Origin of the sequence: Cupriavidus sp. TMH.W2, from assembly GCF_050847365.1 — a bacterium.
Classification (GTDB): domain Bacteria; phylum Pseudomonadota; class Gammaproteobacteria; order Burkholderiales; family Burkholderiaceae; genus Cupriavidus.
In genome coordinates this window covers 57672-173014 of record NZ_CP193796.1, presented here as the reverse complement: position 1 = coordinate 173014, position 115343 = coordinate 57672, and the positions used below count along the sequence as shown (strand labels likewise).

At 62.0% G+C, this 115343-nt stretch carries 97 protein-coding genes, 4 pseudogenes and 7 riboswitches (1 of these 108 only partly in view); of the genes and pseudogenes, 39 read left to right on the top strand and 62 right to left on the bottom strand.

What is annotated here, in order from left to right:
* The 4 genes from ACREYQ_RS34170 to ACREYQ_RS34155 all read right to left on the bottom strand — a co-directional run.
* Positions 1–244, bottom strand: partial view of a phosphoadenosine phosphosulfate reductase family protein gene (locus ACREYQ_RS34170; RefSeq protein WP_432263470.1) — the beginning only. 1493 nt of this gene lie to the left of the window's left edge; the window shows 244 of its 1737 coding nt (coding positions 1–244); its start codon is at positions 242–244; the stop codon falls past the left edge of the window.
* A gap of 98 nt (positions 245–342) precedes the next feature.
* Positions 343–2226, bottom strand: coding sequence for a ParB/RepB/Spo0J family partition protein (locus ACREYQ_RS34165; RefSeq protein ID WP_432263469.1), 1884 nt, complete (start codon positions 2224–2226; stop codon positions 343–345).
* Between the two features lie 130 nt (positions 2227–2356).
* Entirely contained in the window at positions 2357–2638 is a 282-nt protein-coding gene (locus ACREYQ_RS34160) for a hypothetical protein (protein ID WP_432263468.1), read from the bottom strand.
* A 232-nt stretch (positions 2639–2870) separates the two neighbouring features.
* The gene (locus ACREYQ_RS34155) at positions 2871–3113 is read right to left on the bottom strand and encodes a hypothetical protein (RefSeq protein ID WP_432263467.1); all 243 of its coding nucleotides are present in this window, start codon (positions 3111–3113) and stop codon (positions 2871–2873) included.
* Between the two features lie 303 nt (positions 3114–3416).
* Here ACREYQ_RS34155 and ACREYQ_RS34150 point away from each other — a divergent pair, with 303 nt between their 5' ends.
* Entirely contained in the window at positions 3417–4091 is a 675-nt protein-coding gene (locus ACREYQ_RS34150) for an SOS response-associated peptidase (RefSeq protein ID WP_432263466.1), read from the top strand.
* 328 nt (positions 4092–4419) lie between these two features.
* On the opposite strand, the gene ACREYQ_RS34145 is transcribed toward ACREYQ_RS34150, so the two are convergent.
* The 3 genes from ACREYQ_RS34145 to ACREYQ_RS34135 form a co-directional block, all read right to left on the bottom strand.
* On the bottom strand, positions 4420–5490 hold the full coding sequence (locus ACREYQ_RS34145; RefSeq protein ID WP_432263465.1) for a CAP domain-containing protein: 1071 nt from the start codon (positions 5488–5490) through the stop codon (positions 4420–4422).
* A 537-nt stretch (positions 5491–6027) separates the two neighbouring features.
* Positions 6028–6450, bottom strand: coding sequence for a hypothetical protein (locus tag ACREYQ_RS34140; RefSeq protein ID WP_432263464.1), 423 nt, complete (start codon positions 6448–6450; stop codon positions 6028–6030).
* A 24-nt stretch (positions 6451–6474) separates the two neighbouring features.
* A complete protein-coding gene (locus ACREYQ_RS34135) occupies positions 6475–6816 on the bottom strand; it encodes a hypothetical protein (protein WP_432263463.1) in 342 nt (113 codons plus the stop codon).
* Between the two features lie 488 nt (positions 6817–7304).
* On the opposite strand from ACREYQ_RS34135, the gene ACREYQ_RS34130 reads away from it, so the two are divergent.
* Positions 7305–7919: a hypothetical protein gene (locus tag ACREYQ_RS34130; protein ID WP_432263462.1), complete on the top strand. Its 615-nt coding sequence runs from the start codon at positions 7305–7307 to the stop codon at positions 7917–7919.
* A gap of 616 nt (positions 7920–8535) precedes the next feature.
* Here ACREYQ_RS34130 and ACREYQ_RS34125 read toward each other — a convergent pair.
* Entirely contained in the window at positions 8536–9891 is a 1356-nt protein-coding gene (locus ACREYQ_RS34125; protein WP_432263461.1) for a hypothetical protein, read from the bottom strand.
* Positions 9892–10673: 782 nt separating this feature from the next.
* A complete protein-coding gene (locus tag ACREYQ_RS34120; protein WP_432263460.1) occupies positions 10674–11135 on the bottom strand; it encodes a hypothetical protein in 462 nt (153 codons plus the stop codon).
* A gap of 239 nt (positions 11136–11374) precedes the next feature.
* Here ACREYQ_RS34120 and ACREYQ_RS34115 point away from each other — a divergent pair, with 239 nt between their 5' ends.
* Positions 11375–12037, top strand: a complete 663-nt coding sequence (locus ACREYQ_RS34115) for a hypothetical protein (RefSeq protein ID WP_432263459.1) — start codon at positions 11375–11377, stop codon at positions 12035–12037.
* A gap of 788 nt (positions 12038–12825) precedes the next feature.
* On the opposite strand, the gene ACREYQ_RS34110 is transcribed toward ACREYQ_RS34115, so the two are convergent.
* The 12 genes from ACREYQ_RS34110 to ACREYQ_RS34055 form a co-directional block, all read right to left on the bottom strand.
* Complete coding sequence (locus ACREYQ_RS34110) at positions 12826–13017, bottom strand: hypothetical protein (RefSeq protein WP_432263458.1); 192 nt, start codon at positions 13015–13017, stop codon at positions 12826–12828.
* Between the two features lie 235 nt (positions 13018–13252).
* Entirely contained in the window at positions 13253–15511 is a 2259-nt protein-coding gene (locus ACREYQ_RS34105; RefSeq protein ID WP_432263457.1) for a DotA/TraY family protein, read from the bottom strand.
* A gap of 73 nt (positions 15512–15584) precedes the next feature.
* On the bottom strand, positions 15585–16874 hold the full coding sequence (locus ACREYQ_RS34100) for a hypothetical protein (protein ID WP_432263456.1): 1290 nt from the start codon (positions 16872–16874) through the stop codon (positions 15585–15587).
* Positions 16875–16885: 11 nt separating this feature from the next.
* Complete coding sequence (locus tag ACREYQ_RS34095; RefSeq protein ID WP_432263455.1) at positions 16886–17386, bottom strand: hypothetical protein; 501 nt, start codon at positions 17384–17386, stop codon at positions 16886–16888.
* Positions 17325–18635, bottom strand: a complete 1311-nt coding sequence (locus ACREYQ_RS34090) for a hypothetical protein (RefSeq protein WP_432263454.1) — start codon at positions 18633–18635, stop codon at positions 17325–17327. The genes ACREYQ_RS34095 and ACREYQ_RS34090 overlap by 62 nt, the downstream gene beginning before the upstream one ends.
* Positions 18604–19158 carry a hypothetical protein gene (locus ACREYQ_RS34085; RefSeq protein ID WP_432263453.1) on the bottom strand — a complete coding sequence of 185 codons (555 nt, stop codon included), beginning with the start codon at positions 19156–19158 and terminating at the stop codon, positions 18604–18606. Before ACREYQ_RS34085 ends, ACREYQ_RS34090 begins: the two co-directional genes overlap by 32 nt.
* A gap of 1 nt (position 19159) precedes the next feature.
* Positions 19160–19882, bottom strand: a complete 723-nt coding sequence (locus ACREYQ_RS34080) for a hypothetical protein (RefSeq protein ID WP_432263452.1) — start codon at positions 19880–19882, stop codon at positions 19160–19162.
* Positions 19883–19896: 14 nt separating this feature from the next.
* Positions 19897–20136 carry a hypothetical protein gene (locus ACREYQ_RS34075; RefSeq protein ID WP_432263451.1) on the bottom strand — a complete coding sequence of 80 codons (240 nt, stop codon included), beginning with the start codon at positions 20134–20136 and terminating at the stop codon, positions 19897–19899.
* Between the two features lie 43 nt (positions 20137–20179).
* Complete coding sequence (locus ACREYQ_RS34070; protein WP_432263450.1) at positions 20180–22147, bottom strand: DNA topoisomerase; 1968 nt, start codon at positions 22145–22147, stop codon at positions 20180–20182.
* A gap of 53 nt (positions 22148–22200) precedes the next feature.
* On the bottom strand, positions 22201–28590 hold the full coding sequence (locus tag ACREYQ_RS34065) for a strawberry notch C-terminal domain-containing protein (protein ID WP_432263449.1): 6390 nt from the start codon (positions 28588–28590) through the stop codon (positions 22201–22203).
* A 151-nt stretch (positions 28591–28741) separates the two neighbouring features.
* Positions 28742–29458 (bottom strand): hypothetical protein, encoded by a 717-nt coding sequence (locus tag ACREYQ_RS34060; protein ID WP_432263448.1) that lies wholly within the window; start codon positions 29456–29458, stop codon positions 28742–28744.
* 51 nt (positions 29459–29509) lie between these two features.
* Positions 29510–30883, bottom strand: a complete 1374-nt coding sequence (locus ACREYQ_RS34055) for a YqaJ viral recombinase family protein (RefSeq protein ID WP_432263447.1) — start codon at positions 30881–30883, stop codon at positions 29510–29512.
* Between the two features lie 165 nt (positions 30884–31048).
* On the opposite strand from ACREYQ_RS34055, the gene dnaG reads away from it, so the two are divergent.
* From dnaG to ACREYQ_RS34015, 8 genes are all read left to right on the top strand, one after another.
* Positions 31049–32800 (top strand): DNA primase, encoded by a 1752-nt coding sequence (dnaG, locus tag ACREYQ_RS34050; protein WP_432263446.1) that lies wholly within the window; start codon positions 31049–31051, stop codon positions 32798–32800.
* A 79-nt stretch (positions 32801–32879) separates the two neighbouring features.
* Complete coding sequence (locus tag ACREYQ_RS34045; protein ID WP_432263445.1) at positions 32880–33299, top strand: hypothetical protein; 420 nt, start codon at positions 32880–32882, stop codon at positions 33297–33299.
* On the top strand, positions 33299–33787 hold the full coding sequence (locus ACREYQ_RS34040; protein ID WP_432263444.1) for a hypothetical protein: 489 nt from the start codon (positions 33299–33301) through the stop codon (positions 33785–33787). The genes ACREYQ_RS34045 and ACREYQ_RS34040 overlap by 1 nt, the downstream gene beginning before the upstream one ends.
* A gap of 41 nt (positions 33788–33828) precedes the next feature.
* Positions 33829–34323, top strand: a complete 495-nt coding sequence (locus ACREYQ_RS34035) for a lytic transglycosylase domain-containing protein (RefSeq protein WP_432263443.1) — start codon at positions 33829–33831, stop codon at positions 34321–34323.
* Complete coding sequence (locus tag ACREYQ_RS34030; protein ID WP_432263442.1) at positions 34323–35729, top strand: hypothetical protein; 1407 nt, start codon at positions 34323–34325, stop codon at positions 35727–35729. Before ACREYQ_RS34035 ends, ACREYQ_RS34030 begins: the two co-directional genes overlap by 1 nt.
* Positions 35730–35750: 21 nt before the next feature.
* On the top strand, positions 35751–36869 hold the full coding sequence (locus tag ACREYQ_RS34025) for a hypothetical protein (RefSeq protein ID WP_432263441.1): 1119 nt from the start codon (positions 35751–35753) through the stop codon (positions 36867–36869).
* Positions 36866–37345 carry a hypothetical protein gene (locus ACREYQ_RS34020; protein ID WP_432263440.1) on the top strand — a complete coding sequence of 160 codons (480 nt, stop codon included), beginning with the start codon at positions 36866–36868 and terminating at the stop codon, positions 37343–37345. The genes ACREYQ_RS34025 and ACREYQ_RS34020 overlap by 4 nt, the downstream gene beginning before the upstream one ends.
* Positions 37346–37387: 42 nt before the next feature.
* Positions 37388–40288, top strand: a complete 2901-nt coding sequence (locus ACREYQ_RS34015; protein WP_432263439.1) for a TraM recognition domain-containing protein — start codon at positions 37388–37390, stop codon at positions 40286–40288.
* Positions 40289–40432: 144 nt separating this feature from the next.
* Here ACREYQ_RS34015 and ACREYQ_RS34010 read toward each other — a convergent pair whose 3' ends face one another.
* From ACREYQ_RS34010 to ACREYQ_RS34000, 3 genes are read right to left on the bottom strand one after another with little or no spacing between them, the layout of a single operon-like run.
* Positions 40433–41512 carry a hypothetical protein gene (locus ACREYQ_RS34010; protein ID WP_432263438.1) on the bottom strand — a complete coding sequence of 360 codons (1080 nt, stop codon included), beginning with the start codon at positions 41510–41512 and terminating at the stop codon, positions 40433–40435.
* 44 nt (positions 41513–41556) lie between these two features.
* Positions 41557–42819 (bottom strand): helicase-related protein, encoded by a 1263-nt coding sequence (locus ACREYQ_RS34005; RefSeq protein WP_432263437.1) that lies wholly within the window; start codon positions 42817–42819, stop codon positions 41557–41559.
* A gap of 25 nt (positions 42820–42844) precedes the next feature.
* Entirely contained in the window at positions 42845–43717 is an 873-nt protein-coding gene (locus tag ACREYQ_RS34000) for a hypothetical protein (protein ID WP_432263436.1), read from the bottom strand.
* 176 nt (positions 43718–43893) lie between these two features.
* Here ACREYQ_RS34000 and ACREYQ_RS33995 point away from each other — a divergent pair, with 176 nt between their 5' ends.
* From ACREYQ_RS33995 to ACREYQ_RS33965, 7 genes are all read left to right on the top strand, one after another.
* Positions 43894–45444 carry a hypothetical protein gene (locus ACREYQ_RS33995; RefSeq protein ID WP_432263435.1) on the top strand — a complete coding sequence of 517 codons (1551 nt, stop codon included), beginning with the start codon at positions 43894–43896 and terminating at the stop codon, positions 45442–45444.
* Positions 45445–45478: 34 nt separating this feature from the next.
* Complete coding sequence (locus tag ACREYQ_RS33990; RefSeq protein ID WP_432263434.1) at positions 45479–46432, top strand: hypothetical protein; 954 nt, start codon at positions 45479–45481, stop codon at positions 46430–46432.
* Between the two features lie 76 nt (positions 46433–46508).
* Positions 46509–47450 carry a recombination-associated protein RdgC gene (locus tag ACREYQ_RS33985; protein WP_432263433.1) on the top strand — a complete coding sequence of 314 codons (942 nt, stop codon included), beginning with the start codon at positions 46509–46511 and terminating at the stop codon, positions 47448–47450.
* Positions 47404–48498: a hypothetical protein gene (locus ACREYQ_RS33980; RefSeq protein WP_432263432.1), complete on the top strand. Its 1095-nt coding sequence runs from the start codon at positions 47404–47406 to the stop codon at positions 48496–48498. The genes ACREYQ_RS33985 and ACREYQ_RS33980 overlap by 47 nt, the downstream gene beginning before the upstream one ends.
* Positions 48499–50074: 1576 nt before the next feature.
* Complete coding sequence (locus tag ACREYQ_RS33975; RefSeq protein WP_432263431.1) at positions 50075–51409, top strand: replication initiation protein; 1335 nt, start codon at positions 50075–50077, stop codon at positions 51407–51409.
* Positions 51410–52439: 1030 nt separating this feature from the next.
* Positions 52440–53150: an AAA family ATPase gene (locus ACREYQ_RS33970; protein ID WP_432263430.1), complete on the top strand. Its 711-nt coding sequence runs from the start codon at positions 52440–52442 to the stop codon at positions 53148–53150.
* On the top strand, positions 53150–54232 hold the full coding sequence (locus ACREYQ_RS33965) for a ParB/RepB/Spo0J family partition protein (protein ID WP_432263429.1): 1083 nt from the start codon (positions 53150–53152) through the stop codon (positions 54230–54232). Before ACREYQ_RS33970 ends, ACREYQ_RS33965 begins: the two co-directional genes overlap by 1 nt.
* A 538-nt stretch (positions 54233–54770) precedes the next feature.
* On the opposite strand, the gene ACREYQ_RS33960 is transcribed toward ACREYQ_RS33965, so the two are convergent.
* Positions 54771–55181, bottom strand: a complete 411-nt coding sequence (locus ACREYQ_RS33960; RefSeq protein ID WP_432263428.1) for a hypothetical protein — start codon at positions 55179–55181, stop codon at positions 54771–54773.
* A gap of 250 nt (positions 55182–55431) precedes the next feature.
* Here ACREYQ_RS33960 and ACREYQ_RS33955 point away from each other — a divergent pair, with 250 nt between their 5' ends.
* Both ACREYQ_RS33955 and ACREYQ_RS33950 read left to right on the top strand, forming a co-directional pair.
* On the top strand, positions 55432–55773 hold the full coding sequence (locus ACREYQ_RS33955; RefSeq protein WP_432263427.1) for a helix-turn-helix domain-containing protein: 342 nt from the start codon (positions 55432–55434) through the stop codon (positions 55771–55773).
* Positions 55758–56999, top strand: coding sequence for a type II toxin-antitoxin system HipA family toxin (locus ACREYQ_RS33950; RefSeq protein ID WP_432263426.1), 1242 nt, complete (start codon positions 55758–55760; stop codon positions 56997–56999). The genes ACREYQ_RS33955 and ACREYQ_RS33950 overlap by 16 nt, the downstream gene beginning before the upstream one ends.
* 24 nt (positions 57000–57023) lie before the next feature.
* Here the strand turns inward: ACREYQ_RS33950 and ACREYQ_RS33945 are convergent, their stop codons facing one another.
* The 3 genes from ACREYQ_RS33945 to ACREYQ_RS33935 all read right to left on the bottom strand — a co-directional run bounded on the left by ACREYQ_RS33945 (position 57024) and on the right by ACREYQ_RS33935 (position 62682).
* Entirely contained in the window at positions 57024–59177 is a 2154-nt protein-coding gene (locus tag ACREYQ_RS33945) for a phage integrase family protein (protein WP_432263425.1), read from the bottom strand.
* Entirely contained in the window at positions 59170–60651 is a 1482-nt protein-coding gene (locus ACREYQ_RS33940) for an HNH endonuclease (protein WP_432263424.1), read from the bottom strand. Before ACREYQ_RS33940 ends, ACREYQ_RS33945 begins: the two co-directional genes overlap by 8 nt.
* Positions 60652–60990: 339 nt before the next feature.
* A complete protein-coding gene (locus ACREYQ_RS33935) occupies positions 60991–62682 on the bottom strand; it encodes a phage integrase family protein (RefSeq protein ID WP_432263423.1) in 1692 nt (563 codons plus the stop codon).
* 558 nt (positions 62683–63240) lie between these two features.
* Here ACREYQ_RS33935 and ACREYQ_RS33930 point away from each other — a divergent pair.
* Entirely contained in the window at positions 63241–63642 is a 402-nt protein-coding gene (locus tag ACREYQ_RS33930; protein WP_432263422.1) for a hypothetical protein, read from the top strand.
* Between the two features lie 335 nt (positions 63643–63977).
* On the opposite strand, the gene ACREYQ_RS33925 is transcribed toward ACREYQ_RS33930, so the two are convergent.
* Positions 63978–64385 carry a response regulator transcription factor gene (locus ACREYQ_RS33925; protein ID WP_432263421.1) on the bottom strand — a complete coding sequence of 136 codons (408 nt, stop codon included), beginning with the start codon at positions 64383–64385 and terminating at the stop codon, positions 63978–63980.
* A gap of 423 nt (positions 64386–64808) precedes the next feature.
* On the opposite strand from ACREYQ_RS33925, the gene ACREYQ_RS33920 reads away from it, so the two are divergent.
* The 3 genes from ACREYQ_RS33920 (at position 64809) to phaP (ending at position 66539) form a co-directional block, all read left to right on the top strand.
* Positions 64809–65063: a hypothetical protein gene (locus ACREYQ_RS33920; RefSeq protein ID WP_432263420.1), complete on the top strand. Its 255-nt coding sequence runs from the start codon at positions 64809–64811 to the stop codon at positions 65061–65063.
* 517 nt (positions 65064–65580) lie between these two features.
* Positions 65581–65778: a hypothetical protein gene (locus tag ACREYQ_RS33915; RefSeq protein ID WP_432263419.1), complete on the top strand. Its 198-nt coding sequence runs from the start codon at positions 65581–65583 to the stop codon at positions 65776–65778.
* A 194-nt stretch (positions 65779–65972) separates the two neighbouring features.
* Positions 65973–66539 (top strand): TIGR01841 family phasin, encoded by a 567-nt coding sequence (phaP, locus tag ACREYQ_RS33910; RefSeq protein WP_432263418.1) that lies wholly within the window; start codon positions 65973–65975, stop codon positions 66537–66539.
* A gap of 516 nt (positions 66540–67055) precedes the next feature.
* Here phaP and ACREYQ_RS33905 read toward each other — a convergent pair.
* From ACREYQ_RS33905 to ACREYQ_RS33890, 4 genes and pseudogenes are all read right to left on the bottom strand, one after another.
* Positions 67056–67340: pseudogene (locus ACREYQ_RS33905) on the bottom strand (IS110 family transposase); the annotation flags it as partial.
* A 17-nt stretch (positions 67341–67357) separates the two neighbouring features.
* Positions 67358–69412: a hypothetical protein gene (locus tag ACREYQ_RS33900; RefSeq protein ID WP_432263626.1), complete on the bottom strand. Its 2055-nt coding sequence runs from the start codon at positions 69410–69412 to the stop codon at positions 67358–67360.
* A 546-nt stretch (positions 69413–69958) separates the two neighbouring features.
* The gene (locus tag ACREYQ_RS33895) at positions 69959–70147 is read right to left on the bottom strand and encodes a hypothetical protein (protein ID WP_432263625.1); all 189 of its coding nucleotides are present in this window, start codon (positions 70145–70147) and stop codon (positions 69959–69961) included.
* 432 nt (positions 70148–70579) lie between these two features.
* Positions 70580–71704, bottom strand: coding sequence for a hypothetical protein (locus tag ACREYQ_RS33890; protein ID WP_432263624.1), 1125 nt, complete (start codon positions 71702–71704; stop codon positions 70580–70582).
* A gap of 184 nt (positions 71705–71888) precedes the next feature.
* Here ACREYQ_RS33890 and ACREYQ_RS33885 point away from each other — a divergent pair, with 184 nt between their 5' ends.
* The 4 genes from ACREYQ_RS33885 to ACREYQ_RS33870 all read left to right on the top strand — a co-directional run bounded on the left by ACREYQ_RS33885 (position 71889) and on the right by ACREYQ_RS33870 (position 75756).
* Complete coding sequence (locus ACREYQ_RS33885; RefSeq protein ID WP_432263623.1) at positions 71889–72134, top strand: hypothetical protein; 246 nt, start codon at positions 71889–71891, stop codon at positions 72132–72134.
* Between the two features lie 188 nt (positions 72135–72322).
* Entirely contained in the window at positions 72323–72592 is a 270-nt protein-coding gene (locus tag ACREYQ_RS33880; RefSeq protein ID WP_432263622.1) for a hypothetical protein, read from the top strand.
* A gap of 361 nt (positions 72593–72953) precedes the next feature.
* A riboswitch (Fluoride riboswitch) is annotated at positions 72954–73019 on the top strand.
* Positions 73020–73114: 95 nt separating this feature from the next.
* On the top strand, positions 73115–73879 hold the full coding sequence (locus ACREYQ_RS33875) for a hypothetical protein (protein WP_432263621.1): 765 nt from the start codon (positions 73115–73117) through the stop codon (positions 73877–73879).
* A gap of 311 nt (positions 73880–74190) precedes the next feature.
* Positions 74191–75756, top strand: a complete 1566-nt coding sequence (locus ACREYQ_RS33870; RefSeq protein WP_432263620.1) for a CHAD domain-containing protein — start codon at positions 74191–74193, stop codon at positions 75754–75756.
* Between the two features lie 48 nt (positions 75757–75804).
* On the opposite strand, the gene ACREYQ_RS33865 is transcribed toward ACREYQ_RS33870, so the two are convergent.
* The 11 genes from ACREYQ_RS33865 to crcB form a co-directional block, all read right to left on the bottom strand.
* Complete coding sequence (locus ACREYQ_RS33865; protein WP_432263619.1) at positions 75805–76242, bottom strand: universal stress protein; 438 nt, start codon at positions 76240–76242, stop codon at positions 75805–75807.
* An 867-nt stretch (positions 76243–77109) separates the two neighbouring features.
* A complete protein-coding gene (locus ACREYQ_RS33860; protein WP_432263618.1) occupies positions 77110–78516 on the bottom strand; it encodes a hypothetical protein in 1407 nt (468 codons plus the stop codon).
* A 286-nt stretch (positions 78517–78802) separates the two neighbouring features.
* Positions 78803–79315, bottom strand: a complete 513-nt coding sequence (locus tag ACREYQ_RS33855; RefSeq protein WP_432263628.1) for a phosphatase PAP2 family protein — start codon at positions 79313–79315, stop codon at positions 78803–78805.
* A 140-nt stretch (positions 79316–79455) separates the two neighbouring features.
* Positions 79456–79800 (bottom strand): DUF190 domain-containing protein, encoded by a 345-nt coding sequence (locus ACREYQ_RS33850; protein ID WP_432263617.1) that lies wholly within the window; start codon positions 79798–79800, stop codon positions 79456–79458.
* 53 nt (positions 79801–79853) lie between these two features.
* On the bottom strand, positions 79854–81032 hold the full coding sequence (locus ACREYQ_RS33845) for an MFS transporter (protein WP_432263616.1): 1179 nt from the start codon (positions 81030–81032) through the stop codon (positions 79854–79856).
* 79 nt (positions 81033–81111) lie between these two features.
* Complete coding sequence (locus ACREYQ_RS33840) at positions 81112–81891, bottom strand: hypothetical protein (protein WP_432263615.1); 780 nt, start codon at positions 81889–81891, stop codon at positions 81112–81114.
* Positions 81892–81896: 5 nt separating this feature from the next.
* On the bottom strand, positions 81897–82367 hold the full coding sequence (locus ACREYQ_RS33835; RefSeq protein WP_432263614.1) for an HAD family hydrolase: 471 nt from the start codon (positions 82365–82367) through the stop codon (positions 81897–81899).
* Positions 82368–82403: 36 nt separating this feature from the next.
* Positions 82404–82820, bottom strand: a complete 417-nt coding sequence (locus ACREYQ_RS33830; protein ID WP_432263613.1) for a universal stress protein — start codon at positions 82818–82820, stop codon at positions 82404–82406.
* A gap of 11 nt (positions 82821–82831) precedes the next feature.
* Entirely contained in the window at positions 82832–84031 is a 1200-nt protein-coding gene (locus ACREYQ_RS33825; protein WP_432263612.1) for a cation:proton antiporter, read from the bottom strand.
* 196 nt (positions 84032–84227) lie between these two features.
* Positions 84228–84288: riboswitch (Fluoride riboswitch) on the bottom strand.
* 59 nt (positions 84289–84347) lie between these two features.
* Positions 84348–84683 (bottom strand): DUF190 domain-containing protein, encoded by a 336-nt coding sequence (locus ACREYQ_RS33820; protein ID WP_432263611.1) that lies wholly within the window; start codon positions 84681–84683, stop codon positions 84348–84350.
* Between the two features lie 8 nt (positions 84684–84691).
* Positions 84692–85075 (bottom strand): fluoride efflux transporter CrcB, encoded by a 384-nt coding sequence (gene crcB, locus ACREYQ_RS33815; protein WP_432263610.1) that lies wholly within the window; start codon positions 85073–85075, stop codon positions 84692–84694.
* A gap of 226 nt (positions 85076–85301) precedes the next feature.
* On the opposite strand from crcB, the gene ACREYQ_RS33810 reads away from it, so the two are divergent.
* Positions 85302–85880 carry a hypothetical protein gene (locus ACREYQ_RS33810; protein WP_432263609.1) on the top strand — a complete coding sequence of 193 codons (579 nt, stop codon included), beginning with the start codon at positions 85302–85304 and terminating at the stop codon, positions 85878–85880.
* A gap of 62 nt (positions 85881–85942) precedes the next feature.
* Here the strand turns inward: ACREYQ_RS33810 and ACREYQ_RS33805 are convergent, their stop codons facing one another.
* From ACREYQ_RS33805 to eno, 8 genes are all read right to left on the bottom strand, one after another.
* Positions 85943–87958, bottom strand: coding sequence for a dynamin family protein (locus ACREYQ_RS33805; protein ID WP_432263608.1), 2016 nt, complete (start codon positions 87956–87958; stop codon positions 85943–85945).
* Positions 87959–87961: 3 nt separating this feature from the next.
* Positions 87962–88438 carry a hypothetical protein gene (locus ACREYQ_RS33800; protein ID WP_432263607.1) on the bottom strand — a complete coding sequence of 159 codons (477 nt, stop codon included), beginning with the start codon at positions 88436–88438 and terminating at the stop codon, positions 87962–87964.
* Positions 88435–89901, bottom strand: a complete 1467-nt coding sequence (locus ACREYQ_RS33795) for a DUF6062 family protein (protein WP_432263606.1) — start codon at positions 89899–89901, stop codon at positions 88435–88437. Before ACREYQ_RS33795 ends, ACREYQ_RS33800 begins: the two co-directional genes overlap by 4 nt.
* A 207-nt stretch (positions 89902–90108) precedes the next feature.
* A riboswitch (Fluoride riboswitch) is annotated at positions 90109–90169 on the bottom strand.
* A 71-nt stretch (positions 90170–90240) separates the two neighbouring features.
* Entirely contained in the window at positions 90241–90777 is a 537-nt protein-coding gene (ppa, locus tag ACREYQ_RS33790; protein ID WP_432263605.1) for an inorganic diphosphatase, read from the bottom strand.
* A gap of 27 nt (positions 90778–90804) precedes the next feature.
* On the bottom strand, positions 90805–91161 hold the full coding sequence (locus ACREYQ_RS33785; RefSeq protein WP_432263604.1) for a DUF190 domain-containing protein: 357 nt from the start codon (positions 91159–91161) through the stop codon (positions 90805–90807).
* Positions 91162–91163: 2 nt separating this feature from the next.
* Positions 91164–92489 carry a voltage-gated chloride channel family protein gene (locus ACREYQ_RS33780; RefSeq protein ID WP_432263603.1) on the bottom strand — a complete coding sequence of 442 codons (1326 nt, stop codon included), beginning with the start codon at positions 92487–92489 and terminating at the stop codon, positions 91164–91166.
* Between the two features lie 76 nt (positions 92490–92565).
* Positions 92566–92632: riboswitch (Fluoride riboswitch) on the bottom strand.
* Between the two features lie 52 nt (positions 92633–92684).
* The gene (locus ACREYQ_RS33775; protein ID WP_432263602.1) at positions 92685–93191 is read right to left on the bottom strand and encodes a hypothetical protein; all 507 of its coding nucleotides are present in this window, start codon (positions 93189–93191) and stop codon (positions 92685–92687) included.
* On the bottom strand, positions 93188–94528 hold the full coding sequence (gene eno, locus ACREYQ_RS33770; RefSeq protein ID WP_432263627.1) for a phosphopyruvate hydratase: 1341 nt from the start codon (positions 94526–94528) through the stop codon (positions 93188–93190). The genes ACREYQ_RS33775 and eno overlap by 4 nt, the downstream gene beginning before the upstream one ends.
* Before the next feature lie 132 nt (positions 94529–94660).
* A riboswitch (Fluoride riboswitch) is annotated at positions 94661–94727 on the bottom strand.
* 94 nt (positions 94728–94821) lie between these two features.
* Between eno and ACREYQ_RS33765 the strand changes: the two genes are divergently transcribed.
* The 6 genes and pseudogenes from ACREYQ_RS33765 to ACREYQ_RS33740 all read left to right on the top strand — a co-directional run bounded on the left by ACREYQ_RS33765 (position 94822) and on the right by ACREYQ_RS33740 (position 103076).
* Positions 94822–95691, top strand: coding sequence for a prenyltransferase/squalene oxidase repeat-containing protein (locus tag ACREYQ_RS33765; RefSeq protein WP_432263601.1), 870 nt, complete (start codon positions 94822–94824; stop codon positions 95689–95691).
* A gap of 12 nt (positions 95692–95703) precedes the next feature.
* Positions 95704–95766: riboswitch (Fluoride riboswitch) on the top strand.
* Positions 95767–95783: 17 nt separating this feature from the next.
* On the top strand, positions 95784–97469 hold the full coding sequence (locus tag ACREYQ_RS33760; protein ID WP_432263600.1) for a dynamin family protein: 1686 nt from the start codon (positions 95784–95786) through the stop codon (positions 97467–97469).
* A gap of 71 nt (positions 97470–97540) precedes the next feature.
* A riboswitch (Fluoride riboswitch) is annotated at positions 97541–97609 on the top strand.
* Positions 97610–97721: 112 nt separating this feature from the next.
* Positions 97722–99365: a MutS-related protein gene (locus ACREYQ_RS33755; RefSeq protein ID WP_432263599.1), complete on the top strand. Its 1644-nt coding sequence runs from the start codon at positions 97722–97724 to the stop codon at positions 99363–99365.
* Positions 99362–100864, top strand: a complete 1503-nt coding sequence (locus ACREYQ_RS33750; RefSeq protein WP_432263598.1) for a MutS-related protein — start codon at positions 99362–99364, stop codon at positions 100862–100864. The genes ACREYQ_RS33755 and ACREYQ_RS33750 overlap by 4 nt, the downstream gene beginning before the upstream one ends.
* A 170-nt stretch (positions 100865–101034) precedes the next feature.
* On the top strand, positions 101035–101457 hold the full coding sequence (locus ACREYQ_RS33745; RefSeq protein WP_432263597.1) for an ACT domain-containing protein: 423 nt from the start codon (positions 101035–101037) through the stop codon (positions 101455–101457).
* 392 nt (positions 101458–101849) lie between these two features.
* Positions 101850–103076, top strand: a pseudogene (locus ACREYQ_RS33740) (class I SAM-dependent methyltransferase).
* A 184-nt stretch (positions 103077–103260) separates the two neighbouring features.
* Here ACREYQ_RS33740 and gpmA read toward each other — a convergent pair.
* From gpmA to ACREYQ_RS33715, 5 genes are read right to left on the bottom strand one after another with little or no spacing between them, the layout of a single operon-like run.
* The gene (gpmA, locus tag ACREYQ_RS33735) at positions 103261–103980 is read right to left on the bottom strand and encodes a 2,3-diphosphoglycerate-dependent phosphoglycerate mutase (protein WP_432263596.1); all 720 of its coding nucleotides are present in this window, start codon (positions 103978–103980) and stop codon (positions 103261–103263) included.
* 40 nt (positions 103981–104020) lie between these two features.
* Positions 104021–104425: a YkvA family protein gene (locus tag ACREYQ_RS33730; RefSeq protein ID WP_432263595.1), complete on the bottom strand. Its 405-nt coding sequence runs from the start codon at positions 104423–104425 to the stop codon at positions 104021–104023.
* A gap of 15 nt (positions 104426–104440) precedes the next feature.
* The gene (locus ACREYQ_RS33725) at positions 104441–105787 is read right to left on the bottom strand and encodes an MFS transporter (RefSeq protein WP_432263594.1); all 1347 of its coding nucleotides are present in this window, start codon (positions 105785–105787) and stop codon (positions 104441–104443) included.
* Entirely contained in the window at positions 105784–106593 is an 810-nt protein-coding gene (locus tag ACREYQ_RS33720; protein WP_432263593.1) for an endonuclease/exonuclease/phosphatase family protein, read from the bottom strand. The genes ACREYQ_RS33725 and ACREYQ_RS33720 overlap by 4 nt, the downstream gene beginning before the upstream one ends.
* Before the next feature lie 15 nt (positions 106594–106608).
* Positions 106609–107151: a Chromate resistance protein ChrB gene (locus ACREYQ_RS33715; RefSeq protein WP_432263592.1), complete on the bottom strand. Its 543-nt coding sequence runs from the start codon at positions 107149–107151 to the stop codon at positions 106609–106611.
* 101 nt (positions 107152–107252) lie between these two features.
* Between ACREYQ_RS33715 and ACREYQ_RS33710 the strand changes: the two genes are divergently transcribed.
* Positions 107253–107837 carry a phosphatase PAP2 family protein gene (locus tag ACREYQ_RS33710; protein ID WP_432263591.1) on the top strand — a complete coding sequence of 195 codons (585 nt, stop codon included), beginning with the start codon at positions 107253–107255 and terminating at the stop codon, positions 107835–107837.
* A gap of 29 nt (positions 107838–107866) precedes the next feature.
* Here ACREYQ_RS33710 and ACREYQ_RS33705 read toward each other — a convergent pair whose 3' ends face one another.
* From ACREYQ_RS33705 to ACREYQ_RS33690, 4 genes and pseudogenes are all read right to left on the bottom strand, one after another.
* The gene (locus ACREYQ_RS33705; RefSeq protein WP_432263590.1) at positions 107867–108274 is read right to left on the bottom strand and encodes an HIT family protein; all 408 of its coding nucleotides are present in this window, start codon (positions 108272–108274) and stop codon (positions 107867–107869) included.
* Positions 108275–108439: 165 nt separating this feature from the next.
* Positions 108440–109696 (bottom strand): anion transporter, encoded by a 1257-nt coding sequence (locus tag ACREYQ_RS33700; RefSeq protein WP_432263589.1) that lies wholly within the window; start codon positions 109694–109696, stop codon positions 108440–108442.
* 13 nt (positions 109697–109709) lie between these two features.
* Positions 109710–110048, bottom strand: a complete 339-nt coding sequence (gene tnpC / locus ACREYQ_RS33695) for a Tn3 family transposase post-transcriptional regulator TnpC (protein ID WP_432263588.1) — start codon at positions 110046–110048, stop codon at positions 109710–109712.
* Positions 110041–112230 (bottom strand): annotated as a pseudogene (locus ACREYQ_RS33690) (Tn3 family transposase); the annotation flags it as partial. The pseudogene ACREYQ_RS33690 and the gene tnpC, both read right to left, overlap by 8 nt.
* Before the next feature lie 49 nt (positions 112231–112279).
* Between ACREYQ_RS33690 and ACREYQ_RS33685 the strand changes: the two are divergent.
* The 3 genes and pseudogenes from ACREYQ_RS33685 to ACREYQ_RS33675 form a co-directional block, all read left to right on the top strand.
* A pseudogene (locus ACREYQ_RS33685) lies at positions 112280–112498 on the top strand (DUF4158 domain-containing protein); the annotation flags it as partial.
* A 485-nt stretch (positions 112499–112983) separates the two neighbouring features.
* Positions 112984–113661 (top strand): hypothetical protein, encoded by a 678-nt coding sequence (locus ACREYQ_RS33680; RefSeq protein ID WP_432263587.1) that lies wholly within the window; start codon positions 112984–112986, stop codon positions 113659–113661.
* Between the two features lie 167 nt (positions 113662–113828).
* Entirely contained in the window at positions 113829–114350 is a 522-nt protein-coding gene (locus ACREYQ_RS33675) for a hypothetical protein (protein ID WP_432263586.1), read from the top strand.
* 107 nt (positions 114351–114457) lie between these two features.
* On the opposite strand, the gene ACREYQ_RS33670 is transcribed toward ACREYQ_RS33675, so the two are convergent.
* Complete coding sequence (locus ACREYQ_RS33670) at positions 114458–115186, bottom strand: hypothetical protein (RefSeq protein ID WP_432263585.1); 729 nt, start codon at positions 115184–115186, stop codon at positions 114458–114460.
* Between the last annotated feature and the right edge of the window lie 157 nt (positions 115187–115343).

Below are 115343 nucleotides of genomic sequence, written 5' to 3'. Positions count from 1 at the left end.
GGAGCGGCGGGCAGGATTCGCCCCGCTGCAAGCGCGAACGTGCCGCATTGAGCATCAGGTTGGCAACGACGCTGGAGTCCTTCCCGCTCGACCAGGCGCAAATCATCGGATGGCCCGCCTCGAGCACCGCGTCAATCGCCGCTGTTGCCCGTCGTTCCAGCTCCTCGGAGGTCAAGTGCGTAACGGTGACCGGAGAAACGAGCGGGTTTGCGGCCGGAAAGAGAGCGAGCTGAGAGGCGTGCATGGTGGGTGGTTGCAATCGGAGATGGTTTGCAACCACCCTACCGAGCGAGGCCAGACCCACGCAAATGTGGCCCCGGTCGGCATCCGCCAACAACCGCGTTACGCCCTTTCCTCGGGCACTTCGCGGGCGAGCATTCGCGGCAGCCAGCCGGCACCAGAGAGAACCGCCTCAGCGTGCTTGTCCAGTTCGCCCTTTTTCAGCTTGGCAAGCTTCTCGCCGTCCTGGGCCGGATCGACCTGCCTAACCACCGAAATCGCAGTTTCCTTACGCACGTGCTTGAAATAGCTGCCAGCGCTCGCCTCCCACCAGTCCGACATGTCGAGCCCGGCAGCCTCCTCGAGCTCGGCCAGCTGCCGGGTCCCTTCCTGGTGCTGAAGTCCATCCACGCAGGAGGCGGTGCAGAATGCCAGGATCTCGAGTACCGTCTCCAGGGATTGCTCCTGCAGCCAGGCAAACAGCTCAGCAGGGTTCTCCGGCAGGTTTTCCTTAAGCCTGGCACGGCGCTCGGCCATCTGCCCCCAGGCTTTCGAATGCTCGATGTCGTCTGCGTGCTGACGCAGGTTAAAGGTCTGAGAGTTGGCGTTGATCCTGATACCTCGGTCACCGTGGTAACCGCCGCTATAGAGGACGGTGGAAGCAAGCGAGTGGCAGAGCGTATCGAGCGAAAGGCGATGTTGGTCGGCGAGCGAGGCCTGAACCGCCATCGTCCGATGCGCGGACAGCTTGCGCACTAGCGACTCCGAATGCGCGGGTTTGCCGGACTCGGTAACGGTAACGCTCGGGTCGACCTTCTTCGGCTTATCGGCCCCCTTGATCAAGCCGCGATGGATTTCCAGTTTTCCGCTGTGGCCCAGGCCGACCATAACGCCGGCCTTCTTCATCTGGCGTTCGCTGTAGACGGCTGTGCCATCCTTGATTACCTTGATCCTGACTTGCAATTCCACGATTTCATCGGACACCATCTCGTAGGCGTCCGAGTCATCGTCTTCCTCAAGGGCGTCCGCCTTTGCGTCGAGGGCCTTTACCTGCGCCTCCAAGGCAGCGATCTCCGCCTGTTCAACCTCGGTCAGCGCCCGCTCGCTGGGCTTGCTCCTGCCCATCTGATACAGGTCACCTTGGCTCACTCGCTCACGCACGTCCACCCAGGACCAGCCCTCTGCACGCACCTGGTCGCCTACGGCCTCCAGCTTTTCGACGAACAGTTTGTGCAGCAAATGCTTGTCCGCCACATAACCGTCGCCGCGGTCCGAGAACAGGTCACGCACCACGTGACCCCCTGCCGCCTCGTAGGCATCCAGCCCGACAAAGCGTGCGGCTGCGTCGTCTGCAGTGGCGACCGCCCCCTCGGTGATGGCATCCCGCAGCTCCCGTGCCGACTGCTTCCAGTAGGCCGACTTCTGAGCGTCCTCCCAAACCCGCTCCTGAACATCGTGCCGGTCGGTGAGAGCAAGCGCCTGCAGTTGATCGAGCTTTAGCTCTCCCTGCCGGTAGGCCTGCAGCAATCGGGGCGCGATGTTGGCCAACCTCAGGCGGCGGCGCACGACCAGCGGGGTGACACCAAACGTGGCCGCAATATCCTCAATGGGAATACCAGCATCACGCTGGCGCTGGAACGCTTCGAACTCGTCTGCCGGGTGCATTGCCTCGCGGCCGCTGTTCTCGGCAAGACTCGCTTGCTCGGCGGTTTCTACTGCCACGATCTTCACCGGAACCGGGTGGATTTCCTCGATCTCTCGGCGCTGCGCCAGGTGGTTAAGCGCGCGCATTCGACGGCCGCCGCCAACGACGCCGAACCGAACGCCGCCGCGTTCATCCACCTCCGGGACGACGAGAAGATTCTGCAGCACAGACTGCGACCGGATGAGAGCCGCGAGCTCGGTGATATCGGAGTTGTCCATGCGGCGAACGTTCAGCGGCGAGATGAACAGTGTGTTCAGCGGAACTTCGAGGGTTTGGCCAGGGGTGAATTGAGTCGCGGTCATGTCAGTGTTCTGGATACGCATATTGGAGAATTGGTCGTGCGCTCGGGCGCTGCGTCGAAGACCGGGCCCGTCAATCTGAGCTGCTCGGGCCGGATGGGTGGCCGCCGGCTAGCGGCGGTCAGTTCTCTCTTTAGGACAGAGCAGCCGAGCGGAGAGCCGCCATCTTCTGCTCGATGAACGCGAGCATCGCTGGCCGGAAGCTATCCGAGTCAAACCCGGAGGCGCTAGCCAGGAACTCCGCAGCCCAGTCGGAGGCCAGCGCAGCCATGCCGTCGGTGCCGTTGGCGTGCTCCAGCAGAGCGATCCGGGCAGCCTGCGACAAGCGGGCCCAGTGGATACCCGCGTGCAGCGCCATCGACGCGGTGACTTCCAGATGCTCCTTCGGGTCAACGGTCTTCGCGATGGTGGACATGGTGTCTATTCTCCTTGGTGGATGTGCTCAATCAATGAGTTCAGACTACCCATCGCGACTGGAACGAGGCAAATATATTTTGCGGAACGGGCTCGCTGCGAAAGATTGCCGTCATGCAACAGCCCACGGTGTCAGCTTCAGCCGCTTGATAAGTGTCGGAATGCCGCGGTGCACGTTTTGACCGGGCCAGATTAGGTTGCGTTGACCTTGGCCGCGGCTGCCCGTTCTACGCTCACGCCGCCGACTTGGCGGATTCGCGCAACTGATCGAATTTGCGAATCGTGAATGTGTACAGATGCGATGCGTAGTCCTGCTCAACGCTGCCAGCGTGCTCCGCTTCCCACTGACGGATGAACTCTTTAGCCCATTCCGTCACGAGCTCGTGAAGGCCCGCGCTGCCGCCGACGTGGTCCATCAATGCAGCGTGCGCCTTGCCACCGCCCGCGGGCCACGCGCGGCCAACCAGAAATCCCATCGCAGCGGTTGCTTCGAGATGGTCGGCCTGTTGACTCGCGACGTGGGTACATCCTGCGTGGAAGGCGTGCGATCCAATCTCCCGGTATCCACGGTTGCCGGGGCGAGCATGAGGTCCTCACAGGTTGTTGTTTAGTGAGAACCACGGTACCGACTACGCCGGGAACCGCGCAAATCTACAGAGGGGGCAAACTCTGCGCCCGATTCCGGGGATCGGCACCTTCCGCCGCGCCGGGACGAGCTGCTGCAGCGATTCACAGTACACTCACACAAACTGACCTCAAACACCACGACGGAGGACGCCGTGTGCACTAACTACGCCCCGGTTCAGCCCCAATTGCTGCGCGATGTGTTCCTGGTGGAGCCGCCCGAGGGCGCAGAATGGGCGTCCCACGTCTGCCGTGACGGTGCGGCTCCGATCCTACTGCACGATGGCGACGGCGGGCGCGATTGTGTGATGGGTACGTTCGGCTTGGTGTCGCGTGAGGAGATCAAGCGGCGCAATAAGGAGATGGAGAAGCGCACCGGCCAGCCGCCCAAGCTGAAAGACTACGCGACGATGAATGCTCGCTCCGAAGGCGTGGCCGAGCGGGCCGCCTTCAAAGGCCCCTGGCGCAACGCCCAGTATTGCCTGATTCCCGCGGTGGCCTTCGATGAGCCGAACTATGAGGCCGGGCCTAAATGCGTCTGGTACAGGATTCGGCCCGCCGGCGAGCCCGCCTTCGGTATCGCCGGGCTGTGGCAGCGCTGGCCGAACGACACCTTTTCGTTCACGATGCTGACCGTCAATGCGGAAGGGCACTCCGTCATGGGGCGAATGCATAAGCCCGCCGACGAGAAGCGGTCAATTGTGCTGGTGCCTCCGACGCAATGGGACGACTGGCTGCAGTGTGATAATCCGGACCTCGCGCGCACGTTCATGACGCTCTACCCGGCCGAGAAGATGCTGGCTGCGCCGGCCTTGCGCCTGGTGGAGTAGCCGCCGGACCTCTCGCGTCCGGCGGGCGTCTATTGAGATGCGACAGTCGCAAGGTCGTCCGCTACTACCGACATTCCTTTCCACCCGCTCCGGGGTGATAGCCCGCCGCCTCGTGTCCGGCCTCAGCCTCCGAGGTCGCTTTTATGGGACTGAGGTTGCACTTATGTTTTTATACACACCAAATCTGACGCCTCCGGGCGACTCGCGGCGGCCTTTAGGCGGCGGGCGGGTCCGCGAGCTTGCAGCCAAGAAGCCGTGAGCGGCAGTCCAGTGTGCAGGAAGCTCAGCGACAGCACCCGCACCGCCCCAGCCTCACCTCTTCACCGACCTACCGCTGGGCGATAGTGACTCCCGCTGACGTAGTGAACGACCAGGTGAAGCTCACCGGCTTGCCCGCGCGCGTCCCCGCGAACGTCGCCGTGTAGGTCACGCCAGCCGCCAGCGGCGCGAGCGGCAACAGGAAGGCGGCGTTGTTTCGGATGTACGGGTCTGCCGCACCTGCTGAGCCGGCCGCCTTGGCTGCCGGGGACACAAGAGCCCTCGCTGGCACGTCTGCGCCATTAGGGCCGATCACGTTGAACGCCCCAACCGACAGGATTTCAGCAAGCGCACCGTTCGCGTAGACCATCAGCGGTCGGCCCGGGGCCGTCAGGTCGGGGGCGGGATCAGGCGACTCGCTCTCGGCATTAAAGCCAGGCTGAACATCGGTCTCCCCGCTGCGAGGCACCGTGACGAACGTGCCGGCATCGAAGTGCTGGCCGCCGACATAGGGCACGCCGTTTGGGACAGGATCGGCTTGTGCGGCTGTGAGGGTGCCGAAATTCAGCACACACAGGTTCAGGCCGAGGCTCCCCCTCTGGCTGTATCCGACGCCAACCGACTCCTGATTTCCAACCAGCGACTGCAAGTGATAGACGGTGTGATACCACTGCCTGAAGCACCGCTGGCCGATATCACCGTCATCGCCCCCTCTGGCGGCGGCGACGGCCTCACCCACCCACTGTACCGCCGGTGCTCCAGCCTTGCGCGCCCGCAGAAGCGGGCTGACACCATAGAAGTCCGGGTTCTCGGCAGCCTCATCGTGCTGCGACACATTGTTGCTGCTGAGATAGACGGCGTGGGCCTGTGCCGCAGTGTCGAGCCTTGAATCCTGCGTGAGCAGGCCGACGCCGAGATGCTGGCGCAGCGCGTTGATGGCCTTGAACAGCGCAAGCTGCCCAGAGCCCACCGCATAAGTCGGCTCGGCAACGCTCATCCGAGGGGTAAGGCCCGCCGGCGCAGACGGGGTTTGGGAGGGCGAAGGAGCATCGATGACCGTGACCGTGACCGAGCCCGCCGCGGCACCGCACCACACTACGGTTGCGGCGAGTGCCGCCAAATAGAACGACTTCTTCTTCATTTTCTTCGTGTTCTTGACCAAGGTGGCTGGAGTGCCGTCCCAGACGTAACGGCCACGCGGGTCTGTGACTTGATAGAGTCAGGCTACCGATCTGGGATATACCCAAGCAAACCCGCGGAGGGGCAACCACCTGGTCGCCCGCTCACGGCCGCCCTCCGCGAGTGGGTAGCGTCGCCCACCGGCAAAAGACGGCTCCTCAGCAGGAGCAATAGGCGTACACCTGGTTACAGCCACTACAAACATCGCCTGCAGCGCGCTGTTCCGCAACCACCTTGGTGTCGCAAGCTGTGCAGCGCGATGGAACAAAGAGGCCGCGCAACTCGCCCGGCTGGACTTCGGTCCCGCAGTTTTTGCATACGTGCCGCCAGGCGCCCGCCACAAGGAATCCCCCGCATCTGGAGCAGTGATCGGTCGCGTCGGCGATTCGTGACGGCGCCGATCCCGGTGGCACCGGGAAGACTGAGTGGAGCCGCTCGCCTAGCTGCTCGGTGTCGCTGACGCACCGCGGCGTGGAACAACGGGGCGACGATGTCCCGCTCACGTCGCGCTCCCTTCCCTGGTTGACCCGGCTCCCTGCTCCAGAATCAAGTCGATGCTGGCCAGCGCCGCTGTGTACTCGCAATCCGGGCCCGGCAGAATCTCCTCGCGCTCGCTGTACACGTGATCCCACATCGTCCGCCCGATGAGCTCTCGCAGACTACGCAACTGATGAGCCATCCGAGCCTTGCGACCGGAGAACTTGGCAACCGTGCCATCGTGTCCGCATTCATCGCAGAGAACCTGGGCGCTGTCGGTCCACTCCTGATCGCCCACAATCTCAGTGCCGCTGGGCAGTAGGCGGGCCAAGGTCTGGACTTCGACATTGAGTTTGGTATCACGTCCACAGTTCGGACACGCCAGCCCGTGGGTCTCGAAAACGGTTCTCATCGGATACTCCGATTGGGTTTGATCGTGGGTCATTTGGCAGGTCAGGTGGCAGGTGGCTCAAGCAATTGCGGCCGGCTGGCGCATCTCGGCTGTCGAGCAAGCACAGCGTGCCGCACGGACCGCCAGCCATAGAACCGGCGAGTAGGCCGCGACAACGCAAAGTACGCTCACCCACGCCGGCGGCGCGACAGAATCTGCGCCATACCCGACCGTGGTCAGCAGGGCCAGCAGGAAGGCAGCAGCAACCTGTGCCGCTCGTTCGCCTTCAAATGCATCCCCTTCGCCAAGCATCTGCTTGAAGTAACCGCCCATGTATGCGGCTAATGGCGCAATCAGGATTGAGGCGGTCAGGGCGAGGCTGATGAGGCTGAAAGACAGCGATTCGTAGGTAGGCTGCATGGGGGCTCCCAGTTAGTTCAATCGATGAACCCAGCGTACCGATCGCTGGCGGAACCCCGCAAATATGTTTTGCCGCTCCCACCATCAGCGAAACATAAGGATCGCCGGACGCAATAGCGGACACCCATAAGGGCAGTGGGTCTTCCGTTGATGGATGCGCTGCGAGACGAGGTTGCCGGCCGATCTCATCCCCGGACACTTGGCAAACCCAACCAGATGCCATTAAGCGGTAGCTGTCGCAGTCCGGACGTTGCTGTCTGTCGCGTCATCGGTTCACCCCCCATTGGCAGCTGGATTCGACAAACCCACTCTACCCAACCGCACGACAAGAACGGCTCCGTTGCGCCGGTCGATCAGAGCGCGGCGGCCATCGGTGCCACCAAGTCACTGGGCTGCACAACAAGCAGAAACCTGCAGTGTGGCTTTGCGCGGTTCCCTGCCATATCTATAGGATGACTAAATCAACTACCCAGGAGATGGAGTAGCAGATGGAACTGAAAAAGATTGAATTCGCCACTATCGCCGAGCCGGGATGGGTTGTGGTGCAGGAGGCTCGATTGGAGCCGTTGGTCAGGCTCGCGGCCGCAGCGCAGTCCGTTCTCAAGGACTGGCCCCAGGTGCTGACCGATGAAGATATGGACGGGTCTGATGCGGTGGATTGGATCGGAGACCTCTACCGGAAGATCTCCGAGATCCAGGGCATGTGCGCAGAGCCGGTCGATGCGGATGACGTGGCGGAATGGGTGGGCCTGCACTCCGGCCAGAACTACCACGCCTGCACCAGCCCGGAGAAGGTGGATTGGATTCGACGCTATCAGGAATCCCATCAGGAGCACACTGAGCTAAACGGTGCGGCCGCGGGAGACTCAGTCGGTGCCCCTCCCTCGCCGGGTGAGCACGAGTATGCTTTCGACGTAAAACTGGCCTGCACGTTGCGGGTAAATGCCGCCAGCAAGAGGGAGGCACTGGAGAAGCTGCGAGGGATCGACGCAAACGAGGCCAATCTCGGGGTCTGGTCGGATGGCTCGCCGATCCTGGCGGAGGTCTCGCTAGACGATAGCCAGCCATATTGCTTTCAGATCGACGGCGAGCCGACTGACTAGTAGCGACTGCGACGACGGACCGGACGCGTCCTAACCGCAACCGGTCCAAGTCAAGTCGGCCCGGCGGCAAACCCGCTGCCGAGGCCAATCCGAAAGAAGACCGATTTCTAACCAAGCCGCCCTGCGCCCGGATCTGCCAAGTGCGGACCAACGTGGTCGCGGATACAAATTCGGTACCTCTGGAACGATGGGGCGAAAAGCCCGCGCCACGGCGCAGCGCGAACCAGCCCATCGTCACCGGCGAACCTGGTCACAGAGAGGATATGCGCCAGGTGAGAACCCCGAACGCCACCACCGCAAAGTGGACTGTGACGGCGACCCAAATCCATATCAGTACCTTCGCGTAGAAGCGAACAATACCCGTCGAGTACCAAACCCTAAGAGGTCAGACTTTAAATCAGCCAGGCAGCACACCGTGGATATTGGTGGTTTCATTCGGCGGAGGGGAGACCACAGGGCCGTTGCCCATAGGCTGGGATTTCATCAGTTCTGTATGGCCCCGGATATCAGTACGTCAGAATAGACTTGCACAAGTTCCCATACTGCGTGCAGAGACCCCTGCCAGCGGATAATCATTATTCTGGGCTCATTCAATGCCGACCGTCTTTTCCCGGCTTCAAGCCTCTTCGCGTCCGGAATCAATTTGCCGATCAGCGGGTTTGTCTACCCCGCCGCGCGCCGTTCGGTGGGCATAAATAACCTTGCCATAATATGTATTCGCCTTCGAAGCCGCATTACCCATTTCCTCGGCTGTCGCGGAGACCCCTTGGCGCGCCTTCCTGTTCGACCCAAATTGACCACGCATTTGATATAGTGTAAATCGAGGGGCGTCCCTTCCGAATACCGAGATTGAAGACAACCACAAATATTGCCGCGCTCGTGAATAGATTGCCGAAAATTCCTCACCAGCGTCCAATAAAGTCCTCAGTTTCGCCATAAATCCTTCGACCGCGCCCCTGTCGGATTCATCAATCGAGACGAGTCGATACTTAACTGGCTCCGCCAGATCTTCTGGTACTTGCGGTTCCGGATCGCGCTCAAGTCTGGCCAGACCAGCGGTCCAGTCAGCCTCCTGTCGCCTCCGCTTCGCAGTCTTTACACGCAGGTGAGTGCGGGACTCATCAGACCAGGTCGCATCGACCCACTCGACTGGACGCAATCCCGCTGCCAGACCGGCCCGCAGCCACGAGCCAACCAAGGCTCCAGCGGCAAGCTGATTGGAGGACGCCTCTGCGCGCCGGTCGAGATGCCGCAGTAGCCGATTGAAGTCCCGCCTTGCGAATGTCCGCTTGCGTTGCGACTTCGACGAGTAGCGCGTCGCCGTGGTCCCCGGCTTCGGCCCCTTGAATCCGTCCTTAGGGCAACCTGTGAGCAGGATCACCCTCGCTTGCATTGCCTCTGGATTGGCGGGCATCCCGTCCAGCCAGTACAGCACCGCCGCCCGCGTCGTGTTGAACGTCGAGTTGCGCAGCTCAGGCACTCGGCGCAGCAGCAGGTCCACGATCTCCAGAGGGCCGACTGGCCTGTGTCGTATCGCGCCCTCATCCTCGGCGACGACTCTCCTCCACAGCGAGTCAACTGCCCAGCGGTAGCGACGCAGGATTACGTCTGATACTCGCTGCGGCGTCGGTCCGAACACTGCCTCCGCGGTCGCGCGCACATCGTGCTGCTTGCGGCCAGTCTTTCCTGTCTCCTGGTTGCCGGACTCAGTTCTATCTGCATCAGGGGTTTGATCTTGCGGCAGTCCATCCGGTCGATGGGTCATCTGCGTCAGAACGAAATCTGGAATCAGTCCTCTCTCAGCGGGTGACTTGAACTCGAACTGACCTACAACCTCCACCCAGCGCTGTAGTGACTCCTCTTGCAGGCCATCTTTCCCCGGATTGGGCCTCGTTTCCGGCTCGAACTCCCCAGGGACATCATGTTTACAGTCAATCATCTTCCGCTGTTCCGAGAAAGGACGCAGTTGCATCCTCGACCCTACTACACAGGTAAAGTAAAACACCTTTTCTGCTATGGGCAAATTGTAAACTTTGGGGCCCGCAAAGGTGTAAATAATTTGGCCCCTTCCTGGCCAACTTGATTGCCGACGGTCTGAGTTGCTCGCCACTGTTTCGAGCGCGCTTGATTCAACCTCATTGCGTGCGAGATTTAAGTCTTCGCGCCTAGCCGGCCGCCTTCAGCTCGCCCTTCTGCCTTCCTACGCGCGGGGATTGGCGCAAATTTTACAAATACCGTCTCAATGTAAAGTCGAAGTGGCATCGTTTTCTTCTATCCGTAAAATCTTTCGGCCGTATCCGAATACCTTTTCTTCTTCTTGCTCAATGGCTTACCCGACCACACGAAAAAGCCAGGTGCGCGCATGTATTGAATCACCAAGGACTTTGTATTGAGTTCCCGGTCCGTTGTTGTGAATCTCACTCTGGCAATTACGCCGGATTGCGAAATGGGCCGGAGTGCGCTTTCTCAATCGATCCGCGCTTCTAGGCGCCTCTATGCGCGCCAGCGCGCTTGAAAGCGCTAGGACGCCCTTTAGCGCGCCACGGCGCGCTATGCGCGCATATTCGAGCGGACGCCTTATGTCCTGCGAGGTCTGGCTGTGAAGACGGCTGAGGGATCGAGGGCAGAAAGCCCTACAAGTCGTGAAGGGCCGAGCGGGCAGGTGGCGTCGCGCCAGGCTGAGGGAGGCAGGGGCCGGCACTCTCGCGCCGGCCGGTGAAGCGATCTAGCGAATGCCGGATCTGAGGGAGCTACCTACTGTGCACGTTGGCGAGGTCCGTGCTCACGGGTGCGAGCCTCCCGCAGATCGTTGTAGATTACAGCGCTGTCTTCCTTTGCCCGCGTGACCAATGAGGTGATTCTGCTTGCGGCAACGATGGGCGCGACAGAATTGCCAGCGGCTTGAGCCTGCACCCTCGCCTGGTTTATGTTCAGCATGATTCGGCGCTGAATGCTGTCTGACTCTCCCTGGCTGCAATGACCTGCGCAGGCGAGAAGGTCCAGGGCTGTGCGGCTGGTGTTTTGCAGCCCGCTCAGCAACCAGTCGCAGTCGACGCCCCAGCTCGCCAACCGCGGCGACTGGAGATGCTGGTCGATGGAGGAGAAGGCTTGCGACATCTCCTCGGCCAGGCGCTCGGAGCTTGCCACAACTGCCATGCCAAAACGCTGGAGAAGTTGCCTTTGTGAACCGGCGGGGTCAAGAGTTGATGGAGTCATTGTTATAGATCGATGTGCCAGGCTACTTCGAAATATACTCGCCTCTGCCGTCCGCGTCTAACGGGAGCATAGAGCCCTGATGTTTTCGGAGAAAGATTTGCGTGGTACCCCCCCTACTGCGGCATCATGAAAGCGTGGGGTAGAAATCCACCGTTTGGGCGGGGTAGTCTACGGGCCAACTAGACACAAGAACTGTACCGGCTGCGCCAGATCTGGCCGGACTATAACTGGGGAGTAATATGAAGTTCACCAATCACAACTTGTCTGAGAAGGGGCTGGCTCCTTTCACTGCCGTAATGGCCGGTGTCGGAACGGGCGTTGTGGCTGCTCAGACCGCCGCTCTCAAGGGGATTATGAACTCTCGCCCGTTGACGATGGCTGTTTTGCTACCAGCTGCGGCATTTGCGGGCTTTGTGCTTTGCTATTCTCCCGTTGGCTTGGGGCGTGTCCTCCTTACTGGAGATTTGGCGCCGATACGCGGGAATCCCGCGCACGCCCATATATTGGCCTGTGCTATAGCGATATTCGCGCTCGTTACCACCGCCCTGTACATCAAGGCATACAAGTTCGGGCCAGGTGTTTTCAGTTACGCCAGCAGCTGGATCGTGCGGCTTGGCATCATCGGCGGATTTGTGCTGGCGGCCGTAGCCGGACTTCTCGGGTACGAGAAACTCGCCGCATATATCGCCGCGGTACTTGTCGCCTCTTACCCACTGATGGTCGCGGAGAACTTGGCCGTTATGATAGCCAAGCATCCCGTCGCAGCCGGGCAACCTATTGCCGAGATCGAGAAGTACCTCTGGCAAGGTGTTCCCGGCAGCGTAGCGAAGTTGTGCGTTTGGGCAGGCATCGCAGTAGTCGCCCTCCGCTTCTTGATTTGGTTCACCTACCTACATCACTGATGTCTATCTCACTCACCGTTTGTGAACAGCAAAGAGCCCCGCGCAATGCGGGGCTTCTTTCATTCTGGAGCCCATCTCGCGTCCCGAGGGTGGGCTGACAATGATGGAGACAATAAAGATATTGCTCGCCGCCGCCGGCGTGCCCCACCCTGGGCGAGCTGCACGCGCGCATGGCGCGGGGCGGAGTCTGGTTTCTGGCGCTGCGTGGCATCGGCGTCATCAAGGCGCGCGCTCGCGCCGGTCGTCGCCACCTACGCTGACACCCTCGGCGCCCTGCCTGAGGCGGCCCGGGCCGACCTGCCGGGCGAGCGGTGCCGCGCGCTGATGCCGCTGGAGCATTTGGTCGCGCCGAACGAACTGAGTGGCGCGGCGAGGCGGTTCTGGGCTCCGCACGAGCCATGTTTGCTCGGCCGGACGACGATCGGGCGGCCATCCTCGCCTGGCTGGCGGCACGCGGCCGTGCCGCGGGAGGACGCGAGGCGCCGGGCGCGGGTGGCGCGTCGGCCGCGGTCCTGCCTACGCTGACGCAACGCGCCTACCGCAAGGAGACTGAGCGGCTTGCTGTGGGCGGTGCTGTGGCGCCGGCAGGCCGTGTCCTCACTCGCGGTCGAGGATGTGTTCCTCCAGTCAGGTTTTCGGACTTTATTGTAAATTCCCCATGACTCCGCATTTCTTCCCGACCGAGCAGCCGACTGTCGACGGGCCTACCACCGAATGAAGCAGCAAGTCATTGATATAAAAAGAGAAAAGTCCTCCTTTGCATCTTTATTGTCACAGTTTTCATGACTTTATTGTAAGAGGACCGCCATTGCCTGAAGTCTGCGCGCGCACTCGGGGCGCACGTAACGAGTCGTGGTATCCAGCGAGGCATGCCCGACGTGCTGCTGCATCATCTCGACCGGCGGCACGGCGCAGCCGCGTGCCGCGAGATGCGTGGCCAGGCGATCCACCAGCGCCTCCTGGACGGGGACCTCAGGCACCTTGCCGCCCTTGCCGCGTACGGTCGCTGGCCCCCGATTCCATTGTGCGGGGGGGATCGGGCAGCCCCGCTGGTCGAGCCGCTGGCGCTCCTCCGCCGGCCCCGAGTCGGCGGGCGCGCGTGGCTATGCGATCGGAGTGCTGGGCAAGAAAAAGGCCCGCGTTGATCGCGGGCCCTTTTCTTGTGAAATGCACCTCATAAGCCATGCCAAGTCGAAAATGTGCCGTATACGTCACTTATTTTGGCATGCTGGCGTGCCCCCCCCACCGGGCGAAGGTCTGCACTGTGCCTTCGACCTTGTGGTCGAGTTCCTTGGCCATCCGAGCCTCCATACCGTTCCCGAACCACGCGATTACACGGTCGGGAAGTTCGTAGATGAGGTTGAATAGAACCTGCACCAGCATGATTGTCAGCATCAGATAGATGCAAAAGAAGCCAACAATGCTGAGCACACCAGTCGTCGAGTTCCCTTGCACGTTAGCCAAGGCGGGTCCAAACATCTGGAACAGTAGCGTGCCAACCAGAACAGAAGCAGCCGAGGCGAAGAAAAAGCCGAGCACCATCAGTCCGGGGCGCAGCAGCATGTTCAGGACGTAGAGATAGCCCTTCTCCGTCCGCTGACCCAGGCCCTCACCCTCTGCATGCAAGTGAGAGAAAGCCCATACCTGCGCGGCGATCAGTCCTTCAATAAAGCTAGCGAAGTAGCTCACCAGGCCTGTGAACCAAGTGATGAAGGGGATGAACGGCACGTAGAACGAGAGCATCATACCAATCACCATCAGCGCGCCGAGAAGCACCGGTGCAAAGCCTGCAAGATCAGACGCGATCGTTCCGAAGATTCCCCCCATCTTCAGCAGCTTTCCTCCTGCAGCCGCAGCTTTGCTCGCGAGACCTCCACTCTCCGATCCGGTCAGCCCCCCTTCCGCTGCAGCGGCCAACGGAGCAACGGTGCCGCGAATTGCTGCAACTGCTACGTAAGCTCCCTGGACGCCCACGAGCAGCCAATCCCCGAGGTTCTTGGCCGCGATCAATGGATTGACCATCCCGTTTCCACCCGAATTTCCTGCAACACCGTTGGTTATTGCCATTACGATGGACTGCCCCACAGAGCAATTCCCTGTGGCTGTCCCAGCGCCTACGGATTCACCCACCTTGTTCGTTGCATCGCTAATGAAGTTCGGAAGAATCCCGGGCTCGTCGCAGAAATCTCCAGCCCTGCTCGCCACCGCGGTGCTTGCCTTGATGCCAAGGGACTTTAGCCCATCGGCTACGGACTCGATCCGCTGGCCACCGGCGATAGCGAGCATGTCCTCAGGACTCTGTACTTGCAGCGTCGTCTGGGTCATCGCTGTCTGAATTGCGGCGTTCATCTCCGCGAAAGCGCTGTACCAGGAGCCTATGGTCGCCCACCCACCCTCCTTCATGTTCGCAAGCGCCCGGTCTTTCAGCGAGCTGTCCTCTTTCGAGTCGCCGCGAATCGCCGCCATGAACCGGTTTTGCGCTTCGACCATGGTCTTTGCTACATCCATGTCCGGGTACGGCGGCACCGGGTTGATGCGCATGTGGGTCTGGGCATCTTCGGCCACGTAGGCATCAAACCATGCCTGGGCCAGCGGCTGGATGCTGGCGTTCACCGAATTCAGCGCGGCTGGGTACTGCTGATTTGTCCGATCAGAAATGGCCGCGATCTTGTCATAGTCCACCGCGGCGTTTCGAAACCCGAGGACGCTGGATGCGGACCTGGTGCTATTGCCACGCGTGACGATCGTTATGCCGCCACAGGAATCCGGCGCCACCAGCCTGGTGCCGTCGAAGGTAATTTCCTGCGTAGCCTGGCCCGTCCTGCTTCGATAGTCATTGTTCAGCAGCGTGCACACGTGCATGGCGAACAGATCGCGGCCGAGCTCCCCGGTAAAGCCAACGGTCCCGACTCCTTGGGCGATGGCCGGCGGCGGCACAAGTGCCTCGAATTCTGCTGCACGATCGATGGCTGTGGTGGATAGGAGGTTCGCAATACCGATTCCCAGGATACCGACCGTCATCATGATGGATTGCGCGAGGGAAAATCCGCCGAAAACTGGCAGCATGCCCCCGACGCCCATTGTCATGCGGATCGGCAACCATAACGTACTCAAGCGCTTACCGAGGACTTCCCCTTCGTGTGCTGTCTGGGCGATCCCAGACAGGACGTGGTAGCCAACCCACGTTGCTCCAATGACAAACAAGCACGCGTTGAAGATAAAGAACATGCTACCGAGCAGCTCAGTAGGCGGGCCAACAGCGGCGAACGGATTCTGTCCGAACTGGCCGAGCATGTTGTTTAGAATATTGCGGGCCTTGTCGTCGGCCCCGGACCCAGCGTCCTGGATCTGGCCGTAAGTTGGCATGTCGCCGACTGACTGCGCCCATGTACGTGCCGACCATGCAACAAGTACTAGGCTCATGGCTATGGCAAGCAAGAACAGCGCATGCTTGCGCCAGATGCTGCGCTCCATCGTCCCTCTCCCTTCAGAAAAAGGTATGCCCGCACATTTTGCGGGCATCGCTACGTTGTGTTGAATGACCCGCCTACCTGTTCGCAGCGGCGCCGGACTTTAGGCTGTTGAGATAGCCCTGAAGCACTGGCCGGAGGTTCTGCTGCAATAACGTTGCGTAGATCTGGCCAAGAAGTACGTTTGTCCGCTTCTGCTCCTGCATCGCCAGGAAGTCGATACGCTTACCGAGTGCTGCCACGTAGAGGTGCTCGCGTGCCTGAATCTCTGGTCCGCCACTAATCATCAACTTGTACCAGTCTTCATTGCCGACCCGCTTCTCCACTTCGAGATTTATGAGGTCGGCATCCGAGACGCCCTTGGAACTCCAGGCGGGGAAATTGGCGTCCAGATACTTCTGGACCCACGCTCCCGTGTCTGCATCCTTGGTCATCTGCTGCGCCGCGGCCTTGTTGCTAGCCCGTGCGAGCAGCCAGGCACCGTAGTCATTCGCTGGCTTCTTGGCCAGCGACATCCGCGCCTCATAGACGTTCTTCAAGCCCAGATAGGCTTGGCCATTCGGCGTCTTCAGTTCCTCCGCTCCCACCATCCGCGGCGGCAGCGGATCACCAACGTTGTTCAGGTAAGCGGAGAGCGCTTCGCCCTCGTCGCCTGCTGGGTCCACGGTCAGACGACGCTTCTCTGCGCCCAGCTGCTGAGGACCGTCGAAAAGCGTGTCAGCGCGAATATCCGCGTCGATGAAGCGGTTCCTGTTTGACGGACTGACACCGGCGCCCCGACAAAGGAAGCGTCGAACCTGGTCGCCGATCGAGCCGCTCCCGGCAAAGGTGCCGCACGATCCGACCCCAATGTCGGCCGCCTGCTTGTTTGGATCTGATGGCGGCAGTTGCTCCTTACGCGCGACCTCAGCGGCGGTAATCTGGCGGGGCGTGTAGGTATTCTTAGCAGACGGCGATGCCGCAGAGCCTTCGCCCACACCTGTACCGGCGGAAGAACCGCCCCCGCCGCCGCCCGCCTTTGCGGTCGACGTGACGCCGCACTGCGTTGCGGGGTATCTGTTCTGGGTGCGATTTCGCTCGGTCTCGCTGTTCGCCCCCCGAGTCACGGTACTCACCTGGTCGGCTGCCTTAGCTGTTTGTGTGGCCACAAGTTTCCCTTGCTCGCCGATGGCTTTCACCACGTCGGATCGCATCGTGTCGATACGGTCCGTCACGTAGTCCCGGCTCGCTTCAATGCGGTCGAGAATCTGCATCTTCCCGACGACATCGACGCTACAGACCATCACCGCTGAGGCCGAGCTAGCCGCAACCAGCAAAACGGCACCGACGCCGATTTTTGTAGCGCTCGCAGGGGAGTGTTTCTTCATTCTTTGCTCCTTTACAGGCCGAGGGCGCCGCTTAGTCGATCCCAGAGGCCGCTCAGCCCCGTGCCGGCAGACGACGTAGCTGCCTGGGTAGCGGTCGACACCGCCGAGTTGCCGGCGGTAGTCACCGCGTTGGTTGCCTGCGTCCCCGCACTCTTCGCCATGTCAGGGACACTGCGGCTCGAAAGCGAGCCGCAAGCTGACGACTGCAGATTCTTCACCAGGCCGTTGAGAATGCTGTCGATGGTGGATCCCATCCCAATGCTGGCGCCGGAGCTGTAGCCAAAGTCCAGCATGCACTTCTGTGCCGCCTGGCTGGAATCTGAGATCTTCTGATCAGAATTGTCTATCCTGTTCACTTCGCGATTAATCCCTGCCTGGCGTGCAGCCTCCAGATCCGTACAGGACTGATCACTGCTGTCCGCGTGCGCTGATGCCGCAACTACGGCTAGACTAGCCGCGCTGACGAAAGCTAAACGAAGGGCGGACTTCTTGATCCGGCTGATTCGTGTCATTTCCATTTTGTTGATTGGCTTCCTTGACTGCACCCGCTTTGGATGTCTCCGACCGGGCTGTGATTCGGGTTGCATGCTTGGCAGACGGGGCTTCATTGACGAACTCCTTGAACAGCTGCACATCGAGCTTCTGCATCGCCTCCGTTTCAACCTTCACGAACACGTTCCGAGCCCGCACGGTCGCCTTCTCTACCAGTGCCTGGTACAGGGCGGTGGCAGATGCCAGTGCCTGCTGGCTCAGCATCTCGTTTCGGTGCGCGTTGTCCAGCACCCGCGCGGTCAACAGCCGATACTCGGCGCCGACGAGAGTCGCGGCGCGCCCCATGGCGCCCTGCATCCATGAGGTAGCCATGTCAACGTCCGGGACTTCGACCTTGTTCTCATCGACGATCTTGAGCACCCCGGTCAGAAGATCGGACGCGATGTCTTCGGGTGCGCGGCCGAAGGCAAATACTGCGTCGGGCTGGGCATTTGGGTCCCATTTGGCGATCTTGACGCTCTTCACTTCGTCCAGAAGAGACCAGACCGCCTTAGTCGCCGATACTTGCAGGCGGCTACGCGCTACATCACGCTCATCCACCTTGCGGTAGTCCGCAGCATGGTGAAACAGATCAACCACCTGCTGATCGATGGCTGGCACAAACCCATTGAAGATGTCATCACTCAGCGCCAGGAGCGGCTCCGCGTCAAACTTCCCGGTCTTTGACCATTGCTCATGAATATAGAAGCAAGCCTGCTGGAGTAACCGTGCGCGTAGGTAGTCCGGAATCTTGCCGTTCGGGCCAACCAAAGTCCGCGCAAGCTTGTCGGCGGTCACATGCGCGCCCTCCACAAGCTGATTGAGCGCTGCCACTCGCACTTCGCGCGGTACCTCAGGCCCACTGCCGGGATCCAACGAAACGGCCGCTGCAAGCTGCGTGAGGCTCTTGGCAGCCGCGGCGGTGATCTGGAGCTCCTTTCGCGGAAGCACGCTCGCACCGAATGGCGTTGCCTTCGGTGCATACCGGTCCTTATTCAGCGCCGGCATCGCCTCTGCCGCTGATTTCCCCTTCACGCGAACGACAGGCGCTGCAGGCCCGCTGGCCGCCGGCCCGCTGCCGAGTTGGGTGCCGGTTGCCGCGGCCAGATCCGTTGCCGGCAACCCTGTCGGCACGAGCCCCCGTCTGGCCATCTTAATGATCGCCGAGGAGGGGATGCCAAGGCGGCCGCGGCCCTCTTCAGGTACGTTGGTGTTCGGTGGCGTTGGCATGGTCGCTTTCCTTCTCTGCGCGTGGCAAGACGGCCTCGCGCCTGAAGTCAGGGTTGAATCCTTCCGGCAGTGGAATCTCCGGAAGGCCGTTCGCATACCAATCGATCTGATCGAATGCTTGGATATGCTTGGCAAGATCGAGGTCAGCGCCATTCGATAAGCCCAGCACCCTATTGGCACCTTCGAAAATGGCGAGAATGCGCATGGTCGACGCAACATCTGTGCCGATGGCCGGAAATGTTGCGTTGAGCCCGAACATCGCTTCCTCGTCCGCGCTCAGGCTGATGCCCAGAGAGCCGCCGTCGCGGCATCCACCCTCCATCCGCTGCCAAACTCGCTCGGCTTCAATGGCGATCACCGGGCCGAACGACTCCGGCTGAAAAACCGCGACGGCCGGAATCTCCGCATCGCCAATGTGAAACCGAACGGACAGGCGCTCCGCATACCGTGCAAGCAGGCGATACGGGCAGTACCGCAGCATTGGCACCACAACTTCCGGCTTTTCCGGAGTGACCGCTTCCATGTCACATTCCTCGAGGACGTTGCGATCGGGCAGAGCCGTCGTCATACGCGCCAACGAACCGATCCGGATCCTCCTGGTCGCCAAACAGGGGCAACAGGTATTGACCTCCAGCGAGTACCCGTACGGCGATCGAACTCTGCACGGGCAGCGGTGGCACGTCGACCATCAGTGCCGTGGTGACCGCCTGCGTTGAGACGCACGGCGTTTCAGGATGCTTCCACGCTGTAGCGTGGGTGGGTAGTGATGTTGCGACCTCGCTTGGCACGTGCGCAGCTTCCACCACCTGTTCCGACGCCGCATCCTCGGCTGACGCACGCTGCATGAACCGATACACCGTCGACTCATACTCCGCTTCGCGCATCGCCACTTCGACCAGCGCAAGAACACGGCTCGGGTCGGCCTCGATTGCATCCCGAAGCTTGTCAGCCAGATCGGGAATGTCCGACGAGAACAGAAGCTCGACGCATATGTCGAAAGTCACCCGGCAGTCCTCGGCGCCGGCGATCCACACACGAGCAGAGGTTGCCAAATCCTGCTTTTCGGTCGATACGGCGCGGCCGGCAGAATTCGCATCGTCAACGGCCACAATATCCACTAGGGCGGACCACAGCAAGCGATTGGCGAAGCGTGCCGCACCTTCGACATTCCATGCATCGGGTCCTGCACCACCTTCGCTTTCCCGCGGCGTGTCGAGAGCATATGCCTTCGTAATGGCGGCTTTCATTTTGATGTCTCCTATTACGCCGCAACTTGTTTGCCGCTACGAAAACCGCGCATCATTGCCAGGTGCTGCTCCCGATACTCCTGATCGGAGAGATTCAGATCCTTCTGCACTTCATCTGAAGGCTTCCCTTCGACAAAGAGCGCCGTGAACATGGCTCGATCCTGCGGCCGCGCTGCCATGGACGACAGCAAATCATTCAGCAGGCTCTTTGCTCGAACTTCCTTCGGTTCGGCGTGGTTGCTGTTCTGGTGCACAGGCTTCTCCAATATCTGTGGTCGTGGTGGGTAGGTAGCCGCCTTACGCCGCTTTCTTGGCGGCGCCGGCGCCCTTCTCATTCGCTGCGGATTGCCGAGGCGAGACTTGCATCCGAGCCCGCTCGATTACGGTCTTGACGTACTGGATCTGGGATTCAATCACGCTTTGCATCTCGGCTTCCCCGAGCGCAATGGCGCTCAGCATGAGCTCCCACTTGGCGGTGGTGGCCACGTCCGTCAGCCATGGTGGCAACCGACCAATGGTCTCCTTGCCGAACGGCGTAGACGTAATCTCGTGGCGCTTCCCCTTCTTGGTGGACAGCAGGAAGCCCCGCTTCAGCAGGTTCTGGAGGATCGGCCCACGAGTACGAGATGTGCCTATGCCTTGCGTCTCCTGTAGCAGCTCCCGGTCGCGCTCGGTCTTGGCGAACTTGTAGGCCGAGATCATGTCTTCCATCAGGCTCGCCTCGTCATAGCGGCTCGGAGGCTTGGTCTGCCCGGTTTCGAGGGAGACGCCAGTGGCCGCAAGCTGCTGGCCCACTTCGAGCTTCGGTAGTGGGCGACTTGGGCCATTGGCCGGTGCTTCCTCAGTCTCGGTGGACTCCGGCTTCTCCAGCTCTCGCCAACCGAGCACCAGGTCGCGGCGAGCCGAGGCCCTGAACTCATCCGGCCCGTACATCACCACGAGGCTGGTCTTCTCGTACTCATAGGCGGGATAGAACTGCGCAAGGTACCGGACCACCACAGTCTCATAGACGGCGCGCTCCGCATACTCGGCATCGGAAAGCGCAGGTACAAGTCCGGTAGGGATGATTGCGAAATGCTCATCCACCTTCTCATCGTTGAATGCGCGCGACTTCCTGCCTGGATCCGCCTTGGCGCACTTTCCCGGAAACACGGAAGCCAGCTGCGCGACTACAGCGCCCGCGTCCGCATGCATTGCCGACGGCAGGTACTCACAGTCGGTGCCCACGTAGGTGATGGCCTTGTGTTTCTCGTAGAGATTCTGAGCCGCCTTGGTTACTTGCTCGACGGACAGCCCGTGCTGCTTGGACGCTGTCGCCTGCAGGCGCCCCATGGAGAACGGTAGCGGTGGGCTTTCGCGTTCAACTTTCGTAGATGCCACAGCGACGGTACCGCGCGCGCCGGCCTTGATCGCGCCTACCATGCCGGAAGCCAGGGACTTGTCAATGAGGCGCCCCGCAGCGTCAAACCCTGCTGTCCCCGCGGCATCCTTCCGCTTTTCCCAGCGCAGCGCTGTGCCGTCGGCCAAAGTCACGACGGGAACAAAGTAGGTCTGTGGCTTGAACGTCTGAATCGCCAAGTCGCGCAGCACCACCATTGCGAGCACCGGCGACTGGACACGTCCGACCGACATGGTCTTGATGCCGGTGAGCTGCTGATATGCCATCGAGCCATTCATGCCCAGCAACCAGTCCATGACCTGGCGTGCGTTGGCGGCCATCCGCTGGCGAACCCAATGCTCCGCACCGTTTTTCTCGAGGGCCGTGACTGATCGATCGAGATCGGTCTCTGCCTTCGAGGTGATCTTGGCCCGCAAGAACCGATTGCCAGCCGGATCGAGCCCCCAATATAGGAACATCTCATCGAAAATGAGCTGGCCTTCCCGGTCGATATCGCAGGCATTCACGATCTGGCCAGCCCTTTTTGACAGCTCCCCGATCAGGTTGAAGCGTTTTGGTGGATGGGCTTTCCCCTTTGCATCCACGTCGGGCTTCGGCTCGAACTTGAACGGCTGCGGGATCAGCGGCAGAAATTCAAAGTAGTTGCCGGCGTTCTGCTCTTTGGTCAGGTACGCCGCGGGCGGCAACATAGTCAGCATGTGGCCGAAGAGCGGGCAGACCACATCACCGGTGTCCAGCGAAAAGTAGCCGTCCGTTGCCGCGGACTTCGCGTTGAGAACCTTGGCGCGCTTCGTTCTAATCAGGGCTTGGACGATGTCCTTGCCGACGCTGGGTTTCTCGGGTATCCAGAGGCGCTCGATTCTCAACGCTGCTTCCTTTGTTTATTTCGTTTTCATATTCTACCCCACAACTTAAACGGTTAGCCAAGCTCCCGTGAGGCGGCTACAACCCGAGCCTGCTCATCCTCGCCGTAGGGGTCGCCGATGGTCTCGGTTCGGGCTTCCGTTTCGCCAGGGACAACCTCCAGCGCGGCTGCGGTGGACTCCTCCAGCCCCTGCGCGACCTCCACCGCGCCGCCGCCCTCCGCACTGGCGGCCAGCAGTTGCCGAACCTGCTCCCGGCGCTCCTCCTGTTGCGCGACGCGCGCGGCACGTTCCTGAGCCAGTGGCCCGACGAGTTGTTCGTAGTAGCGTTGCTCCGCCAGGCGAGCCGTCCGATACGACCCCGTGTTGCGGCGCGACACGTATAACTGCAGGCCCTGGCTCCTTACCATCGCGTGGATGAGGCGTTCCCGGCCCTCCCACGTTTCCGGCAAGCCAATGTACATGACGGTTCGGCTCTCCGATTTGCCGGTCTTTGTAGCCGAGAGCGCCAGGTTGAGGGGGTACGGCTGGTCCGGGTGAGCTGCCTCCCAAGCCTTTTTGTCTCGTTCGACAGCCTGACGCATCGTCTTCACAAACTTCGCCTTCTCGGACTTTTCCAAGTCCATCTCGACGCGGTTGTTGGCCAGATCGATGTTGAACCAGCTTTCGTTCTTGGCCCCGGTCTGCCCGATTGACAGCGCCGACTTGAATGAGACGTGTGCATATACGCGGCCAGAGTCAACGTGATCCCTGTCGCCGCGGCTGCTAACCGCAGCCTCAATGAAGTTGATGATCATGCCCTTTTGATGGAGCCGCAGCGGCATCGACATAACGCTGAATTCGGATTCCCCACCCCAACCGCGCTTGTGGATGGAGATCGCCCGGTGGCGCTGCCCCGTTTCGTCGGTGTAGGTGATGGCCGTTCCCTTCTTGGTGGCTGCGGCCCACTCCGCTGCCTGGAACAGGTTGCCGACCAGCAGGGACCGGGTCATCCGCACCGGGCCGGGCTCGAAGTCATTGAAGCGGCGTGCTGCATCACGCAGCTCGTAGAGCTTGGATCGGCTGAACAGGCTGCCATCGATGTGGATTCGGGGGAACTCTGGTGCGGCGCCGGCGCGGCGCAGCAAATGGGATGCCGATAGGACGACCGGCTTCTCTTCGCCCGGGCTCGCCAAGTGGAAGCGCCACTTGGACAGCATGCTTTCCTCATTGGGCGGTGGCGTGTCAACGCCCACGATCACCATCCGACGATCGGCAAAGAAGTGGGCAAATTTGCTACCCTCCTCCTCCCGCACCCAGATTTGGGTGCCCGGCGTGAGGTACGGGAGTACCGTCTCGGCAAATAGCTTGCGCTGGTGCGATTCCTTGACGGCGTTGTGCTCGCTATCGGCCAGTGCTTCCTCGATCGTGCCGAACTTTGTCTGGGAAAGACCAATCAGCTTCTTCGCCTCGAGCACCTCGGCGGCTTTGCGGGCCGCAGGCATGAAAGTAAGGGCCTCGAACCTCGGATCATTGCCCCATTCCCGGCGGAAGCGCTCCACCCACCAGGCGTCGCCGGGCATCTCGTCCGCGCCCCAGGTTTTGAGCTTCCGCAGGGCAGCAGAGCACGCCTCGCCATCGCTTTTGACGGCCGCCTTCACGTTCATACGCCACTGCATGCCTGCCGGCTTGCCCTCCATCTGTGCTGCCTCGGGGTTCGAGTGCCAGATCGTTGCGGTTTCACCGGAACGCGACATCAGCGCCATGAGCCGCAACTCCATCTCGGTACCGGGCACGCGGGCGCCAAACGTCAGCATTTTTCCGCCAATCGCCGCCAGCCCTTGAAGTTTGCCGGCGAATGGCTCCTCAGTGCCTGGGATGGCGTCTGCCGGGATAGCTTCGATGATCTCCTTAAAGATCGATCGGGCGAACTGCTCGGCCCTTTCCGGTGCACTCGCCTCGGCCTCCCTGTTCAGGGCGCGGAACATCGGCGCGCTCAGGGAGCGCGCAACGCCCCGCACCGGCACCCTTCCGGTCCGGTCCGAATCTTTGAGCGCCGCGATTTGCTCGGCGATGCGCGCCTCGAGATGCTCCCACTGCAATGGCTGGTAATCCTTTTGGTAAGCCACGTCGCGGAGGTAGACCGGGCCGTCGAAAGCGCTCAGAAGATCGAGATTCTGGTCCGTCCCCCATGCGAGCACCTCTCGATCTGTACGGGCGCGCCAGTCGTTATCCTTGATGCCAGAGCTCTCGCCGGCGATCTCGTTCTGGATCACGGCATCGTCGTAAGCCATATACAAGTCGTCGTACACCTTCTTCTGATCGCGGGGCGACAAGAGCGCAATGCGCTGAGTTACCTTGTTTGCCAGGCCTGCAGCGTCCTGCGCGTTGCGCAGCTCGATGGACATCCGCCCCGCCACTCCTGGGTTCTCGAGCAGATAGTCGCGGCAGACCTCATCGCCCAAGCGGTTAAGCAGGTCAGGCACGTCCTCGATCAGAGCAGCGTTGTCACGCGAAGAGCGGATGTTCGCAGACAGGCCTGCGAGCTTGCGGTTCTGCATCATGAGCGTACGCATCTCGCCATACAGACCAGTGGTCAGGATGGAGATCCGCGGCGCCACCACTTGGTCGAAGCGATTCACCCGGCCGAACAGCTGAATCCGCTCGGTTGGGTTCTCGGGAATCTGGAACTCGATCAGTTCGCGCTGCTGGGTGTTTCCGAAGCGTGGCGACGCGTGCAGCGACAAACCCGTTGCGGCTGCCCGGTTGATAGTCAGCACGTCCAGATTTCCCCAGTTAAAGTCCCTGACCGTGCGCATAACGTCTGTCTTCTTGCGGGCGCGCTTGCTGATCTTGGCAAGGCCTGCCGGCTGCGCGGGATCAACCGGCGTAAGCTGCAGCCCGCGACCGGAGATCTCTCCAACGCGTTGCCCAGCGTGTTCCAATCCCACCCGGATTACGTCTGCCGGCATAATTGGCATCTCGGGCAAGGTAACAATCTTTGCCATGATCTGCTCAATACCCGAGCGATAAGCCGTGAGGTGTTCCGCCGTCACGCCTGGAACGTCCGCGATGGCCAACCCACCAAGGCGGTCCTGGTCGTCTTCGGCCCGCGCGCCGCGTCCATCCTGATCATCTGCGCTGACCTCCACAGAGCGGATAGCGCCAAGACGGCTCACCAGCGCCTTCATCAGATCACGCAGCGTCGGCATCCGGATTGTGTCGACCTGCGACTGCGCACGGATTCGTTCATCGAGAATCTGGGTCGCCTGATTGACGAGCTCCGCATCGAGGCCGTCCCCTTCTTGCGAGGCGTTCTGCGCAACCCGTTGCATCCGAAGGGTTTCTTCCTCGATGAGTTGCCGAACCATCGCCTCACCGGTGTCCTCGAACACGATCACCGGGCGGCGGCCTGCCTCAATGGCTTTCAGGGCACGCTCGATGGCATGGTCGGCCGACAGGGCGGCCAGCGTGCGGCGCATCGCCTGATAGATGGCGCCGCCAGTGCCGAATCGGGACGCGAAGAGGCGTCCAGCCGCATGGGTGGCGCTAGCCCGCGCGCGGCCAACGCGTGTCCGCGCGTTCTCGCGGGCGATCCCCTTAGCTTGCGCGAGCTCGCGGCGCAGGCCCTCCAACCGCGCATTCGCTTCGTCCAGGCCGACCGTGTGGTGGGCAATGAGGCCCGACATGGCCTCCTCCTCATTCGACGGCTGGTCTTCAGCACCACGTAAGGCGACAAGCTCCGCAACACGGCTCTCCGCCGCACGGCGATGCTCCTCGGTGCTAGCTCGAATTGCTTCCTGCTCCGAGACCCGATGCTCGATCGACTCAATTGCCTCGAGCTCACGTTTCTCTTCAGCTGCCTCAGCCTTCCGGATTTCCTCGCGCGCAGCCTGGGCGGCTAGCAGCAGCGACTTCGTCTGCGTGTTGGCGCGCTGCAGCAGGTGATCAATCTCCCCGGAAACCATGGCCATCATGCCGAGGATCTCGGATACCTGGCCGGCAACCGCTGTATTGCGGTCCGTACGGGGCGAGTCGACTTCAACGACGAAGTCGATCTTCGACAGATCGTGTTCCCGACGGATAAACCCGCCGTCGCGGGCAAGCATTGCCGAGAATACTTCACCGAACTCTTCGCCGCCGCGGTTCATCGCATCAGTAACCTGTTGAATATTCACAGATTCCGGGAACGCACGGGAATAGATGTGCAGGTTCTTGGCAGCCTTTGCCCAGGTGGCCGAGGAATAGACGACGCCCCACGCGCTTTCCGCAATCTGGTGGACACGCTCGGCAGTATTCGAGTCAGAGCCAGCTGCAACGTGAGCTTCGTCAAAGAACACCAAAGCGTCCTGGCAGTGGTTGAGTAGCCACTCACCCTTTGGAGAGTCCTTCGAATTGACCTGAGAGTAGGTCGTGAAAATGATGTTAGCGCCGAGTTGCTCAGGTGACAGGTTCTCCGCGAGGATCGCCTTCATCCGGGCGGCCGGCACCGGGTCCGCGAGTACCTGGCCCTCCCCGGTAATGTCGAGGATCTGGCCATCCTGATTGGTGATGAAGGGGCGGAAGCGGCTCCACTCCTCGATGTCAAGCAGGTCGCGCGCCAGGTCCGAGAACAGGTTTGCACGGTCGGTAAAGAAAATCACCGGGCGGCCTTGCTTGTGAGCCCACGCGGCAAGTGCACTGAGGCTGCGGCCTTTGCCAATCCCAGTTTCGTCGCCAAGGATCGCTCCTCGACCTTGCTGGACCCGGTTGATCATCAGCGAAATCGCGTCGATCTGCTCGGGCGAGAATCGCTCGGGCAGCGTCTCGTAACCCATCCCCAGCTCGTGCGCAACGAACTCGTCAATCTGGCCACGCTCCTCTTCCAGCTTGGCGAGGGCATAACTCAACGAAGCCTGAAGATTCTTGGGCACCATGGTGCTGCCGGGACCGGTGCGGGAGAAAGCCGTGTACGGGCGCTGGTACCGGTTCTCTTCGCGCAAGTCACCGACCTTGATCGGCTCGTCCGGGTCAACCTCGACCTCTGTAGCGTTCTCTCGCAGGGTGAGGGTCTCGTCGACAATGGTCTTGACGCCGTCCCAATCAAAGCAAACCGGCAGCTTTTCAGCTTCCGCATACTGCCGATCGTCGGCACGCCGCGGGCGGTTACGGAAAACAATCACTCGAGCACCGTTCGGGGCACCGCCGGCTTGCGTCAGCGCACGCGAAATATCGAACGCGAACTCGACCGTACCGACTGCCTCGAGGGAGGCCAGGTACTGACGAATCTCGGCGGAGAGGCGCCCGGAGTCCGATTGCATATCACCGGCGTCCAGAGTCAACACAGCCCGCGCGCCAGGCAACAGTGCCGCCGCAAGTGCGTTGGGCGAGGCGACGCCATCGCCCCGGGCACCCGCTTGCCAGTCCACGTTGTGGGCGAGAATGCCGTCATGCTGCGTCTGCGGCTCGACGTTGTCGGCCCACACAACACCCAGGTTCCAGTGGATGTTCGCCTCGGCCAATGCTCCCGCTGCGTCAGATCGAACCGCTAAGACCTTCATCCCCTGCGGAAGGCTGGCGAACGCGGCGCCGTTGCCAGCCGCTGGCACCAGGACACTGGGTTCCGGCTCTCCTTCCTGCGCTGGGGCAACACCCAACAAGCGTTGGGCCGCCAATGCGATCGGCATCGGTACCGGTGCGGCTCCAACCTCGCGGGTGATCGCCCCGCCGGGCATGGATTCGAAGATGTGGACAGCATCCCCCCACGCGGCAGAGGCGCTGTCGTGCTCACGTATGAGGTATTCGATGAATGCGGCTTCGATACCGCTCCAGGCCATGCGCATGCTAGCCGCATCCGCCGGCGCATCGGGGAATGTCGCACGCACGAAGCGATGAAAGTCAGCCTCGCGCTGGATCTCGCCGAGGTTGACTTCACGCAGGAAGCCCTGCGCACATGCAATCAGGTCACGCTCAGTCGAGGCACGCAGGAAGGACGTCGGGCTCATGCCCGCGCCCTCGCGAATCATGGCGCCGCCGTCAGTGACCAGTGACCGGCCGGTGATGTCCTCGAAGATACGGGCGCCATCGGCGTTCCGGCCAAGGAACAAGCCCGTTTCGATCAACCTCGCGAGCTCGGCGGCTTCGTCCTCACGCTGCTGGCTGGCAACGCCCTCGCGGTCTGCACGGGAACGGCGCGCGGCATCGAGATCGATGAAAAACTCGCCGCGGGTCATGACTCGCGTAGCGGCATTCGGCCAAATGGATCGGAACTCGCTCGGCCGTGCCTGTTCGCCGTCGCGGAATGGCCGAATCAGGTACGCGCCCGTCGGGCTCGAGCGGAACTTCAGCTCCTCGATGACCCTTGTGAACAGTCGTGTTCCGGGTTTGATACCAGTAATGACATAGAGCAGACGGCTTTCCAGCGAGGCTACTCGTAGGCGCACGCCTACGGGGTCATTTAGGTCGATCCACTTTGTGGTGGCAGACATCGCTCACTCCGATGCAAGATTTGGACTCCGTGCACCGGAGACCGATGGCCGGGGTTACCCAGGGAATCTCTGTGGGGGAAAATAAAATAGCCTGGCACCAGGTAGCGCCAGGCCCGATAGGCGCTGATGTCAACGCGCCCTGAGAGGACGGTTACGCGGCTTCGCGCTGATGCGCGGCACGAGCGATGTCGTCCGGATCAATGAGCTCGTCGTCAGCCGCAGCTTGAGTCTCGTGCTGGTCCGGCTTCTTTGCCGCTTCCCGCAGGTGCTCGACGGTCTCCTTCAGATACGCTGTCGCGCCGTCCACCCAATCGTTCAGAGCCGCGTAGTTGCGTTGGTTCGAGTTGGCACCGTTTTCCAGTTTGAGGAACGGAGCCTCTGGCAGGCCAGCCAAGGGTTGTTGCGCCTCGTCGACACCGTAGTTCGGCGCCACGGGCTCCCCATCCTGCTTCACGCTGACCCACGCCATATCCGACTGAACAACCCGCTCACCAATCTTCTCGCCGGCCTTGGTCAGACCGGGGGTAATCGAAAGTGGCCGGGTGAGATCAGCGCCGAGCAGTTTGGCGAGAAGTCGCGCACCAAAATACGTTGCATCGCCACCGGATTTCAACGAAAAGCTGACCGCGGTGTTGTCGGCGAAGTAGATGGTGGCGACGGTCTTATCCTTGTACTGTGGATTGTTGCTCGGTTGCTCGCGAGTCTGGAAGCCGTTGACCTGGCCTTCGATCGTGTCGACCGGTTGATAGATGACCTTACCGGTGCCTTGTTCACGCTCACCGGTATTGACCTTCATCGTGCCTTCTTTCGCATTGATTTCAGCGAACTGTACTTTGCCTTGACCGGGACCGCGTTGGGTGAATGCCATGATGATTTCCTTTTGAGATAGATGATGGGCCTAATGAGTGCGACCGGCCTACTAGGCGCGCTCGCGTTGGATGGCGGGCGCCTCATGCTCCGATTGCCCGTCGCCTTCCTCACCCTCGCTCTCTTGCGGAGAAGCGAGCGGGGCAAAGTTCGATCCGACCCAGGCGTCCGCCTGCGTCCTGAGGTTCTTGTCCGCCGCAAACTTGATGATCTCGGTTTCCACGGCATCAGCATCGTGACCATGCTCGGCGAGGGCCTGATAGATCTTTGAGCTGTCGTACGACGGCATGACGAATTGATCGAGCCCTACGCCCTTCTCGGTCAGAAAAGCGACCATCTTGTCGGTGTCGTACTTCGGCTTCCCACTCGCCTTCTTCGTGCACGTGGCCAGCACCGCCTCACCGAGCAACTCGCGGGCCTTCTCGATGTTCACCGAGGCGCTGGCGGTCACGGAGAGATTCCCGCTAAACACCAGGCGCTCGCCGCCGAAGCGTCGGGTGTTCAGCCCCATACCTTCGACAAGACGCTTGCGCTCACCCTCTGCAACGTCACCCAACGCCTTTGAAAGGGCCAACAAGCGGGCAATCCGGGCGGCTTGGGGAGTCCAGGCCTCGCGCTGGCCGTCTTCGATCTCCATACGCCTGGTCCGGATGTACGCCGGAATTTCGCCGCGTAGGACGCAGGCCCAATAGTGATCCCCCGTCTCGCGGATCAGATCGCAGAGCTCGGGGCGGATTGGCACGAAGTCGTTGCGCAGGCGCCAGTTGGCCCAGTCAAACTGGGACAAGATCGCGCCGTTGATCTGGATATTCTGCTCGGCGCACAGAATTGCGCCCTGGTGGAGCTGTGCGGTGTACTGAAAGGAAACGGCTTCAGCGTCGTCGACGGACGTAGGCGCCTTGTAATCGGTCAAGTAGCGACCCTGCACCGTGACCTCACCTGCCGAGGTCTCCATAGACTGTCGCGCCAATACGACAAGGTCATCCGGCGAATACCGCATCCACGCCCGGGTGCCCTTAGCACTCGCCAGTTTCTTGTAGGCGACCGCGTCGCGGTTGGTGCCAAATTGCTGGTAGAACCGGGCGCGATGGGATTGCTCGTACTCCGTGCCGCGACGCATCGCCGGGGTTGTGGGGGTCGGGGGTGCCTTGAGCAGCTTCTCCATCGCCCAGTCGTGGGCGCTGAACATGAAGTCAGCTCGGTGACCGAGGTAGTTGCGCACCAGTCCGCCGATTTCACTGCCACCGATTCCGCCGGCCCGGGCCATGTGCCAAGAAGCCTCATGCGGCATGTGCGCAACCACATAGTCAATCCACTGATTGGCGTCAGCCAGGTCGATTGCATCACGCTGCGGCAGCTGATCGAGCTGGTCGACAAGCTGTCGACGCAATTGCTGCAGCGCGGATGGATCCGGATTGGTGGTCATCGAAGGTCCACGTAGGCCATGGCCTACAGATTAAAACGGACGAGTCCGTTTATCTTGCGTTTTAGTATGTTGGTTCGCAATTTAATAACTACCCTTTGGAGTGTCAAGGGCCTATGTTCATCTTGCGTGGTAGTATGCTAATACACAATAGAGAGCTTGCCATCCATGAGCTTCCCTGCCCGCAAGCCCGGCCCTCGTTTCGAGCCCCGGCCACGTCTGACCGACGCCTTCATCAATAGCGTCAACGAAGCCACCGACCTGGAGGGCTTGGTTTCCGAGTCCGTTGATTTACGGCGCAGTGGGACCACTGTCATGGGCAGGTGCCCCTTCCACAATGACAGCACCGCCTCCCTCTCCGTTTCATCGGAGAAGGGATTCTTCAATTGCTTTGGCTGCGGCGCCGGCGGCAACGCGGTGAAGTGGGCGCAGCTCACCTACGGCTTGTCGTTCCCCAAGGCTGTGCAGATGTTGGCCGATCGCGCAGGGATTGCGTTCCCATACCCCGGCGCGACCCCTCAGCCAGCTCCCCGCGCGACGCCGGTGGTAAAAGCCAAACCCAGTGATGGGCCGACGCTGCCTTTGGTGCCAACCGAGAATCTCTACCAGGTCACCCGTATCGCCGCTGATGCGTACATTTCGGCACTTTCACGCTCGCCCGAGGCGATTGCCTATCTAGAAAGTCGGGGGATCACCCCCGAGATCGCGCGGCGTTACGTCATCGGCTTCGCGCCCGACGAGTTTGGATTTCTGAAGACCGCGTTTGGCGACTACGCGAGGAATCCGGACCTGATCGCGGCCGGGTTGTCGAAAGAGAAGGTCACCCCGGAGCGGACCACCCGCTGGGACTTCTTCCGCAAACGGGTCATTTTTGGCGTTCGGGACAGGGAGGGCCGGCCGATCGCTTTCGGTGGACGAGTTCTCCCCGGCGAGGACGGCCCGAAGTACCTCAACACGCCTGAGACCGGGATCTTTCACAAGGGAGAGGTCGTCTACGGGCTGTATGAGGCGGTCAGCGCCATTCGCGCCGCCCAGCGTGCCTGCGTGGTTGAGGGTTACATGGACGTGCTTTCCCTGGCTGGCAAAGGGGTCAAAAACTCCGTGGCATGCATGGGCACAGCGCTCACCGAAAACCAGATCGAACAAATCCTTTCCCACACGAAGGATGTGCTCTTCGTCATGGACGGCGACGCCCCAGGACGCAAGGCTATGCTGCGTGCACTGCTTCTGGTCATCCCCTATGCGGCTGCCAACCGGTTTCAGTTTCTCCTGCTGCCGGATAATCTGGACCCAGACGAATACGTTAGGGCCCATGGCCCGGGTGTATTCAGAGAGGAGCATCATCTCGGGCTCGGCGAAGCAATGAGCAAGCTGCTGGCTGAACAAGTTGAGGCCGCAGATGACCCGGGCAAACGCAGCCTGCTTCAACGCGCAGCTCGTGCTATCGAGAAGCTGGAGCCCTCAAACCCGCTCGCTGCCGACCTGAACGCACGCGTAAGACGAATCGAGGCACTCGCCGCTCCGACGCAGCCACATCCACCTGGCAGACCCGCGTTGAAGCCGGCCGCCATGCCTGCAATTCCGCCGGCGGGCGAACGACTGCTGAACGCCGCAATGCGCCTTCCCAGGGAGGCAGACCGAGCTCGCATGACCGTCAACTCTGTTTTCGGTGCCGGCGCTGGACCGGACATGGTCGAACGAGGGTTCCTCGCCAGGCTCGATGCCGCAATCGCGGCCGGGAAGGCCGCCCCGATGCAATGCTCTGAGCAGGAGCGGCGCTCCTATGAGCGAGTGCTCGAATCCAGTGGCGCTATTGCTAGTGAGATCCGCCGGAGCAGGGAAGCTGCAGCGGTCGAGCGGCAACTCGCTCGCGGAGAACTCTCAGATTCCGCATACCTCGCCGCCAGGACTCGGGAATGACGGCTCGCAGGCAAGCGGCACGACAACACCTCTTATTTCGTAGTACCATGCTGCCGTGAAATATCAATGAGACACGGTGATGAGCGGTATCGAGCGTGAAACCCATGGACTGTTCGCCGACGGCGTGGCCAGCGTGCTATACGGCACCCAAGGTCCGCTTGGCCGCGCGCAGCTCGAACGCTCCACGCTGCGCAAGGTTATTGCCGGTCTTCCACAGATCGTAGGCCAACCCGAGCCGGCTCGCAGCCATGCATTGGAGCAGGTCGACGGGCTTCTCAAGCGCCTCTCGGGAGACGTTCTGCTGGAAGCGGCCCGAGCATTCCAGGAAATCGATCCGAAGCTGCTCGACGAGGTTCCGCAGCTGGCCAGGATGCGCGAACACGTGACAACCAGTCGGTCGTGGGCCGCTCTCTTCAATCCCAATAGCCTCTCCCGACTTGCAGCTGCGATCCGGGACGAACGAACACTGCCGCCTGGCGGCGATCAAGGAGATCTCTGATGGGAGTTGCCAGCGCTCTGGCGAAGATCATCGCCGCGCCATATATCCGACTCGCCTCGGAGTCCGTCGAAGCTGGCAAGCGCGTAAGGACTGCTTACAAGCAGCTGCAGGAGCTGAAAGCCGAGGAGGCAGCCTCGGCGCCCCTAGTTGAAGCAGGCGATGAGTGTGCCGCATTTGAAGCGCTTTTTGTACACAACAAATGGACAGATGAACAGTTGGCGGCGCAACGGCGCGCGATTGTGCGTGCCAAGTGGGCGATGCTGGCCACCTCCTGGGTGATGCTCTGCGTGATGCTGGGCGTGATCTTGTTCTTCCCCGGTGTCGTGGGGTTCCTGATAGGCGTGTTCGGGTTTGGCCTTGGAGCAGTGATCTGCGGTGCACGCACCGTCCAGTGCGCCCTCTTCCAGGCCCAGATCGACCTGCGCACTCTGATCAGTTTCCGCGCATTCCTTGCGCGCGACGATTTCTTCCACCGTCTAATCAAGTGATAAGCCGCTTTCGCCTGACCCACGCGCTCGCGGGGGCGTCGATGCTGCTTGCGGCACTGACAAATGTCCATGCGCAAGACTCGGCGGCGACGACCGACGCGCCGCGTCCGATTCAGTTGCCAGCGCACATACCCGCCCAGTGTGTAGAGGATGCCGCAACGCGCTATGACGTCCCCGCGGTCGCGTTACTAGCAATTATGAAGGTCGAGTCTGGCGGCAAGGTCGGCCTCGTAGGACGGAACACCAACGGGAGCGAAGACTGGGGACCGTCCCAGGTGAACAGCCGCTCCTGGGGGCGTTATATGGTTGAACGCTATGGCATCCCAAAGTCCGAGCTTCTGAACAATATGTGCCAATCCCTAATGGTGCAGGGCTACGCTCTCCGGTCCGAATGGGATTGGTGCCGCCGCAAGGGGAATGGCGACATCTGGTGCGCCATCGGTAAGTACCACTCGCCAGACCCGAAATTCCAGGAGATCTACAAAGGAAAGGTGTGGGCGGCGTATAGGAGCATTCTGTCGCGAGGAGTGTTCTGATGGCACAATCACCGAAGAAAGAGGAAGACGGCGTTCTATCGTGGACACTGCTGATTCTCGGGGTCATCGCACTCTTCGTCGGATTGATCTGGCTGGTCGGCTCCCACCTGGTCGTCTACTACTTCACCCCCGTCCTAGACCTTCTCGCCGCCCCTTATCACTGGCTCCCGCGTTCGATCGTTGGAGCCATACCTGCAGACCTCAATGCCACCTATGCGCTTTACCGCGCCTACCCAAACCGGATCGGGTTCTTAGACTGGATCGCCTACTGCAATGTCGCGCTGCGCCCAGCTAGCTTTGCCTTTTTCGGCGCGGCTGCGCTTCTTTTTTTCCGTCAGGTTCGCAAGGTCGGTCGGTCGCGCCTGAACAAGAAGATGACCCCCGAGCGGCTGGCCGAGGACATGATTACCGTCTTTACGGACATTGCGCCAGTGGTCAAGATCCAGAAGGCCTTGATCGACGACCGTCTGCCCGGCTGGCGCCGGCAGACATTTCCCGATGAGTTTCTACGCGCGGCCCGTGCTGGCGGCAAGCCCATCCTCGTCATGGACGAGCTTTCCGAGCGACTGGATGACCCCAACGCGGATCGCGATAGCCAGCTCACAATTCACCCTGAGCGCCTCGAGCAACATCTGCAGGCCGAGCGAGGCATCCAGGTGGGTGACGAAGAGCTGGTGCATAAGCGGTATCTCGGCAGGCAGATTGTCAACCTGATGCGCGACATGAAGCGTAAGCCGGAGGACGTGGTGTTTCCGGACAGATTGTCGGACGCCGGCAAGGTCATCTTCGCCATCATGGCCCCCTATGCTTTTGGCGGCCCTCCAGGTCGTGTAGAGAGCCGGCGCCTCTACGACGCACTCAATCTATCAGCGTTCGGCTCGCCGACCGGCATGGCCAACTTGTCCATTCCGCTGGCCATTGCGACCTTCGAGAAATGGCGGGCGCATCCCCTCGCCCGCAATCTGGCCAAGATCCATCACTGGGAATACACGTTCCTCTTCGGCCTACTGAAGCAGGCGCGACGCAACGGCAAGTTCGGCCCGTGGTCGTTCATCTGGATCAAGCCGACTGACCGCGTGATGTTCTACGTGCTCGACTCGGAGGGCCGGGAGACTCCTCACACCGAAGGTGCGATGGCCTTCAGCCAGGCCGAGTTCGAGCTCCGCTGCGCCCGGCTCGGGTATCTGCCCATCGGCCGGGGGGAAGGAAACACGTTCGAGCACATCGTGCTGTCGAAGTACGTCCATCAGGGACTGACCGAAGAATGGGAAGCCTGGCGGTCCGGTGCCGATGACAACGAAGACTGGTGGCAGAAGAAAGACGTATGGAGTTCGTCCAACAGCGCAATCCTCGACGCATTCGCGGCCATCAACGCAGCTCCGCCGCCACCTCCACCCGGCGACTGAAAACCGATCCATTACCTACGTATGACTCAGAACCAAGCACTCTGCACCGTTGAAGTTGTCCGTCTACCTGCCGTTGAGGCGGGCGCTGCGGACACGATTTCTATTACCGCCGATATTCCTGGTGGTGGCGCCGCAACAGCGGCTCTGCCAGCCTCATCGTTTGCCCATGGCTATTCCATCTGGATCGAAGAATCGACCGGGCTTTTCGCCGACGGCCAGGACGCCAGGGCCTACATCGTCAACGTCAAGGTGACGAAACCGGTCGCCACGAACGTTGTTGGGCTCAAGGCACCTAACCGAGAGTTAGCACTGGCGGTACAACATGAGCTTTCCAAACAGATTCAGGCCGCGCTGCGTGCAACCCACGCCCCTTCCCAGCCACCGGTGGCACCGGTGCCACCGGCACAGGCCAACGCCGCGCCAGTGGACAGCTTCAGCCGTTCCTGGCGCCGCAAGCGAATGACCATTGGTGGGGTAGCGGCCGGCGGAATGGTGGTGGTGGCGCTTGTCTTTGCCATGGGGCATCGAAGCACCCGATCGCAGCAAGCCGAGCCGACGATGCAAACGGAAATTGCCCAGAGTGCTGCGCTTGCTTCACCTGGTTTTCCGGGCCCGTTGGCCCAACTGATGCCGATTGCGCCATCCGGGCCTGAGAAGGACATGGACGTCACAGGCAACCGTCTCAATGACCTCGACATGGGCAATCTAAAGGTTATGGGCGATAAAGTCGGCATCCCGCTCCGTGAGGGCGAAGTTCCGTTCTATGTGCTGGCGGATCCTGCCTGCGCGGCTTGCCGTGCCTTGGAGCCAATCTGGACTCAAGCTCCTGCTCGGTACAAGCCGATCATCATCCCTGTGGGCTTCCAGACCGGCGGAGAATCCCTGGCCACCGCCATCCAGTGCAGCAAAGATCCGGTGGTAGCGTGGAAGAAAACTCTCGCCGGCGATGAATCGCTCGCCACAAAGGGGAAGGATTGCAAGGAGGGCGCCACCAAGGTCAATGCCGGCAACCTCTTCTTCCACTACCTGCGGCTGACAGGCACCCCGACCATCATTGCACCGAATGGCGTCATTGCGGCGGGCGGAGATACGGCGGAGACCCTTACTGCGTTCCTGAAGCAGAACGAGGTTGCCAAATGAGCGTTGAGATCGACCGTCTGGCTGATGCCGTCATGAAAGGTGCCGGGGGAATCGGCATGGAGCGCTTCCTTGTGCCGAGCGCCGTGGACAAGGTCCGGCGCGCTGTAACGCTCGGCGACGCGGGGCAGATCACGGCAATCCTGCTGGATGTTGCAGGCGACGCTATCTCAATCGCGGCGGGCCGCTCGCCGGGCGGCGCCCCAGCGGTCAAAGCCCTGGCCGAAGCAATGGGGCCGAGCCTGGCCCTCGTCCGTCAAAAGGCACATCCCGGCGAAGCGACGGCGGCCGCCATCCTCGCGACTTGGCGAGAGGCGCTGATCGATTGGTCCATCTCCGGAATCGCTACTGGCGACACCGGCCAGTCCGACCTCTCACAGATCGGCGGCTTGATCGGCTCGCCGACCGGCCGCGAACACGCCACGGCGGTGTTCCTTGGCGCAATCGCCGTCTGCCAGCACGTCCTCCGGGACCAATAAGTTCGGCAATCCCAGCCGTAGCTATCTTCTTCATCGAGCGCCGTGACGAAGTTCATCGAGTCCCATCACGAAGTACCCATTAGTCGGCGAATCGCCGACGTGCGCCCTTGGAGCGAGCGGACGCAAGAGTGGCTGTCAAAGCCCTCAAACTTCCTCTTTGTTGCCGGCCCAACGGTGTACCTGTGTGCCGCGGCGCCTGTGCTACTGCCTCTGGTGGCTCCTGCATTCCTGCTGGCGCACTGGAGCGTCATGAGCTTGAAGAACGCCCTTCCATATCGGTACCCAGCCTCCAATGGCACCGTGGACCCCGAAGGCAAGAAGGGGGACGGCATCCTGCTGATTGGCGATGTCCGCTCGGACTCGCCATTCGAGAAGTTCAAACAGTGCTGGCTGAGTGATGACGACCTGCGTAAGCACTGGCTGATCCTGGGCTCGACGGGCTCGGGAAAATCGGAGACGTTGAAAGGGATCTTCTACAACGCACTCTGTTGGGGCTCCGGCTTCTTCGCGGCGGACGGCAAGGCGGATAACAAGCTTCCAGCGGACGGCTACACAATGGCCCGCGCGTTCGGGCGGGACGACTCATTTCTGGTTCTGAACTTCCTGTTGGGCGGCAAAACCCCCCAGCAGGTAGCCCGGTCTCGCCGTCGGCGCACGAACAAGATCAACCCCTTCTCGGGGGCCGACGCCGATACCATCATTCAGATGGGAGCGAACCTTCTGCCAAAGGCCGAGGGCGATGGCAAGGCCTGGCAGGAAAAGGCGCTCGCCCTCTGGCGGGCCGTGATTACCGCTCTCTGCTACAAGCGCGATACCCAAGGTACAGCCTTGTCAGTGGGGATGATCATTGATTACCTCGCGCTGCCCAAGATCGAGGAGTTGTACCTCGAGGGATACGATGAGGCGCAGGAGCGCGCCGACCAGTCCTGGTCCTACGGCTACGTCGGCATCAAGAACTACCTGGATTCTGGCTGCCCGGCCTACCAGGTGGAAAAGCTCCTGAAGAAACACAACCGCATTGTCGATCCTGCCGCCGGCCCCGCGGGGCCGGCTCGCGCCGGCGGCCGGCCGCCAACGAATGACCAGGACAACGTTGCCTACGAGCAGCATGCGTATCGCACCGGCCAGCTGATGCCGGTGCTGAACCTGCTAGATAAGACGTACGGCTATATCTTCCGCTCTGCGTTCTCCGAGATCGACATGGTCGACGTGGCGCTCCACAACCGCATCCTCTTCCTGCTCATCCCCTCTCTTGAGAAGTCGAGCCAGGAGGCGGAAAACCTCGGTAAGCTGACGATCGCTTGCCTGCGGGTGATGATGGCCAAGAACCTCGGTTCGGAATTGGAGGGCACGCGCGAGGAGTTGCTTGATTCGAAGGCGACAAACGCCCCATACCCGTATATCGCTGCACTTGATGAGCTGGGTTACTACTTTGCCGATGGCATCGCCGTGATGTTCGCGCAGGCCCGCAGTTTGGGTCTGTCACTAATGGCCGCCACACAGGACCTTGAGAAACTCACGGAGGGCAGCCGCGCAGCGGAGGCCGGTGCCATGCTCGGCAACACCGTGAACAAGCTCTTCATGAAGATTGACGACCCCAAGAAGACCTGGGAGCTCGTACGGGAGATCGTCGGCAAGGCCTACGTCAGTGTCTATAACCGGTTTGAACAGGTTGGCCAGAATTTCCGTCGCGAAGAGAACGCCTCCATCACCGAGGTCGAGCGAGTGTCGTTCAAAGAGATGCAGACCATGACTCCTGGCCAAGGTGTCATGAATGCGCTTGGTGTCACGCAGCGAATCAGCTCGTTCTATATGGGCGGCTGGCTCAACAAGCTAAACAACCAGAAGTTTCACATCAACCGATTTCTGCAGGTGGCGCCGTCAACCGACGAAGACGTGGCGGCCCTCTGCATGCCGATCCGCACGACGAGCACTGGCGGTTCGATCGATGTGCACCAGCGCATGCTCGACTACCTGCGCTATGTGCGGCAGGTGCCGCCCCTCTCACACGTCGCCTCGGCAACGTCTGAGCCGGTCCTGCCGCTCTTCCAAACCCTTGGCAAGGTGGCACGAGCGCTGGACACCGTCGATAAGGGAATTGCGCCGATGGAGCGCGGGATCGTTCTGTATCTGGCCGCAAAACGCGCGCTGGGGTTGGGCGGCACCTTCCCGGATGGCTACGCCGCTCCGGGGCTGCCCGGCGCCGAACCGACCGGGGCCGCCCAGTCAGCAGACGACGCAATCTCGCAGGGCGAATTGCTCGGTGAAGGACATTCGGCCGTGACCCCTGCGCCGGTGACTCATTTTGCCGCAGTACTGGCGACAGAAGGCACATTCGACACCGTCTCTGGTGTGCTGGACGAACACGGCCTGCCAGATCCTCTCGCGCTCATGCGCCGCCCGGTCTCCGAAGTCCTCGGCCCGCCGCCAGTTGCTCGCGTGCGGGAGGAGTTTGTATTCGCCCCGCCGCCACCACTGCAGTTTGACGAGGAAGATGAAGTCCATCCGGCTCCTGCAGCGGGTGGCGCTTCCGGCTGGCCGAGTGGCCTGGACGACCTGCTCGACCCAGCAGATATGACCGCGGACCAGCAGCTTGACGCGATTCTGGACAGCGAGGCCAGCGAATCGTTGCGCCAGCCGCCGGGCTCGCCGCGGTGGATTGCCGATTCGGTTCTGGCGGCGCAAGGCATGGCCCATCACCCCCGCTCAGCTGACGCCACAGTCGTTGGCCTCTCAGACGAAGCCATGTCCGAACTGGTGAACGTTGAGGCGGAGCTTGGCAGCCCGACGCCGGCCGCTTCCGCGCACACGATGCAGCAGATCCTTGCGGCGCAGGTAACACCGAACACAATTGGCCACGGCGAGCTCACCGTGGAGCAACTCGACGAGTTTTTCGCGAGGTTCGCGCCGCCGGCTGACGATGAACCAACTGCCTCTACTTGATTGACGCTGGGGCAGGTATTACTGCCCGGCTTGCGCACAGGTCATCGCGGGGGGCCATACCGCTGCCCTCCTGGTGCGTCCCCTAGCATCCGATCATAAGGGCCAAGGGCCTGGATCGGTCAGTTTCCCAGGCCCCTACATCCGTCACTGCGCTGGGCGATTGCGCTTAGCCAGATATAGGTCGTCGGGATCCAGGATATCATCGGGATCGGCGACTTCGCCACCGGCCGGGCGCTTAGTGGGAGGGCCAAAAGTCAGACCTTTTGGTTTGGCGGGCGCCTCTCCAGCCGGCTTCTCGGCGTTGGGGGCGATCTGCTGGATACCCAGTTTCGCCGCTCGCACGGCGAGGTTTGCCGCAAGCTGCTGTACGAGTTGGGGCTCCTTCAGGAATGCCTCGACAATCCGCTTCGCTTCGGGCATCAGGGCCTGCCGCGTCCCGGGCTCCTCCATTCCAAAGATCATCATCCGGGCCAGGTCGCGCCGGTTCAAGCCCAAGCCGTTGTTGTGATCAGTGATGCCGGCTTCCTTGAGCTTTTGCTCGAGCTGACGGATCAGCGCTTGTGCCTGCGTTTCGTGATCCCTCTCCATCGCCATACGCATGACGAGTTCGGCGACCTTGTCCGGCCCGCTGTCCTTTCCCATCATCGATTGCGCCTCTTTCAGGACCTCGGGATCCTTGAGTACTTCCGCGCCGAGGGCTGGCCAGCGGTTCACAAGCTCTTCGGCCGCCTGGCGAACAGCATCTTCCGAAAAGCCATGTTCCTGGGCTGCTGCCGCACCGACCGACTTCAAGCCGGCGGAGCTTGCAGGCGCAGCGGAAGCCTCGCCATGCACGGGCGTTGGCCTCCCGCGCTCCACGAACCTCGCTGCGACGGGGTCGTCCGCCGCAGGCCCCTGGTGCTCGGCGGCTGCTTCGGCAGGGCCGGTCGCCTTCGCCGTCGCGGTGTCACTAAAGCCGACCCCTTCACCTTTGCCGCTGAATAGGCGCTGGATGTAAGCCAGAACCGCCTTCATAAAGCGTTTGATCCAGTCAACTACCTGCCCGACCAACGAGCCGCTCTTATCGAGGACTGAGTAGCCGGCGGTCCAGCCCTGCTTCTCAGTACCCGTTACTTGCGCCGCAGCCTGCGCGACAGGCCGCTTCTGTCCTGGCGGCGATGCGGTATCGATGTCCTTGTACTGGACGTCTTCCGGCTGCCCGCCGGCGAATGTGATTGCAACCATGGATTTCTCCCTTATGTGAACTGGAACGGGCCCTGCGGCCCTCTTTAGTTGAACAGCCGATCCTGCGAGTGGCGCCTATTGGCGAGATCGTCACGCTCCTCCACCTGGTTGATCGTCACCGTGAGGTCAATTCGGTTCTCCAGAAGATCTCGGGGTCGGATCGGAATCAGCTTGAATACGCTGGACGTAGTTCCGCTCTGCGCAGTGCCTTCGAATTCCCCTGCCCCGCGATTGACCAGGTCATGAGCGGCGAGCTCGAACCCGTTGGCGATCCGCGTCATGGCTTCCAGGCGGTTGCGCGTCTCCGCCGACAGGGTCCTCAGATCCTCAACCATCAAGAAGCACTCGCCGTTGCCACCGGAACGAGCCAGGCGGCCGCGCATCTGGTGGAGCTGGGACATGCCGAAGTGGTCAGCGTCGCGGATCACCATGACAGCCACATCTGGAATGTCGATCCCCGTCTCCAGCACGGTAGACGCGATGACGATCGGCGTTCGCCCGCTGGCCACGCCGTCGATGGCGACGCGCTTTTCTTCGTCGCTCATTTCCCCATAGAGAGTGGCCACCTTCCCCGGAAAGGCCTTCTCGAATTGCACGGCAGCTTTCAGAACAGACGAGCGGTTCGCGGCTTCTTCCCCTTCCTTGGCATTGCTACTGTCGGTGCCTACTCGGGGCAGCAGGATCGCAGCGCGCTTCCCTGCGGCAATGGCAGCCTGGATCGCGCCGACGGTCACTTTCCGCTGCCCCACGTCGATGAGGCGGGTTTGAATCGTCTTCTGAACCGGCTGCTCGTCGATCGTGAATACCTGCACGCCTGGGAATAGCGACAGCGCCATCGTGCGTGGGATTGGCGTCGCAGACACGTCCAGGACATTAGTCCAAGGGGCGACCATGCGCTCCCGCGTGTTGGTATCTAGCTTGTGCTGCTCGTCCGCGATTAGGAAATTGGGGGTGTACTTCGCCTTGGCGGCGACAGTAGTCAGCCCGGCGGTCCCTACGAGGATTGCCTGTGGATCGATGATCTTCCCTCCGGCCTCAACCCGCTGCACGACGACCTTGTCGCCATATCGACCAACGAGATTGCGTGCAATTTGGTCGGCCAACAGCGATGTCGGCGCGAGAATCGCCACCCGAGCTCCAAACTGGTGGGCGGCGACGGCCGGGGCGAGGTAGGCGAGCGTCTTCCCAGTCCCCACGTCACCGCAAAGCAACCCGTTCATGGGCGTGCTGTTCTGCAGGGCAGCGGCGATGCCGGCCGACGCGCGTTCTTGGTCGCCGGTCGGATTCTCGGGTTGTGACCGTAGCAATGCCGCTGCCCGCGCGACGATCCCCTCATTCCCTCCAGCGCCGATTGGCGCGTCGGGGTGCTCTGCGCGTGTGTTCCGCCTCAACGCAGCAGCCTGAATCGCCAAACAAGCGATGCGCTTCGAGAGTGAGTGCGGCGCTGCCCTCTTCCGGAGTCATCGGAGCATGCAGCCCAGCGAACAGATCATCCAGGTCGGCGAACTGCAACGGGGCTTCACATGCCTCCAGAATTCTCTGCTCGGATAGGCCACATGCTTCGCAGATAGCCGCTACGGCGGAGTTCAGCGCCAGATCGATATCCTGATCAAGAACGTGCCCGACCAGGGCATTCACCGCCTGGCCGGCCACCCGACCCTGTATGCCGAGGTAGACGGGCATGACCTTGCCGACGTAACGAGTGTCCAGTTGCTCCACGTTGTCCAGGCAGAGCTTTGGCCCGAAGCGAACCGGGCGGGCCATGACCAGAAGTGAGTCGCCAACCTGCGTGTCCTTCCACCCCCAGATCGCACCGAAGATGCCCATGCTGGCCCGCACTCCGGCCGCGTCGGCGACTGAAATGTCGAGCCTGACGGTGCTTTGCCCAAACGGCGACTTCAGGGCAACCTTAGAGCCAGACGCAAACCCGAGGATCGGAGCCCCCCCGTCCTTGTCCTCGCGCTCGACTACGCGCACCAGCATTGGGACAGCACGCTCGGCCCCAGCAGCCTCCGCAAACCTTAGCGCGACCCGGCGGAAATCCTGATGCCTTGCCGGCGCGCACAGCAGCGCCTCTTCGATTCGGCGCAAACCCAGCCGCGAAACGGTGCGTTCGAGCGTCGGATTGGACAATATGGCCATCTGGTTAACTTTTATAAGTTTACATTTATAATAATACGACAAAATAACCTGAGCGCCGATCACTCGGTCGCTATCCCTCGTTCTCGACCTGACCCGCCATGAGAAGCCCATACCGATACCTCAACGCCGGCCCGTCCTCCCGGCTCTTTAGCATCCTGGCTGATCAGATCGCCAGGTCCCAGACGAAAGCTCCGGTTGCGCAGTGGATCTCTCTGATCGGGAAGCTCACGCAGAAGGGCGTGAAAGGCCACGAGATCGACGATTCGAATCTGTTGCCTACCCTGGAACTGCGCGACCCAAAGCAAACGATGACGCGGGAGGATTTGTTGCAGCTGTTGGTGTCGACCACTCCGACCATCAAGGAGATCGACTTGGCACGCCCGAAATACGCCAGCTACAAGCAGCCCGGTCCGAGCGTCTATCAAGAGACGCTCTACGTCCTCAATAGCCAGAAGGCGAACATCGAAGACCGGATGGACGAGATCCGCTTCGAGCTGGAAGAGCTGGACTTCGACTTGGACCGCCTCGCCCAAGACCCGGGCGCCGTAGTCCGACTCGATGCTGAGCGCCGTGCTCTGCTCGCATCTGTGGGAAAGGCTCACGATTTCTCGCATCACCACTTCTCGGATATGGAGGATCCAGAGCGTCCCGGCCAGCGGATCGCTAACCTCCTCGCCCATGCCCGGACCACCATCCGTGGTGACCTATTCATGGTCGAAGAAATTCAGTCAGACTGGGCGCAACGCGGGCGCCGCCAAGATTGGAATGGCATTCCTAGCGGCCCATTCGTGACGAATACTGAGCTCTGGTCCGGGCTGATCCTGCGCCGGACCCTTCAGCGGGCTGCCGAGAATCCGGTAATCAGCCGTGTGGCTTGGATCACGGGCAACATGCGCAACGGTTGGAACAATGAGACCAACTCCGACGGCTTGAACGACTTCTATCTGAAGATCCTTCCGAAAATTGGAGACAAGGCTCTCAAGGGTAGTGACCAGAAGATCCGAATGACGACCGTCAAGTTCCAGGAGGATGGCCCCGAGCTAAGCGTGCCCGGGTTTGACATGACACCACAAGCAAGGGAGGTCCTCTTGAAGCCCCAACCCATGTATTCCCGCGACGTGCTGCAGAGCACCCTCGCAGTGTTGAACAACGACCTCCCCGAGCACCAGCAGGCCTATTTGAGCCGCGCCCACGAGATGTTGGGCTCAGTCGCGTCTGTCCGACTCGCCTCGCAGATCTACGATGCGGCCGGCGCGGAAGTCGCTGGCAGTCAGCTCAACCGAATGATCCTGCTGTCCCTGCGCGCCAAGGAACCAGATCGAGTTTTCTATCACGAGTGCTGGCACTACGCCCAAGAGCATCTGATCGAAAAGGAGAAGAACGAAACAATCGACCGCGCTTTCCGGGCCGGCTCTCCTCTCCACACCTTGACAGTCAAATGCCTGACAGATCGCGGTCTGCTTCGGGCAGCGGCGCAGTGCAATGACCCCCGCGAGGCCGCGGCACATGCGTTTTCCCTCTGGAAGACTGGCGCGCTGGCGCTCCCAACTGACGAGGCACGAGATATCGCAGAGGTCGCCGGTACATTTGGCGTGGTCGGGCGTACTGCCGACAGCTTCTTCACCTGGATGCGCCGGGTTGCCGGTGAGGCGCAGGTCGAGAGCGACGCTTCTGACGTTCAGATCGTCGCGGCAATTTTCGAGCAGTTGGCCGCGGGCGGGCTGGCTGAACACGAGCCGGACGACCTGGATTTTGACCAATCGCAGGCCAGACGGCCACGGATGCGCTAGCTAGCCCTCCCCCTACCCAGCCAAGGTCTACCAAATGGAACCTCAGATTGTTGGTCTGAACGGTGTCTCTGAGTACGAGCGCAAGGCAATCGCCTCAGAGTTGGAGAAACAGGCGCAAGCGCGAGGCCTCACGCTCCATGTTGTAAGCCTTACCGCGCTCCTCGTGGATGAGCTGGCCCACGCCTTCCCATTAGCCCGCGGCCTTCTCGCAGCCCCGTTTTCTGGAGATGGATCGGATGAAACGCACGAGGAACTGGCGCTAAACCACTGTACGGACCGTGCGTTTATCCGCGCGGCGATTGAGTTTGCTGATGAGCGGGACCTAGAATTTGACGACCTTGGTTATTTCTTTGCCCAGCCCCGCTCGGTGGACCAGATCGCGCACTGGTGGCGCGTTGCTTACCGCGAGCGGACGACGCCAGGCTACTTCTTCGAGGTCGCGCGCACCGGCTTCAACAATCTCCGTCTGAACGACGGGGCGGACATCTACCTGGTAGAGGACGCTAACACGATGGATGTCTGCCGCCTGATACGGGCCGCCGGCGGTGAGAATTGGCTGGGCGCCCTGGCATTTGGCGACACTCGGCTCTTGGGGCCAACAGTGCGGGTGCCCGCAACAGCGCTGAATAGCCAGTTGGCAATATTCGTCCGTCAGCAATTCGCTCGCAGCCGTACCGACCATGTGGCCGCATGGGCTGGGCGCCGGCACGCAAACTCGCAGGTCGATGCAGAGCAGCTTCTGCTCGATGCCGGGGTTTGGTTCGATCGCGCCTATAACCGGTCCGGGGCGACGCCTGGCTCGGTTATCTACTTCAATCGCGGTCGTGAGCTCAACGTGGCCATGTATGACCCATCAATAGGATCCGTCAGCATTCTTGAAGACGGCCGCACCGACCGAACACCTGAGGAGCGTCGCGTTGACGTGCCGCTCTCCCTGCCGACTCCGGGGCATGAACGGCGCTCAGCGTTCCCACGCCCCGGCAACTAGTGTCTGCATATATTCCGCTGTATCAGCATTTTTGCTAACAAGGCCACCTAAGGCCCTTCCTCAAATAAGGACAACTATGTGGTTCAAGAACACAACGGTGCTTCGCCTCGTTAGCCTCGGCCAACGTATCGACGCACTCGCCGGCGCGCTCGGCAAGCAGGAGTTTTCGTCCTGCGGCAGCAGTGATTTCGCCGCTAGCGGCTGGGTGCCGCCCCGTGCCGACGGTTCGCTGGTCCATGTGGTGGGTCAGCAAGTTCTGCTTACCTTCTGCATCGAGAAGAAAGTGTTGCCAGGCGCTGTGGTGAAGGACGCTTTGGCCGCCCGAGCGGCGGACGTTGAGGCTCGTCAGGGATTCAAAGTTGGTCGTAGACAGCTGAAGGAGCTAAAGGAGGAGGTCACCCGCGAGCTCCTGCCAAAGGCGTTCGTGACGCGCAGTAAGACGGCCGTATGGATTGATCAAGTCAACAACCTGATCTTCATCGACGCGCTTGGCTCGAAGGTGGACATCATCGTGACCGCCCTCTTCCGTTCGATTGATCAGCTTGCGGCAACCCAGCTGCATTGCAATCTGTCCCCAGCGGCTGCTATGACGGACTGGTTAGCTAGCGATGAGGCACCTTCCTACTTCACGGTAGACCAGGACGCGGAGCTCAAGGACTCTCGTGAGGGCAAGTCCACAGTCAAATTCGCCAACCACAGGCTGGATGTTGCGGGTCTCGGGCATCACCTGGCGGATGGCAAACGGTGCACCCAGTTGGCTATGACCTGGGAAGATCGGGTCTCATTTGTGCTGACTAGCAACCTGGCGCTGAAGAAGATCAAGGCTCTTGACGTTATCAAGGAGCAAGCCAAGGACAATAGCGAGGACCGCGAATCAAGGTTCGAGTCTGATTTTGTGCTGATGACCGGCGAACTAAGCAAGCTGATGGCCGGCCTCATTGACGCGCTCGGAGGCGAGGTGCCGGCTCAACGTGCACGACAACAACACGAAGAAGAGGCGCTGCTCGCTGCAGCGTGACTTTCCAAGAATGACTAAGACCCTTCATCTCGAAGAGATTCACCTGCCAGCGGACTGGACGGGCCAGTGCTTTGCCAAAGCTCAAGGCCATGTCACTTCGCTCTACGTCTCCCGGGCGTCAGCGACGGCCCCGATAAGCATTGCCAGCGATGGCCGGCTAAACGGCGAAATGCTCAAAGCTCTAGCTGTCGCGCTCACTGACGCCTGGCGAACCGGCCGCGGCCTCGCCCCGAAGCCTGACCTCGAACCGTACGAAGTGCCCTTCGGGGCCGACGCGCCTATGTTGCGTCAGAGCGCACAACGGTTGTTACTCAATACGTTCGGCGCTGCGCCAATCGTCAGGTTCATACAGCACGCAAGCAATGTCGCACGCGAATCGGACCCGCTTTTGAAGGATCTGGTTTGGCAACAGGGCCGCCGCGGCTACATGGTCGAGTACCGGCTGCTCGACCAAGAGGGCAATGTCGTCGCCGCAGACGTGGAAAGCAACAAGGCCCTGCGCGCGGCGCGCGCCGCGCGATTAGCCGATCTTAATGCCTGGAGCATGCCGCTTGAGGACTTCGAGCTCACGTCTCTTGCCATCCCGGTGACTCAGGGCAATGGGGTAAAGGAGTCCCTGATGCAGGTGGTTGAGGGTGCTCAAGCGCCGGCGGGTGCCCAGGGCCTCAGCGCTCTGCGTGCCGAGCTTGGTCGCATGTACGACCGCGCAGCCCTTGGACCGAAAGGGCTCGAACTCGCTCCTCGTCAAGAATGGATCGCTTCGTCGGTCACGCAACTGCTGAATCGTGCGCTGGACTGCGACCTGCGAACCTTTCAGATGCCTGGGGGCAAGGCAATGATCTTCTTTCATGCTGACAACCCTCGTCTGACTCCGCTTTCGGTTCGGTCGATGGTGCATAGCGACCTAGTCATTGCTGCGTATGAAAGAGGCGAATACGTACCAGACAACGTCGTTAGCGACCTGCGTACGAGAAACCCGGGGCTTGAACTGCCTATGTCCGCCCCCCAGACTGACCGCCAGTCGTACTCTCGGCCGTCGATTCACTGACGGCGTAGGGTCGCCGACGTATCCCACACCAACCAACGAAAGCCTGGGGTTAGCTCCAGGCTTTTTTTTTGCCGGTATGCAACCGAGGGCGGCGCACTTCGCAGGTGCGGCGTGGGCGGTGCAGGAACGAGCGGCGGCCTAGCTGGTGACGTGGCCATCCTGCCACGCCAGCGGCACTGCAATTCACCGGTGGGACGGTGCGTGCGCTTCGGCTACCTGCCTCTCCCTTCCTCGTGCACAACCTTTAGACGAGCACGACTTTCCCCTTCGACATGGATAGCGCGCCTGACCGCGTTACGACGCGCTAGGGAGCGCTCCGTGAGGGAGAGCGGTACGCGCATCAACGCGCTAGGCGGCGCTAGAGCGCGGCTATGCGCGCTCGAATGCCCTAAGCAGCGCTTGGACGCGCTAAAGGTGTAATGAGTTGGGCCGCAAACCTCCGCAGAAGGTGTAATGGTTTGGTGGTCCCTTGCGGAGAACTTGTCTGAAGCGAGTATTCACTCCCATAAAGATCCATAAAAGGCGCTTGTGATGTGCGTCACAATCCATTTACAGGCGCTCTGCGGCCCAATCTATTGCACCGTCGATGGCCGGCGGCCCAAGCATGGCGCCTTCACCAGGTGCTGGCATCCCAATTCATTGCACCATCGGCGACCTGCGGCCCAATGAAGTGCACCTTGCCTCGGTATTTGCGGCCCAATGAATTGCACCATTGCCGGTCTGCGGCCCAACGCGTTGCACCTTTAGTGCTTTGCGGCCCAATACGTTGCACCTTCGCTTGTAGTTGTCGGTCGATCTGACGCGACCCTACCCTGCCTGTTTGCGGCCCAAGGCGTGCACCCTCGGCTGTTGCGGCCCAATTCATTACACCTTGGTATGGCATTTCGGACACCATTGCCGTGGTCTGGGCCACGGCTAACTTGCCAGGGTGCATCGAGCAGATCTCACGCATTCCGTTCGGGCGGCCTTTTGCGGCCCAATTCTTTGCACCTTGGAACGCTACCCGCTGTCGATCCCCATTTGCTAGCTCGAGTGTTGCGGCAAGTGAGCGTGCATAGTCGGCCATGCTGTTACGGCGAATCTCACGAGACGCTGTGGATAAGTGGGCATGGTTTTGACGTTCCGCAATTTCTTGCGGACAGCCAGCAGCTTTGTTTACGTAAACAAACTAACGTATACGACCACATTTTTTCCTTGAAGAATCATGCGGTTACGTCGAGCAAAGCGTTAACCGTTGGTGCCAAGGTGACATCTATTGGTTAGAAGGTGTACCGCATTGGGCCGCAAAGGTGCAATTGGTTGGCCCCCAACGGTGTAATCGATTGGTGGCAAGGTGCAAGTGATTGGTGCAGGGTGTTAACCGTTGGTCGGAACGGCCCCGCGGCTCGGAAAGCCGCTCGTGGTAAGCGTTTCAAGGCGCGGCACCGAGTCGATGGTGGCATCTATTGGTCCGGCGGTGTAATCGATTGGTGCGTGTCGGCAACGCCGCAGCGCAAAGGTGTAACCGTATACTTGACTCATTACACCTTTACGGAGATATTACCGTCCGTCACTTAGTGCATTGGACGCTCTCTCCATGTCAAACGTCCCGAAGAACATCCAGGAGCAACTCGGCTTCGACATCTTCAACTCCGTCCGCGAGGAGATGGGGCCGAATACCGCGATAACGGAGTCGGCGCGCGAGATCGGATACCGCAAGACCAATGTTCTGATCGATGTCTCGCCGATGTCGCTTGTGGCCAGACGAGCGATCAATGCCTTGTGGCTCACCGTATCAGAGAACCCGGATCTCGAACACTACGATATCGAGCTTGGCTACTTCAAGTGGCTCTCAAAGTTTGAGACGTCGAACAACGTAGCGCATTTGAAGAAGGCGCTACGTGAGTGCCAGAGTTCATCTGTCCAAGTATCCGTTGAAGATGCTGGCGGCGACCCGCAGTGGGTCTCTGTGCCCCTCTTGGGGTCGGTTGGGATAGCGGGCGGCCGCGTTGTATTCAAAGTTGACGAAATGATCCGTCGGCAGTTGAAGGACCCACAGCGCTACACGTATCTCTCCTTGCGCATGTCCGCATCACTGAGCCAATACGCGTACATCCTCTATGAGCGGCTTGGCTCCCTGCGTTTTATGGGAACGACGGCCTGGATTCCAGTCGAAGAGGTCCGAAAGTGGGTCAACGCAGACGCGGTGAAATCGCTTACGGAATACAAGCAGTTCAAGCGATTGGTCTTGGACAAGAACATCGCCCAAATCAATGAGCTGACGGACCTTTTTATCGAGTATGAAACGAAGACCGCGCCAGGCTCCCGCCGCGTTGCTGCGATCCGGTTCAAGCTCCGACACAACGCCGAAGGGAAGCTTGTTCTCGATTTTGCGCTGCCTCACGAGCTGAAGGATCTTTACGAGACCCTGGTGAAGGGCTTTGGTCTAAGCAATAGGCAAATCAACGAGATCATCAGCAATCGCGAAGAGAACACGGATGAGCGTATCCGCGCGGCTATTGAACTCGTGAAGTATCGCGTCAAGGTCGGGCAAGTGAAGTCGCCAGGTGCTTACCTCATGCGTGCGATCAAAGAAGGATGGGCTTTGAGCGAGATGGAGCGCTTGGCGGCATCGGGGAATGCGGCCGAACCGCTCTCCGTTGAACCCAAGGTTCCGGCAGCGGAGATCGAGTTTGCACGTAATCTTGAGCGGGATATGGAGCAGGGTCTGGCCATCTTCGCGTCGCTCGATACTGAAAGTCGACTGGAGGTCCTTGAGGGCCTATACAAGGAGACGACTTTCCAGATGGCTGCTCGCCGGCAAAAGGTAAAGGCGAAGCCCGATGAATCGGCGATCATGGCTCGCAAGACCCTGAAGATGGAACTCGCTCAGTACGTTAAGCGCTGGTCGGAAGCGCGCCAGCCGACCTGAAGAAAAAATAAAATATAAATTTCTCAAGGTGCATTAATGTTTTGCCCCGCCCGCTTTCGCGCTTGAGAACATTAGCGGCATCCCGTGGCTCGCCCCGCTTTCAAGGCTGAAAGCCAAATCCATCCTTCCGCGCTCCGATCGCTCGAACGGAAATATCGCGGCCTTCGCACGGGTGCGCATTACTTTCAAGCAAGAAACCTCCGGATCCCGGACATCTGTAGGTGACTGCGCTGGGTCTCGCGCTCACTTTCACGCATGAAAGTCCGGCCGCCCAGAAGACGGCAGGGATACCAAGACCAGCTTTCATGCATGAAAGTGCTTGCGCCCAGATCAGGCTGGCGCGCACAGATAGATGCCGGGCGCCGGCCAAATCCTATGTCCTCACCCTTGAGGTCTACCGAGGCTTTGGGCTTCGCTCCGAATGAGGCGCCAGCTTTCAAGCGTGAAGGTACCCCTGTCCAGTAGCAAACCCGGAACCCGCGAGGAGCCGCAGCGTTGACGCGGCCGACTTTCACGGTTGAAAGTAGTCTCGGTTTTTCTGGAAGCGATCGAGTGCGGGCGGCGAGTAGTTTCAAGCTTGAAAGCTATGGCCGATGTTGTGCCTGGCGCCATGCATCTGATCGGAGGTGACAACTTTCAAGCATGAAAGTGGATCAAATACTCTCGGCCTGCCCGCAATCTACAAGCATGCGCGAACGTGCCAAGCAATCAGGCACCGGTGCGCCGACACCCAGTCAATTTTCATGCTTGAAAGTCAGGAGTCGGCGCAGGCGATCGCGTGCGCGGCGCGCAATGAACGTTGCCGGCCACAGTAGTGGGCGTTTCGAAGTCGTTGAAATTGGGTAGGAGCGCTTTCATGCGTGAAAGCGCCTGTCGTTCACATCTGGTTGCACTCTGTCGCTAAGTCGCAACGAAATGATCAAAAACTGATTGCGCTCGTACAGAAAAGCTCCTAGTACGATGTGATGCGGACTACAGTGGCGCCTGTGGTTGTTTTTTTGGAATTTGCAATATATTTTTGGGGAAATATATGGCTGCAAAGATTATTACCGTCTTCAACCAGAAGGGCGGATGTGGCAAGACGATGGCCTCGATGCAGCTTGCTGCTAGCTTCGCGTTGGGCGGGCTCCGGACCCTTCTGGTCGACATGGACAAGCAAGGGACCAGCACAATATGGGCAGGGCAGGGCGGAATCGAAAGGCCATTTCCTGCGACCGTCATCAGTCTGGCGCCGCTTCGCGAAAAGCTTATTGGTGAGATCGCCAAACACGCGGAGAACTACGACATTGTCCTGATCGATTGCCCTCCTGCCATTGAGTCATCGATCCCATGGGCGGCGCTGAACATCTCGGATATGGCCTTAATTCCGGTGATCCCGCTGATGGACAATGTTTGGGCCAGCCGGGAGGCAAAGGAACTGGCCCGGCGAGCAAGGGAGGAGAATCCGGAATTGCAGACCTACTGCATCCCGTCAATGTCTCGCCGGGGCAATGTCTTCAAGGCTTGCACAGAGATTCTGGAGGGGGATGAGGAAATTCCGCTGTTGGAAGCTGGCCTGCAGCAGCGTAATGCGTATGGCGAATCCCAAATGTTTGGACTCAGCGTCCATGGGCTTTCGGGATCTTCCGCGGCAACGAAAGAGGTGGAGGAACTTGCCAAGATCGTGCTCTCGAAACTCGGGATGAAGACGGCAAAGAAGCCGGCGAAAGCCAAGGTCGCTAAGCAGAAGGAGGCAGCGTAATGGCCAAGAATCGACTCGATCAGCTACGGCAGCAGGCAAGCAAGGCGGTTGCTGCTGCGCCGCCCGCAGACCGGTTTGCCCGAGCGCAAGCGCTGGTGGAACGGCAGCCAACTGGCTTTGCCGAGAAGCAGGCGGAACCCGCAAGCTCAAATTTGCCCTCAGCCGAGATTCTTCATGGGGACTTCGCCCATGAAGGCATGGCCAGCCCGTCGCTAAAGTTGAGCCGCGCCTCTGCTGCCGGCGAAGCGGCTCGGGTGTCCAAAGAGCCATACTACGAAGAGACGGACGTTGGGCTGATCGATGAGAATCCGTTCAACGCCCGGCGTCTCTATCGTCCGGAGCGCGTGCATGAGCTGGCGGGGAGCATGCGGGCGGACGGCCAACTTGTTCCTGGTATTGCCACCATTCGCGATGGCCGCCGAGTGCTTGCCGGGGGGCATTACCGCTTCAAGGCACTGAAGGTTGCGGGCATCTCCCGCATGAAGCTGCTGGTCCACCCTAGCTTGACCGACCAGCAGCTGTATCAGCTCTCCTACAAGGAAAACGCCGAGCGCGAGGCCCAGTCACCCCTGGACAATGCACTTGCGTGGCGGGCGCTCATTGACCAGGGCATCTACCCGAACGAGTCTGCGATCGCGGAAGTCACTGGCATGTCTCTGCCTAACGTCAACAAGACGCTGGCTATTCTGAAGCTCTCGGATAGTGTGCTCGACACCGTCAAAGAGCGGCCGGAACCTTTTGCCTTGTCCACGTTGTACCAGCTGACCCTGCTCGAGCGTGCAGCCGGGACAACTGTGGCGGCGGTGATGGCAATAAAGGTGCGCGACGAGGTAGCCGTATGTCGGGATGTGGAAGAGGCGAGGGCGCGCTACGAAAACAAAACCGCACGCAAGCAGAAGGAAACCTCCCGGCAGCACCGGCTGCTTGGCGTCGACGGGTCCCCGCTCGGCGTCCTCAAGGACTGGGACTCGGGCAAGGTCTCATTCGAAATCACACTCCAGGATTCCTCCCAGCGGCAGGCGCTTGTGGAGGAGCTCAAGGCCAGGTTCTCTCCGCAGCCTACAGACGGGGACCCACTGTGACGAATGGGAAATCGGAGAATCATGGCCCGGGTTTCAAGCAATTCACGGCCATGGCTCCGGTGAGATATGGGTGCTGAGACGATTTTCTGGCGAGGACGTATAACCGATTAGTGTCCGAACTTGCATTTGTTCAACGATAACGTGGCCGAATTTCTAGGTTGCCTTGTGCCACCTCGTCATCCAGCCACGGACGCAACTAACCGCCCCGAAGCATTCGCGTGGGGCAAACCCCTGCCGTTGTTGCCTTGGGGTCGTTTCTGCACTTGGGCCGAGTCGTGGGCGGCAAAGCCGCCAGAAAACGAGCGCGGACCGAGGGGAGGGCGACTTAGGCTCGGGCGCCGCCGTGCGATCAACTGCCGCGGCTGTTCCCGCGCCCAGCTCTTGTGCTCCGCCTGGGCCAGCGCGTGCCGGACGCCCGCCTGGTCCTCTTGCAGGCGGATGGCGTCCTGGCTTAGGCGGGGCCTGCCCGGCGGGGTAGAGGCCGAACGTGGAGCGGTGCTTCTGGAACCAGGCGCAATCGCTGCGCCCCACGAAAGGACTACCGCACCGAGATCGTCACCATTCTAAGGCGGCGCGTTGCCGGATCAAATTCGAAGTGGATGGAATGTGCCGGAAAGTCATAGCGTATAGCTATGCCAACATGTCCGAGGACCGGCTTAACGCCTGATTCTCGCCGAGAATGTTGAAGTCCAAACACAGCCTCTACCGCTTCCAGGCTTGCCGATATGTCGATGCCGTCGGCTAGCAGCCATGGATACCGCCCAAAGCCGATCTCCCCACAGGCCTTCAAAATGATCGTCTGAACCTCGCCGCCGGCATTGCATCTTGCCTGGAATCCAAGGCTCTTGGCTTCCACGTATAGTTGAACGTCTTCAACGCTGTTGGCAGAGAGGTCTACTTCGACACGGCTCAAATCCTTGCTTGAGGCAATGACCATGGCCGATTCCATGTCGATTCGACGTCGTAGCAGCTGAACTAGGCTCTCCAGATTCATGGTCGCCTGAGCAATCATCCCGGGACTGAAAAGTATAGTGACAGCAAACCAGAGGCGGGACGGTACAATGTCTAAATGTGACGCATACTTAACATAACGCTAATTATGCGAAAAGAGGCGTATGGGTCACTATACAAAGGCTCTTGGATAGAAAAGCAAATAATAATTTCTGTTTTAGGCGTCATTGGCTATTATGATTTACATCATGCCAAGAAAAGCCAAAGCAGTTTCGACTCTACCGGGACCGGTTAGCCGGTCGCTCATCCAGCTCGGCGTCAATCTGCAGCTGGCTCGCAAGAGGCGCAAGGAGACGATGGCGGCCTTCGCACAACGGATGCAGGTTTCGGTCCCAACCCTCCGCAAAATGGAACAAGGCGATCCGACAGTGTCGATTGCCGTCTACGCGATGGCCCTTTGGCTAGTAGGACGCCTCAAATGGCTCCCCGAGATCGCGAATCCTGCCGCAGACGAGGTCGCACTTGATCTTGAGATCACTCGAATTCAGCGTCCTGCCGCGACGTCGCAGGCCCAATGGAAGAAGCCGTGAACGATCACCTCTACGTGTGGTTCTACCGACCCCACAGCCGGGAGCCGGTGCCCTGCGGACGCCTGGATCTCATCGGGGGCCGGCAGTGCCTGTTCTCCTACGCGCCCGGATATCTGCAGCGTAAGGAAGCGATCGCCCTCTCTCCTGATTTGCCACTCCGTGAAGGCCAGTATGCAGCGCCACCTGGGTTGGAGCTACATCCCGTCTTCGAGGACGCCGGGCCGGACCGTTGGGGCCGGCGGGTCATCGATCGCGCCTTCAATCCGCGCAGGCGCGCGGCTATCGACTACCTGGCCTTGGCTGGGGAGGACCGAATCGGCGCCCTCGGCTTTGCGGCGTCGGGAGACCGCTACGAGGTTGATCACCCCCCCGTGTTCCATCGTGGCGACTTGCCGGGGCTGATTGAAGCCGCGCATGCTGTCGAGTTGCAACTGCCCATCGACGATCGCCTTAGGCAACTACTGCGACCGGGTGGCACGGCTGGTGGCGCGCGCCCCAAAGCGATCATTGACGAGGACGGCGGGCCCTGGATCGCCAAATTCCCCGCCGAAGGCGATAGCGTGGACTTTTGCGCGATAGAGCATGCCACGCTGCGCCTGGCTCAGGCCTGCGGCATCGAAGCTCCGGAGTCTCAACTTGTCCAGCTGGGGAGGACAAACGCGCTGTTGGTGAAGCGCTTTGACCGTGATGCAGACGGCGGCCGCATTCACTTCGCGAGCGCGCGGACGTTGCTATTGGCAGAGGGAATTCCCGAGGAACAGATGTCCTATGCGGACATTGCAGAGCTTGCCCGGCGCTATTCCCCCCAACCACTCGAAGACAGTCTTGCGATGTTCCGACGGATGCTCCTTAACATCCTCATCGAGAACACGGACGACCATGCCAAGAACCATGCCTTCCTTCATCATGGGGGCGAAGGGTGGAGCCTGTCCCCGGTCTACGACATCCAGCCTCAGTTGCAGGGCATTCCATATCAGCAGTTGATCGTTGGGGACGAAGGCACGGACCCTACTCTGCGGAACGCCCTCTCCCAGGCCGCCCGCTTCATGCTCACGCCGGCTGAGGCGCGCGCCGAGGCCGAAGAGATCCTGGACATCGTTTCTGGATGGCGGGAGATTTACGCCGAGTGCGGAGTCACCGATCGTGACATCGAGGCGTGCGCACGCTACATGATGCGTGACACCGAGCTCCCGCCGCTGCCGACCAGGCGGCGCGCCGAGAGATGAGGCAGACGGAAGACATTGGCCTCGCTATGAGCTCCAGAATTTCTTCATCACGGCCATCCGCCGTGCCTCCTCCGTGGTGACGTAGCGGGTGGTGGTGTCCAGAGACGCGTGGCCGGCGTTCTGCTGCACGACCTCGAGCGGTGCGCCGGCTGCCAGCGCATGTGAGATATGGGTGTGGCGCAGCCAGTGGGTGCTTGCCGCAGCCAGCCGCTGGGCACCCCGCGCGTCCGCCGCCGTTAGCGCCGCGGCACAGTCGGCAAAGAAGGCCTTGATCTGACGGTACAGCGTGTTGGCAGCCACGGCGGCGCCGGTATCCACCTGGGCCACGTCGCGCCGAGCCGCGATCGGTGAGCGCTCGGCCTGGTCGGTGGCCAGACCCAACAGTGCCACGCCCTGCACCATCTCGGGGTCGCGGGCATAGCCGCGCGCGACCAGGTAATCGCCTAGGGAACGGATCGCTGCGTCTGGCACCGGCACCCGGCGTAGTTTGTTGCCCTTCCCCATGACCGTCAGCCACCAGCCCTCCTCCCGCTCGCTCGACCCGGGGCTGGGCAGGCTCACCCACTCCAGGTCGTCGGTCTTGAGGGACACTACCTCCGACAGGCGCAGGCCGGTGGCATAGAGCAGCGGCAGGGCCAGCTGCAGACGCTGGTTGGCCGAGGTCCCCGGCAGTGTGGTCAGCCGCCCGGCAACAAAGGCCCACTGGTCCTCGGTGAGGCTGCGCCCAACGTCCAGCTTCGGCTTGGTGCTACGGGGCACGTGAACGCCCTGCCATGGGTTGCCGGACAGGTAATTCTTGTCGTTCAGAAACCGGTAGAGGTTGGCGAGTACGCCGATTGCATAGGTCTGCGCCGTGGCGCTGAGAGCGCCCTCGAACGGACGCCACAGCGGACTCCAGCGCTCTCTTGTACGTGGCGCGCACCAGTCGGCCGGCGGCGCGCCGAGGAAATCCCGGTAGGCGATGCAGTCGTCGGTGTCCATTGACGACAGGGGTTTGCCGCGAACCCGAATCGCCCACAGCAGGAACCGCTCTGCCTCTTTGCGGTACGCGCGCTGGGTGTTGGACAGGTAGTTGAGCCAGTCCAGCGGCCCCGGCAGCGTCGAGACATCCCGGCGCTGCGCGCGCATCCTGGCCACCGTTTCGGGGGCGAGCCCGGGTTTGGCACGCAACCAAGACAGGATCGCCTCGAAGTCGGTGTGCGCGCGAATCAGGCAGCGTGCCTGCGGCAAGCGGTAGGCGCCGGCGCTGCCGTTGAGCTCAGCAGGCACCACCAGCTTGTCCAGCGGCACCAGGCCGGCCGCGCCGTGCGGCACGACGCGCGCCAGCTCGTGCGCGTAGCGTTGGCGCCGCGGCACGGCCACGTGACCGCCGATGGTGCGCCCCAGCGTCTCGGCGTGGATCCGCAGGAAGGTCTCAATCGCTCGGGCCTTGCCGGCGCCGATGGCCGGAATGCTGCGCGACCACCCTTCTCCCAGGCCGTTGATCCGGTCGAGAAGATCGCCGAGCGTCACGACCCCGGCCGACTCCAGCCGGGTGGCCAGAGGATCGGCCAGCCACGCCCGACAAGTGTCCTCGACCAGCACCGGCTGTGCGTACTTCCCCTCGAGCCAGTCGATAGCTTCGAGCTGGCGCCGCATCAGCGAGGCGCGTTTCTTCTCGCGCTCGAGCGCCTTGCCGTACTTCTCCTCGTAGGCGGCGAGCTGTTCGCTTTCGCTAAAGCCATCGAGCCCGGCCTGGGCGGCGAACTCCTCCAGCGAAGGCAGGCCCAATCCGGGACGGCCGATCTGTCGGAAATCCTGGCGTACCAGGGTGGTCATGCCATGGCGCTGGGCGCGGCCGGCCGCGGCCGAGATCTCCGCTCGTAGCCAGGCTGTGACGCGGCGCACCTTGGGGTGTCCGGCAAAGCGGACGGCGGCCCGCGTCTGTGGGTCCAGATCCTGCTCGGTCCCCTCTTCGCCCTTGGGGGTCGCCCCGACCAATTCGGCCTCGGATTCGATCTCGCCCTCATCCATCAGGTAGCGCTCCCACATCGGGCGCGCGTGCAGGCCCTGGATGATGGCCCGCAAAAAGGCGAAATGGCCGCGGTGCAGTAGCCGGCGGGTGACGGAGCGCCGCCGGCGGAGTTTGGGGAGCACGATGTCTGCGACCGGTGCCGTTGGCTGGCTGGTGTCATGCATTGGCGAATCGATCCTTCCGGCCATGGAGCTCAAGGAACTTGCGGCGATGGCGCTCGAGGAACGCCAGGCGCTTGGAGGTCAGGTGGAGTTTGCCGTCGATGCGCAGGCGCATCTTCGGGTCCAGGCCCAGCTTTCGCTGTTCGTCCGGAGGAATGGGGCCAACCAGGAGCTTGCCGTCGCGGGCAAAGCTGATCAGCCATTTGTCGAACAGACAGTCGAGAGTCACCACCAGGAGCAGCCCGTTGTGCGGATCCAGGCGGGTCGTGTTGTCGCTTTCCTTCCACGGGACGATATGGCTGGCGCGAAGCGCTTCGCGCTGGCTGACGCCGGTCACCGCACACGCCGCACCCCAATGCTCTTCCAGTTGGCGCCGATAGCGGCCCTGCCCTAGGCGCGCGTCGACCAGTCGCTCGCGAGTCGTCTCACTGACCTTGCTCTTCTCGATAGCCTGCAGGTCGTCGAGGATGGCGCGCGCCCTGCCTCCATCAGAGTCCGGCGCTTTGCCTTTCGTCAAGATTTCGACCCCCGGGAGGTGTTGCAGATGCGCGTTGGTACGGCTGGCTGGCCCTCCTTTTGTCCAGTTCTCGTGCCAACCGAGTCCCAGGCTGTGCCAGGCGAGCAGACACATCGCCTTGAGTGGATACGGGCCATTGCCTTCGATCCAGAGGTCTACGGTCCGGCCCTCACGCCGGCCGCGAAACTCGGGAGCTCGCGCCAGCAACACAGCGGCCTTCTTCAGTGCAGCAACAGTGATCAGCTCGGGCGATGGTTCGTCGGTTGCGCCTTCTATCCCCGGGACCGGTGGAATCCCGCGAGGCAGGACATCGAAGCGCAGTGCACGAAGCCGGTCATGCTCGGGCTGATTGCCTCGAAGCAACCCCCGCGACTTTCGCACCACGCCGCCAGACTGCTTCATTGCCGCCCGGTAGAGCGACCAGAACGGGTACGGCTTCGCGCCGACCCAGACATCATAGGTGTCCGGCTTTGACGCCGGCGGGAGATCGGCGCACGCCAAGGCCGCCGCCACGACGTGTTCGCGCGTCAATTCCCGCCGCGCCTTTGCATGTACCAGCGGTTGGGCGCGCGAGCGTCGCGCACCACCCTCCGATTCCGTCTGAAGGTCGATGCCCTTGCATGATTGACCGGAGACTGGTCGCTTGCCCTTAGCCAGCACAGGAAAGCCCAGCTCTTGCAGCCGGCTCCGCCAAGCACCGTTGCGCGCATAGCCCTCACCTTCGGGCAAATCGCCGCCGGTGGCATACGCGAGAATCACCTTGGCGGGAAAAGGCTTCGGGCCCTGGCCGTCGCAGTCGATCCAGACATCGTAGTAACGGGAAGGCCCGAGTCCGGCGGGCGGCTCCCGGTCGTCATTCAGGAAGGCTCGTGCGGCGAAGCGCACATCTTCCGGGGTCAGGTCAGCGGCCCGAACGGCCGCGGTGGATATGCGTGGGGGACGTTGTTTGCGACTGGCCATAGGGGTGACAGGGGCCGCAGCGGCCCGCCAGCCCTATGCCGGTGCGGCATCCGCACGGATGAATCACATTCTATCCGCAAGTACGCGGACATAGATAGGCCATGCGTCGCTTATTGTTAGCGATCATGATACGAAAGGTTATCATGGCACGGAAAAATGAAAATAGAGTCTCATCGCATACGTAACATGCATTATGATAGTTACGTATTAGGCATAACAGCGGTCATGCCAAGATACAGCCAATCCGCTATCATAAGCCTTGTGGTTATATTGAAAGAAAAGAACCGATCAATTTAGATATAAGTAAGGATTCGCTGACCACCCAATTGGCCCACGCCGCTAGGGAGCGGAGAACGCCGCCCCGATTTGGCGGGCTCGTTTCACCTCGTCGCCGTGCAGGTAGATCGAGGTCGTCGAGATGGATGCGTGCCGTAGATTGTCCCGGACCGTCGTCAACTCCGCGCCGCGCGCGAGCGCATGGGTCGCATGAGTGTGCCGCATCCAGTGCGGGCTGGCTTGCCGCAATTTCTCAGCGGCGACCGGGTGGTCGGCCTGGATCAAATCCGCCGCTTGCATGAAGAATCGCCGCAACACGGCCCACAGTCGCGTCCCGGTGATGCTGCCGGCCGGATCCTGGCCAAGGCCGCCAATCAAGGGAGTCTTCGGGTCCCAGCGCGCTCGCGTGACTGGCAGGCCGCGCTCGACCAGATAGCGGTCGAGCGTCACGCGCGCCAACGGCGGCAGCGCCACCTTGCCCGCCTTGGCCCCCTTGCCGACCAGGCTGAGCCAGTGGTCGCCATGGGCATCGATTTCGATGCCACCAAGGGTTGCGCTGACGAGTTCGCTGGCGCGTAGGCCGGTCGCATACGCGAAGTCGAGTACGAATCGCAGGCGCTGGGCCGCCGGCGCTTCCCACCCATAGGACCACTCCAATCCATCGGCAAGGGTGCGGAGCAGCAGCCATTCGCCCTCGGTGAACACGTGCGACGTATCCAGCGGCGCGGCACGCGCGCTGCCGCGCACCTTGATGCCCGCGAACGGATTGGCCAGCACGTACCGCTGCTGGATCAGCCAGCGGAACATGGCGCCGAGCACCGACAAGGCATAGGCCGTTGAACGCGGTGACAGGCCCTGTGCAAACGGGCGCCATTCGCTTGAGGTGCGTGGTCGAGGTGGCCCCACCCAACGCTGGAGCGGCGTCGGCCGGCGCAGGAAAGTGCGATAGGCAATCGCGTCCTCGGTGGTCAGCGACGATAGGGGACGCTCGCGCTCGACGATCGCCCACAGGATCAGCCGCTCGGCTTCCTTGCGATAGGCCCGTTGGGTGGCCGGTGACTCGTGCAACGCGAGCCAGGCCTGGACCGCCTCGTAGTCGTTCGACGCGCCGAGGGTGCAGGTTTGCCGCGGGGCGCGAAAGGTCCCGGACGAACCATCAACCTCGTGGGGCAGGCGCAGGTGCTCCCATGGCACGATCACCCCGCGGTCCGCCACGGCGATCAGCGCTCGGGCGCGCTCGGTGAGTTGCGGGTGCTCGGCGAAGAAGGCCTCGATCCGCCGGGCGCTCGCCGCTCCCAGGCCCGGCACCGCTGTCCACCAGCGACGCCGGCGCGGAATGCGCACGGTCAGGTCCGCCAGCGTCTCGATGCCGTGCGCGCGCAGCGCCTGCACGGCACGAGGCGGCAGCCACTGGCCGATGTCGTCGCCGACCTGCGGCTGCGGCGGGGGCAAGCGGCGCAGCCAGTCGATCGCTTGGTGGATGGCCTTAGCCCGCCCGACTCGCTCGGCCGCGCCGTGCACGAACAAAGCGGCGACGTCCTGGCGCTGCCGGCGGCGCGCGAACTCGGCCAACTGACGCCGGATGTGGCCGAGGATGCCGCGCGCGGACTGGCCGCTGGCCTTGCGCTCGCCCAGGTAGCGCACCACCGCGTCGCGGGCCGACAGCCCTTCGTACCAGGCGCGTAGCGCGGCCAGCGACGCCGCATCGGGGAAGTCAGGCGGCGCCTGATGGGTCTGGGGGTTGGCTGGCAGCATTTTCATGTCTACCAGTTTAGTGCATCGATGAATCTAGTGCGATAAGAAGAGTTATCGCAATAGCTTTGCAAGTTTGCTGAGTGCAGCCGTGCTGGAGATCCAGCAATCAAGGCGCGCTTGGCCGCGATGCTCGCTGGAACCACTGGGTGGCAATGGGCTGCCGTCGGTTCACCCGCCGATCGAGTACCGTCTGCATCTGAGTGGTAGTCCACGCCATCGCCATGTTAGCCGATAGGTCTCGCGCGTCGGCGACGGGCATGCATCCTTCAGCGCGTCTAGCCTGCGTGGGTGCGATTCGGCCTGTACAGCGCGAGTTGACGGCCTCGTTACGCCGGCCGCCGTTCCAGATAACTGCATCTCGGGCGTTGCCATACCGGCCTCGCTCTCGCCGTCGATACGCTTCTCAATTCGCCGCGGCGCACGTCGGCATACAGAGCCAGTGCGCGGCACATTGCCCTACCCTTAGTGAGGGTGACAATGGCGGTCTTGCCCATCGCCTCACCCTCGGCCAACGCGAACTCACGAGCCTTTTCCGGCTGTTGTTTGGGAGCACGTGGTATGTCCAATTTTATCGTTCCACTCGGTGGTGGTGCGCCGGGCGAACTGATCCAATTCGAACCCAGCGAAGAATTCGAAGTTTGTCGATTGCGGGCGGTCTATCGTGATCAAGTCATTGACCTGATGGCTCCAGATTTTTTCGAAGCACTCCGCCAGATCCGCAGCATTATGGCGTTGGCGGGGTTAAGTCCGCTTTGCTACGGCGCGAGCCTGGATGTTTATTACATCGACAACGGTGAGCAAGTCGGCAAAGGGTTGATCTTGCACCGGCTCGTCATGGGGCATAAAACCAGCGAGGCTGACCTCCTCGAGACCTTTAACACCGGCCCCGACATGTGCCCGGCGACGGTTGTCGAACAGCAAAAGTACTACCAGCAATGGCTATTAAGCCTACGCGCATAGCTCTATCATCGAGGCCGCGCTCGCCTTCGCCGTCACCGTCCCCATGATAGCGTGACAAAACGTCGAACAAGGGTCCTCGGGGGGCAATGACCCGAAAGACCACTGGCGCCGCGCCGCATGAGACCATGGTCGGGTCGCGGTCAGCCAGGTACGCGGTCGGCGAGTCTTCGATGGTGAGCGAAGCGGGCCAAGTAATCGTGCCATGACGGGCTGAAAGGCGTTGGCACGCTGGAAATCCGCTCGACATGCCATAGGTGGCCAGCGCAATGAGTTTGTAGATGCTCCAGGTCTTCAACTTTCCGCCCGGACGGTCACCACCGTCGCTGAACAATGCCTCAGCTGTCAATACCAGGCTCTTCCAGCGCCGGCAGATGCAGGTTGGCGCCGCGTTGGCGCGCGGCGTAGACCGCTTCAATTGCATTGCGTGCACCAAGCCGATGGTAGAGCTGTCCCGCGTGGCTTTTAACCGTAGCAAGGGATATGTCGAGCATGCGACTGATTACCTTCAACTGGTGTCCCTTTGCCAGCAATAGGAGGATTTGATACTGACGCGGCGTCAAACGAAGCATGCGGGCTTCGTCCGAACCTGCTGCCGATAAGCTCGGTGAAAGCGCCGGCGGGGGACCTGTCAGATGTGCATTCCCGGCCAGGCGTACAGCGCGCTCCACGGCAGTCTGCTGCGCATCCGCAGGTTGATTCGATGCCGGCTGCCTTTCAGGATTCCATGACATGTTCGGCAACATCAGCAAGGGCGCGGGGGGGTAAGCGGTGCCAGGATTCCTCTAGCAATCGCGCTGTACCGTCATGTGCAAATGACCCGACAACAATCAGTAGCTGAGTCTCTTCGACCTTGCCAGGCAGTCAGCAATCTGAATCGTTCCAGGCGAGACCGCTTTCGCGACAACCCTGCCGCACTGCATCCAAGGTCTTTGGGCAGTAGGAAAGCAAGCCTCTGTGCGGCCAGTGTCTAAGAGACTACCGCGCCGACTCCCGACTTGTCAGCGCGCCGCACCTAGGAAGTTCCCTGATTTGGGAAACAGAGTGTAAATGCCCTCTCGCGTTCGGTTACATGAAGGGTACGGTGGCTCTAGTTGTTGCAGCCCGGAGAAAGCCCGGAGAAATGCGCTACGGGATTCGAGGGCGACAGGACAGGCTTGGAGGCCACAATGCATCCTGAAAATCACTTCGTCATCATTTACACGCTACCAACGGGGGCCAGCCACTTTGCCGAAATCGCTGGCCGGTGTGCTTTCCGATTTGGCCCATTCGGGACGAAGGCTACTTCTCTCCAAATGGCATCGGTGCTTTTTCCTCAGCTTCGCGTCATCGACCTATCGGTGCAGGGTCATGAGCTTGACGAGGTAGAGCTGCTTATCTTGGCAAATGCCCAATTCATGAGCGAGCTGTCGGCCGCCGCCTAGTCCACTCTGCAGGATGGCTTCGGTCCCCGTCTTGGCTATCTCTATGCCATACGCAGCAAGCGGCAGGACTCACCGACCGGAGAGGCCCCAGGCCATCAGCCTCTGATGCCTCTCCGGCGGTACCGCCGAGTCAACCACCCCGTTCCCCCCGCTTATCCTAGCCGGCGCAGCGACTTAGCTGGGCGACAACATTTCGTCAAAATAGGATAACGATGCCTCATTTTCAAGCGCGCGGTGCATGGCGCGCTGCAACGCAGGACAGTCTGAACATGCGAGCCAATCCACGGCGCTACGCGCGCGTGGACGTCGATCTGCCGACGACTGTCTTAAAAAATTCATGTCACATCTTGATAATTCGTATAGGGCGGTATTGAGTGAATCTTCCCGGCGCGCGCGGTACGCGCCCGGTGATCAAGCACCTTGCAGAGGCAGCGCACTTCGCCGCATCGACCAAGCGCCCGGCGCGACGACAGTCGTTGACGCTTCCCAGCAAACTAAAACGACGCAGGAGACGCACGTGCTGAGTCCTCATGAAATTGCCGCACTCATTCTGATCAAGGAAGCCCCGAACCCGGAGGAACTGGACCCCGTGGCTATTGACACGCTGCTCGCGCATCATTTTGTCACACTGGAAAGCCGGCCTTCCGGCCAAGCGTGTCCCCGCCTCACCCAGCGCGGCGATTCCCTTCTGAAGGCCGTCGGGCGGTTCCGCTAAGGCGCTGCCCTGCCCACCCCGCATTACCGTCCCAACTGTGCCGACGTCGTTGGCCGCAGCCCAGCCAGCAGGCTGTGCGCCTCCGCGCGTCGCGGGCGGGCGACGCTCCGGGCCAATGCGCACAACCCTGTCGCGCCGCTGTGGCGGCATCATGCCGCCACAGCGGCCGCCGGGTCCAACCTCAGGAGTCCATCATGCCTACGTTGCCCACTGAACAGCTTACGGCCCTGCAAGCCGCCAACTTCGACCTGCTGTTCGGTCTGACGAACAAGACCCTCGCCGGCCTCCAGAAACTGGCGGAACTGAATCTGCAGACGATGAAGGCGACCTTGGCGGAAACCCAGGACAATATCCAGAAGGCGTTCGCCGCCAAGGATATGCAGGAGCTGCTGGCGCTGCAAACCAGCCTGTTGCAGCCGGCGACCGAGAGGGCGCAGGCGTACCAGCGCCAATTGATTGAGATCACCTCGGCCACCCGAGCTGAATTCGCGAGAATTGCTGAAGCGCAGTACGAAGCGAACAAGCGCAAGATGCAAGACGTCGTCGACAGCGCCACGAAGAGCGCCCCGGCCGGCTCGGAGGCCGCCATAGCCGCATGGCAATCGGCGGTAAGCGCCGCCACCAGCCTGTGCGACACGATGCAGCAAACGGCCAAGCAAGCGATCGAAATCACTGAGAGCAATTTGGACATCGCCGCCGCCGCGGCATCGAACGCGGCCCGGCAAGCGACCGCGCAGGCTACGCGCGCCGCCAAGCGGTAGCGCGCAACGCGGCTTTGCCACTGAGGCGCGCCCGAACCTGCTGGCCTTTCTATGCCTCTTGCCGGGACCCGATTGGCTATGCGTGGCGCGCAACGGGGAGCCACGCTGCCAAGCGGGCGGGACCAACGGCGCGTGCTCGCGACCCGCCACTGGCCTGGCGCGGGCGACGGGGATCGCCAGCGTATCAGTTTCCGCTTGGCCGTTCTGTAAGCAAATGTGGGCTTCGGTGGCAGGCTCCGGGAGGATTGGGCCGTGCGGGCGGTGTACCCTTAACTCGCGTCGCCGATCCACTGGCCGCCTTGTCCCCACCTGGTGGTGATAACGCTGTGGAAAAGTGGTGCGGTCCCTTGTGGGAGGCGGCTGGCGGGGTGCTGCCCAAAAAATGGGCAAGTCGCATTTCGGCGACTGACTACGCGCACGGCGGGTGCCGCAACGCCACCCGGATCTGCCATGCCAACACCCCCGAACGACTGGGTGGCCGGTGCAAACGGGAAGGCCCCCCGTCGGCATGGCGATGCGCGAGACGCATTCAGCCGCCTGCTGGTGCTCGCCCTTGAGCGGCACGAAACGCATGCTGGGTCGTGTCACCGCCTCGCAGATGGCCGCGGCATCGGCCGCATCGTTCTTGCCGCGCTTGCCGGACATATCGTATGGCGCCACCAGCTTCGGTGCCATCAGCTTCACAGTGTGACCGTACCGCTGGAACGTGCGCGCCCAGTGATGCGCGCCCGAGCAGGCGTCCATGCCGATCAGGCACGGCGGCAACTGGGCAACAAGCTCGACCAGTTGATCTCGCGAGACATTCGCGGCTCGCCGCCTCACTCGTCCGAAAGCGAAGCTGTTTGGGCAGGCGCGGGCCTCTGGCGGAATCCCAAGGAGACGCCGCCGGTGATGATGCGCCGGTCGTTGCGCTGGAAGATGCGGACCACGGAAGCCGCTGCCAGCTTTATGGAGGGCGGCACGCTGAATGTGAGCGTGCACAGGTAGCGCTCGCCTTCCTTGACTCCGAAGCCAACCGACGACCTCGGCATGAGTAGCCGCCAGAATCCTCCGGCGCTGTCCCCTCCATAGACGACAGGCTGCGGCCCAGAATCGAGTTCAGTAGCTTTCCGGCAGTGCCATTCCGTCCCGGGTGTGGTGACGATCTCCCCCAACTCGCAATCCCCGGCCCGAACAGTGACCCGGCACCGCCCAGTGAATACGAGCGCGCCTTCCGGACAGGGCTCGCGGTCTGGCCCCTTCTTCGTGTGGAGGGGTTCGATCTGAAGGGACATGGACAGCTCGACGAGCTCCTTAGGTTTCTCGACGATGATCTCGAGATAGCGCGCCTTGCTCCAAACGCTTCCGGCAATGAATGAGAAACGAATGGCGCTAATCGCGTCTGCGGTCAGGGGGGCGTAACTCAGGTTTCGCTGGGTGATGTTATTGCTTCCCCAAAAGTAGCTTCCATAATTGCAGGCATTCTTGTCCCCCTCAGCCGGCACGGGGATGCTGTCAGGCCCGCCGGCGGAGTCGTTGTTGTCGGCCAAAATCTCGGCCAGTAGACAGGGGTGATGCCAGGCGTTTGGGTCGGGGATTTGGGCCGCCGGCCAAACGACTGGCCCTATGATCTTTGTGCTCCCTGCGTTGATGTCGGTCGGGGTTGACGTGCCGACATAGTAATGGCTGCTCTGCAGGTCCGGAGTATTCCAGTCGCCTGGGTACCAGTCCTGCGGGTAGCGGAACTCGAGCCCGGGTAGGGCATCCAGGGAAGGATAGTTCGCGACGGTGGCGGCCAACTTGACGCTGCGCGCCTTGTTTGGGCCAGCGTTCGTCACTCGAGCGTAGACATAATGATCGGTGATCCCGTCGCGAAGCAGATCCTCATTGACAAAAGTTGTGTCGCCGTCGGGCTGCCGTCTTACGATCAGGTCGACATACTCCCAGTGATCTCCCGGGGAAGGGACGTTCCCTACGTCGGTGCTGGAGTCGCGCACGTACGCATCTGCGGGATCCACGGACAAGCGCGAGCAGAAGATCTCCTGGACACCTGTCCGCGTGTCGGTCCACAGCGGGAAGAATCCGAGCGAGCTCGCATCCAGGCCGAAGTAGTCTCCGATGAACGTCAGGTTCATATCTCCATGAGCCCAGACCTCGTCAACCGTCGGATCCCAGGCCTGATCGGTAACTGTTCCTCGATTATCGAAGGCAGCGCCAGAATTGGTGGAGACACCGAGAATCACATCGATCAAGCCGGGGGCGAACTCACCGCCGCCCCTCGGGCCAAAGATATAGAACGCGCAGCCCACTGCACCCGATGGTGTCGCCATGAGTTGGGGATGGAACTCATGCTGGTTCGCGGCTGATACATTGCCGCCAGTAAAGAGGGGATCCCCAGCGGCGCTCCCAACCCAATTGTCGCCGAGGTTGTTGGACCGGCGGTAGTAGATCCGCGACACCCCCTCGCGGTAGTCAGCCCAGGCCGCGACGATGTGGTTGCCTGTGCCGGCGCACGCAGTCGGCAGCGTAAACGTGCGAAACTTGCCGCCGCCCAGCTTGCCTGGAATTGGGGTGATGCCCGACGCCACCGTTTTCACCGCGGAGAAAGTGTCGCCGCCGTCCGTGGACTTGACGAACTTGATCGCATCTCCTCCATTCGTCCAGACAATAAACACTGTGCCGTCGCGCGCGACGTTTATCTCCGGCGATCCCGAGTCGTTGATACCCGGGATCGGAGTCCCCGCTGGCTGGTCGCCTCCCACACTGATGCTCACCCAGCTCGCACCATGAGCTTTCGTTCTGGCGAAGCAGAGTTGCGATGTGCCAATCCCACCGGAATCCCAACAGGCATAAACCCGACCGTAATACGGGCTGGTCGGGTTGGTGTCGCCCACGGCCCACTGCTTGTCGTCGCCGTGAACATCATGAATATGGTTTGGGGCACTCCATGACTTCCCGCCGTCAGTAGATTTGTAGACCACCATACCGCGCAAATCGTAGTCAGAGAGGGGGCCGAATGGCAACGCGAACAGATAGACGTTGCCGAGGTCGTCCCAGGCCAGCGCCGGATCCGAAACCCCACCCAGTCGTAGAGTAGCCCCAGAGGATTGGATTCCTCCCAGGACTGGCCTCCATCGCGGCTTACGTACGCGATCAGCGAAAAGGCATACGTTTGCGGGTTCGTGAATTTCTTCGATGCCCCAACCATGTGGTATGGATCTTTCGGGTTGATTGCAAGCGCGGACTCACTCTGATCATTGGAGGGGCTGACGGAACAGGAGACTCGCCGGTTGCATCGCGGGCCAATGATTGCATTGGACATTTTTTTACTCCTTCCCTAAGGAAGCGTCATAGTTCCGCACCTCCTTACATTGACCCCATGTTATATAAATCCGAAGATTTATGATCTGAAGAATTTTTCCCACAGGGATAAAATCAATTCAGAATGTTTCATATCTGATATTACCCGCCGCCTGGTCGCAGCACCGCCAAGTTGAAAGCAACAAAGCCGCCGTGAAGACGCAGCCTTCAAAGCAGAACATCGCCGCACCGATCTCCCCCGCCGAGACCCTGAAGAACGGCGACAAGAACAGGAACGATACCTGCCGGAACGGCGGCGAACTACCCATCGTCCACTCGGTTGATCTTTGCGGCCCCCTGTTGCCTCGGTGAGGCTGAGACCGCCGGCGGGAGCTGGTAAGATGCGGCGGGTGCCCGATGGATGTGAACAACGTCTGCTGGCCGAGTGTGCGGGGTCGCTACAGAGCCCATGTGGGCACCCACCCTACCCTCAAAGTTCATCATGCCAACCGAACCGAGAAACTCGGGCTTAATACGCGGATAGGCTGTCTCGTGAATCGCGGTCATCGGCCACCAAGGTTGCCGCCCGCAATGCCGCCTGACATCAGCCGTTGCGCGCCAAGCCGGGGCGGGCGCCCACCTACCCAACAAATGCTGCGAACAGTCTGGGGCACGCCAACGGCCGGTGCGCGCTTGGGGCATTCGAACAAAGCCCAGACGCTGCCGCCACGAAGGGATCGCGGCGGCAGCGAATTGCCCGGTCAGTTGCTAAAAACGCCGATGCCCGGCCCGCTTGGCGAGGACGTTAGCGGCATGAAGATATGATTGGTCTTGGGATCCACCACCACGGCCTTGCAATTGGCTCCTGCTGGAACGTTTTCGATGAAACTCATCGACACAGCATCGATAATGCCGAGCATCGGTGTCTTTTTGGTGTCCTTCGTACCGTCCTCGGTCATGTCCCGCGCACCTAAATAAAACCGCCGATTGCCCGGATTGTAGGCTACATAATTGGAGCCGCCAATTTCGTTGATGGTGCGCAAAATCGTCCCATTGTTCGCGTCCATGATGATCGTCTTGGCCTTAAACCCGGCGGCAATCGCGTCATCGCTACAGCCGACGAGAAGATGTCCCGAGGGGCCGAGTGACAGACCGGCCGGAAAACATTCGGGCGTCGGATAATGCGCCACCACGGTCTTCGTGATCGGATCGATCGCGGCAACCTCTCCATGTGGGTTCTCGCGGGTGGCTCCGACGGAGATCAGATAGCGTTTCTGAGCAGGGTCGTAGACAACGCCATCAAGCTGCTTGGCTTGAAATTCGAGTTTCGATACGATTTTTCTGGTTTGCGGATCGATGAAACTGACGAAAGGTGGGGTGTCGTTCTTGTTTGTTGCCAGGACGATTTGATGGTCTGGATCATAGACGACAAAGTCCGTGCGTGCCTTGCCGCCGGTTGGGATGGTCGCAATATGCGCGCGCCGAACCAGGTCAATCACCTTGATCGTGCTATCTCCATCACCAACCCAGAGTTCGTTCGAACCCACCATCTCCAGGGCATTGGGCCCCGAGGCGTTGTTGTTCAGCTTCTGGCCGGAAAACACCTGTCCGGCAAAAATTCCCGAAAGTTGTCCGACCACCTTGTTATGGTCGATATCGATGAAGTCGATCCCTTTCGTCGATCGGTTGCCGAGATAGTAAAGTCGACGCGCCACGTCGACGTAGGAACCATCGAAATAAAAGCCCGTGGTCGTTGTCACGTTTGGTATCGAGATGACGGCTTTGAGCGTGGTAGGTGTGGTCGGTGTGGGTGTTGCAGCCCGAGCTGCGGTTCCGAGGATCGCGGCCGCGATCCCCGCGCTTGCCATCCATGTCGCACGGCGCATGATCTTGTCTCCGATTGCTATTCGCGATTTCAATGGCCTCATCGCCGTCGTCATAGGGCGTGCGCGCTCGGCAGGCGTTGTACCCGCTGACAAAACCGTGAGGTTGATCGGCAGTGTGGGGCAGACAAAACATCACGAATAATCAAAACAATTGATCGTTACCATAAGCAAACCGCTATACCTCTTGCAGACACGCGGTCAGCCCGAAGCGGGGTCTGAGGCGGCGCTCGCCTACTTGTCCGTGGCGCTGGGGCACCCGGTCCACGCGCACTGGACGCTGGCGCGTGTCAGGCGGCGCTGCGTGTCGCTGGCCGAGGCCAAGGCCGCGCCGCCGGCGGTGCTCAAGCTGCTGCTGGCGCACGATGGGACAATCGAGTACTGGGAACGCGGGCCCCTGCGCACGGGACGCCCAGCCCGGAGACGTTGCTGACCCGGCTGCTGCACACGCACCGCCGCCGCTTCCGGTCTGGCGCCTCCTCACCGAAGGTGCCGGCCGTGCGGGCGGCTGCCGATGCGCGGAGCCGCCCGCATCGCCTTCGTGGCTGGACACACAGGGCTCCGCTGTGACGCGACCGCGCCGGGCGCTCGGCGCATACGCTGCGCGCCTATGGAGCCGAATTGCGCCGCCTGATGCGCTGGTGCAGCGTGCGCCAGCTCGGGCCTTTGTCCGATTTGCAGCGCCACTCGCCTACCGCCAAGCGCGGCGAGCGCGGCACAGAGGCCGCCCCGCCGCCGGTTGGTCACCTCAGCGAGGCCACCCGCACGCGTGCGCTGGCGGTGGTGGCGAGATGCTACCGCTACTGGTACGACACCGGCTACCTGCACGCCAACCCGGCCGCCGGCGCTGCTGACCGCGTGCGATGCGTGGCTCAATGCGCCGGAGCCTGACGCCGCTAGCACGCTGACGGCAGCATGGCGGTGCGAAGGCCGCCGCGTGCGACGCGCCTCACCACAGGTGTTTCGGCGTCTTTCGCCTGCTACTTCCCGCGGCGCCGACGCCGGTGGCGGCCGGAGAGGCCGGAATCACCCCGCGTGCACAGCGGTGTCTCATGCAGCACACACACTGCCGCCGGTTAGACTGATGCGCCTTGCGGCGACACTACGAAAACCAGGACCGGCATACTGCAGTAGCGCCTGAACTGAGTGCTATCTCGCCAAGACGCTAGAAAAAGACGAAACGTACGAGCATTGTGCTCATCTGTCCTAGTCCGACCCTTCTTGCGGTCAGGCCTGCAATCCACCAAAATAGTACCTGTGTGGAGATGGCATGCCTCCCTTCAACCGCCAAGACTTGGCTAATGATGCCTACTAATACATTCCCGCAGCCGGGACGGTAGGCAAAGATAGAACGCAGCCAAGCCGCTCTGTTCTCCTCGCCGTTCCAAACTTGACTCCTCACGAGGCGGAACGGTGTCTCTCACGGTCCCTGTGCCACATTGGCAAGCGCATCACGAACCAGACGCTTGCCTCCCCTCTTCCTGTTCACAGCCGACCGAGCTGCGACTGTCCGGCCGCGAGATCAACTTTCTGTGGTGGTTTATCCAAGGCAGCATTATGGATGCCGAGGTCCGGCGGGCGCTGCGACGCGCCTGGGGCTTCTGCCCCCGCCATATGGCGGGATGGCTTCTTGTCGAAGCCGCCTTTCGTGGCCATTATCTGCACGGCCCTGCCGTGTTGTTCGATGACCTCATGGGACGGGCCGCGTCCGCCAATGTCGACGTGGGGCCGATGGCGCGCCGGCGGCTAGTCCATCAGTTGCGGGCTTATCAACCTTGCTATCTTTGCGGCATGGGATTGAGTTCATCCTCCCACGGATACGTACCGGAAAGCCGCTTGGAACAGGGTCGCAATTGTCAGCCGTGGTGTGACTTCATGGGCGAAACATACGCGTACTGGCAGCCGCACGTCTGCGGTATTTGTGCTGGCAGCTCGGCTATTGCAAGATGTCGCCAACACCTTTGTGCGGACCTCTCGAAGGCGAACGTTACCGGGTTCACAGCGAACCGACAACTTATCCAGGAGATTGCCCGCCATGTTCATTGTTACAACCAGTCGTTCAGCTGGGAGCATCGCGGTAACGATCGTGTGGAGGATCGTGCTGCACTTGTGAGCGCGGCGGGCTGGTGTAGCGGGTGGCAGGCACTGCTGGTGCTCCCCTTGCAAGGCAGGAAATGAGCCCGCTAGTGGCCGGCGGGAACGGCGGGAGGCAAATTCTAATGCCAAGAGCAATTGGACCTTCTCATTGCTCGCCGGCATGCGCAAGGTGCTTCGGTGGAGTTGCCGCTGATGAAGCCGGCAGTTCCAGGTGTGCCTCGACCGCTCTGGGTGTCCGATCAATCCGAAACGGGCGTCGCCACGGCGTCCGCAACGATGCCTTCCAGCCATGTTCGCACATGCACGGTTCAGACCGCTCACTGCGGTGCCCCCGCCTTCACGAGCGATGGAGTTCTAGATTGAACTGACGAGGACGGCACTGCTGCAAGATCATGGAATCGGAACTAAAGCTGTTGCTTGATCCAACCGACGTCCAGGCGCTTCGTCGACATTCCCTGGTGAAGGCAGCCGCACTCGCCGAGCCGAAAACGCTCCAACTGAAGAGCATCTATTTCGATACGTCTGAATGCCTGCTCAGACAGTATGATCTTGGGCTTCGCGTGCGACGCGGCAATCGAATTTGGATCCAGACTCTTAAAGCAGGCAACAGCATGGCAGTGGCGGGCCTCCATCAACGCGGGGAGTGGGAATGCCGCGTGCGGGGGCCAAAGCCAGACTTTGCGCGGTTGCGGAAGCTGATCGGGGGCACACAATGGGCGACGATCCTGGCCTCACCCCAGCTCTCGGACAGTCTGGCGCCCGTCTTCGTGGTCGAAGTCGAACGGACAACATGGCAACTCCAGTTACCGTGCGGCGCGCATGTGGAACTGGCGCTAGATCTTGGTGAGATTGTTCGCGAGCCGATGCGGGAACCAATTTGCGAAATCGAGCTCGAGCTTCAGTCTGGCCGTCCTTCCGCCCTGTTTGACTTTGCACTCGAACTTCAGAAATCCATCCCATTGAGGATCGGAAGGTATAGCAAGGCCGAAAGAGGCTACCGATTGTGCAACCCGCAAACGATGGCCGCCACGAGGGCAAAGCGAATTGTGCTTGATCGAGACATATCAGTGGAGAATGGATTCCAGTCCATAGTCACTAGCTGTGTGGAGCAGATCGCGGCAAACGAGGATGGGGTCATGCACGGGGCCGATCCGGAGAGCGTGCATCAGCTGCGGGTAGGCCTGCGCCGGATGCGTTCGGCTCTGCAGCTGTTCAAGCACATTGCGCCTTTGCCGCGCGGTCTTGCCGACGACTTTGCGTGGTTGTGCAGGAAGGTAGCCGATGCACGGGACTGGGAGGTATTCGCGCTTGACACGCTTCCCAGCCTGGCAATTGCCGCCCTGGCTTCGAGCGCAGTGGCGCAGTTGCTGCAGATTGCCGTGACGATGGCGAGCGAGAAGCGCAAGGTTGCCGCGAAAGCGATCGCCTCCGCACGGTATGCCCGGTTCACGCTTACGCTTGCCGCGTGGGTGGAAAGTGGACGCTGGCGGGAACGGCTGAAAACACCCGACAGAGGGAGGCTATCTGAGCCGCTCATACAACAGGCGACGAAGCTCTTGGGTCGCCGGCACAGAAAGCTGCTGAAGTGCGGCCGGCGAATGCAGGGTGGAACGCCGCGAGAGCGCCATCGTATTCGTATCGCGGCAAAGAAACTCCGCTATGCGACGGAGTTCCTCGAAGCGCTGTTACCTACCGAGCTTGGGAAGGCTTATGTAAAAGGGCTAAGCGCGCTCCAAGACGCGCAGGGGCACGATAATGATGCCGCCGTTGCCAGGGTGTTGCTCGAAGAGCTCGCACGGAAGCATCCAGAATTGGTGGCCGCGGCCAAGGCACTTAGGCAATACCTTTCGAGCCAAAGCAAGGAACGGCGACAGACAGTCCATCACGCATGGGAGCTCTTCCTCGCGAGTCCACCGCCGTTTGCCCGTGATCGGCTGGCATCCGATCGAGCGGCATAATGGTAAGCCAATGAGCGCCGTGCCGGTGGCACCCATCTGCGGCGCGGGCTATCGGTACACCAGCACAGGAATCTTGCTGTGAGTGAGGACTTTCTGCGTCTCGCTACCAATCAGAATGCCTTGTATACCGCGCCTGCCGTGGGAGGCCATCACAATGAGGTCACACTCGCGGTACGTTGCGGCTTTAATGATCTCCTCGTACGGATGATCGCTGATCTCATAAGCCGTCTCACATGTCACGCCAGCCACCGCCGCGTCTTGCGCAATGGCGGTGAGATAGCGCTCGACGCTCTGACGGGCCTCCCGCGCATACTGTTCGCGAGCGCCCGCCAGCGTTTCGGTCTCCATGGTCAGGTGATGGTAGTCAGGGATAACACGCAGTGCCGTGACTCTTGCATTCATTTCCCGAGCAAGCGCGATGGCCTTCCGGAAGGCGGATTCCGACAAAGCTGTCCCGTCGATTGGCAGTAGAAGATGTTTGAACATGGTTAATGTCCTGGTCTGCCCGGTGTGGGGGCCCTAGTTGCGGCACCGTCCAGCACCAGCGAATTAAGGGGACATCAGAACATCGCGCAGCGCGGTTTCAGGCGACGGCCACCGGCAATCGTCATCGAGTTCCCTGGTGTCTCTGCACTCCGTCCTATTAATCACAAGTATAGGATCCGGCCACCCCGCTGGGAACCTTCGCGTCGCAGGACTGTCAAGCGGGAGCGCGCTCGACAAACTTCTCGGCAGGTAAGGTTGCGGCCGTTCCTGGCTTACCCCGAGCTTCATATACCTTTGCCCTTTTCCCACTGGCTCACTGGGCCCGCAACGGTACTGCAGCAGGGCGCGGCGTGCATCAATTTGGCTCTTTCTCCCCCGCCTCCCGCAGGTAGTCCTACGCCTGATTGAGTCGAATCCGGCTCTCGTTGTCGATGCCCTCGGCTATCCCTGTTCTTGCGCGTTGGCCTGCCGGGTACCCTTACCGCTTTCTCGGCAGAAGAATGGCCCATGCTGTCACGCTAGCGATCGCGCGTCTGGGGTGCCGCTCGGAGATCTGTCTCAGACTATCTGCTGGGCTTCGACGCGCCTCAGGCTGCAAACCAGCTCCAGCCCTTCTATCACGTCTGACGAGTGGCAATGCTCGCGGTCAACCAAGGCCTGTGCAGTCTCAGCCTATGCGCGTAACCCGAGCAAAAAAGTTGCCCACATTCAATCTCAGACAGGGGTGAGGCAAGGCGTGCAACAGCTTGTCTCGATCGATAGTCAGCGTAGTCAGCAGCGCCGAGGTTTTTCCGCAAGCTTGGCAAAATTCGGCCTTCAGGGGACTCGGAACGAAGCCAGCCGAGCAGAACTGAGGTTGCACCTTCATCATGAATAAGGGGTAGAAATGAAATCGTCTGGACTGGATCCACAGAACCGCCGCAGTGCGGACCTCCAAGGGCCATCGGGACATGCCAGGGAGTCGGTGTCGCGAGTAGTGGCGGCGACGTTGAGCCATTGTCCGAGCGCCACCTCGAGCGCAATCAGCTTGTGTCGCTGTACCTCCGCAAGCATGGCTCGAACCGATCTTGGTGCCATCACGTAGGCGAGCGCGAAATGCTTCATGCAGAGGCCATGACCGCGCGCAAGCGCATCGCGGTGGCGCTTTTCTCGAAGCAGGTTCAACAATGCGCCGATCGAACGGTCTTGAGCGATTGCGAGACGCTCGCAGCCCGGGCAACGCATCGATCTCTCCGCCCGGATGCGCCTCGTTTTCGCCGGCTTGGCGCTCCACTGCTTGCGCGGTCGACGTTTCCTTATCGCTTCCGGGAGGGCGGTGGTCGCGCTCTCAATGGTCTGAATCTCATGTCTTAGGGCTTGACGCGCGACGTTAAGCGCGTGCTGGATGACTGCTTCCGTTATGCCCCGATCGCCGAGTTCCGCAATGACTTGGATATGTGCGGGACAGGTCGGAAAAAGCAGCCATTCCTCCTCACGATACCTGGCGGCAAGCCCCACGGCGCGGATCCAGCGGCGTCGTGCCCAGTAATGCTCGTTGCAAAGCGGGCAAAAATCGGGATGCCCAAATGTGTGAGTGAGACTACCATCAGATTCGGCCGTAGCTCCTTCAGCGTTGTTTGACGTGGAGGTTCCGAGCCATTGCTCGCCAGCGACTAGCTTGAACGCATGCTGCAGACAAGCACTTCGACTGCTCACCGAAGCCACGTCGGCACTCACTGCGTTATGGAGCTGCTCGTCCAGCCATATCGCGCTGGCATCCAAGGTCGCGCCATAGTGCACGAGCGCTGCCATGCGGGCCTCTGGCTTTAGCTCTCGCGTGGCCGCCAGGGTATGCACTACGCAGAGATCGCTCCAGTAAGTGAATTCATCCGAAGACATTCCACTGCCCAACAATCGGCTGACTTGGCCTACACGCCGCGCCACTCGGCGCTCCTCGAACCAGCAGGCCGGACAAGACTCGGTGGCAGAGAAAAAAATCCGCTGGAAGGGTTCCTGCTGGAACTGATCCTCGGCGAGCAACGGGAGAACACGGAGAATCACCTCCCGAAAGACCTTCGTTACCTCGAGCGACAACTGCGCCTGTGTCGCCAGGAAGGACCCATGTCGAGAACAGAAGCCAAGTGCATCCGTCACTGCTTCGCAAGTCGCCGCAAAATGATTGGGTCCGCCAAAGGCACGAAGAATATAGTCGCGATCACTATGGCTCCTCGCCCCGCAGACCCAGCAGCCACAAGTAGCAAGGGGCGTTACCGTCGTTCCGGTTGCGAAGTCCATGACTAAGGCCCGTCAGTCCACCGGCGCCCGGCTTGACCGCGGGCCGCTCTGATGTTGCGGACAAACGCGCGGGACGACGCTGAATCGGTGGGCCGCAGAGCCGGTCTCGCTGTGCGTGTTCATGCAGGCACCGGAAAGGGTTTCCCTACTTATAGGCCTCATGTCGCAGGATGGCAACAAAGGCATTGCGACTCGCGCCTGTGATGCACAGCGCCGGCCGTAGCTCGACTAAGCAAGGCTTCGCGCAAGATGCTGCGCTTCAGTCGGTATCGATTTTGATCAGTTCCTAACGCCATGATCGCGCACTCCCAATTGCCCGGGCGAGCTCAGGAGCCGCACTTGCGATCCAATCTTGGATGGGTGCAAGGTGCCCATAGCAAACGCACACGATGGCCACTGCCGCTGCGGCGAATCTCACAGACGTTTGGCGTGGCTCGCGGCGTTCAAGGAGGATAAGCAACACAGCGCTGACTGCGGAACCAAGCATCCACCCAGCGATGACCTCGGATGGGGTGTGCGCACCTGTTGGGACTCGCGATAGGCCGATCAGGGCCGCAAACAGAAACCCACCTAGCGCCGCCCACATCGAGGCGCGTGACCCTGAACGACTTAGGGACAGGAAGAAAGCAAGCGGATATACAGCGCCAGAGAGCATGGTATGGCCGCTGATCACCGTGAAACCCACCTCCGGGATCTGCAAGCCCCAGCCGGCATAGGCAAATTTTGTTGCGCCTACGAGTCCTGCTGCCAGTGAGAAGAAGACAAACCAGGCGATGGCCAACTGTTCGTGTCCTGCCATCATCAGCCACACCAGTATTGCAGCGGCCAAAGGCAAAGTCAGAAAAGGGTCACCAAAGTTGGTGACGACGTGCCAAATAGACATATGCGCAAATGAAGTTGGCCTAGGGCGATCCAAGGGGAAGCTCCGCCTCAGGCGTGTCAAGCCGGTGCCGGACCCTCCTTGGGTGCCGCCTTGCCAAGAAAACCGAATTCCACCGGAAACTTGGCGTAAAACACCTTCACGTTCTCGGCGGCCAGCCGATCAAATAACGTCTGCACTTCCGCCTCCGTTGCGATCATGGTGATCTCCTCCGGACGGTCGGCCAGTTCGACGAAGTGCCAGCTATGGAAGCGGTGATCGTGCCCGATGCCTTCGGCCGCCACCAGATGCGTCGCTCCACGGAAGTTGAGATCCCGCATGACCTGCAGCAGCCAGTGCGATAATTGCTTGCCGTGGTAGCGACGGTTTTCGACCGTGTACAGGGTGACTTGATAGCCACGCATGTCCCTCTCCCCATACGTTTGCAGCGCATCAAAGCGACGCGGCCTCGCCTGATTCAGTGTACGTCACCTGGGAAGGTTGCAGCGGGCGGCTGGCGCATATGCCGGCCCGCCGCGACAAAGGCCGGAATCGCAATTACCTGGGTCACGACGCAAAATCCTACGGCCCAGCCCACATGCTGCTCATAGGCCCAGCCAATGATCGCGCTGCCGAGGAACCAGCAGATGCCGTAGCCGGCAGTAAAGAGCCCGAATGCGGAGGCACGGCGTCGTCGGTCCACCAGCGGCGCGACAGCCGCCGGAATCACCGACTCATGCACGCCCATGCCGATGCCCCAGATCACCGCCCCCAGTACGGCCGAGCCGAAACCGCCGAACCAGACCAGCGGCGCATACAGCCAGGTAAAGGCTGCCAGCCAGACGATCACGCGAAAGCCGTACCGGTCGAAGAGACGGCCAAAGAGCAGTGAGGCGCCACCGCTGCTGGCCATGGCGATCACATACAACAGCGGCACCCAATGTGCTGAGAGCAAGCCTGAGCTGGCGAAGTGGAAGGCAATCAGCGGGTAGTCCGCGAAGCCGGCGGCGACCAGGCCTGCCGCGCCAAGGTAAAGCCAGAATGCCGGCGGCAGCGCGGTCAGCGATCCGTTGACGTCGTGCGGCGGCGCAAGGTCCTCCGGCTTGGGATAGGTCAGGCGTGCCAGCATCACGCACATCAGATTGATTGCCGCCGGGATCGCGAGCACGGCGAACGCCAACCGGTAATCATTGCGCGTTGCCAGGACCACCGCCACCACCAGCGGGCCAAACATGGCCCCGAACTGATCGAGCGCCTCGTGGATGCCGAAGGCCCAGCCATAGCCTCCCAGCTGCTCGCCCGCATGAGAAAGCATGACGTCACGCGGCGGGTTGCGGATGGCTTTGCCCACGCGTTCGAGGACAATCAGACAGGCGGCGGAGCGCCAGTCATGGGTCAAGGCCAGTAGGGGTACGGCCAGCATCTGGATCAGGTAGCCAGCGATGGTGGTGGGCCACAGCAGGCCGGTGGCATCGGCAAAGCGGCCCGAGACGACACGCAAGCCGTAGCCCAACAGTTCCCCGAAGCCCACGACAACACCGAGCACGGCGGCGCCAACGCCGAGCGAGGCCAGGTAAGGGCCGGTAACGCTGCGCGCGCCTTCATAGGTAAAGTCGGCGAAGAAGCTCAGGACGCCCACCAGCAGCACGAAACGCATCGCCGAGCGCCTGGGCGGCGCCGATGCTCGCGCGAGTGAGGTACTGGCTCTCATTTCCGTCTCATGCCCGCCGCGACGCTTAGTGCGGGGGCGCCTCCGCCTCGGTGCATCGGCTGTTCCCTCCGGACTGCCTGGCCCGTTCGCGCGACGCGCCGGCAGTCCAAAAGTCCCAGAGCTGGCCCCAGCCAGCCACCCAACCCGCCGCCGCGACCAAGGCGGCGCGATCCTCGAGGGTGTCGGTCCCCTGATAGTCCACCGCAAAGGCGCGCTCGTAGCGGCCCAAGCGATCGGCTAGCCTGCCGATCTTCGCCTTCTCGTCCTCGAAGGCTCTGTGCTCCCACGCTTCTTGGGCTTCCAGGATATGCCGCCGGCACAGCACGCCACCTGGGGCGCCAGTGCAGGTCGGGCACACCCAAGATCGCCAACCGTTATAGGTCGTGGCCATGAAGGCACGCAGGTTGGTTTCATCACTCGCGCACAAGTAGCGCTCGTGCGGGAGATCGCCGGTGGTCGAAGCATCGAGTCCCATCGCGCAGAAGTGGCAAGGGCGCGTTGGCGTCAGCGCGTGACGGGTGCGCAGGTCATGCAACGGCCACGCATACGCATAGGCCGCCACGGCACGCTTCAGCAGGTCGTGAAACAGAATGACCGGACCGTGCAGGTAGTGCGGACGCAGCGCATTCTCAACGATCAGCACGGCCAGCGTGTGGCGTTCGCAAGGTCCCCAGCCGCGCCGCAGATCCTCGCGCACGGGGGCGTTCATCAGGCTGCCCTGGATGAACCACCACAAGAAGTTGACCTCCCCGGTCGACAGGGGCGGCGTGATGGTTCTAACCGGGGCGGTCTGGGCTTTGCTCATGATGGTCAGGCACGCAAAGTCGCGAGCAGGCGCTCCGGGAACAGGAGCAGATCCAGGGCGGTATGGATATGGGGCACCACGATGTCAGCCGCGCTGAAGAGCTCGCCGGCCATGCCCTCGCTGCCCAGCACCGCGATGGACAGTCGTGCCGCGCGAAGCATATAGAGATCGTTCCTGCCGTTGCCAATGGCCACCACCGCATCGTGCGGCAACGAGGTCAGAAACGCCCGTTTAGCCTCGACCTGCCCCGCGCGCGGCAAGGTCTCGATCTGGCACGCAAGCGCGCTCAGTTCGCGCTGGGCGCTGCCATAGGTATCCCCGGTGATCACGTGGATCCGCAGGCTAGCGGCGAGCTTTTCGATCCGCTCGCCGACACCAGGTATCAACCGGCCGTCCACGGCCAGGGTGCCATTGAAGTCCAGCGCCAACGTCGAAACGGTCAATAAGCCGAAGCCCGGAATGTCCGTCTCAATCATGTTCGTCTCCACGTTCCACGCGATGCATCAGATCGCTCACCTCACCACGAGCACCGGGCAGTTCGCGTGGTCAATCACGGCCCGGGCGACTGACCCCACCAGCCAGCGCGCAATCGGATTGCGCCCACGATGTCCCATCACGATGAGTTCGGCGTTCATTTCGTCGGCGAAGTCAACGATCTGCTCACTCGGATGACCCACGCGCACATGAAAGTCGGGACTGATGCCCTGTGCCTTGCCCCGTCGGGCCAGCGTGGAAAAATGCCCGGAATAATACGCGCGGGCATGCTCCAGTTCGGCCTCGGTGCCGACGTCCTCCGCAATTTCCGGGGGCCGCGCCACCGACAGCACGTGCAGGACACCGTGCTGGCCCGCCAGCAGCTTGAGCGCCATCTCGAACGCTTTCTCTGCCGGCGGTGACACGTCATAGGGAACCAGGATGCGGGAGAACATGACAACCTCCGTCATTCGCTCGCAGAGGCCTCGACCTCGGCTTGCGGGGCGGATGGCTCTGTCTTGTGGATCAAGTGGTGAGGCAGGAAGAACGCATTAGCGATCAGTGTCGGCACGATCGCACTGCCGATCACGGTGGCGACCAGGTAGGAGTATTCGGCCTGGTCGATGACGCCATGGGTGAGGCCGAACAAGGCTGAGATGCTGCCGAAGGTCAAGCCGGTGGACATCAACAGCGTCGTGTACAAGGCCTCGCGCTGACGGGAGCCGTAGAAGCGGGTCGCCGGATACACGCCGATGAACTTCATGGCGACCTTGGCGCCGAGCAGAATGAGAAAGGCCGTTGGGGCGGTGGCCAGCGCCCCAACGGACACAAAGGAGCCGGCGCGGATAAAGTAAAACGGCGTGAGCAAGCCGAAGGTCAGCGTGCGCAGCCGCCGGACCAGGGCATGATCCTTGCCAACGGTGCCGGCCAGCACCATGCCAACCAGGTAGGCGGGCAGCACTGCCTCGCTGCCCGCCCAGGTCGCCAGAGCGCCCAGGCCAAACAAGACGAGCAGCAAGTACTTGGCTTCGAGCTCAGAGGGCCGGCCACCGTACCAGCGAAAGAAGCGCGGCGTGAGCCAGGGCAACACAAGAAAGGCAATGACCCCTCCGCCGAAGAATACGGCCGTGCGCCAGGTAAAGGGCGAGAAGATGAAGCCCAACGCCAGCACGGTGCCCAGGTCATTGACGAAGCAGGCGGCCAGCAGCGTCTTGCCGTAGTCAGTCTTGTTCAGGCCGAATTCGAGCATGACGGCATAGACTACCGCGACAGAGGTGGTGGACAACGCAATGCCCGCCAACCAGCTGGCCGGTGTGGACCAGCCGAGAAGGAATTTCGCGGCAACGAAGCATCCCAGGAAGGGAATCAGGAAGCCGATCAGCCCTACGCCGGAGGCTTCGCGCCAGCGCAGGCGAAAGACCGCGGGATCGAGCTCCGCCCCAGCCAGGAAGGTCAGGATCACGGCGCCCGTGCCCGACAGAAACTGGATCCACGTCGTGTCGGTTTGCAACAGGCTACGCCCGATCAGTGCGCCAATGATGAGCTGGGCGACGGTGCCCACGACGATCTCGGAAAGCGCCGTGGCGATCCGCAGCCAGATCGATATCAGGGTGGCCAGCAAGGCCAACCCCAGCCAGAGCGCGGCAATGGGCCAGATCTCGCCCATGATTCACCCGTGGCGCGGCAGCCGGAGGGAACATCTCTGGCGATGGCCCGGCAAGATCAGGAGCGCGCTGGCGAACAGCGTGTAACAGGCGAAGAGGAAAGGTAGCGGATGGGCCATGATGCACGTCCTTTTCTGGCACAAGAAGGGCATGCACCGGCCTGAAGGGGGCCAAATCCGTCTGCATGCCCGGGAATCGGGCGAGGCAGACATCATCAGCCTAGCGGCGGTTCAAGGAGGATGTCATCTCCTGATGCTGAGTATAGGAGCCGATACATCGCTGTGCAAGCAGCGCGCCGCGATGACGTGGGGCAGTGCATCAGGGCTCGGTCGTACCCCCTCCGGCAGCACCGAACTCGACTGCCGTTCTGGCGTAGAAGAGCGACAGGCCCTCCTCATTGTCCAGGCGCGCGAAGACACGCGCACAGTCGGCCTCGCTAAGCACGACGGCAACCTCGACCGGTTGGTCGACGGGCGAGAAGAAGTGGTAGGTATGAAAATGATGGTGATGACCGACCCCCTCCTGGCAAATCATCTTGGTCGCGCCGCGCACGCCCATTGCCTCCAGCGTTTCCATCAGCCATTCGGCGACGCCCTTGTCATTGTGCTTGTGCGATTGCTGCGTATAGAAAGTGACCTGATATCCGCTCTCCATGATTCCTCCTAATTCGCCCAAACGCGCAGCCCCACTGCCATCCCCAGCGCCGCAAGCAGCAGTCCGCAGCCAAGATGTAGTCCAAGCGCGAGCAAGCCGGTCAGGGCGCGCCCCTCCTGCAACATGGTCAGCAGCTCCAGGGTGAAGGTCGAAAACGTGGTGAAACCGCCAAGCACCCCGGTGATGATGCCAAGCCGCCATTCCGGTGCCAGCGCCGCATGCGCCGAGAAGAAAGCGCTGGCCAACCCAATGCAAAAGCACCCCGAGACATTGGCAAAGACCGTCCCCAATGGAATGGCCGACCAAAGGGGATTGAGCAGCAACCCCACCACCCAACGCAGCAGCGAGCCGGTGGCGCCACCGACGCCCACTGCCATGGCAAATGACAGCATCTTCTTGTTCTCCCGCTACGGGCTTCGCGCCGTCGCTGCATGCAGCGTCACCCTGTTGTTCCGCCGCGCGCCGCCCCCGAACCGGTCTGGGGAGCGGGCGGGCGCCTCTCTTTGGATCCCCTTCTATAATGACCGAAAACGCATGCGAGATGGCATCCTCGAATTACGCGATCGTTGCTGATGATGCCTGCTTTCTCCCCCGGCATCGGGGAACTGGAGGCTGAGCATGCCATCGCGCGCTACCCTGGAGGCGGTCGCCCGTTACCAGAGCGCCGCCATCACCCGCCCGATCACGTGGGTCACCCGACGGCGGGATTCTGACTCGGCGAACTTGCCCGCCTGCCCCTACCGGCTCATCGGGCCAGACGGTATGCAATGCGAAGCCGAGGAGCGCGCACCAATCTGCGCGGACGACTGCCTGCGTTGCACGATACCCGAAGCGCTGCAGCACCCCAAAGCCTGTCTCTACCTGCTGCCCTTGCGCCTGGACGGCGAGCCGATCTTTGTCTGCCGCGCCTACTCGAGCAAGGTCCACGCCCTGGCGTCTCGGAACTGGCGGGACTTCTGCTTTTGCAACTATTGGTTCCCGCGCGGCGATCCCGATCCTGCCAACGAGGCGTCGATTCCCGGGCTGGCCGGTGCCCGACGCCGGTACCGCGCGATCCTCAGCACGCCACCGGCGCCGCCAACACCGCCGGCCAGTCCGGTCGGCTCGGCTGACGTGCGGCCGGAGGCCAGCCGCGCCCGGCGCCTGCGGTGGCGCGGTCTCATCGAACGTCTGCGTCTTTTCTGGCTTTGGCGCTAGGCCGGTGCGGTTCCCACTGGATCGTCGGAAGCTGAATTTGGGTGGCGTCGAACGACCAGCTGCTACGCATCCCGGGCTTCAAGCGAGGGACCGAGCAGGCGGAGATCCTCGGCCAATTGCGCCGCTAGTGCCTGCCGGTATTGCACCTGCCCATACGGCAAGGCATCTCGCCCCGGATGGAGCGCCATCGACAGGGCATCCAGATACCGCGAGCGCCAGGTGTCCAGTTGCGTCAGATAGTCCAGGAGCTGGTCGCGCAGACTATCGATCGCCCCATGCGCGAACAGCCGCTTGGCAATCGCATGGTCCGCCAGCCAGCGACCGAGGTCCGCCATTGCCGGGCGAGGCAGGACGGTCGCGGGGAGCGTGCCGCGGCAGTCAAAGCGATGGGCCATTATTGGAACCGGCAGGCTTTCCGGGTCCTGCGGCCAGCGCCAGGCGTCCTCCGCACTCCTGGCCAGCAGCAGACTGATGTGCGCCCGCAGGACCAGCAGGCCTTTCCATTGGTGCGCCGCCTCGGACGAAATGAGTGCGTTGGCCGTGCTGCTGAGCATGTCGGAGAGATCCAACAGGTCGCTGCCGCCTGCCGCACCGAGCCCCGCGGCATTATGTGCGGTGCTCCGAACGGTTTGCCGAATGAGTTCGTCCGTGAGCCTCTCCACCTCCGGCGCGCGTTGTTGCGCCTGCTCAATCAGCTCGGCCGCCGCCGCGTTTGCTACCGACGCCGGCGCCTCATGCAGGCATTGGAGGACTCTCGCGCGCCGCTCCAGTTCCGCCCGGGTCGCCATGCGCAACGCCAGCAACGCCGACGCGTCCGCCTCCCGTTTGCCAGCTCTGGCCGCTTCGATGGCCTGGCGCAGCACCGTGTCCCGCCATGCGTCGCACCACGCGGACGCTCTGCCTTTCACACTGACCAGACCGACCGGCGCACGCACACCGGTAGACTCCCAAAGGGTCGTAAGGCAATGCTCGTGGACCAGCGTGCGGTCATGGTCCAGCAGGTCCGCCTTGGTCAGCACGACCAGGACGCGGACCCCAGCCTGGCACAGGCGCTCGATCAACTGGGCCTCGACCTCCCAGACCGGCACAATCGCGCTGGCGGCCAGCACGGCTACCTGGCAGGCCAGTAATTCCTCCAGAAAGTCGAAGCTCGCCAAGGCGGCAGGGTCATCGGCCAGCGGCGGCATGTCGATCCAGGTGACATCCCGCTCCAGCGCCGGGCTATTCACCTCCATCGTTACGGACAGCACATGGCGCCGGTTGCCGGCATTGGCGCGTGCGCTGGCAAATTCCGCCAGGCGCTCCGGCTCGAGCTGTTCGCCCGCCGCCTCGGCAAAGCTGACCTCGCCGCGGGTGCGCGGACCGTAGCGAAGATAGACGGGAATGCACGTGGTCGGCAACGGGCCGACCGGGAGAATGGGCTGCGCGAGCAGATGATTGATCAGCGATGACTTGCCGACGCTGCACCGGCCGACGACCGCAACGCGCAACTCGCCCGTACGGCGCCGCCTGGCCAGCAACGCCAACTGACGTTGCACGTGCGCAAGGCGATGCCGTTGGGCAATGTCCTGCAGGCAGGCAGCCACATGGCCGGCATCCTCGGCGCCAACTACCTGGCAGGCTCCCTCTTGGGCGGTGACGCGGTCGGCTGGCTGGGGTCGGTCCAACTGCGCGGCCATGTCACGTAGCGCCCCCAGGATGACGGATGCCCACCGGCGGGCATCCTGCTGAGCCGGCTCCGACAGCTTCTCGCTCAGATCGCAACTGTCGGGCGACAACCCTTCCGCGCGCGCGATCGCGTGCTCAATCAACAGGCGGCTGGCCTCCACGTGACTCGCATGGAAGCACTGCACCGGCGTTCCGCTGACGCGCAGCATCTGTGCCATGGTCTCACGCAATTGCAGGGCACGATCGCGCAACACCTGATATGTCACCGGCGGCACCTCGGGGCGATCGCCGCGGAACGGCGACGCCGTCTCCACCGGATCCAACACATGGCGCGCCTGTCCCAGCAGCGCATCGATGTCAGCGAAGATCGACCGGGCTTGGTCGAGGTACGTCTGCGGCAACTTGATCATGGTCTAGTCCAAATTCCCGGCGGCGTCGGTCCCGCACACATCGCGCTTGAGCCGCTCCAGCCCGTGATGGAGCTCGGCGAGCAGCCCCTTGTAGTCATCGACAAATGTGGCATCGATCGGACCGTAGCCACGCAGTGCGGCCGGGGAGAGCTCGTCGAGATCGACCAGGAGGAAGGCCAGATGCACGAGCGCCAGTTGCGATGGCGTGGCCTGGAATCGGGTCATGTCGATCTGCCAGTTGCGCGCAAAGTCGGCCAGGGCAGCGCGCAGGCGCGTGATGCGATCATGGGTCGCGTCGCTCGGCTCCCTGCGGATGCCCGCCGTGTCGACAGGGTCGACCGTTGTCGAGGCCACCAGTACCTGTTCCAGTTCCGCCAGCCGCTCGTCGAGATGACAGAACTGCGAATGCAAGATGCGTTGATGATCCGTGGACAGGACGCTGGCTGGCCCCCGCGATGGATGCGTTACAGGCAGTTTCATGTCGCTGTGCCCTCCAGATCAATGGTGTTCGGTGCCAGACGCTCCGCCGAGGCACTCAGGTCAAGCGACACTACGCCGGCGAAGACCATCAAGGCGCGCATCCATGCCTCGCCTTCACTGCCTCGGTGTTCGCACCGGGACGTCCAGATCTGCTTGCGCAGCGCTTCCTGCAGCTCCCAATCCAGCAGGCGCAGCTTCGCATGCTGCGTGGACAGCAGGAACTGGACCGCCTCGGCGGCGCCAGTCTGTCTCTGTGCCGCAGCCAGATGTCGCATGCAAAGGCCCGTGCCCGCCTCATACTGGCGACGGAACGCGGTCGTTTCGGCCAGCGTCAGCACCAGCCCCAGGCTCCGCCGCTCGGCGACTTCCGCGCGCACGCACATCGGGCAATAGAGCGGCCCGGCGGCGATCTCGCGCGCGATGGCAAGTGCCTCCAGGCGCGCCGCCGGCCGCACAGCTCGCAGCCAGCGCAAGGGACCGCGCCTGACCTGCGCCGCCTCGGGGCGCAAGGCCAGCGCCAGTTGCGCACGGGCGGCGCCCATCGCATGGGCCAGCGTGACCGCGCGCAGCCGGGCCGGCAATACACCCATCGCAGCCCAGAGATGCGTATTGCACAGGGGCAGCAAGTCCTCGATTTCGCGCACGGCCACGTCGGGGCGCGATTGCGCCAGCCACGCCAGGCGCTCGGCCTCGACGCGCAGCATCTCGTAGCACACGGGGCATCCCCGGCGGGCGGTCACCACGTCGCTCAGACACCGCGCGGGATCGGCATCGCCGCCGATCGGCAGCCTTCGCGGTGGCGCGGTGCCCGCCGTCAGCGCCATGCGACCCGCCAGCGCCGTGGCGGCGCGCTCCATGTCCAACGCGCTTGTCGGCGCACCCTGGGTCCGCGAACAGTTCGCGAGCCATCGATCGGCCACCTCGATCACGGTGCGTACGGTCTCCCGAGGCGCGCAAGCCAGGAAGTGCTGCGCGTGGAGGAAGCACAATGGCGCACGGATCGGATAGCGCGCGCGCAGATCGGCGCGGCCCAGCGCGCGGCGCAGCACGCCGAAGACACCCTGCTCGACCTCACGCAGGACCAGACAGGCGGGACAGGTGTTGCCCGGCACACGGCCCAGCCGGTGCCCGTGCTTTGGTGCGGCCTCCAGCCCGGATAACGCATGTGCGCAAGTGAACTGGTACAGATGGGCGAGTCCAGGTCCCTCGGCGCGCTCGGCCAGATAGCGAGCGTGACGCCGGCAGAAGCCCCAGCGCTCGGCGAAATCCCGCATGACCTCAAGGTCCGACTGATTCTCGGCGAGCAGCCAGAAGAAGTAGCGAGTCTCGGCTTTCTCCATCGCCTCGCAAGCGATACAACCCTCCCCATCGAGGATATGGTCGACATCCCTGTCGCGGGGATCGGACACGCGAGCGAAGAGGCCCCCGGCGACATGGTGCGCCATCTCGCGGGCGGTCATCATGTTCCGGCTCAGCATTGCTGACCTCGCGAGCGCCGCACGGCGGCAGGCCCAACGCTTCGACGCAAACCGCGGCCGCGATCGAAATCGTTACGGGCGAATGGGGAAGCGGAGAAATTGCGATCGGCCATCTGGCATTTCCTGGGGCGAACGAATCCAGGCATGCAACTGGCCGACAGACGACCGATGGTCTGCATGCCCGGTTCCGCGAGCGTTGCAGACATCATTAGCCGGAATGGCGGTTTGGGAGGATGTCATCTCCTCCTAAAAGCATAGGAGGCGATACATGAAAGCTCAAGTATCGGCCGAGGTTCCCGACAATTTCCAGCGGAGCGCCAGGTGCTAGCCCGTCGGCAAGGCGTCCGACAACTCCTGCCTGGCTGCCTCGTAGCCGGCCCAGCCATCCAGCCGGACCCATTTGCCCGGCTCCGTCTTCTTGTAGTGCTCGAAGAAGAACGCGATCTGCTCCAGCTCGCCCGCGGGGACGTCCTCAAGCCGCCGCAGGTGCCGCGTGCCGAGGCTGACCTGATCCGATGGCACAGTCAGCAGTTTCGCATCCGAGCCATGCTCGTCGGTCATGCGCAGCATGCCGAGCAGCCGGCATCGGATCACGGAGAGCGGCGCGAGCGGAAAAGGCGTCAACACCAGCGCGTCGAGCGGATCGCCATCCTTGGCGTGCGTGCCCGGTACGAAGCCGTAGTTGCATGGGTAGCGCATCCCGGTGGGCAGGATCCGGTCGACGCGCAGCATGCCGGTCGCCTTGTCGGCTTCATACTTGACCGGTGGGCTCTGCGCCGGGATTTCGATGACCACGTCCAGCTCGATCAGAGCGTTGGCCGCGTCTTCGACCATGTTGGCGGGAAGCATGGACAGATTCATGGCTCACCTCCTGGGTGAATGGATGGCTCAGTCTGTGGCGGTCTGCGGGTGGTGAAGCTCGCAGGGCAGAAACACTGCCTTCACGTCCTGTAAATGCTCAGCCTGATGCGCGAGGAAGCGACGCAGTTTGGCTTCGAGGTCGATCAGTTCGAGGCAATGCGGCAGATGCCGGTGCGGCGCGTCGACGTGGTGATGGCGCAGCGCCCCACCCTTTAGATAGCCGGCATGGACCTTGTGCAGGATCGCCTGCTCGATGCCGGCCTTGCTGGCATGGGCTAGCAGGTGGCGCGCCAGCGTCGGCGCGAGCAGGCGGCGCCAGCCGGTCGACGGCTTGGCCTTGGCGGTGTGATGGAAATACAGCCTGAGCGACATGATCTGGCTCATGGTTAGCGAATACCTTCTTCGGATTGGACGGGCAGCGGGGCCTGCTGCTGACGTTGGTGGAATGCGGGAATCTCAGACAGGCGCAAGCCTTCGGGCACGCGCAGGCGCTTGGCATGGCCCACGCGTTGCGCGTGGTAGATGCCGGTATGTCCGGAAAACAGATAGCTGACGACGCAGGCGATGCCGGCGAACGTGCCGACCTCGGGCCCGAACAGTTCCATCGCCATGATGGTCGAGGCGATCGGCGTGTTGGCGGCGCCGGCAAATACGGCGACAAAGCCGAGGCCCGCCAGCAGCGGGAATGGCAATGGCAGCACGTAGCCCAGCGCATTGCCCAGGGTCGCGCCGATGTAGAACAGCGGCGTGACTTCGCCGCCCTTGAAGCCGGAAGCGAGCGTCGTCACGGTGAACGCCATCTTGCCCAGGAAGTCATAGGCGGGCAGCGGCTGCCGGAAGGCGTCCGAGATGGTGGGGATGCCCAGGCCGAGATACTTGTCGGCGCCGAGCAGCGTGGCCGCCGCGGCCACCACGCAGCCGCCCAGGAACGGGCGCAGAGGCCCAAAGGCAATGCCGCGCTTGAGTGCGCGCGACAGGCGATGCGTGAGTTCGGCAAACGCCATGCCGGTCACGCCGAAGGCGATGCCGGCAACGACGGCGGCGCCAAGCGTCAACGGGCTCAGGTGCGGGACGAACGGGATGGCATAGGGCGTGTGGTGGACGCCCAGCAACGGCGGCACGAGGTCGCCCACGATCGCTGCCACGAAACACGGCAGGATCGCGTCGTAACGCAAGCGGCCGATGGCGAGGACTTCGAGACCAAAGACGGCGCCGGCCAGCGGCGTGCCGAAGACCGAAGCGAACCCCGCGCTGATGCCGGACATCAGCAGAATGCGCCGCTCGTCCTGGTCGAGGCGGAACAACCGCGTGAGATAGTCGGCAAAGGTGCCGCCCATCTGCACGGCGGTGCCCTCGCGCCCGGCGGATCCGCCAAACAGGTGCGTGATCACGGTGCCCAGCAGGATCATCGGCGCCATGCGCTTGGGCACGATCCGCTTGGGATCATGGATCTCGTCGATGAGCAGATTGTTGCCGCCCTCGACGGCCTGGCCCATGTAGTGATAGGTCAGGCCGACCGCCAGGCCGGCCAGGGGCAACAGCCACAGCAGCCAGGGATGTGCGAGGCGCGTACCGGTCGCCCAGTCCAGGGCGAGCAGCAGTGCGGCCGAGCCAGCGCCGGACAGGATGCCGACGAGCGAGCCCAGAAACAGCCAGCGGCCCAAATAAGGCAGCATGGCCAGTTGCTCCGGCGGAGCGTATTTTTTCTTCATGTTGACCAGATTCGAAGAACTCAAACCTGGACGGCAGGACGCCGTATGGACGCGTGCCTACAACTTCCCTGTCCAGGAACTTGTAGGCATCATCAGCCGGTCTGACCGGCGGTTAAGGGAGGCATGCCATCTCCGCAAGCGTGCGATTGTGCCTGAGGATGGCATTCGGCGCAATTGCCGCCCTGCAAGTGCCTCTTAGTGCGCACCGGCAACGCCAGCGTTGTCCGTACTCAGGGTCAGGGACTGAATCAGGCGATCCGGCCACAGCAACAGGCCGAGTGCGTCCACGGTGTGCCTGACGGCGAGGTCGGCATGCCGGGCTGCCTCGCAAGACAGTCCCAAACCGCCGAAGATGGCAATCCCCAGAGCAGCCGCCTCGAGCATGGGGACATCGCCGCGCCCGTGCCCGATGGCCGCGGCGTGATCCACGCCGACCTGTTCGACATAGTTGCGCTTTGCCTCTGCCTGGCCCAGGTGTGGCAGCGACACCCATTTGCACGGCACGCCGTCCAGCATCGCGCCCATTCGCGCGTCGGCGGGGTCGGCAAGGACATGGATCTTGAGTTGCCGGGCCAGCATCGCCAGTCGCTCGGGCACGCCGCCAAGCGCCCGGCCATCCGCCGCCAGCACGCCGGCCCGCAATGGCAGGATGAGATGATCGAGCCCCAGGTAGGTGAAGCCTGCAATTTCCACTCGGATCACGCGCCCTCCTTCATGGCGGTGCCTTCATGAACGACCTGCCGATGTTTCGGCGCTTGATGACGCGGGAACGCGGCGAGGCCGGGGAAAATGGCATCGCCCCCCAGCTCGCGCTCGATGCGCAGCAGGCGGTTGTACTTTTCCACGCGCTCGCCGCGTGCCGGGGCGCCGGACTTGATCTGTCCGGCGTTGATGGCAACGGCCAGGTCGGCGATCAGCGCATCCTCGGTTTCGCCGGAGCGATGCGACACCAGGCAGGTATAGGCGGCACGCTGCGCCAGGCGTACCGTCTCGAGCGTCTGGGTCAGTGTGCCGATCTGGTTCGGCTTGATCAGGATGCTGTTGCAGCAGTGCTCGCGGATACCGCGCTGCAGGAAGCGGGGATTGGTGACAAAGAGGTCGTCGCCCACGATCTGCAGATGCTGGCCCAGTTGTGTCGTGATGGCAGCGAATCCGCCCCAGTCGGCGTCATGCAGCGGGTCCTCCAGCGAGATGAGCGGATACGTTTGCGCCCAGGCCTGCCAGTAGGCGATCAGTTCCTGCGTCGACAGCGTGAGATTGTCGCGGGCCAGCCGATAGGTGCCGTCGCTATAGAAGAAGCTGGTGGCTGCCGGGTCGAGCGCGATGAAGATATCCTGGCCGGGCACATAGCCGGCGCGCTCGATCGCCAGCAGGATGGCGTCCATGGCCGCCGCGTTCGACGGCAGCGCGGGCGCATAGCCGCCTTCATCGCCGACGTTGGTCGCCAGGCCCATGTCACGCAGCACCTCGCCGAGCCGGTGATAGGTTTCCACGCCGTAGCGGACCGCTTCGCGGAACGTCGGCGCGCCCGCCGGCACCAGCTTGAACTCCTGGATGTCCGGACCCTGCGAGGCGTGCTTGCCGCCGTTGAGAACATTGAACATCGGCACCGGCAAGACCTGCGCGCCGACACCGCCCAAATAGCGATAGAAGGGCAACCCATGCGCGTTGGCCGCTGCCCGCGCGCAAGCCACCGACACGCCGAGGATCGCATTGGCGCCAAGGTGGCTCTTGAATTCGCTGCCGTCCAACTCGGTCAGGGCACGGTCCAGGGCACACTGATTGTCGATTTCCATGCCGCTGAGCGCGTCGCGGATGACGTCCTCGACGTTGCTAACGGCCTTCAGCACGCCAAGGCCGTGATAGCGGCCCGCATCGCCGTCGCGCAATTCCACTGCCTCGTATTGGCCCGTCGACCGGCCGGAGGGCACCATGGCCGAGCCGGAAATGCCGCTGCAAAGCTCCACCCTGACCTCGAGCGTGGGATAGCCGCGCGAATCGAGCAGTTCGTCGGCGGTGAGCGTTGCGATCCGGTTCAGGTTCATGGGGCATCCCGAGGCGCAACCGAACCCCTCGCACGTTGCAGGTCAGCGTGCGGGATGGATCGGGGTTGTGAGCCTGTACGGCAGGACGCCGTGGGGAACATGCGCCTACGGTTTCCTGCCCTTCAGGAACTCGTAGGCATCATCAGCCGGGGAAGCCGGCGGTTTGGGGAGGCATGCCATCTCCGCGTGCCTCCCATTCTGTACCATCCGCCGCAAACCGCAAGGCTTGCCCCTACCTATACTTGCCGGAGAGGAGTCCCAGGCCGGCGCAAGCCGGCGAGCGTGCGATGAGCGACAGCGAATGGTGGGATCAGGTGGTGCAGCCTGCCACGGCCTATCTGACCGCGCGGCAGTCTCCGGGCGGCGGCTTTTGCTTTTACCGCGGCCCCTATCTGGACGAGCCGAACTTGGCCGATACCTATTGCGCGATCCGCGCCCTGCGCTTGCTGGGCCAAGCGGTACCGCACAAGGCGCGTACGCTCGCCTTCCTGCACGCCTTTGACGGATTCGACCAGCCCGCCCAACTCCACGCTCGGGCAATGGGGCTGCTCAGCCTGGCCCCGGGCTGGCGTCCCGATAGCCGTTTGCTGGCCAGCATTCACGCACTGCGCATCGCGCCTGCGCCGGCTGCCGGTGCTGCCGAGCTACATGGCTGGCTGTCCCGGACGCGGCCCATCGCTCGATTGAAGCACGCCTTTGATGGCATTACCGAAGCGCCGACGGTCCGCGCGTGGATCGTGGCCGCCGGACGCGATGGCGGCTACGGCGAGCGCCCGAATCTCTGGGATACCTGGCTGGCGTTGGACATTGCCTATTGCTGCGGCGCGCGCGTGGACCGGCAGGCGTCCCTCGCCTTCGTTGACCGGCTGCAGGTGCCGCCCTATGGATTCACGGCGGTCAAAGGCAGTGTGCTGGGCAATCTTGAAATGGTATTTGCGGGTGTGCGCTGCTGCGCACTGCTTGGCGTGCCGGTCCGATTCGCGGCACAGGCTCGGTCATTTGTGTGCGCCTGCCAGACCGGCAAGGGCGGCTTCGCCCGCTCCCCTGGGGCGCTGCCCAATATCGAGCTGACGTACCGTGCCCTGTGGATTCTGGATCGGCTGCGTCGTGATGTCGCCCTGCGCGCACCGTCCGCTTGCCAGGACCGATTTCAGTGAATACGATGGTGCTATCGATCTGGAGATGGCATTCCTCCACAACCACCCGCCAGGGTTGATGATGCCTGTTGCCATGCACAGCAGGCATCGTCATGGACCTGAGAGCGTACGAACACGCGAAGTTCGATCTGGCCGAGCTGCTCCGCTCAGTGGCGGCCGCGGTAGCGCGCAATGCGCCGGGCAGCCGGTCCGATCTGCAGGATCTCTTCGCCCGCCTGGCCGAAGATCGCTTCAATCTCGTGGTGGTCGGGCGTTTCAGCCGCGGCAAGACTTCCCTGATGAATGCCATGCTCGGCTCCGAGCGCCTGCCGGTCGGCATCGTGCCGCTGACCTCGGTGATCACGACCGTGGCCTACGGCAGCCGGGAGCAGGCCATCATCACTTACCAGGATACGCGGCGGCCCGCTGTCAACATCGCGCTTGAGGCATTGCCGGAATACATCACGCAGCAGCGCAATCCCGGCAACGTCCGACAGGTAAAGACGGCTGATATCCGGCTGAGCGCCGAACTGCTGCGCCGTGGCTTCTATTTCATCGACACGCCGGGCCTGGGCTCCCCGATCCGGGCCAACACCCGCACCACGGAACAGTTCCTGCCTGAAGCGGATGCCTTCATTCTCGTCACCAGCTATGACAGCCCGCTATCCGACGAGGAACTGCAGGTCATCCGCATGGCATCTGCCCTGGCCAAGCGCGTCTTTGTCGTTCTGAACAAGCAGGACATCGTGGCCGAGTCCGAGCGCGAGGAAGCGACGCGCTACGTGAGGCAGCAGATCGGGTCCCGCGCGGAGGCGCAGGAGCCGGACGTCTTCTCAGTATCCGCGCGCGAGGCCCTCGAGGCCCGACGCGCGCACGACGAAGTCCGGCTGCAAGCCAGCGGCGTTGCCGCCCTGGAAGCGACGTTGGTTCAATTCCTGCTCACCGAGAAACGCGGCGAATTCCTGCTCCGCTTTTGTGACCGTGTGCAGGATGCCATTTGCGAGTTGTTGCCCGCTCCGCTGGCGAGGCCCTTACTGGAAGCCCTGCACGGCTTGACCGAGCGCGTCGCACACGACGCACCGGGGGGCACGGTGCGTGCCGGTGCGCCGGCGCCCGACGCAGGGCTCCCCACCTCGGCACGACCGCTTGGTCAGTGCGAGATCTGCGCGCAAATCGGCACGCTGTGCTTCGACTTCCTGAGTCACTACCAGTATGAATTGGCGACCGATCCCAGCGCGCAGGCGCGGCACGCCGAGCGTGGCGGGTTTTGCCCCTTGCATACCTGGCAGTACTGGGGCCTTGCGTCGCCGCGCGGTGTCTGCATCGCCTATCCGGCGCTGCTCGAGCGCCTGTCCGAGCGATTCCATGAACTTTCTGCTTCGGCCCTCGCGCCGCAGGCCGCCGCAGCAGGCGTCGAAGCGGGGCTGGCGACGCGTCAATCCTGTCCCCTGTGCCAGGAACGTGCCAGAGTCGAACGGCAAGCGGTTGACGCGATCCTGCAGCGACTGCATGCCAACAACAGTGCGGCATTCGAATCGCTTTCCGCCATTTGCGTACCGCATCATCGCCTGTTGCTCTTGGCCATCGATGACGATGCCATGCGCCGCAAGGTGCTGACACGCCAGGGCGCGATCCTGGATCGGCTCGCCGAGGACATGCGCCGCTATGCGACCAAGCATGACGCAATTCGGCGCAGCCTGGCCAGCGAGGAAGAGATGCGCGCCGGTCAGCTTGCCGTCTCGATCGTGGCCGGGCATCGCAACGTGAGCCTGGCAGGGACCGACGACGACCTCTACTAGCTGCCGCATGCTCCACGCGGCACCTCTGTCGCGGGCTCGCCGCTTGCCGAGGTCGCACTGCCGTCATATATTGGGAGGCAGGAGAAGGCATCCTCCCGCCCAGTCGAACCGCCACCCCGGCTGATGATGCCTGCATCACCTGGAATCCAGGTATGCAGGCGCGCATGAGGCGACTGCCTTTCCGCCCCTGTTGTCGCGGCCATATCATGCCGTCGACCTCCTGGATGCCAACCGGCCAAAGGGAGCGAAGACATGCTGCGTGACAACACCGGTGACAGCAGTGCCATCTTGTCCGCGCAGGACCAGGCTGCGGTACCGGCCGCCAAGGGACCCACGGACTCGTCCCCGCCCTTTCAAAGTGTTCTGCATTCCGACCCGAGCGCCGCAGGCCGCACGGCCGTACACGAAGCGCCGGCGTTCTTTCACGACCTCCTGCTCGATCACATCGTCAAGGCAATTCTCGGGTCCAGCAGCCAGGACTTCGATCTGGCGCCATACTTCTACGCGCCGCTGACCGGACCAAGCACGGATTGGGACGCGATCGGCTATCGCCAGGAGATCATGCGCGACATGGACGCCGCCGCCACGATGGAGGTGATCAAAACCTTTCTGGCCGCGATGCATGCCATGAGAGAGCAGTGCACGCTGGCGCAGAAGCTGTATTACCAGTACGAGAAACGGTGGTGGCACCTGGAGGCCGTCGACACCTATTGCCAGGCCGTCGTGCACCTGACCGAGGCGCTGCAGCGGATCGCACTGAAATCGCGCGGCATGCTGGCGTTGCGCGGCTATCTTGCCAACCACATCCAGACGGCCCCGTTCCAGACGCTTCTCACCGGCGCCGCCCGATTGAAGGCGGATCTGGCGGCCATCCGATATTGCCTGCTGATCTATGGCAACAGCGTCACCGTGCAGCCCTATGTGGGCGAGGCGGACTACAGTGCCGCGGTGGAAGCCACGTTCGACAAATTTAGGCGCCGCGCGGTCAAGGACTATCGGGTAAAGTTTCCCCGCCTTGGCGGCGTGGGCCACGTGGAAGCCCAGATACAGGATCGCGTCGCGCTGCTCCACCCCGAGACCTTTGGCGCGCTGAACGCGTTCTGCGCCGAGCACGCTGACTTCATGGATGAGCGGATTGCCCGATTCGACCGGGAGATCCAGTTCTACGTGGCTTACCTGACCTACCTCGACAAGTTCCGGCGCGCGGGTCTGCCGTTCTGCTACCCGACGGTGTCGCGGGCATCCAAAGACATCCAGTGTGTCGACGGTTTCGACCTCGCCTTGGGCGACAAGCTGGTCAATGAGGGCAAGCCGGTGGTGTGCAACGATTTCCGCCTGCATGCTCCCGAGCGCATCTGCGTCGTATCGGGCCCGAACCAGGGCGGCAAGACCACCTTTGCGCGCATGTTCGGGCAGATGCATTATCTGGCTTGTCTGGGTTGCCCAGTGCCGGGGACGGAAGCTCGCCTCTTTCATTTCGACCAGCTCTTCACCCACTTCGAGCGCGAGGAGGACATCACCAATCTGCGCGGGAAGCTGCAGGACGATCTGGTCAGGATTCACCGCATCCTCGACGCGGCGACCGCAGACAGCGTCATCATCCTGAATGAGATCTTCGCCTCCACCACCCTCAAGGACGCCGTCTTTCTGGCCACCCGAGTCTTGACGCGGCTGTCCGCCAAGGATGTGTTGGGCGTGTGCGTCACCTTCCTGACCGAGCTCTCGACGCTGGATGAGAAGATGGCCAGCTTCGTCAGCATGGTGGATCCTGCCGACCCCGCGATCCGCACCTACAAGATCGAGCGCCGGCGTGCCGACGGCCTGGCCTACGCCATGGCTCTCGCCGAGAAGTATCACGTGACATATAGCGAACTCAAGCAGCGCATCCAGCCATGAACGCACGTCTGATGTACCGGGACCGCGATTTCGAGTTGTCGCGCACCTTGCAGCCGTATCAAGCGGACGTCAAGAACGACCTGGAACTCGACACCCTCCTGAAGGCCATGGCCGGCGACGATGGCTTGATCTATGACGTCGCGCTAACGGCGCTGATGGGAGGCATCGGCAACGATGCCGACACGGTGCGGTACCGGCAGGCGATCCTCTTGGACGCCACGCGAAATCCGGACGTGGTGCGCGAACTCTACCAGCTCACCGCCGCCGCGCTGGAAGGAAAGCGCCACCATTACTTTGGCATCTTCCTTAACTACCCATCCGGGATCCTTCACGATGCGATGGATCTGATGCGCGTATTCGTCGCCATTCTGCGGAAAATGCGCGGCATCGCTGACGCCCACCTGGGTCAGTTCAGCTCCGAGGGGTTCTCGGCCCTACTCAAGATGCTGCAGGCGGAGTTCAGTGACGCCTATGTTGAGAATATCGAGCAGCATCTCGCTTATCTGAAGCTCAAGCATGGCGTGCTGGAGAGCGCTCAGCTCGGCAGAGGCAATGAAGGCGTCGATTACGTGTTGCGCCAGCCCAACGATGTCGGCTCTTCCTGGCTCGCCAGACTGCTGCGCAGGCGGCCGGCGGCTTACACGTTCCGCATCGCCGAGCGGGATGAGGCTGGCTTCCGGGCACTCTCTGAGCTGCGAGACCGCGGCCTCAATCTGGTGGCTAACGCCCTGGCCCAGTCGACCGAGCACATACTCAGCTTCTTCGAAATGCTGCGCATGGAGCTGGCGTTCTATATCGGGTGCCTGAACCTGGGGGCGACGCTGTCCGCCATGGAGGCGCCAATCGCTATCCCGGCGGTCGGGCTGCCTGCCATGGGTGAGCTCCGCTTTGCCGAGCTCTACGACCCCTGTCTCGCGCTAAGCATGGGGCATCGCATTGTCGGCAACTCTGTCAATGTCGGAAGCAAGCCCTTAGTCATTGTGACCGGTGCGAACCAGGGAGGAAAGTCCAGTTTTCTGCGCAGCATTGGCGTGGCCCAACTGATGATGCAGGCGGGCATGTTCGTCGCGGCCGAGTCCTTCACCTCGGGGCTGCACGTTGGCCTCTTCACGCACTACCGGCGGGAGGAAGACGACACGCTCAAGAGCGGAAAATTCGACGAGGAACTGGCCAGAATGAGCCGGCTTGCCGAGCAGGTCTCGCCGAACGCCATGATGCTCTTCAACGAATCCTTTGCCTCCACCAACGAGCGCGAGGGGTCTGAGGTCGCACGGCAGATCGTGGAAGCCCTACTGGATTGCGGCGGCCGGGTTTTCTTTGTGACGCATATGTACGACTTTTCCCACGGCTTCGTCGATCACCCCCGGGTCGATGCGCACTTCCTGCGGGCTCAGAGGATGCCGGACGGAACGCGCACCTTTAAGTTGATCGACGAAGCCCCTGAGGAAACGAGTTATGGCGAGGATCTGTATCGTGAGGTGTTCGGTGGCAGCGGCTGATCTGGATGAGCGCTTCGGTTCCTGCTGCGGGCCCTGGCAAGCTAGCACGGCATCCAGACAGCACGCTGTCGTGGATTCCTACGCGCCTTGGCACTGCGCCGGGGAAGCGCGAGGGATGGATCGAAGGGGTGGCCTTTGGCACCAATCAAGTGAGGCAAGGAGGGATGACGATGGAACTGCTCGTGGAACAAGTGGACGTCTGGGCGGCCACCATCCCGGACAAGCCGGGCGGTCTGGCCGAAGTGTTGACCGCGCTGCGCGATGTCGGCGCCGATCTGCAGATGGTCATTGCGCGGCGCAGCCCGGATCGGGCCGGCGAAGGCGTTGTGTTCATCACGCCGCTACAGGGAGATCGGGAAGTCGCGGCAGCCTCCGAGGCGGGTTTTAACCTCACGCAGAAGCAGCATTGCGTGCGTGTCATGGGCGGCAACCAGCCTGGCGTGGCCGCGCGATTGACCGAGCAGCTTGCCAAAGCGGGAATTAACCTCCGTGGCTTTTCTGCGTCGGTGATCGGCACGCAGTTTGTCGCCTATGTCGCCCTGGATTCATATGCGGAGGCTGTCCTCGCCATGGAAATACTCAACGCGATTTGAGACTCGGGTCGATCGACACGGCTGGGGCAGGCAGAGGCGATGGCTCAAGGGACCGGTGTCGTCGTTGCGTGCGGTATGCCGAGTCGCCCAGGCGTCAATGGCCTGCCGTTCGGCAGCGGAGCGGACCGGTGAAATGCTACGGCGCACGCTTTCACGCGGAATTCTAAGCCGCGGCTCGAGAAGCCTGCCCCGCCTGTCAACGCGCCCAATAGATGCGGTGCGGCAGCGAGGTAGTGCACCTTCGCTCGCGTCGAGTCGCCCACCATTTCCGCTGGCCGGCGCTGTTTGAATCGTTGGGCGAGCCGGGCCCGTCGAGGGCCATGCCGGATCGTGGAATTTTGCTTTGCAGTCTGTCCATTCGGCAGACCCCTCGGGACTCGGAGGCAACCCATATGCTGCTCAAGCAAGTACTCGACAAGCAACTGGATCACTGGATCTCCGATCTGTGCGAGAACGCCGACATTCCCGTGCAACTCCGCTTATGGAACGGAATGGAATACGCGCTGGGCAAGTTCGAGCGCCCGGCCGTCATCCTGACCGTGCGAGAGGATGGCGCACGGCCCTTCCTGCTGACCCCCAGCCTCGACAACCTCGGCGAAGCCTACGTTCAAGAAAAGATCGACCTTGACGGCAAGCTGGACGACATCATCTCGGTCGGCTACTAGTTCTCCGCGGCGGTGAGCCGCCGCGCCGGCGGCGCGGTGGCCAAGGTGGCGCGCCACTTCACGCACAGCAAGCAAGAGGACAAGGCGTCGATCCAGTACCACTACGACGTTTCCAACGACTTCTACAAGCTGTGGCTGGATCCCAACATGGTCTACTCCTGCGCCTACTTCGAGCACGGCGACGAGGACCTGGCCACCGCCCAGTTGCAGAAGATCGACCACATCCTGACCAAGATCCACCTGCAGCCGGGGCAGACCCTGCTCGACATCGGCTGCGGCTGGGGTGCGCTGGTACTGCGCGCGGCGCAGAAGTTCGGCGCGCGCTGCGTCGGCATCACCCTGTCGCAGACCCAGTTCGACCTGGCCACGGAACGCGTCAAGGCGGCGGGCCTGACGGACAGCATCGAGATCCGCCTGCAGGACTACCGCGACATCCAGGGCACCTTCGACCGCATCACCAGCGTCGGCATGTTCGAGCACGTGGGCATGGCCAACCTGGTCAACTACTTCAGCCGCATGCGCGAACTGCTGGCCGACGACGGCTTCGCCATGAACCACGGCATCACCTCGCCCGACCCCGACATCGGCACCTCGCCGACGGACGGTTCCGAGTTCATGGGCCGCTATGTTTTCCCGCAGGGCGAGCTGCCCCATATCGGCCTAGTGCTGACCACCATGCAGAAAGGCGGCCTCGAGGCACTGGACGTGGAAGGCCTGCGCCGGCACTATGTGAAGACGTTGCACGACTGGGCAGACCGCTTCGAGCAGCAGAGCGAGACCATCCGGGCCATGGTCGGCGAGAAGAAGTACCGCATCTGGCGCGTCTACCTGGCCGGCTGCGCGCACGCTTTCGAGACCGACCAGATGGCACTGTTCCAGGTGGTGTGCCACAAGGCGGGCAAAGCCGCGTCCACGCTGCCGTGGTCGCGCTGCTATATGTACGACAGATCCTAAGCAGCGTGCACGAGCCCATATGGTGACCATCGAATGCCCTCGCCTGTCGTCCAGACTAGTCGCACCTGGTCCGCCACAGCGCAAGTAGGTCACACGCAATCCGCTTTGGCAACTTGCTCCGCGGCGTCCAATGGGCTCGGAGCTGACGGCGCGATGGCCTCCCCCTTTTGACGACCCCAGCGCGTCATAGGATCGTTGATCGTGCCGGATGCGGCAGTTCCAGATAGTGCCGCTCGATGACGCGCAAGGCCGCATCGAGGCGATATACCAGTGGGACGCCGTTGGGCACATCAAGGCGGGTAATGTCTTCGTCGGAGATTTGCTCAAGCAGCTTGATCAAGGCGCGCAGGCTATTGCCATGTGCGCTGACCAGGATGCGCCTGCCGGCCAGGAGTGCCGGGGCGATGGTGTCCTGCCAGAGCAGCTGGACGCGCACCAGGGTATCGCAGAGCGATTCGCTGAGTGGAAGACTCGTTGCCGGGACTGCCGTGTACCGTGGGTCGCCCTGTGGCGCGCGCGGGTCGTCGGGAGGCATGGTGGGTGGGCGGCTGCCGAAGCCGCGGCGCCATGCCCGGACATTGGCCGCCCCATAGCATTGTTCGGCCTCCGTCTTCAGCATGCCGGTCAGCGCTCCATAGTGGCGCTCGTTCATCCGCCAGTCTGCGATGGATGGGATCCACATCGCATCGAGGGCCGCCAACATCAGCCACTGCGACCGTATGGCGCGTTTGAGCCGGGACGTGATCGCCAGGTCGAACTGGAAGCCGGCGTCCCTCAGCGCGCGTCCGGCCCGCTGCATTTGTTCGATCCCAACGGGTGTGAGATCAATGTCCGTCCAGCCAGTGAAGCGGCCTTCGAGATTCCACTGCGACTCGCCGTGCCGGACCAGTACCAGTTGCGCCATGACATCCCCTCTGAAGTGCAGTGCCGTTTCGGTCGCTGCTTCAGGCTGGACTCAGCCATCGCCAGCCCAGATAGAGGGCAAGCAACCAGATGACAGCGATCAGAATTGCGCCGCCATAGCTACGCGGCTTGCGGCCATGTTCAATGAACCACAGATCGGCGCGCACTCGGCTGTCGGCGATGACTTTTCCCGGCAGCAGGCGCAGCGACAGCCAGATCAGGCCGGGGAGCAGCAGCGCGTCATCGACATAGCCCAGGACCGGGATGAAGTCCGGGATCAGGTCGATGGGGCTCAGCGCGTAGGCGACCACCAGCAGGCAGAGTCCGCGCACCAGGATCGGCGTCTCGGCATGACGGTACGCGAACCACAAGGTCAGACCATCGCGTTTGACCTTGCGCGCCCACTGCCCGATCACCTTGGAAACGCTGGAGAGCATTTGCTTCATCGTGTCATTGTCTCCCTATTGGCGGCGCAACCGGAACAGCGCTGCCGTGCCGGCTGCCATCAGGCCGGCGGCCAGTCCGAAACCGAGGATGGGGGACAGCCCCGTCCAGACCAGGCCAACGCCCGCGCTGGACAGGAACTTCGCGGTGCCGTTGACGGTGCCCAGCGCGCCGACGCTCATGGCCAGCGTCTCCGTCTGCACCATATCGGCGGTCACAGTGGACTCTAGCGCCTCCTGCACCGCGACATAGAGGCCGGCAATGAAGAAGATCCCGGCGAGCAAGGCGATGCTGTCCACCCGGAACCAGAACGCCAGCGCTGTCAGCAGCGCGGTGGCTGCGCCCAGCGCGTAGCCGGCGACGAGCACCGGCAGCGAGCCGAAGCGGTCGGCCAGCACGCCGACCGGAAACGACGCCACCACCTGGACCACATTGCGCCAGACATACAGCAAGCCGGCGACTTGGGCCGCGTGCACAACGCCCAGTGAGGCGGTGAGGAGTTGCGTGGCGGCGAGGATCAGCAAGCTGTGGGAGAAGTCGCCCACGCCAAAAAGGCCAACCGCGCCCAGATAGCGCTTGAAGCGCGCGGGCAGTCCGCGTAACGCGCTGAAGAACTTCAAGCCCGGATTCGGCGAGTGCTCTGGATCCTTTACCAAAGTCAGGAAGGCGAGGACCGCCAGGATCCCGGGGATGACGCTCAGCCACAGGACAAAGCGGAACGGACCAGCAGGGTCTTGCCACGGCCAGGCTTGGGCCCATCCGAGCAGCGCCACGCCGAGCAGCGGCCCCACCACCGCGCCAATGGTGTCCATCGCACGGTGAAAGCCGAAGGCGCGACCGCGCGTTTCAGGCCGAATCGCCTGAATCACGATGGCGTCGCGCAGCGGACCGCGAAGGCCTTTGCCAAACCAGGAAAGGATGCGGCCCGCCAGCAACAACGGCCACCCGGCCGCGAGCGCGATCAATGCCTGCCCGGCCGGCGTCAGCGCGTAGCCAAGCAAGACGAGCACCTTGCGGTGTCCCAGCTTGTCGGCGACATACCCGGAGACCATCTTGGTGAAACTCGCTACCGCATCGGCAATCCCTTCGATGGTGCCAAGGACGGCCGCGGGGATGCCCAGCACTGCGAGAAACCCTGGCAAGAGGACCGTGGTCGTTTCATAGCAAAAGTCGCCGAGCGCGCTGGTGACGCCAACGCCGGCGACCGTACGATTGAGCCAGCGGGCAGGCTTGACGGCCGAATCGGCGTCATTGTTGCCGCTGGCATCGAGAGCAGGAGACTCGTTTGGGATGGGCATGGAAAGGCCTCGTTGAGACGCCGATCCGGGCTGATAGACCCGTTCGGCCAGGGTGGGCAGCTTCATCGCGGCAGGTCGAATGTCGCCAGCACGGGATAGTGATCCGATGCCCAATCGGTCGCTGGCGTGCGGATGACCTCGTAGGAACGGGCGCAATCGGCCAGGGGCTTCGAAGCCAGGACATAGTCGCAACGCATGCTGGCAAACTCGGTACCCGTGAATTCCGCGGTTGGCACGGTGGGCACACCTGCGCCACCCAACGCGAAGCCAACATCCACCCAGCCCGCCGCTTCTAGCTGGGCAAGCACGCTGCGATCAGCGGTGCGGCCGTCCTCCGCCAGATAGCGCGCGCGATGGTGCGCCGGTAAGGCGTCGAAGTCTGCCGGCTCCGGATCATGCGGGGAGGCGGAATTGAAGTCGCCCGTCAACAGGGTGAAGGCGTCGGCTGCCGCCTGCACGGCCAGGTAGCTCGCTTCGCGCCGGCGCACGGCCGGTCCGTTCGGGCAGAGGTGCGCGCTCATCAAGGTGAGCGCGCGCGTGCCCCCAGGCAAGGCGACCTTCAGTGTCGCCAGGGCGTGGTGGAAATGGGCGTGATCGGAGACGAAGGCAATCGGCTGCAGCGGTGCACGGATGAAGATGGCGACATGCTGGCCGGTCGTGGGTGCTATCGCCAGGAAGCCTCGCATGCCCGTCTGCGCCTCCATCTGATACAGCCACGCGCCACCGTTGGCATCCAATCCCTTGGCTTCCTGCATCAGGAAAATGTCGGGCTGCCGAGCGTTGAGCAGCGCGATCTGCGCGGCTGCCCGGCGGTCATCGGTACCGTCCCTGCCCGCGAACAGGGTGTTGTAGCTCAGGATGGTCAGCTTCATGCGGCAAGATCTCCGTTAGCGGTTCTCGTCATGGGCGTCGAACACGCGTTGGGCGTAGCTATCGAGCAGCGCCTCGCAATCCTTCAGGCGCTGCTCGGACTCCAGGGCCAGCGTCGCCCCGTAGAAGTCCAGCTTGCGTATTTTCGCCAGCCAGCTCTGCAGCTTCTTGAGGTCGACATCGTTCTCCTCCAGCTCGGCGTAGGTGAAATGGTTGGCCGCCGTTTCCTTGGCGATTTCGGCTTCGAAGTCGTTGCACTTGTCGAGGAACTCCTTGTATTCCTCGTCGCGGTCAGCCTTGAAGCGGACCATCACCTTGTCTTCCTGCGAACGGTCGAGCGCGACCGTCTCGAGCAGCAGTGACTCGCCGGCCATTTCCGAGATGTCGTTCTCGAGCATCTTCAAGCGGCGCACGTGATCATCAGTCTTGGGCAGCAGGCAAACACCGCTTTGCACGTAGATGGCCCCCATCCCTTTGAGACGCCGCCACAACGCGACGCGGTGCTTGGCGGGCTCCGGGGGGACCTTGTAGGTCAGTAGTAGCCAATATTGTGTATGCATGGAACGATACTAATGTAACGGTGGTAACATGTAAACAGAAACATCGCTTAACCGAGAACCCAAACTGTGCCTAATACGGCATCCACGAGACTATGCTGCTCTTGAACGAACTGGCCATGCCAGGCAACAGCGCCCTCTTGTCGGCGCTCGCCCATCGGCTAGGCCCTATCGATCTCACCGTGCTGCGCGTAACGTTCGCGCTGTTTGATCCGAGAGCCTTTGCTGCGCAAGCGGTCGTCTGCGCTTTATGGCGTGATCGGCAGCGACGCAGCCAAAGGCGTCCGGACCGGTACGGCACCATGGGGACCGAGTTGATTCTGTCTGGCCTATGCTTCGTCGCGACCGTCGGCGCCGTGGGCGTCACGAAGCTCGTCGTGAGTGCGCCGCGGCCGGCGCTGTTACTGGCGGATATTTCGCCCCGGCTGCCGGCAGGCGACCCCTATGCCTTCCCCAGCGGCCACGCGGCAATGGCGGCCGCGATCGTCTTCCTGCTGTGGGCGCGTGCTAGGGTGCTGGGGCGGACGCTGCTGCTGCTGATCTTGGGCTGGGTGATGGCTGCGCGCTGCATCGCAGGACTGCATTTCCCGTTAGATGTTGTCGCCGGGGCGGCGATTGCTTTCGTCTGCTGCGCCGGCGTCCGTTGGCAAGCGGAGAGGCGCTTGTCCGCAGGCAAGCCGCAAGCTTAGCGCTGGCCTCCCTGGCCGCGGCGTGGGGTTCAGGTCGCCGGATAGTTTTGTTTGGCGGGAATCACGCCGCGAACGCCTCCTCGTGGGTTCGCCACATCGCCGGCATAGCGCGGAATCAGATGGATGTGGACGTGCATGATCGTTTGCCCAGCATGGACACCCACATTGATCCCGACATTGAATCCGTCGGGATGGCGTTCCGCCTCGATGCGCGCCTTCATGACGCGGACAAGCGCGTGCATTGCCGAGAACTCCTCATCCGTGGCGTCGAAATAGTCCGCGAAATGCCGATTGGGGAGGATCAATGCATGGCCCGGCGTGACCGGTGTCTTGTCGTAGCGAACGTGTGCGAGCGCGTTGCGCTCAACGATCCCTTCCGGGCTGCAAAATGGACATGGGAGGCCGCGGCTTGCGGGCTTCGACAGGTTCGTTGCCATGCGACTTGCTCCAGTTGGACGGCATGGGAAGCCCGAACGCCAGCACGCGCATTCCTGGCCACCAAACATCGATTGGATCGTAGACCGCCGGGCAATAGCGCACAACCATTTTGGCAATCCCCACCGGCAGCAATGGCGAGCCCAGGTCGTATCCGGCGGCGCTGGCTATGCTCCTGAAGTGAGAAAACGTACCCGTAGGGTCAGGTAGATCGCGGAGATCGCCAGGGTCAGGAGCGTGACCGGAATACCAACCGTGGCGTGGCGACGCCAATCGATGTGGATGTTTCGCCTGGCTGCGGCATCCACGACGAGAATGTTCGCGATACTGCCGACGATCAGCAGGTTGCCCGACAGGGAGCTGACCAGTGCCAGCAGCGGTCCAGCCAACTCGTGGTGTGCCAACGGGAGCAGTAGCATGACGGCGGGCACGTTGGAGACTAGGTTCGATAGCACAAACGTTGCCCCGAACAATGGGGCCAACTGATCGAGATGGAGCCCGGCGTCCGCGAGATCGCTGATGACTTGCGGAGCAACGCCGGATTGTTGAATCGCATGGTTCACGACGAAGAGCGCCATGAACAGCACCAGGACTTCCCAGTCCACCAGGCCCAGCGTACGGGTGGAATGCATTCTCCGGCTTAGCAGCAGCACGCCTGCGCCGATCAGTGCCACATGCTCACGCGGCCACGGACCAACGAGGAATGCCACCAGCAGCGCGGCAGCAACCATCAGGCCTTTCGCGGTCTGCCAGCGATCGAGCGGCACGTCATTGCCGCTATTCACAGCACCCGCTAACGCGTCTGGCGCACACGCGGACCGCGCCCACTGGCCTCTCGCCTGCCAGGCGATCACCGCCCAAGCTGCGAGCAGGCCAAGCCCCACCGGGACTGCAGCTTCGGCGATATAGCCAAAGAACGGCAGGCGCAAGGTCTGGCCAATCAGCATGTTCTGCGGGTTGCCGATCAAGGTGGCTGCGGAGCCAATATTGGCCGAGCAAGCCAGTCCCAGGAGATAAGGTACCGGATCAAGGTGCCGCCGTTGACAGGCTTCGATCAGTACCGGCGCAACCGCCAGGCAAACGATATCGTTGCTGAACACTGCCGATAGTGCCGCGACCCCGAGCATCAGCGCCGCGAGCAACCCGGATGGGCGATAGGACCACGAGGCGAACCGGTGTGTGACCCAGTCGTAGAAGCCACCGAGTCGCATCTGGGCTGACACCACCATAAAGGAGAAGAGCAGAATCACCGTCGGCAGATGAACGGAGCCCGCTGCCGCCTCCAGGCTCACTGCGTCAACGCTGATTAAGGCAATCGCGCCAAGCAATGCCACGCCCGTCCGATCCAGTTGAAAGAACGGCAGACCACCGAGAATCATCCCCAGGTAGACAATCAGAAAGATCCCGACGATGGTGGCAGTCATTTGGCAGTGCTCATCATGCTTCCGAGTGCAATCGCTGCAGAGGCTGAAGCGCTTGCACGGCGCGCCGGAGCAGCAGAACCCAGTCATCCAACTCCTCAAGGATCGACTCGGCCTGATCGACCAGGGTGGGCCCAGTGGTCGAGCATGACAAGGCTGCACCGTTGATGACGGTGTGCGCCATGCCGTGCAAGCGCAGCAAGTCGTCACGTAGGCCAGCCGGATCACAGCAGCGCGCGCGGATAGCCTCCAGCTGGTCGACTAATCGCAAAATTGCGGTGGTGTCAAACGACTCCTGCAGAGCCTGCAGCGCAAGGGTATCGACCTTGCCATAAGGGGTATTGGTGTCAGGCATGACGCGGTTTGCGGACGGAGTGAGCGGGGCCAGCAAAGAGGCTATCGCGAATCCAGGCCTCTGGCACCCGCTCAAGGTTCAATTTGTAATCGCCGAAGCGCTTGATATTGCTGGTGAGATAGGGACTCAGGAAGCCGATATCGGCCACGTCGACCTTGGTCCCTTCCTTTACCATGGCACGCAGGGCCTGCATCATGTCCGCGGTGTTCTGCAGGATCACGGCCGAGGCGATCAGGTCGTTGTAGCGCAGGCGCTTCTGCTGCTCGTCGGGATCGTTCTCGGCCAGCACATCGCCACCGAACGAGAACCATTTGGCAAAGCCATTGTAGGACTCGATCTTGTTGGTGGTGGCGGTAATCTCCTGACGTAGCTCGCGGCTGCCAATCCAATCGAGCAGGAACACCGTGCGCACAACCTTGCCGAGTTCCTGCGCGGCCAGGAACAGGCGGTTGCGGCGGTTTTCCGAGCCGAACCGACGCAGCAGGAGCGGCGAGGAGATCGTTCCAGCCTGGATCGACAGCGCGACCTGCATCAGGTTCTGCCAGTGGAACGCGATCAGGTCCCAGTCGACCGTGTCTGAGAACAGCCGGTCGACGTGCTTGTATTTGGTGTTAGCATCGGCGCGATAGAGCTTCAGATCCTGCCAGTTGCGGATGCGCGGCATCAGCTTGATGCCCAACAGATGCGTGAAGGCGAACACGGCGGCCGATTGGCCCTGGGTGTCGGCGTGCACGGTGTCGGCCTCGACGCTCAAGCCAGCCTTGAGCAGCCCCTCGATGACATAGATGGCTTCCCACACGCCGGGAGGGATGAAATGCCGGAACACGGCGATATAGTTGTCCGCCACGTGGCGATAGGCCACCGCACCCATCTTGCGATAGCGAAAGTGATAGCCGGCCAGCAGGTTGTTGTCGTAGAAGTCGTACTGGGTGCCGTCGGCGGCGACGGTCTTGCCATCGCCCCAGTGCTTGGGCAGGTCGAGCCGCAGGTACAATTCGATCAGCTCCCGTTGCGCGGTTTCGAGCCGCTCCAGGCTCAGGTGTCGGCGGTTGACGAACGACATCATGTGCGGCGTGACCCGATCCCCCATATGCCGCGCGGCCTGGGTAGGCCCAAGGTTGCAGCCCATGGCGAAAATGGTCAGCAGATAGCGCTCTGCCGCATTGCGAATCTTCGGGTCGCTGCCTGAGAGCGGGCCAAAATGCCGCGTGAAGTGCGTCCAGTGCTCGATGTTGGCCAGCACGTCCAGCAGATTGCGCGTGGGCATACGCCGGATCAGTGCCTGCTGCAAGGCAATGGCGCTGGCTGGAATCTCCCGGGCGACGGTACGCTTAAGCACCGGCTCGCCATCCTGGCCAATGGTGACGTGCTGGCGCTTGTCGGGGAAGCTGGTATCCAGCTTGCGCGCCGCGTCGGCGAGCCACTGCCGTAAATGCGCGACGAAGTCCTCCGCGTTGGCCGGCATGTCGAGCTTGACACAGTATTCCGGCAAGCGCCGCTCGCATTCGCGCCAGGGCAGCAAGTGCGCACGGTAATCGGCAAAGGCGTCCGACCCCACGACGCACAGGTCGCCCGAGCGCAGCTCGTTGACCATATGCGACAGCACACAAAGTTCCAGATAGCGCCGGTTGGTTGGCGGCCCTTGGTCGTGCGGGCGGCGGACCAGCTTACGCCAGCGTTCCGAGGCGAAGCTGACATCGACCTCAGCAGCGATCCACTCGCGATGCAGCGATTCGTTGTCCAGCATCACCTCCAGCGCTGCCAGCAGCGTACGCGACTGGCTGGTCGACTCCCATTCCAGCACCTGCGCCAGACGCAGCATCACCGAGCGGTGCGCTCGAAAATGCCGCCAGAGCAGTGGCAGATAGTTGTTGCCGCTCAGGGCCCGTACCTCGGCACAGCTCTCGCGCAACGGCTCCAGATCGCCAGACGGCGCGAGAAAGCGGCGCACCTGCAGGCCAATCTGGGCGTCATCCTTGCCATCGGCGACGATATCGACCACGCCGTCGAGCACAGTGACGAGTTTCTCCATCTGCGCACGTTGGCGGGACTGGATGCGCTCCATCTCGTCGCGCGCCCGCTTGTGGATCGCGCCCATGCGGCGGATGAACATTTCCGCGAGATCGTCCCGCGAGCGCACGCGCATGTGGTTGAGCAGCGCCACGATCAGCGTGTAGCGCTTCTCGGGAGCGTTAGACTGGCTGGTCCTTCAGCGATTGCCGAGATCCTGTATGGCCACCGTCGAGCGTACCGCCTACCCGCGTTTCCCGAAGGTTTTCTCCACCAAGGAGCTGCAGGCGTGGTGCACGCCGGACGCGGAGGAGCTGGACTGGGCCGCCCGCTTCACACGGGGCCAGGGTTCGAGGCTTGGCCTGCTGGTCCTGCTGAAAGTCTTTCAGCAACTGCACTATTTTCCCAACCTGGACAGCATTCCCGCCGCCGTGATCGATGGCAGCTAAGGAAATCTAGCCACCGCTTATGCTACACAGGAATAAAGGTCACAATCTATATAACCAAAAGGCTTGTGATAGCGGATTGCCCGTATCTTGGCATGACCCCTAACACGGGCGGTTGTCACGTAACAATTCACGCCCGTGACCAGGTTGACCGGGGCGATCGCCGCCTTGCGCTCTTGCACGGCGGCCCGGCGCAACGCGGGCCGGCATCCGTGGCAAGGAAGACAGCGCGCAGCAGTTGGCGCGGCCGCACTCGGAAGGCTGTCCGTTTAATTGACTGGGTCGACCAGGAACCGTATTAGGACAGTGGGCAGGCTGGGTCAGGACGCCGTCATCCACCCACGCTACCGACCTGTGACCTTGTTCAAGTTAGAGGGCAGCTCTTGAATTCTTTGAGCGCGCCGCTATGCGCGCCAACGACGACGCTATACAAGAATGGTAGATGTAATGGGACATCGCCTTTCAAGGAGCATTACTCGATGAGAAACCGTGTCATTCCTGCTTCAATCCCTCTATGGGTGGCATTCGCTGGTTTGCTGTCCGCAGCTTGTACCCTACTTTTGAACCACCGGAGCTTGGCTGCAGCACAGCAAACAATCGTGCCAGCCCTCCGCGCGCATGAACGTGCGATGTTCCGCTCACTTGAGGCGCCCACACTTATTGAGCACCTCGTCTCCGGCGTCGCGTATTCCTGGCTAGCGTTGGCTGTCGTCTGGCTTCTTATCCTCGTCGACGACGCTACAGGCAAGCAGCCAGCAAGGCCGACGGTGGCGCTTCGCCTCAGCCTTGCTTGCGCCGCGCTGGCGGCGGGGGCTGCGGTAATTAATCCGGCTTGGCGATTCTCGAACGTCCACTTCGCTGTCGCAGCAGCCTTTACGGCGTGGGGGCTCTGGGTCGCGTACACGCCAATCGTGGCGATTCGATGGACCGTCCAACGTCCCTTCCAATCGATTCTCGCGGGTGCGATGCTGTTGTGGGCGACCTTTGGGCTAAGCTGGGAGGTACGTCAGTTTGGGGAGAACCCTGCGGGTTTCTGGCAATCGGTTGCCCAGCTTGGCCTTAGCGCCGTCGGAATCGCCGTTGGCGTCGCCATGGTGCGTCTGGCAATTGCATGCTGGGGCCGGCCGAAGGTTGAGAGCCAGACACCAGGCATGTGAGCGGGTACGACTGCTTGCAGGCGCATTGTTCGTCGCGGCGCTGGATTCATGCCCGGTGCCGCAGTTCGGATCCTGATGGTCGATTTTGAATATGCAGATTTGATAGGCACCTCGTTTGATCGCGGCGTTCTCGGCTCTGGACATATGTGGGCGTTTGGGAGAAGACAATGAGTGAGTGGCGGTATCGGGATGCAGCGATCGGGCATGGTTGGGAGTTTCTTGATTTAGCCCTTGAAAGGGAGCCAGCAATCGCACGACTTCATGCCCTTGCATCGGCGCAGCCGAAGCTGCTGGAGACGTATTTTGCGGAACACCAAGTTCTCATCGTCGAGCTAGTAGCGGCCACGCCCTCCAAGCGACCAGGCAAGCTGCGCAGCATGGCAGGAGATGACGAGATGGTGCAGATCGCCTTGATTCTCGGGGCATGGCAACATTGCAGGAAGGCCGTTCTCGCTTACGACTGGCTTATGGACAATCCCGGGCGCTTTCAATCCGGTGAGTCGTATCGCCACGCCACTGTGAGACAGGGGCTCCTTTTTGATCAAATCCGGGCGCGCAAGTGGACCAGATGGCCAATGCAATGGGGGCCGTCGCCATTCCCGGGGGAAAAGTCGCGACGCGATCGCTGTGATGCCCCGGATTTCGACGAGATGATGGACGAATTCGACCCGAAAACGGGCCTTTACTAACCACTAATCCTTCATTGCTGGCGCCGCTGCTGGAATCTCCTCCGGCGCTGTGCCGCACGCTGCCCCGCCTAGTCCGCGAAGATGGCCGCCAACTCCGGCGCGCTGTGTCACTCCTCCGCAATTTCCCGCTTGACCTTGACCTCCCAACTGGCCAGTGGGATCTCGTGCCGCTGGTGGAAGTAGTCCAGGCACGCTCGGGGGAGATACGCGGGGGCGACCGTCTCGAAGAGGTACAGCGTTGCAGCCTCCTTCGACTCATCGATGGCGTGGTGGAGCCGATCGCAGGCGCCGGCCAAGCCCCGCTGGTCGACCTGCGCCTGTGCAGCGTCAAGCAGAACCCCGCCCTTCAGGACTCGACGGACGAATTCCCACGCGAGTAGTACGTCGCAATCAGAACGCTCGGGCGCCGCAAGCAAATTGCCCATCCGCTCTTCCCAGTAGCGTCGTTCGCTCCTATACCGTGCCAGCTCTCGGGGCACGATAAACAGATGCTCGATCTGATTGTCCAGGAATCCAAATCGGTCTTGGGTTCTCGCGTCGGCCTCGTCCTCAAATTCGTGCTCATCGTCGCAGTAGACAAGCTTCGGCACGCCATCGACAAAATACCGTCCCAGGTGCAGAAGCTCGTGGAACACCGACGCCTTGCGCGGAACACCGCTTTCAGGCACCAGGATGATCGCCTTTCCTTTGCCGAACTCGCAAGCCATGCGCTTTTGGTCTGTAATCACCGCTTCTATGCGTAACTCCGCATGGTCTTCAATTTTCGCGACCAGCTTCTGTAGCCGGTGAGGCAGATGGGTGAACAGATCGGACGCGGTGAAGTAGTACCTCGGCATAACGCGTGTGCCTTTACCTTCCTCTCTAACCAACGGTCTGGGTCCGACCGAGCGTTGCGACACAAGACTCGCTGCAATCGGCCATCGCGTTACAACTTTAGTTGACGCGGCCGGCGCCGATAGCCACAACCCTACTTGAAGCAGAATTTGGCTAATG

Excerpts from the sequence above, each read along its gene's own strand:
- ACREYQ_RS34155 (WP_432263467.1), bottom strand. The coding sequence starts at position 3,113 with ATGGGATTTCTGGTTGGCCGCGCGTGGCCCGCGGGCGGTGGCAAGGCG.
- ACREYQ_RS33705 (WP_432263590.1), bottom strand. The coding sequence starts at position 108,274 with ATGGCAACGAACCTGTCGAAGCCCGCAAGCCGCGGCCTCCCATGTCCA.
- ACREYQ_RS34130 (WP_432263462.1), top strand. The coding sequence starts at position 7,305 with ATGGAACTGAAAAAGATTGAATTCGCCACTATCGCCGAGCCGGGATGG.
- ACREYQ_RS34025 (WP_432263441.1), top strand. The coding sequence starts at position 35,751 with ATGACTCAGAACCAAGCACTCTGCACCGTTGAAGTTGTCCGTCTACCT.
- ACREYQ_RS33985 (WP_432263433.1), top strand. The coding sequence starts at position 46,509 with ATGTGGTTCAAGAACACAACGGTGCTTCGCCTCGTTAGCCTCGGCCAA.
- ACREYQ_RS34060 (WP_432263448.1), bottom strand. The coding sequence starts at position 29,458 with ATGGCATTCACCCAACGCGGTCCCGGTCAAGGCAAAGTACAGTTCGCT.
- ACREYQ_RS33755 (WP_432263599.1), top strand. The coding sequence starts at position 97,722 with ATGCTGCGTGACAACACCGGTGACAGCAGTGCCATCTTGTCCGCGCAG.
- ACREYQ_RS33860 (WP_432263618.1), bottom strand. The coding sequence starts at position 78,516 with ATGGACTTCGCAACCGGAACGACGGTAACGCCCCTTGCTACTTGTGGC.
- ACREYQ_RS33840 (WP_432263615.1), bottom strand. The coding sequence starts at position 81,891 with ATGAGCAAAGCCCAGACCGCCCCGGTTAGAACCATCACGCCGCCCCTG.
- ACREYQ_RS34095 (WP_432263455.1), bottom strand. The coding sequence starts at position 17,386 with ATGACACGAATCAGCCGGATCAAGAAGTCCGCCCTTCGTTTAGCTTTC.
- ACREYQ_RS34085 (WP_432263453.1), bottom strand. The coding sequence starts at position 19,158 with ATGGAAGCGGTCACTCCGGAAAAGCCGGAAGTTGTGGTGCCAATGCTG.
- ACREYQ_RS33720 (WP_432263593.1), bottom strand. The coding sequence starts at position 106,593 with ATGAAGCTGACCATCCTGAGCTACAACACCCTGTTCGCGGGCAGGGAC.
- ACREYQ_RS33765 (WP_432263601.1), top strand. The coding sequence starts at position 94,822 with ATGAGCGACAGCGAATGGTGGGATCAGGTGGTGCAGCCTGCCACGGCC.
- ACREYQ_RS33675 (WP_432263586.1), top strand. The coding sequence starts at position 113,829 with ATGAGTGAGTGGCGGTATCGGGATGCAGCGATCGGGCATGGTTGGGAG.
- ACREYQ_RS34045 (WP_432263445.1), top strand. The coding sequence starts at position 32,880 with ATGAGCGGTATCGAGCGTGAAACCCATGGACTGTTCGCCGACGGCGTG.
- ACREYQ_RS34065 (WP_432263449.1), bottom strand. The coding sequence starts at position 28,590 with ATGTCTGCCACCACAAAGTGGATCGACCTAAATGACCCCGTAGGCGTG.
- ACREYQ_RS33895 (WP_432263625.1), bottom strand. The coding sequence starts at position 70,147 with ATGGGTAGTTCGCCGCCGTTCCGGCAGGTATCGTTCCTGTTCTTGTCG.
- ACREYQ_RS33870 (WP_432263620.1), top strand. The coding sequence starts at position 74,191 with ATGGAATCGGAACTAAAGCTGTTGCTTGATCCAACCGACGTCCAGGCG.
- ACREYQ_RS33800 (WP_432263607.1), bottom strand. The coding sequence starts at position 88,438 with ATGAAACTGCCTGTAACGCATCCATCGCGGGGGCCAGCCAGCGTCCTG.
- ACREYQ_RS33725 (WP_432263594.1), bottom strand. The coding sequence starts at position 105,787 with ATGAAGCTGCCCACCCTGGCCGAACGGGTCTATCAGCCCGGATCGGCG.
- ACREYQ_RS33810 (WP_432263609.1), top strand. The coding sequence starts at position 85,302 with ATGCCATCGCGCGCTACCCTGGAGGCGGTCGCCCGTTACCAGAGCGCC.
- ACREYQ_RS33680 (WP_432263587.1), top strand. The coding sequence starts at position 112,984 with ATGAGAAACCGTGTCATTCCTGCTTCAATCCCTCTATGGGTGGCATTC.
- ACREYQ_RS34125 (WP_432263461.1), bottom strand. The coding sequence starts at position 9,891 with ATGCAACTGCGTCCTTTCTCGGAACAGCGGAAGATGATTGACTGTAAA.
- gpmA (WP_432263596.1), bottom strand. The coding sequence starts at position 103,980 with ATGGCGCAACTGGTACTGGTCCGGCACGGCGAGTCGCAGTGGAATCTC.
- ACREYQ_RS34145 (WP_432263465.1), bottom strand. The coding sequence starts at position 5,490 with ATGAAGAAGAAGTCGTTCTATTTGGCGGCACTCGCCGCAACCGTAGTG.
- ACREYQ_RS33965 (WP_432263429.1), top strand. The coding sequence starts at position 53,150 with ATGGCCAAGAATCGACTCGATCAGCTACGGCAGCAGGCAAGCAAGGCG.
- ACREYQ_RS34100 (WP_432263456.1), bottom strand. The coding sequence starts at position 16,874 with ATGAAGAAACACTCCCCTGCGAGCGCTACAAAAATCGGCGTCGGTGCC.
- ppa (WP_432263605.1), bottom strand. The coding sequence starts at position 90,777 with ATGAATCTGTCCATGCTTCCCGCCAACATGGTCGAAGACGCGGCCAAC.
- ACREYQ_RS33745 (WP_432263597.1), top strand. The coding sequence starts at position 101,035 with ATGGAACTGCTCGTGGAACAAGTGGACGTCTGGGCGGCCACCATCCCG.
- ACREYQ_RS34140 (WP_432263464.1), bottom strand. The coding sequence starts at position 6,450 with ATGACCCACGATCAAACCCAATCGGAGTATCCGATGAGAACCGTTTTC.
- ACREYQ_RS34040 (WP_432263444.1), top strand. The coding sequence starts at position 33,299 with ATGGGAGTTGCCAGCGCTCTGGCGAAGATCATCGCCGCGCCATATATC.
- ACREYQ_RS34105 (WP_432263457.1), bottom strand. The coding sequence starts at position 15,511 with ATGGAGCGCAGCATCTGGCGCAAGCATGCGCTGTTCTTGCTTGCCATA.
- ACREYQ_RS33715 (WP_432263592.1), bottom strand. The coding sequence starts at position 107,151 with ATGCATACACAATATTGGCTACTACTGACCTACAAGGTCCCCCCGGAG.
- ACREYQ_RS33975 (WP_432263431.1), top strand. The coding sequence starts at position 50,075 with ATGTCAAACGTCCCGAAGAACATCCAGGAGCAACTCGGCTTCGACATC.
- ACREYQ_RS34165 (WP_432263469.1), bottom strand. The coding sequence starts at position 2,226 with ATGACCGCGACTCAATTCACCCCTGGCCAAACCCTCGAAGTTCCGCTG.
- dnaG (WP_432263446.1), top strand. The coding sequence starts at position 31,049 with ATGAGCTTCCCTGCCCGCAAGCCCGGCCCTCGTTTCGAGCCCCGGCCA.
- ACREYQ_RS33950 (WP_432263426.1), top strand. The coding sequence starts at position 55,758 with ATGGAAGAAGCCGTGAACGATCACCTCTACGTGTGGTTCTACCGACCC.
- ACREYQ_RS33960 (WP_432263428.1), bottom strand. The coding sequence starts at position 55,181 with ATGGAATCGGCCATGGTCATTGCCTCAAGCAAGGATTTGAGCCGTGTC.
- ACREYQ_RS33845 (WP_432263616.1), bottom strand. The coding sequence starts at position 81,032 with ATGCGTTTCGTGCTGCTGGTGGGCGTCCTGAGCTTCTTCGCCGACTTT.
- ACREYQ_RS34090 (WP_432263454.1), bottom strand. The coding sequence starts at position 18,635 with ATGCCAACGCCACCGAACACCAACGTACCTGAAGAGGGCCGCGGCCGC.
- ACREYQ_RS34010 (WP_432263438.1), bottom strand. The coding sequence starts at position 41,512 with ATGGTTGCAATCACATTCGCCGGCGGGCAGCCGGAAGACGTCCAGTAC.
- ACREYQ_RS34115 (WP_432263459.1), top strand. The coding sequence starts at position 11,375 with ATGAAGTTCACCAATCACAACTTGTCTGAGAAGGGGCTGGCTCCTTTC.
- ACREYQ_RS33855 (WP_432263628.1), bottom strand. The coding sequence starts at position 79,315 with ATGGCAGGACACGAACAGTTGGCCATCGCCTGGTTTGTCTTCTTCTCA.
- ACREYQ_RS33730 (WP_432263595.1), bottom strand. The coding sequence starts at position 104,425 with ATGAAGCAAATGCTCTCCAGCGTTTCCAAGGTGATCGGGCAGTGGGCG.
- ACREYQ_RS33990 (WP_432263434.1), top strand. The coding sequence starts at position 45,479 with ATGGAACCTCAGATTGTTGGTCTGAACGGTGTCTCTGAGTACGAGCGC.
- crcB (WP_432263610.1), bottom strand. The coding sequence starts at position 85,075 with ATGCTGTCATTTGCCATGGCAGTGGGCGTCGGTGGCGCCACCGGCTCG.
- ACREYQ_RS33785 (WP_432263604.1), bottom strand. The coding sequence starts at position 91,161 with ATGAGCCAGATCATGTCGCTCAGGCTGTATTTCCATCACACCGCCAAG.
- ACREYQ_RS33825 (WP_432263612.1), bottom strand. The coding sequence starts at position 84,031 with ATGGGCGAGATCTGGCCCATTGCCGCGCTCTGGCTGGGGTTGGCCTTG.
- ACREYQ_RS33795 (WP_432263606.1), bottom strand. The coding sequence starts at position 89,901 with ATGATGACCGCCCGCGAGATGGCGCACCATGTCGCCGGGGGCCTCTTC.
- ACREYQ_RS33820 (WP_432263611.1), bottom strand. The coding sequence starts at position 84,683 with ATGGAGAGCGGATATCAGGTCACTTTCTATACGCAGCAATCGCACAAG.
- ACREYQ_RS33760 (WP_432263600.1), top strand. The coding sequence starts at position 95,784 with ATGGACCTGAGAGCGTACGAACACGCGAAGTTCGATCTGGCCGAGCTG.
- ACREYQ_RS33850 (WP_432263617.1), bottom strand. The coding sequence starts at position 79,800 with ATGCGTGGCTATCAAGTCACCCTGTACACGGTCGAAAACCGTCGCTAC.
- ACREYQ_RS34080 (WP_432263452.1), bottom strand. The coding sequence starts at position 19,882 with ATGAAAGCCGCCATTACGAAGGCATATGCTCTCGACACGCCGCGGGAA.
- tnpC (WP_432263588.1), bottom strand. The coding sequence starts at position 110,048 with ATGCCTGACACCAATACCCCTTATGGCAAGGTCGATACCCTTGCGCTG.
- ACREYQ_RS33700 (WP_432263589.1), bottom strand. The coding sequence starts at position 109,696 with ATGACTGCCACCATCGTCGGGATCTTTCTGATTGTCTACCTGGGGATG.
- ACREYQ_RS33865 (WP_432263619.1), bottom strand. The coding sequence starts at position 76,242 with ATGTTCAAACATCTTCTACTGCCAATCGACGGGACAGCTTTGTCGGAA.
- ACREYQ_RS33780 (WP_432263603.1), bottom strand. The coding sequence starts at position 92,489 with ATGAAGAAAAAATACGCTCCGCCGGAGCAACTGGCCATGCTGCCTTAT.
- ACREYQ_RS33750 (WP_432263598.1), top strand. The coding sequence starts at position 99,362 with ATGAACGCACGTCTGATGTACCGGGACCGCGATTTCGAGTTGTCGCGC.
- ACREYQ_RS33805 (WP_432263608.1), bottom strand. The coding sequence starts at position 87,958 with ATGATCAAGTTGCCGCAGACGTACCTCGACCAAGCCCGGTCGATCTTC.
- ACREYQ_RS34120 (WP_432263460.1), bottom strand. The coding sequence starts at position 11,135 with ATGACTCCATCAACTCTTGACCCCGCCGGTTCACAAAGGCAACTTCTC.
- phaP (WP_432263418.1), top strand. The coding sequence starts at position 65,973 with ATGCCTACGTTGCCCACTGAACAGCTTACGGCCCTGCAAGCCGCCAAC.
- ACREYQ_RS33955 (WP_432263427.1), top strand. The coding sequence starts at position 55,432 with ATGCCAAGAAAAGCCAAAGCAGTTTCGACTCTACCGGGACCGGTTAGC.
- ACREYQ_RS34030 (WP_432263442.1), top strand. The coding sequence starts at position 34,323 with ATGGCACAATCACCGAAGAAAGAGGAAGACGGCGTTCTATCGTGGACA.
- ACREYQ_RS34055 (WP_432263447.1), bottom strand. The coding sequence starts at position 30,883 with ATGACCACCAATCCGGATCCATCCGCGCTGCAGCAATTGCGTCGACAG.
- ACREYQ_RS34020 (WP_432263440.1), top strand. The coding sequence starts at position 36,866 with ATGAGCGTTGAGATCGACCGTCTGGCTGATGCCGTCATGAAAGGTGCC.
- ACREYQ_RS33945 (WP_432263425.1), bottom strand. The coding sequence starts at position 59,177 with ATGCATGACACCAGCCAGCCAACGGCACCGGTCGCAGACATCGTGCTC.
- ACREYQ_RS34160 (WP_432263468.1), bottom strand. The coding sequence starts at position 2,638 with ATGTCCACCATCGCGAAGACCGTTGACCCGAAGGAGCATCTGGAAGTC.
- ACREYQ_RS33835 (WP_432263614.1), bottom strand. The coding sequence starts at position 82,367 with ATGATTGAGACGGACATTCCGGGCTTCGGCTTATTGACCGTTTCGACG.
- ACREYQ_RS33970 (WP_432263430.1), top strand. The coding sequence starts at position 52,440 with ATGGCTGCAAAGATTATTACCGTCTTCAACCAGAAGGGCGGATGTGGC.
- ACREYQ_RS33830 (WP_432263613.1), bottom strand. The coding sequence starts at position 82,820 with ATGTTCTCCCGCATCCTGGTTCCCTATGACGTGTCACCGCCGGCAGAG.
- ACREYQ_RS33925 (WP_432263421.1), bottom strand. The coding sequence starts at position 64,385 with ATGTTGCCGAACATGTCATGGAATCCTGAAAGGCAGCCGGCATCGAAT.
- ACREYQ_RS33890 (WP_432263624.1), bottom strand. The coding sequence starts at position 71,704 with ATGCGCCGTGCGACATGGATGGCAAGCGCGGGGATCGCGGCCGCGATC.
- ACREYQ_RS34035 (WP_432263443.1), top strand. The coding sequence starts at position 33,829 with ATGCTGCTTGCGGCACTGACAAATGTCCATGCGCAAGACTCGGCGGCG.
- ACREYQ_RS33935 (WP_432263423.1), bottom strand. The coding sequence starts at position 62,682 with ATGCTGCCAGCCAACCCCCAGACCCATCAGGCGCCGCCTGACTTCCCC.
- ACREYQ_RS33930 (WP_432263422.1), top strand. The coding sequence starts at position 63,241 with ATGTCCAATTTTATCGTTCCACTCGGTGGTGGTGCGCCGGGCGAACTG.
- ACREYQ_RS33920 (WP_432263420.1), top strand. The coding sequence starts at position 64,809 with ATGCATCCTGAAAATCACTTCGTCATCATTTACACGCTACCAACGGGG.
- ACREYQ_RS33670 (WP_432263585.1), bottom strand. The coding sequence starts at position 115,186 with ATGCCGAGGTACTACTTCACCGCGTCCGATCTGTTCACCCATCTGCCT.
- ACREYQ_RS33940 (WP_432263424.1), bottom strand. The coding sequence starts at position 60,651 with ATGGCCAGTCGCAAACAACGTCCCCCACGCATATCCACCGCGGCCGTT.
- ACREYQ_RS34135 (WP_432263463.1), bottom strand. The coding sequence starts at position 6,816 with ATGCAGCCTACCTACGAATCGCTGTCTTTCAGCCTCATCAGCCTCGCC.